Below are 115,343 nucleotides of genomic sequence, written 5' to 3'. Positions count from 1 at the left end.
GTTGACTACAAGATTAACCAAATCGATTCTGACAACAAACTGGGCGTGAACTCTGACGACATCGTTGCAGTTGGTATCGTTTACCAGTTCTAATAGCAGACCTCTTTGTTAAATGCCTTAAAAACAGGACTTCGGTCCTGTTTTTTTATATCTGCCAGCGGATTCTTGCGTCTTAAAAAAACACCTCAGCTTTTCGTCAGTAACGGTTGGCATTTTGTAAATCTACCGTTAACCTGATAGCGGACTTCCCTTCTGTAATCACTATGGAACCTCGTCATGTTTGAGAACATTACCGCCGCTCCTGCCGACCCCATTTTGGGTCTGGCTGATTTGTTTCGTGCCGATGACCGCCCTGGAAAAATAAACCTCGGGATCGGTGTATATAAAGATGAGACAGGCAAAACGCCGGTGCTGACCAGCGTTAAAAAAGCCGAGCAATATATACTGGAAAATGAAACCACCAAAAACTATCTTGGCATTGACGGTATTCCAGAGTTTGGTCGTTGTACTCAGGAATTACTGTTTGGTAAAACGAGTTCGCTTATCAACGATAAACGCGCACGTACAGCACAGACCCCTGGCGGCACTGGCGCACTGCGCGTGGCAGCTGATTTTCTCGCAAGAAATACGTCGGCTAAACGCGTATGGGTGAGCAACCCAAGCTGGCCGAACCATAAGAGCGTCTTTAACTCTGCCGGTCTGGAAGTTCGTGAATACAACTATTACGATGCGGCGAACCACTCATTAGACTTTGATGCGCTGCTGGCCAGCCTCAGCGAAGCTCAGGCTGGCGATGTGGTACTGTTCCACGGCTGCTGTCATAACCCAACCGGTATCGATCCTACGCTTGAGCAGTGGCAAACGCTGGCTCAGCTTTCTGTCGAGAAAGGATGGTTGCCGCTGTTTGACTTCGCATACCAGGGCTTTGCCCGCGGTCTGGAAGAAGATGCAGAAGGTCTGCGCGCATTCGCCGCGCTGCACAAAGAGCTGATCGTTGCCAGTTCCTACTCCAAGAACTTTGGTCTGTACAATGAGCGCGTAGGTGCCTGTACGCTGGTTGCTGCTGATGCTGAAACCGTCGACCGTGCGTTTAGTCAGATGAAATCAGCCATTCGCGCTAACTATTCCAACCCGCCAGCACACGGCGCATCCGTAGTTGCCACGATTCTGAGCAATGACGCGCTGCGTGCCATCTGGGAACAGGAACTGACCGATATGCGCCAACGCATTCAGCGCATGCGTTTACTGTTCGTGAATACGCTGCAGGAGAAAGGTGCGAACCGCGACTTCAGCTTTATCATCAAACAGAACGGCATGTTCTCATTCAGCGGCCTGACAAAAGAGCAGGTTCTGCGTCTGCGTGAAGAGTTTGGTGTCTACGCTGTCGCTTCCGGACGTGTAAACGTAGCTGGAATGACGCCAGATAACATGGCACCGCTGTGCGAAGCGATTGTCGCAGTACTGTAATCTATCGCGTACAAAAAAGGCCGCAATAGCGGCCTTTTTATTTATCTGCGGTATTACCAGACAGGCATTTCGTCCTGCAGGAACGGGTTATGAAGCCGTTCGTTACCCAGCGTAGAAAGTGGGCCGTGACCCGGAATAAACGTCACGTCATCGCCCAGTGGCAACAGTTTACGTTTAATCGAATCGATCAGTTGGCTGTGATCTCCGCGCGGAAAATCGCTGCGCCCTACGCCACCTTTGAAAATCACGTCACCCGAAATCAGTAACTTTGATTGCTCATCAAAGAAGACCACATGTCCCGGTGTATGACCCGGACAATGCAACACCTGCAACGTCACGTTGCCAACGCTGACCCGATCACCTTCGTTCAGCCAGCGATCGGGCGTCAGCGGCTCACAATCGCCCAGGCCAAACATGCGGCTCTGCGCAGGGAGACCCTGTAGCCAGAACTCATCTTCTTTTTCCGGACCAATAACCGGTACACCATAATGCTGTGCCAGTTCAGCTGCCGCCCCAACATGATCAAGATGACCGTGAGTAAGCAGGATCTGCATTAGCGTCAGACCGCTGGCATCCACTTCCTGTTTGATTTTCTCGGCATCGCCGCCGGGATCGACCAACGCGGCCAGACGAGTCTGCTCACACCAGATTAGCGAGCAGTTCTGGGCGAATGCAGTGACCGGAATAATACGATAGTTCATACAGCTCCTGTTTCATTAAGCTTATGGATCACCAGTGCCGTGCAGGGCCGGTGTCGATATGCACAAAGTTACTGCTGGGGTAGTATCCTACACCACCTGCGCGCATAGATAACGCAGCTTTGCGAATATTACTTAATGCGATGCCTTCAATATGGAAATCCATGGCCTGGCCTTTGGTGTGGTAGCTTTTCTTGGCCACACCGCGACTGCGCGCACGTAGTTCATTATTGGTATCGACGGAACGATAACCGGAGATCAGCTGTACGGGTTTACGCGTACCCAGCAGGCCCTGCAGACGGAAGAGTTGATCAAACAGTCCGGGGTCAATGGATTTCACTTTATTGGCCCGAAAATCACGGAAAAAGTGGTTAAGTTTTGCTAATTCGTCCTGAATATAGCCCCTGCCATCAAAAAACTCTGCTTTTATTGACTCACCGGTATGCAGGTTATTCAGAGTCAATATACGCGGACGTGGGGTAGAGAGTGTTGCAAACGCAGGCGTAGGCAGGATGGCAGCGCCGAGGGCAATACCACCAAGCGCCAGCAGTTTGCGGCGATTAGCGTCAAATTTGTCCATGGTATTAAGGTCTACAAGGTCAATGTTATCGTATGTATGCTCTAGCGCACGCGGGAAACCTTATCTGGCTAAGTAGTCCACGTCAAGGCTCCCAACCCCAGGAAATACGGGGCTCACAGCCATTTTGCCCCGTTTCCAGCATAACTTACGACAATCATTTTCCTCGAACTGCTTCATTTATCTGATTAATTGCTCGGCTTTTGACACAATTTGTGCGCTGGATCGCGCTGTCAGATCGTAATTGTAAATATCTGTACGATACTGCGTGCGACCATCCGGGCCAACAAATGCGGTCAGATAGTAGAGGTTGACCGGAATATTCTGGCGAATATTCACGTACCGCGTATCCCCTTGCTTCAGGGCATCCGAGATGCGGGTATCATTCCAACCCGCGTCCTGTAGCAGCATATTCGCCAGCTCAGATGCCTTATTCACACGCACACAGCCGGAACTTAACGCCCGCGTATCTTTCTGGAACAGATTGTGGTTCGGCGTATCGTGCAGATAAATAGCGTCCGAACTCGGCATATTAAATTTATAGCGTCCGAGCGAGTTACGTGCGCCCGGAGCCTGCTGAAAGCGGAACGGCAGATTGGACGCAGTGATGGTGGCCCAGTCAACCTGCCACGGATCTATCGTCTCTTTACTGTTCCAACCGCGCATCACGGTATAGCCGTGACGTTCAAGATACCCCGGATCATTCCACAATTTAGGCAGAATATCTTTTCGGGCCAGCGTCGGCGGCACGTTCCACGGCGGGTTAACGACCACGTTATTCAGCGCGCTGCTCATCATCGGCGTTTTACGATCGGGGCGCCCGACAATAACGCGCGAGGCCAGCACCTGATTGCCGTTCTGATAATAAACCAGCGAGTAGGCAGGAATGTTTACCATGATGCCGGTAGACAGATCGCTCGGCAAAAGGCGCAAGCGCTGAATATTTAACGCCAGCACGCCAGCACGCTGAGCAGGCGTTACGTTCAGCCAGTCACGCGTCGCAGGACCTATCGCGCCATCAGCCCCAAGCCCTTGCCACGTCTGAAAACGTTTTACCGCATCGACAAGTTCACGATCGTAAGCGCTACGTCCTTCTTTAGCAGATGTACTGACGGTGGACTCCAGCATTCCCGTACGGCGCAAAATTTCACGCAGCGCGGGGATGTCGTTACTCCACTCTCCCGGACGCAGCGTCGCGGTACTGGTGAGCTGAGGCCAGGGCCGCGTATCGCTCACCAGCTTGAGTAGTGATTCATGCATTGCGGCGTACTGCGGATGCTGCGGTGCCAGGCTGGCGACGAACGATGTCAGTTGTCCGTTATCCAGCGCGACCTGCCACTGGTTGATGACGGAAATCGGCGGCGTTGTTAGCGCATAGGGCTTATCGCTATAAAGCCAGCGATTCCCTTTAACGGGAATATTGGCAATAAAGTGCAGGTATCCCAACATCGCATCAGAGAGCACGATATCTCGCGCCTGGCCGGACACTGCCGGATCAGTCAGAAGTGCAACCCAGGTAGTAAACTGCGGCTGAAAACCGGCAATCGCCACCTCGGCTAACTGTTGCTGAAAGGCTTTTACCGCATCGCGATTTTCCCACATCGGTTTCATTTCGCGTGCGGCATACAGCAATTCCAGCTGGCTCATATACACTGGCGTGAAGCCCGCTGGAAGTTGAGATTGTAATTCGGCGCGGGCTTGATCAACTGACACACCCTGCGGTAACGGTTGAATCCCCGCCATAATAGCCGTCGCGGAAGATTGTACCTGCGGCTGCGATAATGCTGTTGGCTGTTCACTGACGCTCGCAGAGCTATCGCCAGGGATCATTTCAGGCTCATCGGCCTGCGCATTGAACAGTGGAGCGAATGTTACGGCCAGGCACAAACTGATTGCCGACAGCCGACGACCACACATTTTATTAAGCAACATCCCTTGCCCCCTGTTTTCTTTATCATACTCTATAGCCAGGCACCATAAATCGGGTGTGCAACGCCTGTAGACGCCAATACAACTGAAGTATGACGAGTAAGCCTGCATACCCGTCAGGCTTATCTTCAGTATATAAACTTCGCCAATGTTTTACCTGGTATAATGTAAAGAAGTTAAAAGAAATTGCACCTGCAATTGAGACTTTTCGGAAAAGAAGAAAGGCGGTCAAATGACCGCCTTTCTATTTAGCTTGCCTGCGAGGAGGCATCTTCAGTCCCCGGCAGTGGTTCCGGTAACTGAGGCGCAAATCCGCGCAGCCCCACCACATGAACGTGCTCGGTGTTCTGGAAGACTTTACGCACCAGTTTGTAGGTGGTGCCTTTCTCTGGGCTGATGTTTTCCGGCGCAGCGATAATCAGCTGCATCTGCAAACGCTCACACAGCTCAAACAGAGTCGCAATAGAACGCGCATCGAGTCGTGCTGCTTCATCAAGGAACAGCAGGCGGCAAGGAGAGATGTCTTTCCCGCGCAATCTGCGACCTTCATCTTCCCAGCTTTGCACCACCATCACCAGAATAGACATCCCGGTCCCGATCGCTTCACCCGTTGACAGCGCGCCAGATTCAGCACGCAGCCAGCCGTCAGAGCCACGGTTAACCTCAACTTCCATTTCCAGATAGTTACGATAGTCCAGCAGCTCTTCACCAATGGTTTGCGGCGTGCGTTGCCCCATGTCGATCTGCGGATTCAGGCGCTGATACAGCTTCGCCAGCGCTTCTGAGAAGGTCAGGCGATTGCTGTTAAACAGATCCTGATGCTGTTCATGTTGCTCTGAAAGTACGTCCAGCAAGGTAGCATGCGTTTCACGCACATTGACGTTCAGGCGAACGCTGTTAACCTGGCCAAACGACACACTTTGCAGCCCCTGGTTCAGCATGCGAATACGGTTCTGTTCACGCTGAATGGTCTTACGAATAATGTTCGCCACGCTGCGAGAGCTGATCGCCAGTTTCTGTTCACGAGAGGTTAGCTCTTCCGTCAGACGGCTCAGCTCAATCTCCATCTGTTCGATGGCTTCAACCGGATCGTCGGTACGGATAATATCCTGGCGAATACGTTCACGCAGATGCTGGTAAACCGCGACGAAGAACTGGATTTTGCGCTCTGGGCGTTTTGGATCTTCAGACATACGCAACACATCGCGCAGGTGTTCGTTATCCGCAACCGCCAGACGTAGTGCACCGAGCGCCTTATCCGACATCGAACGCAGTTCGTCACCGGAAAGATAGGCCAACTCGCGACGGTGCAGACGACGTTCCACACCGTTATCTTTCACCATCCGCATGACTGCACACCAGCCGGCTTTGGCGGTGACTACCTGCTCACGCATTTCATGATAATCACGTTCCAGCTTGCGCAGTCTGCGGGTCAGGTTTTCCATCTCCGCTTCGCAGAAGGTCAGTGCTTTCTCAAGTTGGTTGCGGCGTGCACGGTTGTTGCTGAGCTGCGCATGCAGTTCGTCACGACGGATACGCGCGCGCTCTTCGGCACCGCTGTCCGCACGAACGCCAATATCCTGCAGTTCACGTTGTAAATCATTAAGCAGCTCTTTTTTGGTGTCATAAGAGCTTTTTAGCGATGCCATGACCTGGTTGTACTGGCTTAACTGTGCAGCATGACTACGCAGCGCTTCACGAGCGCGGGTACGTTCGGCTTCCGCCTGTTCCAGGCGTTCACGCAATTTTTCGTTCAGATCGCTATTACCGCTCAGCATTTCGGCTGAGTCGGAATAACTAAAGTGCGCCCGACGCTGTACGACTTCAGTCAGCGCAAAAGCCTGCTGACGTGCGTCGCGCTGCATCTGCTGGGAATACGTATAGTCTTCCTTCAGCTGTTCAAACTGCTCAGGGTCATTTTGCAGAACTGAAACAATAGGTTCCAGTTTCGCCAACTGATTACCATGTTGCTGTACAAAACGCGCGGCTTCCTGAGCTTCATCCAGACGCTCGCGAATTTCGTCCACGCGATCGGCCAGCGTGTCATCTGCCAGCAGATTCAAGCGCGGCAGCAGTCGGTTCAGCGCGGAGACGCCCTCTTTCGCCTGTTCAAACTGCATACGGCTTTGCTGATTATCATTTTCATGATTGGTCAGCGCACGTTCCAGTTCAACGCGACGGCTATTCAGTTGGCGAATTTCCGCTTCTGGATCGGCTTCAAACGCCACCGACAGATGGCTGCCGATAAAGCGGCTGAACGCCTGATGCAGACGCTGGGTTTTCTGGACATCAAAGGAGAGCGTGGCGAAACGTTCAGACAGCCCTTCACGCTCGGCATGCAGGGTTTCGATACGGCTTTCACGCGCTGCACGACCAAAAATAGGCACCTTCGGGAAGCGGGAATAACGCCATTGACGCTCGGCGGTTTTCACCACCACCGCATTTTCCAGTTCATCAACGCTGAAGACGCTATCATCAAACGACTGCGGATCCCCTTCGATGAAATAGAGATCTTCCGGGCAATCCGTCAGCCCTTCAAGCTGTTCGGTAATTAGTGATAGATCTGGTACCACGATGGCATGGCGCGAAGGACCGTACAGCGCAGAGAAGTACGGGGCATCTTCAAGGCTAACGTCATCATAAATTTCTGACAGCAGCACGCCGCCAAAGCGTTCAGCCAGCGCGTTCAGACGCTGATCTTCCGCACCGCCCGGCTGACTTAAACGTTCAATCTCTTCATCAACCGCATTTTTACGTGCACCGACTTCATCACGCTCAACAATGGCCTCACGCTCGCGCTCCAGCAATTGTTGCAGATACTCGGTCACATCCTGGCTGGAGGTAAACTCTTCGCCACACTGCTCGCTAAGCTGATTCAGGCTATTTTGCGCAGCCAGCCAGACAGGTGCCCGCTTCATCAAATGCTGAATACGGGATTGTAGCTGTTCCTGTTCCTGACGCAGCGTCATACGCTGTTCGCTGGCAGACGAGACGCTGTCCGACAAGGCGGCGATGCGCGCTTCCAGTTCCTGGTGCAGCGCTTCCAGCTCATCGATATCAAACTGTTTACCCTGACGCTTGCAGAATTCGGCCAGCAGACGCTCGGCATCCTGCTGTTCGCGCAGACGCTGCTCCAGTTCGCTCAGTCGCATACGCAATGGCTGAACCTGTTCCGCCAGGTGGCGCTGTTCAACGCCTTCGCGCAGCAGTTCACGCGCCACGCTCCAGGCTTCACTACGTGCCAGCGGGCCGTTGATAGCCGCCACCAGCTGATAAGCCTGTTCGAACTGGCTATGCGCGGTTTGCGCCACGCTCATTTTTTGTTCAAGCGTTAGCAGCTTTTCAGTGGCTTCCTGCTCTTTGGCCTGGAAAGTCTCCAGCCATTCGGCGGCGCTGTCGGCTGTCAGATCCGGTAGGTGGCAGAGCTCTTTCGCCCGATTTAGGGCCTGAATCGCCTGGGTATACTGGATGGCTCGCGTCTGCTGGACGTCCAGCGCCTGCTGGTAATCGGCAAGCTGGCTTTTCAGCTCATCCACTTCCAGTTCGGCGGCTTCCGCGCGGGCTTCGTTTTCATCCTGGTGGTCAACGGCTTCCGCAACCACCTCATTTTGTTCTTCAAGACGGATCTGCAGTTCTTCGAGATCCGCTTCGTAGCGTTCAATTTTTTCCTGCTGACGCAGCGCGGTTTGCACCAGATTCAGGTGATCGCTCGCGGCCTGATAATCGGCTTCCAGATCGCCTTCGGCGCCGTTATGCTCGCCCAGTTCACGCGCCATATCCACGTGCTTGTACTGCTCTGCCGCCAGCTGCTTACGTGAGGTATACAGTTCACGACGATATTCCAGTGCTTTATCCAGATGGATACGACGTTCGTTGGCGTGGCGCATATAATCCGCAGCCACATAGTTGGTCGCTTCGCTGATCAAATGCTTAAACAGGTCGCGGTCAGACTGGGTTACGCGAATCGCTTCCAGCGTCATGCGGTTTTCACGCAGCGCGGCTTCCATATCCTGGAACGCTTTACGTACGCCGCCGTTTTCCGGCAGCAGGTAGTCACGCAGTGAACGGGTAATGGCGCTGGAGATCCCGCCGTACAGCGAGGCTTCAATCAGACGGTAGAATTTACTACGATCAGACGCGGAGCGCAGACGACGGGCAATGATGCCCAGATCGAACATCAGCGAATGATAATCGGTTATTGAGTTGAACTGCTTAAACTGCACACCTTCCATCTCATCAAGCTTCTCTTTCAGCTCAGGTAGAGACAGTACGCGCGCCTGGCGTTCGTTCAGCGTTTCCGTCACCAGTTGGGTTGGCTGTACCGACATCGGCAGCCCCTGAATGGCAAACGGTTTGATATCCACTTTGCGATCACGACCCGCAACCTGTTGCAGACGCACACCCACGACCACGCGCTGATGACGCGAGTTGAGGACGTCGAGCATTGAGTAACAGACCCCTGCTTTCAGCTTACCGTGCAGACCTTTATCACGTGAACCGCTGGTTGCACCAGCTTCGGTGGTGTTACGGAAATGCAGCAGGGTTAAGTCCGGAATGAGCGCCGTAACAAATGCCGCCATGGTGGTGGATTTACCCGCACCGTTACCACCGGACAGCGTGGTGACCAGCTCATCGAGATCAAACGTACGGGCAAAAAAACCATTCCAGTTAATCAGCGTAAGTGAGCGAAATTTACCGCGTTCAATCATTATTCTTCTTCTCCACTGTCCGGCTGATTCTCTTCGGGCTCATCGTTGAGCTGCAGACGGTTCTCGACCGCCATCGCTTCACCATCACGAATTAAGCGACGTTGTGCTTCACGCGGATCGTCACCGCTACGCACATCCGCGCCAAAGCGGAAGACAGATTCTGTAATACGGAATTTGCTGCTGTCGTGGCCCAGAAACCACACCATGCCTAAGCGGCGCAAACGGTTGAGCGAAGAACGCACTTTTTCCTGTAGCTTCTGGCGGTCAACGTCAGAACCGGTTGAACGGTTGTTCACCAGCTTCAGCAGTTTGGCTTCATCCGCCAGCGTTAACAGCTCGTCATACAGCTCTTGCTGGGTAAAAATCCCTTCGTTCGCCAGGCGTTCCGGGCTGAGATAGAGATAGCAAAGAATTTTACCCACCATCATGTCCAGTTCAGACAGGACCGAACGCGGAATGAGCGTCGTTGAACGCGGACGAAGGTAAAAGAACCCTTCCGGCGCACGGATCAATTCCACGTTATAGCGGCTGTAAAACTCTTCAAAATATTCCTGAAAATCCATCAGGAAGGCATGATTATCCAGTTCATCCAGACCGATATGGCGGCCCGAACGTAAGGCGCTATCCAGCGCCGGAAATAACGGATTCGCCAGCGCCTGCGCCAGCTTTACCGGCATCACTTGTTCAATATTTGTCAATGACATGCGCCTGTACCTTGGCTCCGTAATCATTAATCGGCTGCCATTTGGCTGGCAGTCCGGTGAAGTCTGCTTGCGCTACGCCAAGGCGTACCGCCTGATCGATAACAATACGCGCGACGTCGAAATGACGCGCACGTGGGTATTGCGCCAGATACTCGCGCACTACCAAACCGAGATCCAGTGGTGTTTGTCTGGATTTGTAGATAGCCAGCTGTTCTTCGATGATCGCCGCCAGTTGTTCACGGATCTCGTTAAATTCTTCATATTCCAGATCTTCCGGAAGTTCACCGGTGACCTCTTCGTCACGCAGCACCATCTCCTCGTCACGCATATCCAACAGACGATCGGCGTTGGCATAGGTCAGCGCCCATGGGTCGTCAAAGTAGGTCTGCACGGACTGACGCAGACGCTGGGCGAAGACGCGGTTTTTATCCATATCGATCGCGGTACGGATAAATTTATGCACATGACGATCGTAGCCGATCCACAAGTCAATGGACTGCTGACCCCAGCTAATAATGCGGTCGAGCTTGCTTTGTAAATCAAACACCAGCCGATCAACAAAATGCAAATCATCATGCGTCATTGTGGCGTCCTGGATGCGTAACAGGTTAGCCTGCAGCTTATCCCCCGCCGCTTCCAGCGTATCCTGCAGTTCACGCAGCGTACCAGACGTTTCAGAAAGCAACAGTTCACAGCTGGAAATCGCCGCCCGCCAGTCTTTGTTTAGCAACTGTGCGATGTCGTCTTTTACCTGCTGCTGCTGTTCATCCATGATGCGCTGGGTCAGATCGATACTGTCGAAAATCTCCGCCACCGAGTATTTCAATGGCGCATAGACGTTGCGGTGCCAGTGGAACTCATCGCCACCTTCCGCTGCCGCATCCGCCGCGCGCTTCAGTTCGCCTGCAACAATCGACAGTTGCATGGAAAGACGCAGCGTAGAGAACTCGCGCTGACGAATATAGTAATCTGTGATGCCAATCCCGAGCGGCGTTAAACGGTAAATGGCGTTGCCTTCAGCCTGCTCGCTGGTAAAGCGGTTCAGCAGACGTTGACGCACCATGTCGTTGATCGCGTTGTTGGCGCGGACGCCGATGGTTTCGCTGGTTTGCTCAAACGCATCACTCACATGGCGGAACGCATCCACCAGTTCACCTTCACTCATCTCACCGTCAAGTCGCTCACCGTTCAATGTGGCGACCGCCAGCAGGAACGAAAGTCTGTCTACCGGCAGAGAGATGGAGAAGTCATTTTTTCTGGCCCAGGCAACCAGTTCGGGGACTGTCTGGGAAAATTCACTCATAGGTTATCCTTGCATCTGCGGCTCGGGCCGGACGTTTAATCGCGGTGACATGAATATAGCGCCCAAGGCTGATATACGGTTCCTGGCGGCAATAGCGCGTTTCTATTTCTGTTAAAGCATCAAAACAGTCATGCTGTTTTTGTTTATCACGCAGATAATCATGAAACACCCTCACGCCCGTTTTACCGGTTATCTCCCAGCCAATCTCCTCCAGCCAGCCATAGACCTGCTGAGGGTCGCGCGGGAAATCGGGAGACAACGTGCGCCGTTTCTTTTTATACATTCCCTGCTGTACATAGCCGAAATTACCGACCAACACATTACGCATCAACAGGCCATTTGCATTGTAGAACATCAGCGATAAAGCACCGCCCGGGCGTAACATCGACCACAATGTTTTTAAGACGGCTTGCGGATCGGCCACCCATTCCAGCACAGCATGAAACAATATCAGATCAACCTGAGAATCCAAATGCTGTGGGATGTCCTGAGCGGCACAATGTATAAAATGCATGTTGTCGCTCACACCTTGCTCTTCTGCCGCCCGTTGCGCTCGCGCCACCATCTCAGCAGAAAGATCGCACAAGGTAACGTGATGGCCCCGCTGCGCCATCAGAATGGCTGTCTGCCCTTCTCCGCCTCCCGCATCAAGCACACGCAATGTCTGGCCCGCGTAGTCGGCAAGAAGTTTGTCCAGATCCTGCCAGAGGATCGTCTGGCGAAGCTGACCTTTAGTGGTGCCGTAAATGTTACGGGAAAACTTCTCTGCAATGTCATCAAAATTGCGATCCCGCATCAGGCTCTCCACATGCTGGCTTTAGGGTGACTAAGTAAAACCGCTATTTTGTCACACCCACGCCGAGAATGAACCTTCCTGGTGTAATATCGCTGCAGATCCCCTGCTGTATGGTTAAAAAAGGAACCAAAAAGGATGCTTTTTACGCTGAAGAAAGTGATTGGCGGTATGATGCTGCCACTTCCGCTAATGCTCATTATCATGGGTACAGGCCTGGTGCTGCTCTGGTTTAGTCGCTTTCAAAAAACAGGGAAAGTGTGCATTAGCCTGAGTTGGCTGGCGCTGTTACTTCTTAGCTTGCAACCCGTCGCTGATAGCCTACTGAAACCGATTGAGGACAGCTATCCAACCTGGCAGGATACACAAAAAGTGGAATACATTGTGGTGCTGGGCGGAGGGTATACCTGGAATCCTCAGTGGGCACCAAGTTCAAACCTAATCAGCAACAGTCTTCCGCGTCTGAATGAAGGTATTCGCCTCTGGCGTGCTAATCCGGGATCGAAGCTTATCTTTACCGGTGCTGCGGCAAAGAGCAATAACGTCAGTACTGCAGAAGCGGGAGCCCGCGTAGCGCAGTCACTGGGTGTGCCACCCGGTGATATCATCACGCTGGATAAACCTAAAGATACTGAAGAAGAAGCCGCTGCAGTTAAGCAGGCCATCGGCAGCGCGCCGTTCCTGCTGGTGACCTCCGCATCGCACTTACCACGAGCAATGATTTTCTTCCAACAGGCTGGACTACACCCGTTGCCCGCGCCGGCTAATCAGTTAGCAATTGATTCACCGCTAAATCCGTGGGAACGCGCGATCCCCTCTCCCGTCTGGTTGATGCACAGCGATCGCGCTGGTTACGAAACATTGGGTCGCATCTGGCAGTGGTTAAAAGGTTCAGGCGAGCCACGGCAGCAGTGATTTCGTTGCCAGATCAAAGTTGGTGCGATTAAAACGTCCGGTGTTGACTAGTTGCGCCACCTCATCCCATAACACATACAGCCAGCGCCGCCAGATGAAGGACTCCGCCACGGGCGCGCGTTGCAGGTATTGCCAAAGCAGGCTTTCCGCCAGCGCGTTATCCATTAAACGGAACAATTCATACTCTCTGGGCGCCCACAGCATCAACCCCGGTCCCACCATGGCCAGTAGCTGATCGCTACGGGCGTCTTTGAGCATGCTACGTAAACTGAAATTACCGTGGATCAGTACGCAGTTATCATTGAATCCTTCAAATAAAGCGGGTAAACACTCACGGGTACGAAACAGGATCCGCTTATCCTGCATCGTCAAGCCAGTATTGTTGAACTGATTTAACGTGGTCCACAGCACCTCAACACGCTGGCGATACCAGGATGGCCAGATATTCTCTTGCGTGTTATCCACCATTCCCACGCAGCCACGGCTATCCTGCCGATGCCATGACAGCAGACCTTCTACGATCTGATCTTTTAAATGTTCCCAGCGTTCGGGCGTTCGGGCTGGCGCTTCCACCGGCACACCCCGTAAACGCTCAAGCAGTAACACATCGGGGCCGGGATGCTCTTCGTGGGTCAAGACCCCGTAAATGACGGGCATACGCACCGTACCGCTGCGCGCTAACATGGAGGTTTTCCATGCCAGTTGCTGCGCCATACCTGGCGTGGTGAAACTTCTCGCCATCAGCGGCATCGGATTTCCCTGGCTGTCGTACAGTGACCACAGGGCCGTATCCACTTTTTCATTCACGCATTCTATACGACTGAGTTTTTCGCCCAGCAGGTGGCTGAGTTCGGCACGCAACTGTTCCATTTCAGATTGCCCTCATAAATGCTACTGCTTTCATAATGAGCGTCGGGCAGACAGATGTCACCCGGATGAGATCAATTGATGAAAAGAAAAGTGGAGGGAAAGCGCAACGATACGACACTCCTCCCAAAAATACGCATCAATATGGGGGAGTGCCGTGAGAAAAACTAAGGCATTTCGGCGCGAACGCGCTCGAGATCTTCGGTAGTGTCTACGCCGGTACCCGGGACTTCTTTTGCGACGGCAACGTGAATTTTTTCACCGTACCACAGCACTCGCAGCTGCTCCAGCATTTCGATATGCTCAAGCGGGCTAGGCTGCCAGTTAACATAGCGGCGAATAAAACCGGCGCGATAGCCGTAAATGCCCAGATGGCGCAGGAAGGTGTCCCCCACCGTTTCCAGGCTTTTGGCGAAACGATCGCGATCCCATGGGATGGTCGCGCGTGAAAAATAGAGCGCATATCCTTCAGCGTCCAAAACGACTTTTACCGCATTCGGATTAAATGCCTCTTCCGCACTGTGAATCGGAGCCGCAAGAGTCGCCATGCCGACCTGACGTTGCGCCAGATTCTCAGCCACCTGGCGAATAATGACCGCCGGAATCATCGGCTCATCACCCTGTACGTTCACAATAACGGTATCATCGCTAAAACCACATTTCTCGACGACTTCCGCCAGGCGCTCCGTACCAGACTGGTGATCGGCGCGGGTCATGCACACTTCCCCCCCCACCGCTTCTACCGCGCGAGCGACATCCTCGTGATCGGTGGCCACGATGATACGTTCAGCGCCAGATTCACGCGCACGCTCCAGGACATGCACGATCATAGGCTTGCCGTTGATATCCAGTAGCGGCTTGCCCGGCAGACGAGTGGACGCATAACGCGCAGGAATAATGACCACAAAACTCATGATTTACTCTCATCAGCAGTCAGAACGCGGGCTTCGGTTTCCAGTAACACAGGAATGCCATCACGCAGTGGGAAAGCAAGGTTATCCAGTTTACAAATCAGTTCCTGTTTTTCCTGGTTAAACCAGAGTTTGCCATTGCATACCGGGCAGGCAATGATTTCAAGCAGACGATGATCCATAGTTCCTCCAGATGGACCGGATTGTGAATCCGTAAATATTAACATAATCGCTTAATGGGCTGGGTCTATTTCCCAACCATGGCGTGCATCAGCAAATAAACCTTCAGGATAACGTCCCAGCGTCACGCGTGTTGCCAGTTGCCAGCGGGCAAAATCGTCAATCGCCTGAAACAATCCTTTTTGCAAAGTCACCCCAGGCTTAACCCCATCCTGTAACCACAGCGAAATCACGTCCAGCACGCCCGTTTTACGGTGCATTTTGGCATCCATTCGCCCAACCAACTGCCCGCGGTGCAGCAACGGCAAGACGAAATAACCGTACTGACGTTTTGGTGCTGGCGTGTAACACTCCAGCCGGTAGCTAAAATCGAATAGCTGCTCTGCCCGTTTACGATCCCAAACCACCGGATCAAAAGGCGATAACACTGCGCTGTGGGTCGCCGTTAATTTGCCCGCCAGCGCCTGTTCGAGTAGCGGCTGAAGGTGGCTATGCAGCCACAGCGTTCCCAGCCCTTCAACGTCGACAGGAATAATCTGTTGCTGTTCCGCCCGTTCGTTGCACCAGTTTTTTAGCGCCGGGCGCTTCAGGCGATAGTAGTCTGCCAGCCATTGTTCGCGGAAAATCCCCAGACTGCGGGCGCTGTTATCCAGCATGACGCTTTCAGCATCTTCCTGTGAAAGTGGGTCGCGTTCATCGTCCCAGTGTGGCATGACGCGATGGGTTAAATCATACACGCGCTGGAAATTACGCCGTTCCACCACCATCACTTTCCCGGCAGTGAACAGCCCTTCAAGATGACGCTTTTGCGGTTTCCATTCCCACCAGCCGCTGCTCCCCTTGCGTGGATGCTCAAAATCAGCAGATCGTACCGGTCCGTTATGCTGGATGTGCTGGAGCAGTTGCTCAATTTCATGAGCATGTTCTTTCATCCACGCCGCTTTATACTTCCAGCCCATATTCTCCGGGGCCAGCATGCGGTGACGTATCAGCATAAAATCGCTGCGCGGCAAAAAGCAGGCCTCGTGCGCCCAGTATTCCATCAGTTCGCCCTGCTGTAACGAGTCGTCCAGCCATTGGGGTGAATAATCGCCTAAACGACTAAACAGCACCAGGTAAGGACTTCGCGCCACAATATTGATGGTATCGATTTGCAGTAACGACATGCGCGAAATAGTCGCGAGAATATCTGCCGGGGTTGCCCGACGGCGTGTTTTTTTCAGCAGACCTTGAGCGGCAAGGTGAAGATGACGGGCATCCGTCAGAGAAAGGTGCGGCAACGACATCTATGGCCTCATAAATGATTCGCTGCCGCAGCGTGAATCAGTTAGCGAGTCAGCGAGATTAAGCTATCCAGCAACACGTCAGGCCGATCGCCTGACAAATGTGCGTCAACAGGTAAATACCACCAGTTTTCATCGGCAAATGCCCGGCACTTAACCGCATCTTTTTCCGTCATCACCAGCGTTTGCCCGGCGTTTACAAACGCACTGACGTCACTGTAGGTCAGAGACTGATGGTCTGCCAGCGCAATGCTTTTTTGCACGCTGGCACCGCATGCTTTCAGCGTGGCAAAAAAACGCGGAGGGTGACCAATGCCCGCCATGGCGACAATATTGGGCAATTGCGCTACATCACGGCGTTCGCCTGTACGTAAATTAACGGCCAGCCCCGGTTCAAGTCGCATAGGGATTTCCCCTGGTTGCGCAACGCCACCGTTAACAATAGTCGCATCCACCGATTTTAGACGACCTGCGCGTTCCCGCATTGGACCAGCGGGAAGCCACCAGCCATTGCCAAACCGACGTTCGCCGTCAATAACCACGATTTCAACATCTCGCGCCAGACGATAGTGCTGTAGCCCATCGTCGGTCACAATAATCTGCACGTCATGTTGGGCCAAAATGGCTTTTACCGCATCCGATCTTACCGGGGATACCGCTACCGGCACGCCGGTACGTTGGGCGATCAGCACAGGTTCATCACCCGCTTCTGCGGTAGTGGTCTCTGCGGTCAATAACAACGGATAAGCAGCCGCTTTCCCGCCGTACCCACGCGACACCACGCCCACGCGGATCCCACGTTGCTGCAGTTGTTCAACCAGCCAAATCACCACCGGTGTTTTGCCATTGCCGCCGGCTGTAAGGTTTCCGACCACCACAACCGGTACTGGCGCGCGCCAAGCGCGTTTCAGCCCAAGCTTGTAGCATAGGCGGATCCCGCCACTCACCAGGCCATAAAGCCAGGAGAGTGGAAGTAACAATCGCCACAGCGGCGATTCACCAGACCAGATACGTGCGATCATTGACCGAATTGCATTTTGTGTAATTGCGCATAGACCCCGCGCTGCTCAATCAGGTCGCTATGGGTTCCGCGTTCGACAATCAGACCATCCTCCACCACGATGATTTCGTCGGCTTGTTCAATGGTTGAAAGACGGTGAGCAATGACCAGAGAAGTACGGTTTTTCTGTAGCTCATCCAGCGCAGACTGAATCGCACGTTCAGATTCGGTATCAAGAGCTGATGTTGCTTCATCAAGGATCAGAATTGGGCTGTCACGCAACAAGGCACGGGCGATAGCGATACGCTGACGTTGTCCGCCGGAAAGCAGGACGCCGTTTTCACCAATCACCGTATCCAGACCATTATCCATCTTGTTGATGAAATCCATGGCGTAGGCCATCTGTGCCGCTTTTTCGATCTGCTCACGGCTGTACATATCGGTACGCGCGTAGGCGATGTTGTTGGCAACCGTATCGTTAAACAGGTGCACATTCTGCGAAACCAACGCAACCTGATCGCGCAGGGATGCCAGGGTATATTCGCGCAGATCGTGTCCGTCCATCAGAATCTGCCCTTCATCAATATCGTAGAAGCGCGTAATCAGGCTGGCGATGGTGGATTTCCCTGAGCCCGAACGGCCAACCAGAGCAACGGTTTTACCCGCGGGAATATTCAGGTTGATGTTACGCAGAGCCGGTACTTCACGTCCCGGATAGGTGAAAGTCACGTTGCGGAACTCGAGATCGCCGGTAGCACGCTCGATAACACGTTTACCTTCATCTTTCTCCTGTTCGCTATCCAGAATCGTAAATAAGGTCTGGCATGCCGCCATACCGCGCTGGAACTGCGCGTTGACGTTGGTCAGCGATTTCAACGGACGCATCAGCGCGATCATTGAGGAGAAGACAACAGTAATTGTCCCTGCCGTCAGGTTTTCCATTACGCTTGGGAAGCTGGCCGCATATAACACGAAGGCCAGAGCCAGAGACGCAATCAACTGGATGATAGGGTCAGAGATAGAAGAAGCGGAAACCATCTTCATACCCTGCAAACGCATCTTGTTGCTGACCTTATCAAAGCGCTTGGTTTCGACTTCCTGACCACCAAAAATCAGAACTTCTTTGTGGCCTTTCAGCATCTGCTCCGCACTGGTCGTAACCTGCCCCATAGTGTTTTGCATGTTTTTACTGATGCTACGAAAGCGCTTGGAAACCACACGGATCGCCACTGACACAATTGGCGCCAGTACAATCAGGATCAGTGACAGCTGCCAGCTGTAATAGAACATCATGATAAACAGGCCAATGATTGAGGCCCCTTCACGTACCACGGTGATCAGCGCGCCGGAAGACGATGACGCGACCTGCTCTGAATCATAGGTAATTCGTGACAACAGCGTACCTGTAGACTGTTTATCAAAAAAGGAGACTGGCATGCCCATCATATGACCAAACAGGCGGCGACGCATGGTCATGACCACTTTGCCTGACACCCATGAGATACAGTAGCTTGAGACATAACTGGTTAAGCCACGAACTATCATCAGCCCAATGACCACCAGCGGCATCCACAGCAGCACCGAACGATCCGTTTTACCAAAACCATCATCCAGTAATGGTTTAAGGAGCGATAACATGAAGGTATCGCTGGCCGCGTTAAGGACTAACGCTATACCCGCCACGATCAGACCCGATTTAAAAGGCGCTATGGTTGGCCATAGTCGGCGAAACGTCTGCCACGTAGAGAGATCTTTATCGTTATGCATTCAAAAAACCAGCATTTGTTAGAATAGCCGCATATTCTACCCGTTATCCTCCGACACGCCAAACCACTGATGATACCAACGAGGTAAAATCTGATCCCGCAAGCTGTGTATTCGCCAGTTTTTTTGGTAAAAATCCAGCGTAATCTGCCCCTGATGTGATGTATCCAGCCATTGATAATTTTGTTTCCGATAACGTTGCTTCACTTTCCAGGATGGCAGACGCCAGGCGTTGTAACGGGATGCAGAGGCTAGTGCGGCCTGCCCGTCAACTCGCTGAATGAGTGCCAGTGATGATGAAGTATTGCTGCCATGATGCGGAACCTGCATCACCGTAGACTGCAGATGCTGCCAGTAGTGACTTAGCATTTTTTGTTCAGCGGGAGACTCAATATCGCCGGTCAGCAGAACACTCTGATACCCATCATCAACTTTAACCACGCAGGAGTGGTTATTTCCCTGCCCTGTATTTCCAAGCACAGGCCAGTGCGCACTGAAGGTTAACCCTTGCCATTGCCAACGTTCTCCGCGAAAACACGGGAGGTGTCCTTTCCAGCCTAGCGGACTTCTTATCCATAGTGATGGCCAGACTTGTTGTAAGGAGTGCAACCCTCCCCGGTGATCCATATGTTCATGGCTTAAAATGACCCCTTCCGGCTCCAGATTATGCCAACGCAACCAGGGAATAATCAGCTGTTGCGCGCTATCGCCTTCAGGCCATGCCAGACCGGTATCGTAAAGCAGCGCTTTTCCATTACGTACAATCACCATCGCCAGCCCCTGCCCGACATCCAGCATATGCACTTGCCACACATCTGTACGCGGTGCACGCCAAAGCGGCCCACTCAGCAAAAGTAGCGCAGAGAAACAGACCACCGGTAGCGTAAGCAAGATATTTAGTCGCCATGCGATAATCATCATTCCGGGTAAAAATGCGAGCCATTGCCAGCGTGCATCAATATTGATCCACCCTTCAGGCAGGCTCCTGAGCCCCCAAAATAGTAGCGCCAGAGAGCGATCCGCTAAATACCACAGATTCGATTCAATCATCACCAGTCCGGCTAAATGCACGATCATGCCTGCTAATATCAAGGGTACGGAAACAAACGTGACCAAAGGGACGGCAAACAAATTAGCCGGAAACGAGGTCAGACTAAAACCGTGAAACATTGCGATTTGTACGGGAAGAAGCAGAAGCGTAATACCCAATTGCAGATGAGCCAGCGCCAGAAATTGACGACCAGCACGCGACAGCGGCCAGTCCGGGAGCGGTACCCATTGGTACCAGAACAGCAGTGCCGCAACGGCGGATGCAGACAACCATAGACTTTGCGAAAGAACGGCAACAGGATCCACCACCAGAATGGCTGCCAGACAGCAGATCCATACCGACCATCCGCTCCACTGCCTGCTGCTAAGTCTTAGCGCCCCCCAGACTAGCAGCGCAACAACCGTTCGTAATGCCGGGGGTTGCAGCCCTGTCAGCCAGGCATATAATGTGGCGCAGACAATCCCACCCACTAATGGAACCTGCCAGCAAATCCATCTGGCGGGCATAAAAAATTGTCCCGCGCGAATTATTCCGCCAGCCAGAAGTGCAGCAAACGCAATATGCAGCCCGGAGATAGCCATCAAATGAGCCGTGCCGGTATCACGCATAATCGTTTTCACCTCTTGTGACACGGACAAGCGCTCACCCATTCCCAGACCCAGTATGACCTGCTGCCAGGGATAATCGGCGAGTACCGTTTTCAACGAGTCGAGAAATCGCGAACGCAAACTGCATTGTGGTGTGATAACCGAAGCCTGTAAGAATCGCCCCGTCAACGGTTGATGCTGCGCCAATGCGTAACGCTGGCTATCAAATCCGCCTTCGTTTAATTGACCGTGTACGGCGCGGACTTTCAACGTCATCGCCCATGTCTGACCCGCACAAACATCACCGGGTAAATACTGTCCGTACAAGACGATTCCTTGTGCAGGAAAGATTCGTCTCCCCTGAAGGTGAGTGATTTGGCCGTAGTGCGTTGTCATATTGTCAGTTCCGGTTATCCGCACAATGGCTTGCTGGTTTTTCTCAGGCAGCGTATTACCGGCCCACAGAGCCTCTTTCGCAGCCAGGATTCCCCAAAGAAAAAACAGCAGGGTTAGTCCGGCGGAACGTATATATTTGTGGGGGAGAAAACAGAGCAGACATGCCAGACAAAATACAATGCTGATACACAACATGCCTGGCAGCGTAGGTAATAGCATGAGTGGGAGAATGCCGAATAATGCACACGTACTCACCGTTGTTATTTTCATCAATAACCTCCCTGTTACAGGGAGTGTGCAGTACTCTTCGACGATTGTCTGGCATCAATTTATCGTTATACGACCTGAGTTCCGCAGACATTTAGTGGGGGTTGTAACGTACAAATTAACTGGGATGAGGATTCCAGGATAGGCGCACAGAAATGAAAAAAGCACCCATGTGGGTGCTTTTCTCGGCGTTAAGTCTCGCTAAAAACTTAACCGTAAATATTGGCGCGGTCGCGCAGTTCTTTACCTGGTTTAAAGTGCGGAACGTATTTCCCTTCCAGATCCACTTTATCGCCGGTCTTCGGATTACGTCCGGTGCGTGGTGCGCGGTAATGCAAAGAGAAGCTGCCGAAACCGCGGATTTCAATACGCTCGCCCTGCGCAAGAGTCGAGGCCATATGTTCCAGCATCTCTTTAACTGCATCTTCAACCGCTTTCGCGGGAATATGAGGTTGCTGGGTTGCAAGTCTTTCAATCAATTCTGACTTGGTCATGATTCCTCCGGTTCCTTAAAGGCATAATTAGCTGCTGCATTGATTAAGGGCGGCCGTAGCCGCCCTTTGTCATTGATTACAGGACGAATCCTGTAATCTGTCAAGCTACTCGTCATCCTTTGTGCCGTTAACAGCACAAAGGATTTAGAGCACTCGATATTACTCGCCTTTAGCTGCTTTGAAAGCTTCAGCCATTGCGTTGTTAGAGAAGTTAGCATCTTCCTGTTTGTTAACAGTTGCGATTGCATCTTTCTCATCAGCTTCGTCTTTAGCACGAACAGACAGGCTGATTGCACGGTTCTTACGATCAACGCCGGTGAATTTAGCTTCAACGTCGTCGCCTACGCTCAGAACCAGAGTTGCATCTTCAACGCGGTCACGTGAAGCTTCAGAAGCGCGCAGGTAACCTTCAACGCCGTCAGCCAGTTCTACGGTTGCGCCTTTAGCGTCAACTGCAGTGACTTTACCGTTTACGATTGCGCCTTTCTTGTTCAGTGCAACCCAGTTGTTGAACGGATCTTCTGCGAGCTGTTTAACACCCAGAGAGATACGCTCACGCTCTGCGTCAACCTGCAGAACAACTGCTGCGATTTCGTCGCCTTTTTTGTATTCACGAACTGCTTCTTCGCCTGCAACGTTCCAGGAGATGTCAGACAGGTGAACCAGGCCGTCGATGCCGCCGTCCAGGCCGATGAAGATACCGAAGTCAGTGATAGACTTGATTTTACCTTCAACACGGTCGCCCTTGTTGTGGGTTTCCGCGAACTGCTGCCATGGGTTGTTTTTGCACTGCTTCAGACCCAGGGAGATACGACGACGTTCTTCGTCGATATCCAGAACCATAACTTCCACTACGTCGCCAACGTTAACAACTTTGGACGGGTGGATGTTTTTGTTGGTCCAATCCATTTCGGAAACGTGAACCAGGCCTTCAACGCCTTCTTCGATTTCAACGAAGCAGCCGTAGTCGGTCAGGTTGGTCACGCGACCAGTCAGTTTGGTACCTTCTGGATAACGCTTAGCGATAGCTACCCATGGATCTTCGCCCAGCTGTTTCAGGCCCAGAGATACACGAGTACGCTCGCGGTCGAACTTCAGCACTTTAACAGTGATTTCGTCGCCAACGTTTACGATTTCGCTCGGATGCTTAACGCGTTTCCATGCCATGTCGGTGATGTGCAGCAGGCCGTCAACGCCACCCAGATCAACGAATGCACCGTAGTCAGTGAGGTTCTTAACGATACCTTTAACTTCCATGCCTTCCTGCAGGTTTTCCAGCAGCTGATCGCGTTCTGCGCTGTTTTCGGATTCGATAACGGCACGACGGGAAACAACAACGTTGTTACGCTTCTGATCCAGCTTGATTACTTTGAATTCAAGCTCTTTGCCTTCCAGGTGCAGCGTGTCGCGGACCGGACGAACGTCTACCAGGGAACCCGGCAGGAACGCGCGAATACCATTCAGCTCAACAGTGAAGCCACCCTTGACTTTGCCATTGATAACACCAGTAACGGTTGCAGCTTCTTCGTAAGCTTTTTCCAGCGTGATCCAAGCTTCGTGACGTTTAGCTTTTTCACGGGACAGCAGGGTTTCACCGAAGCCGTCTTCTACTGCATCCAGAGCAACGTCAACTTCGTCACCAACCTGGATTTCCAGCTCGCCCTGGGCGTTTTTGAACTGCTCTGCCGGAATGGCGGACTCAGATTTCAGACCAGCGTCAACCAGTACTACGTCTTTGTCGATAGCAACAACAACACCACGAACGATGGAACCCGGACGGGTTTCGATTTCTTTTAAGGATTCTTCAAACAGTTGAGCAAAAGATTCAGTCATGTTTAATCTTCAGGTTTCATATTTAACGTCCACCTGGCTCCATGCCGGATGGGGTTGTTTAACATACCCGCTGTCAATCCATTGCAACGGGGGTACTGCAAATTCGGTCGCACTTAAGCGAGAGCCAGTTTTTGGCGCGCGTATTGTAACGCTTTTTCAATCACTTGCTCAATGCTTAATCGGGTTGAATCCAAAACTAAAGCATCAGCAGCAGGAACCAGCGGCGCTACAGCACGGTTACGATCGCGATAATCGCGTTCTTCGATCTCGGCCAAAAGGCGTTCAAAGTTAACACTAAAGCCCTTCTCCTGCAACTGTAGCATACGTCTATGCGCACGTTCTTGCGAGGAGGCGTCCAGAAAAATTTTCACCGGCGCATCCGGGAACACCACGGTCCCCATATCACGTCCATCAGCAATCAGACCTGGGGTTTCGCGAAATGCGCGTTGACGACGTAAAAGCGCTTCACGCACGCGAGGAAACGCCGCGACCTGAGAGGCGGCATTCGCCACTTCCTGGGTACGGATTTCACCGCTGACATCCTCACCTTCAAGAATGACTTCAAGGTTGCCGTCTGTTGAGATAAAACGCACATCCAGGTGTGAGGCAAGCGGTACCAGAGCATCTTCAGAAGTGACATCAACATGGTGATGTAACGCTGCGAGCGCCAGTACGCGGTAGATCGCGCCTGAATCTAACAGATGCCACTGCAATGCTTCCGCCATTGCCTTGCACAAGGTGCCTTTTCCTGCACCGCTTGGGCCATCAATGGTAATAACCGGGGCAATTGCCGTCATCTTTTTCTCCTTAAACGGACGTACATTAACGTGAACGCCGCGCATTATACGCGCCAACGCTAATGATCGTTATCTTTGTGTGAAAAATGCAGAATCATTGAAGCTGAGTGTAGAATAAATAGGCAATCGGAGATGTCAGAATGTGCCGCACCCGAAAGTGCGGCAATGAAATCAGGCAGGAGTACTAATACGCGCCAGCTGTTCGAAATAATCCGGGAAAGTTTTGGCGGTACATTTTGGATCAAGAATGGTCACAGGCGTGTCAGACAGCGCCACCAGCGAGAAACACATCGCCATGCGGTGATCGTTGTAGGTCGCGATGTCCGCAAATTGCAATGTTGCAGGCGGGGTGATGCGGATAAAGTCATGCCCCTCTTCCACTTCCGCGCCCACTTTGCGTAACTCCGTCGCCATCGCGAACAGACGATCGGTCTCTTTGACGCGCCAGTTGTAGATATTACGTAATGTTGTGGTGCCTTTCGCAAACAGCGCCGCCGTTGCAATGGTCATCGCCGCATCAGGAATATGGTTCATATCCATATCCACTGCGTTCAACTCGCCGCGAGTACAGGCAATAAAATCGTCGCCCCATGTAATGGTAGCACCCATTTTTTCCAGTACATCGGCAAAACGAATATCACCCTGCATGCTGTTACGGCCAATCCCGGTAACTTTTACCGTACCGCCTTTAATGGCACCCGCCGCGAGGAAATAGGAAGCGGAAGAAGCATCGCCTTCAACCAGGTATGCACCCGGTGACTGGTACTGCTGCTGCCCCTTCACGACAAAGCGCTGGTAGTTTTGATTTTCAATTTCAACACCAAACGTTTTCATCAGGTTCAGTGTGATATCAATGTAAGGTTTGGATACCAGGTCACCTTTAATTGCAATCGTCGTATCCTGCGGCGCAAGCGGCGCAGTCATCAGCAGCGCAGTGAGGAACTGGCTGGAAACGCTACCGTCTACCTCAACCTGGCCACCGGTAAAGCCACCGCGCAGACGTAAAGGTGGATAGTTTTCCTGCTCCAGATAGTCAATTTTGGCTCCGCCCTGGCGCAGCGCATCAACCAGATGACCAATCGGGCGCTCTTTCATGCGCGGTTCGCCCGTCAGCACGATGTCATTGCTGCCCAGACATAGCGCTGCGGCCAGCGGGCGCATTGCGGTTCCGGCATTACCAAGGAACAGTTCCACTGAGCCTTGCGCATGTAATGCACCACCATTGCCAATAATCTCGCAGCGGGTACGATCAGCAGAAAGGGTATAGCTAATCCCTAACACATTCAGAGCATTAAGCATATGGCGAACATCATCGCTGTCCAGCAGGTTGGTCAGGACAGTGGTGCCATTGGCTAATGCGGCCAGCAGCAAAGCGCGGTTAGAAACACTTTTGGATCCAGGCAGATTGATTGTGCCATCCACCCGCGCAATGGGTTGTAACGTCAGGGATTCCATGAAACTCGACTCTCAAAAACAGACATAAAAACCCCACAGACGGGCTGTGGGGATGAAAAGTACAGCAGATTAGCCGCGACGGCGTTCAAAATCGACCATGAAATCGGTCAGTGCTTTTACACCTTCAAGCGGCATTGCATTGTAGATGGACGCACGCATACCGCCGACCACACGATGCCCTTTCAGCGCATGCAGGCCCGCAGCAAAAGACTCTTCCAGGAACAGTTTATCCAGTGCGCTGTCAGCCAGCTGGAACGGTACGTTCATGCGTGAACGGTTGGATTTCGCCACATCGTTACGGTAGAAATCGCTGTTATCAATTACGCCGTACAGCAGTTCCGCTTTTTGCTGGTTAATCTTATCCATTGCATTAACACCGCCCTGCTTTTTCAGCCATTTAAAGACCAGGCCAGACAGATACCAGGCAAAGGTTGGCGGCGTATTGAACATGGAATCGTTGTCATTCAGCACGGTATAGTCGAGGATTGACGGGCATGATACATGAGCTTTACCCAGCAAATCTTCACGGACGATGACAATCGTCAGGCCGGCCGGGCCGATGTTTTTCTGTGCACCGGCATAAATTACGCCATAACGGCTAACGTCAAGCGGTGCGGAAAGAATGGTAGAGGACAGATCCGCCGTGACCACAACGTTGCTGGCAAAATTCGGCGTTTCATCGATCGCAATGCCATCGATAGTTTCGTTCGGACAATAGTGCAGGTACGCCGCGTTATCAGAAAGCTGCCATTCACTCATCGGCTTAACAGCACGCAGGCCGTCCACGGTGACTTTGGCATCAATAACGTTTGGTGTGCAGTATTTTTTCGCTTCTTTAATTGCACTGGCGGCCCAATAACCGGCATCGACGTAATCCGCGGTGGTTTTATCACCCAGAATATTTAACGGGATACCCGCGAACTGCCCACGACCACCGCCATGGCAGAACAACACTTTATAGTTGGAGGGGATGCTAAGAAGATCGCGAAAATCCTGCTCCGCTTCCTCGGCGACCTGGATGAATTCTTTGCCACGGTGGCTAATTTCCATCACCGACGTGCCAAGACCGTTCCAGTCGCGAAGATCCTGTTGAGCCAGTTTAAGTACTTCTGCCGGTAGCATTGCCGGACCTGAACTAAAATTAAAGACCTGAGCCATTTCCCCTCACCACGTTGTGTTGTTGTCCAATCAACATCCTGTCATTGACGATAATCCGGTGACAGACATTGGTATAAGTTATTCCTGTGGATATCGGTTTTATCATTCAGTGACACGCGCCGCAATGGGTAAAACTGACCAGGGTAAAAATGTGTCATTGGTCACACAACAGAATCTATCGGATTGACGGGTAAAAACCGAGATTTTTGCTGTCAGGTAACCCGTTTTGCCCGACTGGCCTTCGACCATTCTGGATTTGCACAGCGTGGACATAATTGATGATCTCCGGCGTTCATTTGCACCACTTCGCTACAACGTATACAGGCATAGTCTCCTGCTTCAGGCATTACTTTAAATCGTTGCGTACAGTGCTTAGGTAAAATACTGAGCCCCGGCTTTACGTCTTCATCGGCAAAGAAGTAGACGCTGATTTGTCCATTCGTCTCCAGAATAGCCAGTTTCACCTGTCCCAATTGCTCCACGCCGTTCAAACGCAGTTCCATAAAGAATTCAAATTCCGTCATATTGGCACTATTGAGCTTTGACCATGCCAGCTCGCCGTCTTCAATGATCACGACGGGTTTGCCCTCCAGCAGGTCCTCCATTTTTTCACTATGCGCCATCAGCCACATCACCAACCGATACAGCACAGCAAGAGTAATAAAAACCACCAGCACTGGCAGCATCGGGACATCGTCATAGAATGCCACGTCTCCCGCTGCAGAACCCAGCGTAAGGATGATCAGCACTTCAAAAAGCGACATCTGGCGTACGCCGCGACGTCCGGTGATTTTTAAAAACAGAAAAACCAATATAAAGGTGTAGAGGCTGCGTAACGCAACTTCCCCCAGAAAATCCATGGGCACCTTATCAAGCGCCATACGGTGCAAATCGAAAGCTTTCATTAATATGCTCTAAACGTGGTTGGTTGTAAGAAAGCATAGCCAATGCTTTTATTTACGCCTGAGCTCCGGCGGCGATAGCGCCGCTCATTGAAAACCCGTATCATTGCGCGCTTTCCGTACGACAAAAGTGATTTTCATGACGCAAACATTTATCCCCGGCAAAGATGCCGCTCTGGAAGACTCCATCGCTCGCTTCCAGCAAAAATTGCTCGACCTCGGTTTTCAAATTGAAGAAGCCTCGTGGTTGAATCCCGTCCCTAACGTCTGGTCTGTACATATTCGCGACAAAGAATGCGCGCTATGCTTCACCAACGGTAAAGGCGCGACGAAAAAAGCGGCGTTGGCTTCCGCGCTGGGCGAATACTTTGAGCGTCTGTCGACTAACTATTTCTTTGCGGATTTCTGGTTGGGCGAAACTATCGCCAATGGCCCGTTCGTGCATTATCCGAACGAAAAATGGTTCCCGCTGACAGAAGAAGACGATGTACCAGAAGGTTTACTGGATGCACGTCTGCGAGCGTTTTACGATCCAGATAACGAACTGACTGGCAGCATGCTTATCGATCTGCAGTCTGGTAATGAAGAACGTGGCGTCTGCGGCCTGCCGTTTACCCGTCAGTCGGATAACCAGACTGTCTATATTCCGATGAATATTATCGGCAACCTGTATGTTTCTAACGGCATGTCCGCGGGTAACACGCCTAACGAAGCGCGCGTTCAGGGCCTGTCTGAAGTCTTTGAGCGTCATGTGAAGAACCGCATTATTGCGGAAAGCATCAGCCTGCCGGAAATCCCGGCCGAAGTCATGGCGCGCTATCCGGCTGTGGTGGAGTCCATCGCCACACTGGAAGCTGAAGGTTTCCCAATTTTCGCCTACGATGGCTCGCTGGGCGGCAAGTATCCGGTGATTTGCGTTGTCCTGTTCAACCCGACCAACGGTACCTGCTTCGCTTCCTTCGGCGCACACCCGGATTTCGGCGTGGCGCTGGAGCGTACCGTCACTGAACTGCTGCAGGGCCGTGGTCTGAAGGATCTTGATGTCTTCACCCCACCGACCTTCGACGACGAAGAAGTGGCTGAACACACTAACCTTGAAACCCATTTCATTGATTCCAGCGGTTTGATCTCATGGGATCTGTTCAAGCAGGATGCCGACTATTCGTTCGTTGACTGGAATTTCTCTGGCACCACGGAAGAAGAGTTCGCCACTCTGATGGCCATCTTCAATGCTGAAGATAAAGAAGTGTATATCGCTGACTATGAGCACCTGAGCGTTTACGCGTGCCGCATTATTGTGCCGGGAATGTCTGACATCTATCCGGCAGAAGATCTGTGGTTAGCTAACAACGCTATGGGCGCCCATCTGCGTGACACCATTCTCTCTCTGCCGGGCAGCGAATGGGATAAAGAAGACTATCTCAATCTGATCGAACAACTGGATGAAGAAGGCTTTGACGACTTCACCCGCGTACGCGAGCTACTCGGTCTGGCGACCGGTGCAGATAACGGTTGGTACACCCTGCGTATTGGCGAGCTTAAAGTGATGCTGGCGCTGGCCGGTGGCGATCTGGAGCAGGCGCTGGTGTGGACAGAATGGACGATGGAATTTAACGCCTCCGTCTTTAGCGCGGAACGTGCAAACTACTATCGCTGCCTGCAAACATTGTTGCTGCTGTCTCAGGAAGAGGACCGTCAGCCGCTGCAATATCTGAATGCGTTTGTCCGCATGTACGGTGCCGAGGCGGTTGAAGCGGCAAGTGCGGCATTGAGTGGCGAAGCGCCATTCTACGGGTTGCAAACCGTTGATAACGATCTGCAAGCTTTCCCGGCGCATCAGTCTCTGCTGAAAGCCTATGAAAAACTGCAGCGCGCGAAAGCGGCACATTGGTCAAAATAATGACAGTCAGCCTGCGCTAAGTAGGCTAAAAGTATTGTCTGGGATATATTACGGGGCGCTTTAAGCGCCCTGTTTTTTTATTTTGGTCAAATCGGAAAATAAATGTAAAAACAAGGTTAAATATTAGTAGTTGATATTAAAAAAATTAGCATATTAATGTGGTTTTTTATCTCAATTACTCCATTTTAATTAACCGTCTGACAGGAGACAAAAAGAAAAAATTCAACTCACTTTATAATTTTTAAAATTTATTTTTATATGGATAATCAACAAGTTACTCCGTAATCGCATAAAAACCATGCGTCTTGCGGGCCTATAAGCCAGGCGAGATATGATCTATATCAAATTCTCATCTATAATGCTTTGTTAGTATCTCGTCGCCGACTTAATAAAGAGAGAGTTAGTGTGAAAGCTGACAACCCTTTTGATCTTATTCTACCTGCTGCAATGGCCAAAGTTGCCGAAGAAGCAGGCGTCTATAAAGCAACGAAACATCCGCTTAAGACGTTCTATCTGGCAATTACTGCCGGTGTATTCATTTCAATTGCCTTTGTTTTCTATATCACCGCCACAACCGGTACCGGAACTATGCCTTTCGGCATGGCAAAATTAGTAGGTGGTATCTGCTTTTCCCTGGGGCTGATTCTTTGTGTTGTCTGCGGCGCAGACCTCTTCACCTCAACCGTATTGATTGTCGTAGCAAAAGCCAGTGGTCGTATTACCTGGGGCCAATTGGCTAAAAACTGGCTTAACGTTTATGTCGGTAACCTGGTGGGTTGCTTGCTCTTCGTGCTATTGATGTGGCTTTCCGGCGAATACATGACCGCCAACGGCGCGTGGGGGCTCAACGTCCTACAAACAGCCGACCACAAAGTGCACCATACTTTTGTTGAGGCGGTAAGTCTTGGCATCCTGGCTAACCTGATGGTGTGTCTGGCCGTATGGATGAGCTACTCGGGCCGCAGCCTAATGGACAAAGCGTTTATCATGGTATTACCGGTCGCAATGTTTGTTGCCAGCGGTTTTGAGCACAGTATCGCAAACATGTTTATGATCCCTATGGGTATTGTAATACGCGATTTCGCCACCCCGGAATTCTGGACCGCAGTTGGGTCTTCTCCGGAGAATTTTTCTCACCTGACCGTGATGAATTTCATCACCGATAACCTGATTCCGGTTACGATCGGTAACATTATCGGCGGCGGTTTGTTGGTCGGGTTGACATACTGGGTCATTTATCTGCGTGGTAACGATCATCATTAATCTGATGATGCCCATTACACGCAGTAAATAAAAAATCCACTTAAGAAGGTAGGTGTTACATGTCCGAGCTTAATGAAAAGTTAGCCACAGCCTGGGAAGGTTTTACCAAAGGTGACTGGCAGAATGAAGTAAACGTACGTGACTTCATTCAGAAAAACTACACTCCATATGAGGGTGACGAGTCCTTCCTGGCTGGCGCAACTGATGCGACCACTGCACTGTGGGACAGCGTGATGGAAGGCGTTAAACAGGAAAACCGCACTCACGCGCCTGTTGACTTTGACACCTCCGTTGCTTCTACCATCACTTCTCACGACGCTGGCTACATCAACAAAGCGCTCGAGAAGATTGTTGGTCTGCAGACTGAAGCTCCGCTGAAACGTGCGATCATTCCGTTTGGCGGCATCAAAATGGTTGAAGGTTCCTGCAAAGCGTACAATCGCGAACTGGACCCGATGCTGAAAAAAATCTTCACCGAATACCGCAAAACCCACAACCAGGGCGTATTCGATGTTTACACCAAAGACATTCTGAACTGCCGTAAATCCGGTGTTCTGACTGGTCTGCCAGATGCGTATGGCCGTGGCCGTATCATCGGTGACTACCGTCGCGTTGCGCTGTACGGTATCGACTACCTGATGAAAGACAAATACGCTCAGTTCGTCTCTCTGCAGTCCGATCTGGAAAACGGCGTAAACCTGGAAGCAACTATCCGTCTGCGTGAAGAGATTGCTGAACAGCACCGCGCTCTGGGTCAGATCAAAGAAATGGCTGCTAAATATGGCTGCGATATCTCTGGTCCGGCTACCAACGCTCAGGAAGCTATCCAGTGGACTTACTTCGGCTACCTGGCCGCAGTTAAATCTCAGAACGGTGCAGCAATGTCCTTCGGTCGCGTATCCACCTTCCTGGATGCTTACATCGAACGTGACCTGAAAGCAGGCAAAATCACCGAGCAAGACGCACAGGAAATGATCGACCACCTGGTCATGAAACTGCGTATGGTTCGCTTCCTGCGTACTCCTGAATATGATGAACTGTTCTCCGGTGACCCGATTTGGGCAACTGAATCAATCGGTGGTATGGGCGTTGATGGCCGTACTCTGGTTACCAAAAACAGCTTCCGCTTCCTGAACACCCTGTACACCATGGGTCCTTCTCCGGAGCCGAACATCACTGTTCTGTGGTCTGAAAAACTGCCTCTGAACTTCAAGAAATTCGCCGCTAAAGTGTCCATCGACACCTCTTCTCTGCAGTACGAGAACGATGACCTGATGCGTCCGGACTTCAACAACGACGACTACGCTATCGCTTGCTGCGTAAGCCCGATGGTTGTTGGTAAACAAATGCAGTTCTTCGGTGCGCGTGCAAACCTGGCGAAAACCATGCTGTACGCAATCAACGGTGGCGTTGATGAAAAACTGAAAATGCAGGTTGGTCCTAAATCTGAACCGATCAAAGGCGACGTTCTGAACTTCGACGAAGTTATGGACCGCATGGATCACTTCATGGATTGGCTGGCTAAACAGTACGTCACTGCACTGAACGTTATCCACTACATGCACGACAAGTACAGCTACGAAGCCTCTCTGATGGCGCTGCACGACCGTGACGTTATCCGCACCATGGCGTGTGGTATCGCTGGTCTGTCCGTTGCTGCTGACTCCCTGTCTGCAATCAAATATGCGAAAGTTAAACCGATTCGTGACGAAGACGGTCTGGCTATCGACTTCGAAATCGAAGGCGAATACCCGCAGTTTGGTAACAACGACTCTCGCGTTGATGACATGGCGGTTGACCTGGTAGAACGTTTCATGAAGAAAATTCAGAAACTGACTACTTATCGTAACGCTATCCCGACTCAGTCTGTTCTGACCATCACCTCTAACGTGGTTTATGGTAAGAAAACTGGTAACACCCCAGATGGTCGTCGTGCTGGCGCGCCGTTCGGACCGGGTGCTAACCCAATGCACGGCCGTGACCAGAAAGGTGCTGTTGCCTCTCTGACCTCCGTTGCTAAACTGCCGTTTGCTTACGCTAAAGATGGTATCTCTTACACCTTCTCTATCGTTCCGAACGCTCTGGGTAAAGACGACGAAGTTCGTAAGACCAACCTGGCGGGTCTGATGGATGGTTACTTCCACCACGAAGCGTCCATCGAAGGTGGTCAGCACCTGAACGTGAACGTCATGAACCGTGAAATGCTGCTGGATGCGATGGAACATCCGGAAAAATATCCGCAGCTGACCATCCGCGTTTCTGGCTACGCAGTACGTTTTAACTCCCTGACTAAAGAACAGCAGCAGGACGTTATCACTCGTACCTTCACTCAGACCATGTAATTGGTTTTGACTGAAATCGTACTTTAAAAAGCGTACAATAAAGGCTCCACGTAAGTGGGGCCTTTTTAATAGCCTGCTTTGTCAGCCATCTATACTTATGGATAGCAGCCAAAACAGACTCGACACAGTTAATAACTGTGCATTAACACTGGCCCCGGATGGGCCACACCTGGAGAAACACCGCAATGTCAGTTATTGGTCGCATTCACTCCTTTGAATCCTGTGGCACTGTTGATGGCCCGGGCATCCGTTTTATTACCTTCTTTCAGGGCTGCCTGATGCGCTGCCTGTATTGCCATAACCGCGACACGTGGGATACGCACGGCGGTAAAGAAGTTACCGTTGACGAATTAATGAAAGAGGTGGTGACCTACCGCCACTTTATGAACGCCTCCGGAGGCGGCGTGACAGCGTCTGGCGGCGAAGCTATCTTGCAAGCTGAATTCGTACGTGACTGGTTCCGGGCCTGTAAAAAAGAAGGTATTCATACTTGTCTGGATACTAACGGTTTTGTTCGCCGCTACGATCCGGTGATCGATGAGTTGCTGGAAGTCACCGACCTGGTCATGCTCGATCTCAAACAAATGAACGATGAAATCCATCAGAATCTGGTGGGTGTGTCTAACCATCGTACACTCGAGTTCGCGCGTTACCTGTCCAACAAAGACATCAAAGTGTGGATCCGCTATGTTGTCGTACCTGGCTGGTCTGACGATGACGACTCCGCACACCGCCTTGGCGAATTTACCCGCGATATGGGCAACGTTGAAAAAATCGAGCTGCTGCCTTACCACGAGCTGGGCAAACACAAATGGGTGGCAATGGGCGAAGAGTACAAACTGGATGGCGTCAAACCGCCGAAGAAAGAGACCATGGAGCGCGTGAAGGGTATTCTCGAGCAATATGGACATAAAGTGATGTATTGAGTTTTATGGTGGGTAACAGATACGTTACCCACCTGACTCTGCCTTAACGCCCTCTTCTCGCCAGTAACGGGAAAATCAATCCCAGCCCAACCAGCACAAATGGCGTCACAATATTCAGCGTGAGCTGGAATGTCCACTCAGGGGTGAAGGCTTCCATTTTCGGGAAAATCCCGGTCAGACAGGCAAATGCGGTAAAGGCAAAGCACCAGATCCCCACGGTCATCGCAAGCGATCGGTTGCGAATAAAGACATATTCTGATTTATATTTTTGCGCCAGACAAATAACGGCAATGAATGCCACAAACACCCATAAATAACGCAATGGCATCACGACAGAGTTAAGATTCAATAGCCATTTATACAGATTGTTCATGTCGCCAATTCCCAGTGTTGGCAACATAATCAGAATCGCCACCAGCACCAGCGTCAGAATATAACCATTTACCGGCGTACCGGAAGCGTTGGTTTTACACAGGCTCTCGGGAATATATTTACGATCAGCATCACCCAGCAGAACTTTAAGCGGTGCATCAATAGAAAATACCAATGCCGCAATCTGTCCCAGCGTATTGGCAATCGCGTAAATAACCATCAGCGAATTACCCATACCATAATACTCACCCAGTTTCTGGAAGGCGTAATATTGACCATTCGTCATCAGATCATCTGGAATATGCCGGGAGTCAAACATCATTCCCATAGCCAGCGATCCGAGAATCGCACATACCGCCACCATAACAGCCAGAACGAGCATCCCTTTCGGAAATTCTTTGCCCGGATTACGTGTCTGATTAACGTATGGCGAAATTTTCTCCGCGCCGCCCACGGCAAAGACCAGCATGGAGATCGTGGTAATGTAGGTAAAATCAATGTGCGGGATAAACGATTCCCAGGTGATATTAGTTGTCGCTATCTGCACATCCGTAATTGCAGGCGCAGTTACCGCCATCACGACATACAAAATGGACATCACAAACATCGCGATGCCTGCAACTGACCCAACAATTTTCAGCGATTTCATGCCACGGGACGCAACCCACATGAAAAAGACAAACAGCGCCAGTGTCAGCCCCTGCAACGCCACGACGGTGTACTCTTTAATCAACGAACCATCGCCCTTCAGCGCCCATCCCAGCGCAATCAGAATAGCCTGCGGTTTTTGCGCCAGATAAGGAATATGCACAACCCAATAGGTCCATGCAGCAAGATAAGCCAGCCCTGGCCCCATGGTATTTTTAATCCAGGTACTGACGCCGCCTTTACCCTCTTTAAAAGTTGAGCCAAGCTGCCCGACGATCAACGCATAAGGTATAAAATAGAGCGCGAAAATAAAGATCCAAGAGGAGACAACAACTAATCCCTGATTGGCATAGTTGTTAACGACGTTGCCAAAACCCCAAACGGTAATAAAAGACATCAATGCAATGTTGTACCATCGCAATTGTTTTTCCTGCACACCAGCCATACGCAATCCTTCGTGGAAGCTTTATGATTATAAATAAATGAGGCGTGGGATTATGCGCGGTAAAATGAGCGAGCGGAAACGGCAGGATGTAAAACTATAACCTTCTGCACACTTTATTTTCAGGAAAGAAGTGTGTGATTAAATAATGCAGGTTCCCATAAAGCATACATAAACAGTATGTATGGGAACCTGTTCATATTCTGTTAAATCAGGTCAAATGTGCGCAATAGAATTGGGTGTATGACCCGTTTTACGCAACAGCATCAGTAAATAAATAAACGATACGCTGGCGATCATGATAAACAGCAAGCTATCTGAATAATTCTGCATCAGCATCGCTGTAAATGAAGGACCCAGCAGACTGCCCACGGTATAGCTCAATAACAATGCCTGATTCATGGCGACCAGCTGATGATGCTCCACCTTTTCACAGGCCCAGGCCATCGCGACCGGGTAGAGGGTAAAGCCTGCCGCACCCAACATAAACAACGCGGGCGCCATCGCCGCCTGATTCAGCATGGCAATACTCCCGACGATCACCACGAAGACCTGGACGCGTAAAACCAACAGACGTCCCAGCTTGTCCGCCAGACGGCCAATCGGCCATTGCCCCAGAATACCTGCACTTACCAGGACCGCCATCCAGAAACCAATGCTGGCATTACTCACCCCCTGATGATTGAGATACAGCGGCATCAGGCCATACAAAGACCCCAGCACAATCCCGGAAATAATACAGCCATTCACGCCCAGACGCGCCTGGCGGAGTTTCAGCATGGAGACAATAGGCGTAGACTGCTGCTCATCACCCTGCTGATTGGCAATGCGCGTAAATAGCAGTGGCAAAACACCCGCCAGGATAGTACCCGTCACCCACGGCAGGACGTTCATCAATTCCGTGGATACTTTACTCACCAGCAGTTGGCCTAAAAACGTCCCCACGTAATAGATCATCATATAGGCGGCAAGCAAACGTCCGCGATTACGCGAAGTCCCGCTGCACATCAGCGCGCTTTCCACCACCACCCAAATCATGGCGCAGCCAACACCAGCGATAAAACGCCAGGTCATCCAGCTCCAGAATCCCACCATAATCCCCAGCCCGACACAGCCCGCGGCAAAAATAAGCGAGGCGATATAATAGCTGCGGTTAAAACCAAGGTGTTTTATTAAATACCCTGTCAACAACGTCCCTACCAGATTACCGGTAAAGTAGGACGAGCTCACCACGCCTACCTGCCAGGTGGGCAGATTTTCATGGGCGAGCCAAAGCGGGACGAGCGTGTTTAACACGGCGATCGCCAGGGTCAACAGAAGTAGCCCGCACAGCAATAGCATGACGGGACGGGTATAGGTGGACATGAATAAAAACCGTGAGGAAGTTCAAATTTCATGCGCATCATGCCACTGCTAAAAACATTGTCAATCGGCGTAATCAGAGGGCTGAGGCGCTTTCTGGTCGATCGATTTGCATTACTGATTCTTAATGTGAATAGATAAAAAATACAAAATCACATCTGCTTGTTTTTATTGATCTAAAACAAAAATCTCGCGTTACGTTCAGTCGAAAAATTTCATGGATTACCCTTACTTTTATTTCTTACTAAACTCAATGCGGGATGCTGAGCTGCATTGTCTTCAAAATAGAACAGTGAGTTCTTATTTAGGCATCTACTCCAGATATCGTTCTTTTCGTAGACTTAAACTCATCAAATTTCCCCCACTGAGCTGAACAGGAGAAATATCATGACTAAACCTTACGTAAGACTTGATAAAGATAATGCGGCAGTACTGCTGGTCGACCATCAGGCAGGCCTGCTCTCTCTGGTTCGGGATATCGATCCCGATAAATTTAAAAACAACGTGCTAGCCCTGGGTGACTTAGCAAAATACTTCAACCTCCCAACCATTCTGACAACCAGTTTTGAGACAGGACCAAACGGGCCGCTGGTACCGGAACTGAAAGCGCAATTTCCCGATGCGCCCTATATTGCTCGCCCAGGAAACATTAACGCATGGGATAACGAAGATTTCGTGAAGGCAGTGAAAGCGACCGGCAAAAAGCAGCTGATTATCGCTGGTGTCGTGACGGAAGTTTGCGTCGCCTTCCCTGCGCTCTCAGCTATTGAAGAAGGCTTTGACGTCTTTGTGGTAACCGATGCTTCAGGCACATTTAATGAAATTACCCGTCATTCAGCTTGGGATCGGATGTCTCAAGCAGGCGCTCAGTTGATGACATGGTTCGGAGTAGCGTGCGAGCTGCACCGCGACTGGCGCAACGATATCGAAGGTCTGGCAACGCTGTTCTCGAATCACATTCCGGACTACCGCAATCTGATGACCAGCTACGACACGTTAACTAAGCAGAAGTAAAACCAGGGCGAAAGCCCTGGCCTGACATATTGCCTGATGACGCGCAGCTTTAAGGCCTACAGATCTGTAGGCCTGATAAGACGCAAACCACCATCCGGCATAGTTTGGATTAACTCGCCACCGCCATACCGACTGTCATATGCAGCCCGTAGAACACGCCACGACCAATCAGCTCGCCGACTAACAGCAAAATAAACGCCACGGAAAGCAGCGGAACAGCAGGCTGGTAGCCCTTCACTTGCGGTACAATCCAGCAGCACAACGCTAATGCCAGCGCCACAATCCGCCACGCCATCAGCGAGCCGTAATCCGGAACCAGCGCAGACGCCTGCTGAATCGAACTGTGGATCGTCGCCAGTTCAGCCCCCTGCATGACAGACATAATGGCGCTTACGACCAGAGCAAGCACTGAAATTGCCGGCAGCAGGCGCATCGCCCAACCATCCACGCCAGCAATTCTCAGTAACAGATACCCCAGCAGCGGACCGCCCATAAACATCGTCAGGAAGAAGCCCAGCGGAGTCCAGACGCTGTACCAGGTCGGCACAGTATCAATGGTGTTATAAACGCGTACCATCATCCAGACAAAAACCACACCCAGCACCATGGTGACAACTAACCACAGATTGCGTAATGCGGGCGACATTTTTTTCAACGTGGCCAGCAGCCAGCCGATACCACCAACGGCAAAGAAGATTGAACCGCTGGCAATTTCGTTACTCAACGCCGAAGACCCAACGCGATTGAGCGAGTTAAAGGCGCGCATCGGCGAGCCCAGGTGGAGCATAGAAGCAATGAAGCCAATGCCCATTAATACCCACAGTCCAAACATGCAGGCAATCACGCGCTGTTGCGATTCTGGACGCAAGTCACCTTTCATCAACGCCAGCGCCAGAACGATAAAGCCACCAACCACACACTGTCCGAAGACCGTGAAGATCATCAGCGGCCATTCATGCCATCCACTTCCCATCTTACACCTCCTTCGGATTGGCCAGATAACCTGTGGTATCCCCGGTCGGGCGGCTATTGGCGTTAGGTTTGATGACAATACTCGGTTTGGTAAAGTGCGCACCCGGCAGTGGCGCAACCGCAGCCAGGGTGCCATGCTTTTTGCGCAGCTCTTCAATCGGACCAAAATCCAGCGCACGCAGTGGGCAGGATTCGACGCAGATAGGTTTTTTACCTTCAGCGACGCGCTCATGGCAGCCATCGCATTTAGTCATATGCCCTTTTTCAGCATTGTACTGCGGCGCGCCGTAAGGACAGGCCATGTGGCAATACCGACAGCCAATGCACACGTCCTCATCGACAACGACAAAGCCATCTTCACGTTTGTGCATCGCGCCGCTCGGACAAACCTTGGTACAGGCCGGATCTTCACAGTGGTTACAGGCAATGGAGAGGTAATAGGCAAAGACATTCTGATGCCAGACGCCGTTGTCCTCCTGCCAGTCACCGCCTGCATACTCATAAATGCGGCGGAAGCTGACCTCCGGGGTTAAATTTTTAAAATCTTTGCAGGCCAGTTCGCAGGTTTTGCAACCGGTGCAACGGCTGGAATCAATAAAAAATCCATACTGGGTTGTCATCGGTTACTCCTTACACCTTTTCAACCTGAACAAGGTTCGTGTGTGATGGGTTCCCCTTCGCGAGAGGAGACGGACGCTGGGTCGTCAGGACGTTAATACAACCGCCCTGGTCCACGCGTTTTGCGTCCGGGTCATACCACGCCCCTTCGCCTAGTGCCACCACGCCAGGCATCATACGCGGCGTTACTTTCGCCTCGATGTGCACTTCACCACGATCGTTAAAGATGCGCACCTTGTCGCCGTTGTTAATGCCGCGTCTCTGCGCATCCATCGGGTTGATCCACATTTCCTGACGGCAGGATGCTTTCAGAACATCCACGTTGCCATAGGTCGAGTGGACACGAGACTTGTAATGGAAACCGGTCAGTTGCAGAGGGAATTTCTCCACCAGCGGATCGTTCAGGCTTTCAAATCCTGGGGTATAAATCGGCAGTGGATCAATCACATCACCTTCCGGCAGTTCCCAGGTCGCCGCGATCTCGGCAAGTTGCTGCGAATAAATTTCGATCTTACCTGACGGAGTAGTCAGCGGATTGGCGTCAGGATCCTCACGGAACGCCTTGTACGCCACGTGATGCCCTTGTGGGTCGCGCTGTTTAAAGATCCCCTGCTTGCGGAATTCTTCAAACGTTGGCAGTTCAGGAATCGCTTTGCGCGACTGCTCGTACAGATGACGCATCCACTCTTCCTGAGTGCGACCTTCTGTAAACTGCTGCTCAACGCCAAGGCGTTTCGCAAGCTCGCTGGTCATCTGGTAGATAGTCTTGCATTCGAAGCGTGGTTTGATCGCCTGATCGGTGAAAATCACATACGACATATTCCCGCAGGAGGCATCCAGTGCGAAGTCCATCTGCTCCGAAGCAGTACAGTCCGGCAGCAAAATATCCGCGTATTTCGCCGAGGAGGTCATATGGCAGTCGATGACAACGATCATCTCGCACTTCTTATCATCCTGTAGGATTTCGTGTGTGCGGTTGATGTCGGAGTGCTGGTTAATCAGGCAGTTACCCGCATAGTTCCAGATCATCTTAATCGGAACATCGAGCTTATCTTTACCACGAACACCATCACGCAGCGCCGTCATCTCCGGACCTCGTTCAATGGCGTCCGTCCACATAAACATCGAGATACTGGTTTCTACAGGGTTTTCCAGCGTAGGCATACGTTCAAACGGCAAACTGTATGAGCCCTCACGCGCCCCACTGTTGCCGCCGTTAATCCCAACGTTACCGGTCAGAATAGCCAGCATAGAAATGGCGCGGGTCGCTATTTCACCATTAGCATGACGCTGCGGTCCCCACCCCTGGCTGATGTATGCCGGTTTAGCGCTACCGATTTCACGTGCCAGTTTGACGATTCGTTCAGCAGGAATCCCGGTAATTTGCGCAGCCCATTCCGGGGTCTTGGCAATACCGTCTTTGCCCTGCCCAAGAATATACGCCTTATAGTGACCGTTTTTCGGTGCATCTGCCGGTAAGGTTTTCTCGTCGTAACCTACGCAATATTTGTCAAGGAACGGTTGATCAACCATGTTTTCGGTGATCAGAACATACGCCAGCCCATTTACCAGTGCGGCATCCGTACCCGGACGGATGGGGATCCACTCATCTTCACGACCCGCGCCAGTATCCGTGTAGCGAGGATCGATAATGATCATGCGGGCATTGGATTTCTGTCGCGCCTGTTCAAGGTAATAGGTTACCCCACCCCCGCTCATACGGGTTTCACCTGGGTTATTCCCGAACAGAACCACCAGCTTGCTGTTTTCAATGTCTGACGGGCTGTTACCGTCTGCCCAGCCGCCGTAGGTGTAGTTCAACCCGGCAGCGATTTGCGCTGAAGAGTAGTCACCGTAGTGATTCAGGTAGCCACCACAGCAGTTCATCAGACGTGCTACCAGCGTTTTGCCCGGTGGCCAGGAGCGTGTCAGGGTGCCGCCCAGCGTACCTGTGCCGTAGTTCAGGTAGATAGACTCGTTGCCGTAGTCTTTGATAAGACGCTGCATATTGCTGGCAATGATGTCGTAGGCTTCATCCCAGCTGATACGCTCAAATTTACCTTCGCCACGTTTGCCGACGCGTTTCATCGGGTATTTCAGACGATCGGGATTATAGACGCGACGGCGCATAGAGCGCCCACGCAGACAGGCACGTACCTGGTGCAGGCCGTCATAGTTGTCATCACCGGTGTTGTCGGTTTCAACATACTTTATTTCACCATCTACCACGTGCATACGCAGAGGACAGCGGCTACCACAGTTCACCGTACACGCGCTCCAGATGACTTTCTCACTGGCCTGTGTTGGATTAAGGGCTTCTGCAGCATTTGCAATACGGGTAAATGGCAGGGTAAACGCGCTACTGGCCACCGCCAGTCCGCCTATCGCCGTCGTTTTCACCAAACCTCGGCGACTAACCTCAGCTGCCAGCATGGCATCGGGGATCTTAGTTTTCATAGTGGCTCACTCTGCTGCTCACAATAAACAAAAGGCAAATATCCGTTGTATAGATTTTTATATAACGTTACTATCGATATAAAGACTGGTAGATACTGAATTTGCGAAAAGACAGAGATAAATACTGACTTTCATTTGAAGGCAGTATTACTCCTATGGAGGTAGATGTTATTGTCCAGCGTCAAACAGGCATAAAAAAAGCGCCCGGAGGCGCTTTTTTAGCAGGGAAAGGTAGCTTAGCCGATGAATTCCAGGCCATTCATGTACGGGCGCAACACTTCCGGAACCTGAATGCGGCCATCAGCCTGCTGATAGTTTTCCATTACCGCAACCAGCGTACGTCCTACCGCCAGACCAGAACCATTCAGCGTATGTACTAAACGGGTCTTTTTGTCGGATTTACTGCGGCAACGCGCCTGCATACGACGAGCCTGGAAATCCCACACGTTGGAGCAAGAGGAGATTTCACGATAGGTGTTCTGCGCCGGGATCCACACTTCCAGATCGTAGGTTTTGCATGCGCCGAAGCCCATGTCGCCAGTGCACAGGATGATCTTGCGATACGGCAGACCCAACAGTTGCAGGACCTTCTCAGCATGACCGGTCATCTCTTCCAGCGCGTCCATAGAGTCTTCCGGGCGAACGATCTGCACCATCTCAACTTTATCGAACTGGTGCATACGGATCAGACCACGGGTATCACGACCGTAAGAACCTGCTTCAGAACGGAAGCACGGCGTATGCGCAGTCATTTTGATCGGCAGCGCATCTTCGTCGATGATTTCGTCACGTACCAGATTGGTCAGCGGCACTTCTGCCGTTGGGATCAGCGCATAGTTGCTGCTGTCAGCTTCTTCATCCAGCGGACGGGTGTGGAACAGATCGCCAGCAAATTTCGGCAGTTGGCCTGTTCCGTACAGCGTGTCATGGTTAACCAGATACGGAACGTAGTTTTCGCTGTAACCATGCTGTTCGGTATGCAGATCCAGCATGAACTGAGACAGCGCACGGTGCATGCGCGCGATCTGGCCTTTCATAACAACGAAACGAGAGCCAGTCAGCTTAACCGCTGCGGCGAAATCAAGACCCGTGTGCATTTCACCCAGAGTAACGTGATCGCGCACTTCGAAATCAAACTCACGTGGTGTACCCCAGCGGCTGACTTCGACGTTGTCATTTTCATCTTTACCCACCGGAACTTCGTCCGCTGGAAGGTTAGGAATGGTCAGCGCAATATCGCGGATCTCGGCCTGTAAGGTATCAAGTTCAGCTTTCGCGGCATCCAGCTCTTCGCCCAGTTTGTTCACTTCCAGACGTAAAGACTCGATATCTTCCCCGCGCGCTTTTGCCTGGCCGATGGATTTCGATCGAGAGTTACGCTCTGCCTGCAGGTTTTCAGTTTGTACCTGCAGAACTTTACGACGCTCTTCAAGAGCGCGCAGCTTATCTACATCCAGCTTAAAGCCCCGGCTTGCCAGTTTTTCTGCGACTGCGTCTGGCTCATTACGCAGCAGATTGGGATCGAGCATGCTTATCCTGTGCTTATCGAATTAAAATAGGAGAAAGTGACCACAGCCTGCGGTCACAGGGATACAGAGACAACATTACCGCAACGATAACACTAACGGTAGCGTTTTATAGGGCTATTTTGATCCTGTCCGGCGAGCCAGGCGAGCTTTTCGCCAATCTTGCCTTCAAGACCTCTGTTTGTGGGGTGATAATAGCGCGTTTGTGCCATTTCCTGCGGGAAGTACTCTTCTCCGGCGGCATAGGCATTTGGCTCATCATGGGCGTAACGATATTCCTGACCGTAGCCCATCTCCTTCATCAGCTTCGTCGGCGCATTGCGCAGGTGAACCGGCACGTCGTAATCCGGACGTTCACGTGCATCAGCCAGCGCGGCTTTGAAGGCGGTGTAAACTGCATTACTTTTCGGCGCGCAGGCCAGATAAACAATCGCCTGAGCAATCGCACGTTCGCCTTCCGCTGGTCCCACGCGGGTAAAGCAGTCCCATGCGGAAATTGCCACCTGCATGGCACGAGGATCAGCATTGCCCACATCTTCAGAGGCAATTGCCAGGCAGCGACGAGCAACATACAGCGGGTCACCGCCTGCACTAATGATGCGCGCATACCAATAAAGCGCGGCATCCGGTGCACTGCCGCGAACCGATTTATGTAATGCGGAGATGAGATCGTAAAAACGATCGCCTTTATTATCGAAGCGTGCGCTGCGCTCACCGGCAATTTCAGTGAGCAATTCTGGTTTCAATACACGCTTGCCAGAATCATCAACTTCGGCCATATCGGCCATCATTTCCAGCGTATTCAGCGCCCGGCGCGCGTCACCATTAACCAGTTCGGCAATAGCCCGACGCGTCTCTGGCGGCAGTACGATATCCTGGCCGCCGTAACCCCGTGCTTTATCTGACATCGCCTGGTCCAGCACCTGTTCAATATCGTCGGTGGTTAACGATTTCAGTAAGTAAACGCGTGCGCGTGACAGCAGCGCCGAGTTCAGTTCAAACGAGGGATTTTCAGTGGTGGCGCCAATAAACGTGATGGTACCGTCTTCAATATGCGGTAAAAACGCATCCTGCTGGCTTTTATTAAAACGGTGAACTTCGTCGACAAACAGGATCGTACGCCGACCAGCGTTACGGTTCTGACGCGCACGCTCAATCGCTTCACGAATCTCTTTTACACCAGACGTAACCGCCGAAATGCGTTCGACATCGGCGTTAGCGTAACGGGCAATGACTTCGGCAAGGGTGGTTTTCCCCGTCCCCGGTGGCCCCCATAAAATCATGGAGTGCAGGTGCCCGGCCTCGATAGCGCGCGGCAAGGGTTTACCCGCAGCCAACAAATGCTGCTGGCCGATATACTGCGCTAGATTTTCTGGCCGCATACGCGCGGCCAGTGGCTGAAAGGTATTATCAGAAAAGTCGAGCGACAGATTGCTCACTCACACGCCTCTACTTACGTTGATCGTCAACCGTTACACCTTGCGGCGGGGTAAAGGTGAATTTGGAAGGTTCAATCGCACCATTCTGCTGAGATTTCAGCTGATAGCTGCTGCGCTGATCGTCTTGCTCAACGGCGCTAAACTGATGGATCGTCCCGTCACGCCCAACATTGATCGTAAACTGCTTCAGGTTACCGCTGCTGGTTTTTGGCGTCAGCACGAAATCATCGCCGTTTTGCTTAATGTTGTACTGCTGCCAGTCACTGGCCTGGTTACGCGCGATCAGCATGAACGGCGTATTGCCCGTGGCGTCTTTCAGCCAGGTCGCGGTCGCCTGTTCAACAAACGGGTTAAAGAACCACAGCGTTTTCCCATCGGAAACCAGGATGCTCTCATCAGGCTGGGTCATATGCCAGTTAAACAGATTAGGACGTTTAACCCATAAATCACCCTGACCTTCCTGCACCGCTGCGCCGCTGCCGTCCGTGACCTTCTGAGTAAAGCTGGCATGGAAGCTACTGACTTTATCCAGACGGCTTTTCAGGTCGCTGGCAGCGTCAGCCCAGACGCTGCTCACCACAAAGCTCGACAGTAATGCACAGGTGATTGCGATTCTTTTCATCGTTATTCCTCAAAATACGTCACTCCCAACGGGGAGATCCCTCTGCTATCCATTTCAGGCCAAAAATCAGCATGAGGAAAGTAGAAAATACTGAATTACTTAACTTTGCAATCATTCAAAGGGCGGCGGAGCCAGCACTTCACGATTACCATTATGCCCTTGTTCGCTGACAATACCCTGCGCTTCCATCTGCTCGATGATGCGCGCCGCTCGGTTGTAGCCGATGCGGAACTGACGCTGGACGCCGGAGATTGAGGCTTTGCGTTTCTGGGTCACAAAGTTTACCGCCTGATCGAACAGCGGATCCAACTCTTCGCCACCATCAAAGCCGCCACCGCCGCCTTCGCTTTCGCTGTCAGAAGTAATGCCGTCGACGTATTGCGGACGACCGCGCGCTTTCCAGTCCTGAACCACTGCGTGAACTTCTTCATCGCGGACAAAGGCGCCGTGAACACGCACAGGGATCGTCGAGTTCGGTGCGGAATAGAGCATGTCACCCATACCTAACAGCGATTCCGCTCCGCCCTGGTCAAGGATGGTACGCGAGTCAATTTTACTGGACACGGTAAAGGCGATACGCGTTGGAATGTTCGCTTTAATCAGACCGGTGATAACGTCAACCGACGGTCGCTGGGTTGCCAGCACCAGGTGGATCCCTGCCGCACGCGCTTTTTGCGCCAGACGAGCAATCAGTTCTTCCACCTTTTTGCCAACCGTCATCATCAGGTCGGCGAATTCATCCACCAGCACAACAATATACGGTAGTTTTTCCAGCACCGGATGCTGAACATCCATACTGTCACCCGGTTTCCAGTACGGGTCCGGAATCGGACGCCCCATGCGGGCGGCTTCAGCGATTTTCTCGTTATAACCGGCAAGGTTACGCACGCCAAGCGCCGACATCAGCTTGTAGCGACGTTCCATTTCATTGACGCTCCAGCGCAAGGCGTTAGCAGCATCTTTCATGTCGGTCACGACTTCGGTCAGCAGATGCGGAATGCCTTCATAAACCGACAGTTCCAGCATTTTCGGGTCAATCATGATAAAGCGAACGTCTTCCGGCTGCGCCTTGTACAGCATGCTGAGGATCATGGCGTTCACCCCAACAGACTTACCGGATCCGGTTGTCCCTGCTACCAGCAGGTGCGGCATTTTTGCCAGATCGGCCACCACCGGTTCGCCCGCAATATCTTTACCCAGCACCACAGTCAGCGGAGATGAATTATCACGGAATTTAGCGTTATCCAGCACTTCACGCAGATAAACGGTTTGACGTTTTTTATTCGGTAACTCCAGTCCGACATACGGTTTGCCTGGAATAACCTCGACCACACGTACCGCTGCGGTCGACAATGAACGCGCCAGATCGCGCGACAGGTTGGAAATACGCGCCGCTTTAACCCCAGGAGCCAGATTAAGCTCAAAGCGGGTAATCACCGGGCCTGGAGAGTAGTTCACCACATCGGCTTTAATGCGGAAATCCGCCAGACGCGCTTCCACCAGACGTGCCATTTGCTCCAGCGCGAACGTATCTATCGGCTCAACCTCGCTCGGCGGCGGTGTAAGCAGATCTAACGATGGCAGCGGCGTGCTTGGACGGTGCGCCGGACGGCTGTCGCCATTACGCATCAGCAGCGGATGGATCAGACTATCCTGCGGCGGCGGTGTAACAGGCTGCGCTGGCTGCTGATAATGCTGCTGCGGTGCAACAGGCTGCGCCGGCTGCTGATAATGCTGCTGTGGTGCAACAGGCTGCGCCGGCTGCTGATAATGCTGCTGTGGTGCAACAGGCTGCGCCGGTTGCTGATAATGCTGCTGTGGTGCAACAGGCTGCGCCGGTTGCTGATAATGCTGCTGCGGTGCAACAGGTTCCTGGTACTGCGGCGCAGGCTCCGGCATCACGCCAGGCGTAAACAGTGGCTCATGCGGCCCCTCATCTACCAGCGTTTTCATTGGCGAAAATTCAAAGTCATCGAGCGAGAACGGATTCGCTCCGGCAGGCTGTTCACCGGAATAACGCTGCTGCTGAGAAGAAGCAAACTGGCGAGCCAGTTCCGCTTCTGCGGCTGAATCTTCGTCATCAGTCTGGTGGGTATCGTCCTGATACTCTTCGCCATAACGATGCTGCTGCGACTGAGCGAACTGGCGTGCCAGCTCGTCCTGCTGCATTGCATCCATTTCATCGTCATTGTACGCATCTGTATCAAGCTGCTCTTCGCGCGCTTTCTCTTCAGCCATACGCTGTGACGGCAGTTTGATGCCATACGACGCCAATTCCCGGCGAGTAGGCACGCGCACACGATTTGGGCGCGGTAACTGCGGGCCAATCCCCTCTTTCACCTGCGGACGCGGCGCACCGCTGCCCGCAAGGCTAAAGACAGGTGCAGCTGCCGCTGCACCCGCCCCTAAAGCGGCGCTTTTTACACCGGCAGCCAGCGGTGCAACAGCAGCAACAGACTCAACGGGCGGTATGGATGGAGTCGTCGGCATAGATGGCGTAGACGGTTTAATACGCTCAGGCTCCTGAGCAGGTTCTGGAATCGGCTGATACCATGCGGCCAGTTGCTCACGCTCACGCGCACGTTTCTCTTCGACTTCTTCAAAGTAATAGAGCGGCGGACGAGTCGGTTTAACTTCTTCAACCACGGGCTCAGGTTCCACCACAAGCGGTTGTTCAACCACTGGCTGCTGAAACGTAGTGCTCTGTTGAGGGATTGATTCCTGCTGATAAACAGGTTGCGGCGCAGGCTCCGGCTGATAAGCAGGCTGCTGGAATGTGGCGTTCTGTTGAGAGGTCGGATCCTGTTGATAGACAGGCTGCAGCACAGGCTCTAGCTGATAAACAGGTTCCGGCTGCGGTGCGACTGGCTGCGCATAAACAGGTTCCGGCTGCGGTGCGTAATATTGCGGCTGCGGACTCTCCTCCACAACCGGCTGTTGCCATGGCTCATACGGCTGCTGCACCGGAGGTTGCGCGTACTGGGCTGGTTGCGGATAACCTTCAGGCGTTGGTGCAATCGCGGCATCACCGGTTTGCGGGCCTGGTGCGGATTGCCAGGCTACGGCTGGGGCCGGTTGCTCCATAACAGTGTTGGTCACGGTCGAGGTTTGCAGCAACGGATCTACCGGCGCGCTCCAGGCCTGAGCGGCCGTTGTAGCTGCAGCTGCTGCAGCCACAGGCTCGGTCACCGAGTGGCCGTTAAGCAGTGGGTCAAGCTCGTCATATTCAGGCAGCGTCGCGCGATTGCCGGAAAACAGCACATCGTTAGGATCGGCAACCACGCCACGGGCGCTGTATTCAATTTCGTCTTCATCATCCATGCGTTTGCCGGAGAACAGCGCCGCATCGGTGTGACGACCAAGCGGGTTGGTAAATTTCTCTGCCAAACGCTTACGGCGCGCTAACGCACCGCGCAGAATACGAGCCCGACGCGATTCATGGGGTTTGCCATCAGCGGCATCGACAGACTCTTCTTCATCTTCATATTCTTCGTCATCGACCCAGGTATCGTCGCGGCGGGTACGGTTGCTGGCAAACGTCAGGATATTGAGTAACCAGCCGCCCAGTTTTTCCGCAATGCTCACCCATGACCAACCGGTGAACAGCGTTAATCCCGCCGCCCAAATGCACAACAACGTCAGCGTGCCGCCGCTGCTGTGCAGTAAAGGTTGTAGCGTAGTGCTGAGCAGACTGCCGATCACGCCGCCAGAGGCGAAATACCAGATGTCATCGGCGTTAATTGCGGCCAGCCCGCAGGAAGTGAGAATCAGCGCCAGAACGCCAATAATGCGCAGCGAGACGGCAAAATAATCGACGTATTCGTCGCTGGCCTGGTGTCGCCAGGCAAACCAACAGCCGCCAACAATGATGACGGGAATGGTGTAGGCCATGACGCCAAAAATAAAGAACAGCGTGTCCGCCAACCATGCTCCGGGTATTCCCCCCAGATTATGGATAGGTTCATGCCATGCGGTTTGTGACCAACTGGGATCCGAAGGGTTAAAGCTGAGTAAGGCAGCCATCAACCAGACGGCAAAAAGGGCAATAAGGATCAGTAGCGCTTCCAGAAGTCGGCGCCCGCTGCTTAACTTCGTCAATGTGACGTCTTTGTCTTCAGTGTATTCCTGGCTCAAAAACGGCTCTCCAGGTTTCAGGCTTTTCCTGCCCGATGCTAAAACGGACAACAGCACCGGGTTACCCCGGCACTGTTGCTGTATGGATTAACAGGAGTGTAATCAAACTGCGTCGATTTTGCACCTGTTCCGTGTTAGCGCGTCTTAATTACCAGACGATTGCTCTGTTTGACTTCTTCCATGACTACATAAGTACGTGTGTCATTCACGCCAGGCAGACGCAGCAGGGTTTCCCCCAACAGCTTACGGTATGCCGACATATCCGGTACGCGTGTTTTCAGCAAATAGTCGAAATCACCGGAAACCAAATGACACTCTTGAATTTCTTCAAGTTTTTGTACTGCAGAGTTGAATTGTTCAAACACATCCGGGGCGCCACGATTCAGAGTAATCTCAACAAAAACCAGAAGTGATGCATCCAGATAATGCGGGTTTAACAGCGCTGTATAGCCCTGAATAAAACCCTGCCTTTCCAACCGACGCACACGCTCAAGGCAGGGCGTTGGTGAAAGTCCCACACGTTTAGAAAGCTCGACGTTAGAAATACGCCCATCCTTTTGCAGCTCATTAAGAATGTTACGATCGATACGGTCGAGATCTTTGCCAGGGCGCTTCTTACTATCTACCATTATTATTGTCTCTCTGTATTCCTTCCCTACTCCTGCCTGACTCTACCAACATCACTGTTCAGAGTCGCTACCCATCAAAATAAACCGCAACCCAGAGGGATTTTCGGTTCGCAATGTCTGGGTTTATGGTGAGAAGACCGTTGCCTGTCGGCGGCTATCGACATCACGAATGGCATCTGTCCACACCATGCGTAGATTTCGCTAACACGGTAAACATGGTATCTACATGCATGATTATGCAGCACATACATGACACAGTTTTTTTCTTCCTTGAATGTTTTCGCAAAACAGCAGGGGATTGTCAAAGCAAAACATCGATTTTTAGTACAACATGCCAGTTATTCATTCGCAGTGATGGAAAATCGTCATTTTATCACCTTATAACTGACCGATTTTAAGTAGAAATCGTTATAGTATTACGGCTGATCACCCCGTTCATCGGTTTCTGCTATTACACATATTGTTAACAAAATCGCCATACTCTTTTTTTACGTCTGTAAATTCCCTACAATCCTGCTCATTGCCTGCCAACAACTATGGGGATCTCATGGGCGCAACCAAACACAGTAAACTTCTTATTCTGGGCTCTGGCCCTGCGGGATATACCGCTGCGGTCTACGCTGCACGCGCGAACCTGCAACCGGTACTGATTACCGGTATGGAAAAAGGTGGTCAGTTGACCACAACAACAGAAGTGGAAAACTGGCCTGGCGATCCGCACGATCTTACTGGCCCGCTGCTGATGGAGCGTATGCACGAACATGCGTCCAAATTTGACACTGAAATCATTTTTGATCACATCAGCAAAGTTGATCTGCAAAACCGTCCTTTCCGTCTGACCGGCGACAGCGGTGAATACACCTGTGACGCACTGATCATCGCCACCGGCGCTTCAGCACGTTACCTGGGTCTGCCTTCAGAAGAAGCATTCAAAGGCCGTGGCGTTTCCGCCTGCGCGACCTGCGACGGTTTCTTCTACCGTAACCAAAAAATTGCGGTGATCGGCGGCGGCAACACCGCTGTTGAAGAAGCGCTATATCTGGCGAATATCGCATCTGAAGTGCATTTGATTCACCGTCGCGACAGCTTCCGCGCGGAGAAAATTCTCATCAAACGTTTGATGGATAAAGTTGAAAACGGCAACATCGTGCTTCACACCCACCGCACGCTGGAAGAAGTGACCGGCGATCAAATGGGCGTAACCGGACTGCGTCTGCGCGATACGCAAAACACTGACAACGTGGAATCACTGGACGTTGCCGGGTTATTTGTCGCTATCGGTCACAGCCCGAATACCGCTATTTTCGACGGTCAGCTTGAACTGGAAAACGGCTACATCAAAGTTCAGTCCGGTATTCACGGCAATGCCACTCAAACCAGCATTCCGGGTGTCTTCGCAGCCGGTGACGTGATGGACCATATTTATCGCCAGGCGATTACCTCTGCGGGCACGGGCTGTATGGCCGCGCTTGATGCAGAACGTTATCTCGACGGTCTGGCGGACGCTTGCAAATAAGTTTTACAAATCAGTAACAAAAGTAAAAAAGGCGACTATAAGTCGCCTTTATTTTTGCCTCGTTGTAACATTGCCCTGCCCAAAAATTCCAATAACTCACCTGCTAAGCGTGCAATGAATAAAACCCGTCAAAAAGAGCTGACCCGCTGGTTAAAACAGCAAAGTGTAATTTCCCAACGATGGCTGAACATTTCGCGCCTGTTGGGGTTCGTGAGCGGCCTGTTAATTGTCGCTCAGGCCTGGCTCATGGCCCGAATTCTGGACCATATGATCATGGCCAATATTCCCCGAGAGGCGCTTCTGCTTCCTTTCATCGTGCTGGTATTGATTTTCATCCTGCGGGCATGGGTCGTCTGGTTACGCGAACGGGTCGGGTTTCACGCAGGGCAGCATATTCGCTTTGAAATTCGCCGCCAGGTGCTTGACCGTCTGCAACAGGCAGGTCCGGCCTGGATACAAGGCAAACCGGCCGGGAGTTGGGCCACGTTGATCCTGGAGCAGATTGACGATATGCATGATTACTATGCACGTTATCTGCCGCAAATGGCGTTGGCCGTATGCGTCCCCTTATTGATCGTGGCGGCGGTATTCCCGTCAAACTGGGTGGCCGCCCTTATTCTGCTTGGAACTGCCCCGCTGATCCCGTTGTTTATGGCGATGGTTGGTATGGGTGCTGCCGACGCTAACCGCCGCAATTTTCAGGCTCTTGCTCGCCTCAGCGGCCATTTCCTCGACCGCCTGCGTGGCATGGAGACGCTAAGAATCTTTGGTCGCGGTGAAGCCGAAACGGAAAGCATCCGCGCTGCGTCACAGGATTTCCGCCAGCGCACTATGGAAGTCCTGCGCCTGGCTTTCCTGTCATCCGGTGTCCTTGAGTTCTTTACCTCCCTGTCCATCGCACTGGTCGCGGTTTACTTCGGCTTTTCCTACCTTGGCGAACTCGATTTTGGACACTACGGCACAGGTGTCACATTAGCTGCCGGCTTCCTCGCGCTCATTCTGGCGCCGGAATTTTTCCAGCCCCTGCGCGATCTGGGCACGTTTTATCACGCCAAAGCACAAGCCGTTGGTGCAGCAGACAGTCTGAAAACCTTCATGGAAACCCCGCTTGCACATCCTGAGCGTGGCGACATTGAGCTGACAACAAAAGAAGCTGTTTCAATTGAAGCACGAGATCTGGTCATCACCTCGCCGGAAGGTAAAGTGCTTGCAGGCCCGCTCAACTTTACCCTGCCAGCGGGCCAACGCGCGGTGCTGGTTGGCCGCAGCGGCTCCGGCAAAAGTTCGTTGCTCAATGTCCTGTCCGGATTTCTCTCTTATCAGGGATCGCTGCGAATTAACGGCTTTGAACTACGCGACCTGTCGCCTGATTGCTGGCGCAAACAGCTGTCCTGGGTTGGACAAAATCCGCAGCTCCCTGCCGCCACGTTACGCGATAACGTGCTGCTCGCTCGCCCCGATGCCAGCGAAGAACAGCTGCGGGCCGCACTCGACAGCGCCTGGGTCAGTGAGTTTTTACCGCTACTGCCGCAGGGTGTAGATACACCAGTAGGCGATCAGGCGGCTCGACTTTCTGTCGGACAAGCGCAGCGCGTTGCCGTGGCTCGCGCCTTACTCAACCCGTGTCAGTTGCTGCTGCTTGATGAACCCGCCGCCAGCCTGGATGCACACAGCGAACAACGCGTGATGCAAGCGTTGAACGCAGCGTCACGCCGCCAGACTACGCTGATGGTGACACACCAACTTGAAGACCTTGCCGACTGGGATGCTATCTGGGTGATGCAGGACGGACAGATCGTTGAACAAGGCACTTATGCCGAACTTAGCGCAGCCAACGGGGCGTTTGCGACATTACTGGCTCATCGTCAGGAGGACATCTAAATGCGCGCTTTGCTACCTTATCTGACGCTGTATAAACGTCACAAATGGATGTTAACCCTGGGGATCGTTCTGGCGATCGTCACACTGTTGGCAAGTATTGGTTTGCTGACGCTTTCCGGTTGGTTCCTGTCGGCTTCTGCTGTGGTGGGTGTCACCGGGATTTACAGTTTTAACTATATGCTCCCTGCCGCCGGGGTACGCGGTGCGGCAATCACCCGCACCGCGGGCCGCTATTTCGAGCGACTGGTCAGCCACGACGCGACGTTCCGCGTGCTGCAACATTTGCGTATATATACCTTCAGCAAACTGCTGCCGCTCTCTCCTGCAGGCCTGTCCCGTTATGGACAAGGTGAATTGCTTAATCGCGTGGTGGCGGATGTCGACACGCTCGATCATCTCTATTTACGCGTGCTCTCCCCGCTTGTAGGCGCTTTTGTCGTCATCATGGTGGTCACGCTGGGGCTAAGCGTTCTCGATTTCACGCTAGCTATTACTCTTGGCGGTATTATGCTGCTGACCTTATTTATCTTGCCCCCACTCTTTTATCAGGCAGGTAAAAGCACCGGGCAAAGCTTGACGCATTTACGTGGGCAGTATCGTCAGCAGTTAACATCCTGGCTGCAGGGCCAGGCTGAACTGACCATCTTTGGTGCCAGTGAACGTTACCGCGCCCAAATGGAAGCCACCGAGTTGCAGTGGCATGAAGCTCAACGACGTCAGTCTGAATTAACGGCGCTATCACAGGCGGTCATGCTGTTAGTCGGCGCACTGGCAGTGGTTGTGATGTTATGGATGGCCTCAGGTGGCGTAGGTGGCAATACCCAGCCTGGTGCGCTGATCGCGCTGTTTGTCTTCTGTGCGCTGGCCGCATTTGAAGCATTAGCACCCGTCACCGGCGCGTTTCAGCATCTCGGACAGGTTATTGCCTCTGCGCTGCGCATCACCGAACTGACTGAACAGCAGCCAGAAGTCACCTTCCCGGATGCCGGTTCCCCGGTTTCTGAGCAGGTCACTCTCACACTACGCGATGTATCATTCAGTTATCCGGGACAAGCACAAAAAGCGCTCGACACCCTTTCCCTGCAGGCCCAGCCCGGTGAGCATATTGCGATTCTCGGTCGCACCGGATGCGGTAAGTCAACGTTACTGCAATTGCTCACCCGCGCATGGGATCCGCAGCACGGCGAAATTCTGATTAATGAGCAGCCGATTTCAGCCCTCAGTGAAACCACGCTGCGCCAGAGCATCAGCGTCGTGCCACAGCGCGTGCACCTGTTCAGCGCGACGCTTCGCGACAATCTTCTACTGGCGGCACCGCACGCCAGTGATGACACATTATCCGCGATGCTGTGCCGCGTCGGTCTGGACAAACTGCTTGAGGGTGATGGACTCAACGCCTGGTTAGGCGAAGGGGGTCGACAGCTTTCTGGTGGCGAACTTCGTCGTCTGGCTATCGCTCGTGCCTTATTGCACGATGCCCCACTGATGCTGCTGGACGAACCGACCGAAGGGCTTGATGCAACAACAGAAAGCCAAATGCTTGAATTAATTGGCGATGCCATGCGTGATAAAACCGTATTGATGGTGACACATCGTCTGCGTGGCTTGTCACGTTTTGATCAAATAATAGTGATGGACAACGGACACATTATTGAGCAAGGTAATCACGCAGATTTGTTAGCCCGGCAGGGACGTTATTACCAGTTTAAGCAACGTCTGTAAGCTATTATTGAACGATCAAACTCGCGTAGTGGAGTTTCGCAGTCATGCGCCTGGTGCAATTGTCCCGCCATTCTATAGCCTTCCCTTCACCGGAAGGCGCTTTACGCGAGCCTAACGGTTTGTTGGCGCTTGGCGGCGATCTCAGCCCAGCCCGACTGTTAATGGCCTATCAGCGCGGAATTTTCCCGTGGTTTTCGCCTGGCGACCCCATCCTTTGGTGGTCGCCCGATCCACGCGCCATTCTTTGGCCCGAGAAATTTCATCTCAGCCGCAGCATGAAACGCTTTCATAAAAACTCGCCTTATCGCGTGACGCTCAATTACGCGTTCGGTCAGGTGATTGAAGGCTGCGCGAACGACCGGGAAGAAGGCACCTGGATAACGCATGATGTAGTGGACGCCTACCATCGCCTGCACGAACTGGGCCATGCGCACTCCATTGAAGTGTGGCGAAAAAATGAATTAGTGGGCGGTATGTATGGCGTGGCGCAAGGTACACTATTTTGTGGCGAATCAATGTTCAGCCGTCAGGAAAATGCGTCCAAAACCGCACTGCTTGTTTTTTGCGCTGAATTTATCCGTCAGGGCGGAAAATTAATCGACTGCCAGGTATTAAATAGCCACACAGCTTCGCTGGGCGCCGTCGAAACCCCTCGTCGGGAGTACCTTGAACACCTGAGCAGACTGCGCCAGCAGCGGCTACCGAGCCATTTCTGGGTTCCCAGGACGTTATTTTCGCCTCAGGGGTGAATGTTTTCGGCACATTTTTTGTCGGGGTGTTATAATTGTCGCGCAGAGTTGGTTTAGCCCATTACCCCGCCGCCGTTAAGGAACAGTTCGCGTCAGGCAACGCCTATCGTTTATCTCCTCGTTCCCTTACACGTTGCGCTTTAAGTGCGGCTTTGCCGTGTGTGGTTAGAGTAATGCGCCAAACCCGATTTGCTGTGTTTTAAACGCACAAATCTTTACTTATTAAAAGAACTTCGGCATTATCTTGCCGGTTCAAATTACGGTAGTGATACCCCAGAGGATTAGATGGCCAAAGAAGACAATATTGAAATGCAGGGTACCGTTCTCGATACGTTACCTAATACCATGTTCCGCGTAGAGTTAGAAAACGGTCACGTGGTTACTGCACACATCTCCGGTAAAATGCGCAAAAACTATATCCGCATCCTGACGGGCGACAAAGTGACTGTTGAGCTGACCCCGTACGACCTGAGCAAAGGCCGCATTGTCTTCCGTAGTCGCTGATTGTTTTTAACGCCCGAATGGCGTCCAGATAATAAAAGGTCGGTTTAACCGGCCTTTTTTGTGGGCTGAGGATATGTATTTAATCCTCAATCATCCGCGCATATTCTTCCGTTAAGAAATCTACTAAAGCGCGCACTGACGGCAATAATCCCCTGCGTGATGGAAAGACTGCGTGAATAATTTCTCGCTTCGGTTCCCAACCGTCGAGCAACGCCACCAGTTCACCCGCGGCTAATTGATCTTTTACCATCAGTTGCGGAAGCTGCACTACCCCCACACCGGCAACTGCGGCTTCACGTAGCGCCAGCATATCGGTGGTAATCATTCGCGGCGTGAAATGCACCTCTGCCCGCGCGCCCTGCGGGCCAAATAACTCCCAACGATGTACATGTTTGCCCGAGGCGAGACTCAAACCAGGCCAGCGAGTCAGCTCCGCCGGAGAGTGTAGCGCCCCCATTTGCTCGATTAACTGCGGGCTGGCATACAAACGATGCCCCCTGTCCGCCAGCACACGCATCACCAGATCGCTATCCTCAAATGGTCTGGGCCTGACGCGAATCGCCACGTCCAGACCTTCTCCAACGACGTCAACACGACGATTTGTCGCCTCCAGTTGCACTGATACGTCAGGATAACGCGCCATAAAACGAGCAAGCATCGGCCCGATATGCACATGCAGTAACGTGACCGGGCACGTCAACTTCACCACGCCACGCGGTTCAACCTGTAACGCGGCAATGGCATCCTGCGCCGCCTGCGCTTCAACCAGCATCGCCTTACAGTGTTCGTAAAAGGTTTGCCCCACTTCCGTCACGTTAAACTGGCGGGTGGTTCGCTGAATCAGTCGAACTCCCAGCCTCTCTTCCAGTTGCGCTATCCGTCGGCTTAGTTTTGATTTCGGTTCATCAAGCGCCCGACCCGCCGCCGCGAATCCTCCTTCCTCTACAACATGCACAAACCATGCAAAATCATTGAGATCTGGCTTCGTCATCTAATTGTCCTATTTATGAGACAGTGAGAACTATTTTAGCTACTACTCAGCTCGCTGTCATGAATATAAGCTTATTCACATCAAGATAACGCCACTGAGGAGACACAAATGAAACACGTAACAGGCGTCTACACCGCACCTCGCCCGCACTGGGTTGGCGATGGATTTCCGGTTCGCTCGATGTTTTCTTACCAGTCTCATGCTGAGCAACTAAGTCCGTTCCTGCTGCTGGATTACGCCGGTCCACATACGTTTACGCCGGGTAACGAAAAACGCGGCGTAGGCGAGCACCCTCACCGTGGTTTTGAGACAGTGACCATCGTTTACAGCGGCGAAGTTGAACACCGTGATTCAACCGGTCGCGGCGGCATTATCGGCCCCGGCGACGTGCAGTGGATGACTGCGGGTGCAGGGATATTACACGAAGAGTTCCATTCACCAGAATTTACCCGTCAGGGCGGCGAACTGGAAATGGTACAGCTGTGGGTCAATCTGCCAGCAAAAGACAAAATGGCCGTTCCGGGTTACCAAGGCATCAGCAGCGATGTGATCCCCTCTGTCGCCCTGCCTGATGAAGCAGGAAGCGTTCGGGTGATTGCGGGCAGCTATCAGGATACAAAAGGCCCGGCACATACCTTCTCGCCGCTGAACGTTTGGGATATGCGTTTACAACGTAATCATCAGCTCACGTTGTCCCAGCCGGAAGGATGGAGCACTGCGCTGGTGGTATTGAAAGGGAATATCACCGTAAACGGCACTACGTCTGCCAGCGAAGCGCAACTGGTGGTGCTGAGCCAGCAAGGGAAAACGCTGCATATTGAAGCCTCCAGCGACGCCAGCGTGCTGCTGCTTTCTGGAGAACCGTTGAACGAGCCGATTGTAGGTTACGGTCCGTTTGTAATGAACACGAAACAAGAAATCGCTGAAGCCGTACGCGATTTTAACTCCGGCCGCTTTGGCCAAATCTGAATCGAAGGAGAAGAATATGTCCAGTCCTGCAAACTTTAATGGTTCACGTCCCGTCATCGATGTAAATGATTCCGTCATGCTGCTTATCGATCATCAGAGCGGGTTGTTCCAGACCGTCGGCGACATGCCAATGCCAGAACTGCGTGCGCGTGCCGCCGCGCTGGCTAAAATGGCGACCCTGGCGAAGATACCTGTGATTACCACGGCATCCGTACCGCAGGGACCTAACGGCCCGCTGATCCCGGAGATCCACGCTAATGCGCCACATGCCCAATACGTGGCGCGTAAAGGCGAAATCAACGCCTGGGATAACGAAGACTTCGTGAAAGCGGTAAAAGCAACAGGTCGCAAGACGCTGATTATCGCCGGTACGATTACCAGCGTGTGCATGGCTTTCCCGGCTATCAGCGCGGTTGCGGAAGGCTATAAGGTCTTCGCAGTGATCGACGCTTCCGGTACTTACAGCAAAATGGCGCAGGAAATCACCCTGGCTCGCGTTGTTCAGGCTGGCGTCGTGCCGATGGATACCGCCGCCGTCGCGTCTGAAATTCAGGGCACATGGAACCGTGAAGACGCCGCCGAATGGGCGGAAGTGTATACCAAAGTCTTCCCGGCTTATCAGTTGCTGATCGAGAGCTACAGTAAAGCCCAGGAAGTCGTGACCAACGGCGAAAAACTGGACTCTCAGCGCTAATCCTATCCTCCGCGCCTGCCTGGGCGGAGGAATATGTATATTGCGTAACCAAACGAGAGTTAACACGTAAATTCTGCTTGACCGTTTTAGCGCAACTCCCTATAGTAGCGCCCCGTTGCCCCCCAAGCGGTCAGGCAGCAATACAATATGGTGAGGTGTCCGAGTGGCTGAAGGAGCACGCCTGGAAAGTGTGTATACGGCAACGTATCCGGGGTTCGAATCCCCGCCTCACCGCCATATTTTAAGAAGAGCTCGTACGCAAGTACGGGCTTTTTTTTCGCATGTTGCACAGCCTGGCGGGGATGAAAAGCCCGGACCGGGGTTCGACTACTGGCGCAGCCAGTTGGACAGACTGAGAGCGCAGCGAACAGGCTGCCCGCAGGGCGAGCGAAGCGAGTCAATCCCCGCCTCACCGCCATATTTAAAGAAGAGCTCGTACGCAAGTACGGGCTTTTTTTTCGCATATTGATTTGCCGGATGCGGTGCAAGCACCTTATCCGGCCTACGAATGACGAACAACCTGTAGGCCTGATAAGCGAAGCGCCATCAGGCATAGCAATTATTGTCGGCTGAGTAGCGTTAACACTTCATAATGCGAGGTGTGCGGGAACATATCGAAAAGCTGAACGCGTTCAATTCGATACCCAGGCAACTCACGAATATCCTTCGCCATGGTTTGCGCATTACAGCTGGAATAAACAATAAAACGCGGTGCCATGCGGGAAAGAAAATCGCACAGCGGTTTCCCAATCCCGCGACGCGGCGGATTCACCAGCACCAGATCCGGAACTTCGTCCTGAGCGGTAGCAAACTGAGTTGAATCCAACGCCTGAAAATGCAGATTCTGCAATCCAAGTTCCTGCGCCGACTGCTTCGCGCAGGTAATCGCATCTGGCGCGATTTCAATCCCCGTCAGTTTCATTTGCGGTGTAGCGCAGTGCAGGCCAAAACCCCCAACGCCGCAAAACAGATCCCACATGTGATTAACCGGAAGCTGACGCACCCAGTCGCGCGCCGTGGCATACAACTGCCCCGCCACCACCGGGTTAGTCTGGAAAAAGCTCTGTGGGCGGATCCACAACGGTACATCGTTAAAGCGTTCCGCCAGCACCTGTTGTTCCGTCAGGAAGATTTCTGTCTCCCCTTCCATAATCGCCATATGCACCGGCTGAATATTGGCAGTGATCACTTTTAACTGTGGGAGTTGTGCCTGCAGCCAGGGCAGCGCCGCGCGCAGCTGTGCCAGTTTTGCTTCAGAACGCAGGACAAAACGCAGCATCATGCCACCATCGAACCGGCTTTCCGTTAACAACAAATATTTCAGTTCCCCGCGTTTACGCGCAACGTTATAGGGCGTTAACCCTGCTCGGGCGATAAACGGCTTAAGCGCGGAAAATACGGACGCAAAAGACTCAGGGTAGAGCGGACAGTCGCACAAATCTTCCGGCGTACCGTCACGATGCAACATCCCCAGCAACGGTTTTTCCACGCTGCCGCTGACCACCATTTTGGCTTTATTGCGAAACGCGCTTTCCGGACCACTGACCGGCGCGCACCATTCTCCGACCGGATAATCGGCCAGCAGATTCTGCAGATCGGCTGTTTTAGCGAAGAGTTGATCGGCGACAGGCTGTGTTATCCACTGACAGGAGCGACAGCGTTCGGCGTCATAAAGTGCGCACTGCATACAAAGACCTACAAATTAACCGGGGGCCAAGATTATACACGTTATTGCAAACGGAAGAACCGCCTGCTGGACGCAGGAACAAACAGTAGCAGCAATACCAGCATATCCGGCAGTTTTTGCATCACCAGCGTATGCAGGATTTCGCGTCTGGACTCCCCCGCAATACTGAACAGTTCGGGATATCCGTAGCCCAGCGAAGCAGCCCACAGATAGACGCTGGCGATAATCTGGGTCAACAGATAGATCCAGCGTGCCCAGTTCCGTCCTTTTACCAGCGAAAATGCACAGTAAATTTCGATAAATAGCAGCACCAGACTGCCCAGAAACACCAGCGTCAAATTCCAGGTCTGCACACTGCGATGAATAAACTCACTGGTTCCACGAAACCCAAGCGTATTAAAAATCATCAACAGATCGAGACAGCGGATCATAATAATAGCCAGCGCCGCCACCTGCACCAAAGCAGGGACGTTTAAGCGAGCATGTGATGTGGATGATTTCTTAAAAAATCCCAACGCGTCGTCTTCCATGAAAACGGCGCAACCACCACAGCTGCGCCGTATAGACAGGTTGGCAGATTTTAGTTTTTTCAGCCGCGTCTTGCACGTTGGATATCGCGGATCCGTTGTTTTTCTGTTCGCGCCATCAGATACCACGCGATAAATCCGATAATTCCTACCACACCAAGAATCAGCGTTGCCAGCGCGTTGATCTCCGGGTTCACCCCCATACGTACGCTGGAGAACACCAGCATCGGTAACGTTGTGGCGCCAGGACCAGAGACAAAGCTGGCAATAACCAGATCATCGAGTGACAGCGTGAAGGCTAATAGCCAACCGGAAATCACCGCCGGCATAATCATCGGCAGCGTGATGACGAAAAAGACCTTCAGCGGCGTGGCGCCAAGATCCATCGCAGCTTCCTCAATGGAATGATCCAGTTCGCGCAAACGTGAAGAAATCACCACCGCTACGTACGCTGTACAGAAGGTGACGTGCGCCAGCCAGATGGTCAGCATTCCGCGATCAGCCGGCCAGCCGATGGCGTGAGCCAACGCTACAAACAGCAGCAGCAGCGACAAACCGGTAATGACATCTGGCATAACCAGCGGCGCGGTGATCATAAAGGCGAAACCATTCGAACCACGAAAACGACCAAAGCGCACCATTACCACGGCGGCGATGGTACCAAGGATTGCCGCCATCGTCGCAGCGCCTGCGGCAATCGTTAGGCTCATGCCTACGGCGCTTATCATCGCGGTATCGTGAAAAAGCTCGCCATACCAACGCGTTGACCACCCTGCCCAAACCGTCACCAGCTTCGAGCTGTTAAACGAATAGATAACCAACATCAGCATCGGCGCGTACAGGAAGGTAAAGCCAACTACCAGGATAAAAATACGCCACGGCGAGCGAACGACCGGTAAGTTATTCATCCGTGTTCCCCCACGCTTTTTTGCTGATATTTGTGGAACCACATGATCGGCACAATCAGTAACAGCAGCATAATAATGGCGACAGCAGAAGCCACCGGCCAGTCGCGGTTATTGAAAAACTCCTGCCAAAGCACACGGCCAATCATGATGCTGTCCGGGCCGCCCAGCAGCTCAGGGATCACAAACTCGCCAACAGCCGGAATAAACACCAGCATTGACCCGGCAATAATCCCGCCCTTGGTCAACGGCACAATCACGCTAAAGAAAGTCTTCAGCGGTCGGGCACCTAAATCCAGCGCCGCTTCCACCAGCGAGTAATCAATACGGGTCAGCGCGGTATAAATCGGCAGCACCATAAAGGGCAAATAGGCGTAAACAATGCCGATATAGACCGCCAGATTGGTGTGCAAAATAGTCAACGGTTGGTCGATGACACCCAGCCACATCAGAAAGTTGTTCAGGACGCCGTTGTTTTTCAGGATCCCCATCCAGGCATACACGCGAATTAAAAACGAGGTCCAGGACGGTAGGATCACCAGCAACAGCAGAATATTACGCGTTGAGGGTTTACTGTGCGCGACTGCCCATGCCAGCGGGTATCCCAGCAGCAGACAACAGATTGTCGAAATTCCCGCCACCTGTAACGATTGCAGGTAGGCATCGAAATAGAGCGGATCGTCCGTCAGTTGCAGGAAGTTGCCTAAGTTGAGCGTGATGGATAACTGATCGTCAGCCCATGAAACGAGGTCGGTATACGGTGGAATAGCCCGCGCCATTTCCGCCAAACTGATTTTGAAGACGATCAGAAACGGCAGCAGAAACAGAAGCAGCAGCCACACATACGGCAGCGCGATCACCAGCTTGCGTCCGTGCTTCATTTGCAGTCGCGACATAAACAGCGTGAATCGCCCTGCTTTATCCACACGCGCCGGAGGTTCAAGTGTACTCATCTTCGCTCCTTAAACCGTCAACACCACACAGCTGTCCGCATCCCAACATAAACGGACTTCGTCACCCCAGGTTGGTAACCCTTTACGATAACGATGCTCATTTTGTAGCTGGGCGCTCAACATCTGACCGCTTTTCAAACGTACGTGGTACACCGACAAATCACCCAAATAGGCAATGTGCACCACTTCGCCTACCGCGAAGTTATAACCCTCTGGCGGAGGCGCTTCGCAGAGCATGATTTTTTCCGGACGTAGCGCAACATACACCGGGACGTTATCGACAACAGAAGCATCGGCGTCCACTTTCAGCGGATGTACCAGTCCTGGAGACTCAATCACCAGACCATCTTCCCGACGTTCTTTCAGCAGTCCCTCAAAAACGTTTACCGAACCGATAAACTCTGCGCTGTAACGCGTGGTCGGATGCTCGTAGATCTCTTCTGGCTCACCAATCTGGACAAATTTTCCACGATTCATGATCGCAATACGACCCGCCATCGTCATGGCTTCTTCCTGATCGTGCGTCACCATCACGCAGGTCACACCGACGCGTTCCAGGATATCCACTACCTCCAGTTGCATGCGGTCTCGGAGTTTTTTATCCAGCGCCCCCATTGGTTCATCCAGCAGCAGCAGTTTTGGACGTTTTGCCAGGCTGCGCGCCAATGCCACGCGCTGACGCTGGCCGCCAGAAAGCTGATGTGGTTTGCGTTTAGCGAACTCCTGCATATGCACGAGTCCCAGCATCTCATTCACCCGACTGGCGATTTCAGCCTTCGGCAGTTTGTCCTGCTTGAGACCAAAGGCAATGTTCTGCTCAACAGTCATATGCGGAAACAAGGCGTAGGACTGAAACATCATATTAATTGGACGCAGATAAGGCGGGACATGCGCTAAATCGACGCCATCAAGCATGATTTGCCCGGTAGTCGGCAGTTCAAATCCCGCCAGCATCCGCAGCAGTGTCGATTTGCCACAGCCGGACGCGCCGAGCAGAGCAAATATTTCACCTTTGTAGATAGTAAGATTGACGTCATCAACGGCGTGCTGACCGTCAAATGACTTGGTCAGATTGCGAATTTCAAGCAGCGGGGTCAGCGCCTTGCGGATTTTCGCTTGTGGGCGTGGGGTTGCATCATTCACTCAGGTGCTCTCCGGCATAAAACAAAGAAACGGTGCAAATAACGCACCATAACGGTGCGTATTGCCGGGTTATATGTGTCCGGGCTCAACGCTGCCCGGCAGGCACAAATCCTGCCGGGTCATGTCCCAAACATCGGTTTATTTCCCGCTTTTTACCTTCGTCCATGCGCGGGTACGTACACGATCGATCTTCGGATCCTGTACTTTCAGTGTGAACAACTTAGCTCGCACATCCGCAGGCGGGTAAATACCCGGGTTGTCACGAACTTCAGGGCTGACCAGAGCCGTCGCTTCTTTGTTGGCATTGGCATAAAAAACGTGGTCGGAGATATGCGCAATCACATCAGGGCGCAGCAGGTAGTTGAGGAACTGATAGGCTTCGTCTTTGTTTTTCGCATCGGCAGGCATCGCGAATACGTCAAAGAACGCCATTGCACCTTCTTTAGGAATTGAGAAGGAAATATTGACGCCATTTTTCGCTTCTTTCGCACGGTTTGCGGCCTGCCATACGTCCCCAGCCCAGCCGATTGCAACGCAGGTATCACCGTTTGCCAGGTCGTTGATGTACTGCGAAGAGTGGAAATAGCGAATATTCGGTCGCAGTTTCAACAACAGATCCGTTGCCGGTCCGGTGTAATCATCCGCTTTGGTACTGTTTGGATCTTTACCCAAATAGTTCAGCACCGTGGCGAACACCTCTTCGGGGGCATCAAGGAAAGAGACGCCGCAGCTTTTGAGTTTTTCCAGATTTTCTGGCTTGAGGATCAAATCCCAGCTGTCAACCGGCGCATCCGGCCCCAGCACAGCTTTAACTTTATCCACGTTGTAACCAATACCGGTCGTAGCCCACATATACGGCATCGCAAACTTGTTGTCCGGATCGTGTTTGCCCACCAACTTCAGCAGTTCAGGATCAAGGTTTTTCCAGCCCGGCAATTTGCTCTTATCCAGCGGTTGGAATACGCCCGCGGTCAGTTGACGCTCAAGGAAGCTGGCGGATGGAACGACAAGGTCAAAGCCGGTACTGCCAGCCATGAGCTTACCTTCCAACACTTCATTGGAATCAAATACGTCATAGATGACTTTAATTCCGGTCTCTTTTTCAAAATTAGCCACCGTGTCCGGGGCAATATAATCAGACCAGTTATATATATGCAGCGTTTTTTGTTCAGCAGCGAGCGTGCCGGCAGAGACGGCCATCAGAGCACCCGCAACCAGGCCTGATAACCATTTTTTATTTAAGGCGGTCATAATCTCTTTCCTTCTGAAAGTTCGTTAACAAACGAACAAAAATGTCACACTCTAATGATATGCAAGAAACGTGCATATTCTTTCATGCGGCACCGATGTAAAGAGAGACCTCTCCTCACGCCGCTATTGCTCGCTGGCATCCGCCCAGGCATTCAACATACATTGTGGCCGTAGAACAGGTCACAAGGGGCTGTTTAAATGATGACGTTGGTAAGCTTCGCAAGAATAACTTTAGCCAGGAATTGTGGATATAGCCCAGATTAAAAAACGTCTTTTATCAATTTTTTATGCAGGAATTGTCTATGACGTAAAGCGGAAGGCGCTGAATAGAGGTGAATAATTCTTTAATGAAAGGTTAAATACAGAATAAAAACGGGCAATACGCAACCGCTCTGGCAGCGGCTGCGCAATATATGTCCAGATTCAGGAAGAATTAGTGGAGAAAATGAATTTCAGCGGTGCTATTCTGCGCATCTTCTTCAGCATTAAATAACAGCTGATGCGCACCGGCTTCAAGGATCACCATCGATATCTGCTCTTCGCTCTGGCGAACAAAACATTCAAACTGCTCAAACGTCACGCCCGGCATAACGGATAAAGACTGGCAAACCACCAGTTTTGGCAGATTATCATCCTGCATATCCAGAAAAGCTTTCACCGTCAGTGAGCTGGCATTGATCGCGGACAGATCGGCGGCCAGCGGCAGCAGTGCAGAAGGTCTGACTTCTGCCATCGCGGAAAACAGAATGACGTTATCGACCAAATCAACTTTTGCATCAAAGATGCCGTCAAAATTCTGCATGTGCGGTAAATGCAGCGCCTGACAGGTATCGCATTCAAAAAAACTCATGCCCAGGTCGTCGAGCCATTGACGCAACGTATCCAGAGTGGGAACGACCAGTGATGTCATAATAATGTGCGACCTCTATTGATGAAAAAAATACCGGCACAGCTTACGCAAAAAGAGCGTATCATACCACGATCGCAATCGATATTGCGCTTAGCCGCCGATTTTAAGGCAAAATTCAGGCGTAGCGTGACGTTCGATCCACTGGATCATCTTGCCAGCTATGTCTATCCCGGTGGTTTTCTCCACTCCTTCCAGCCCCGGGGACGCGTTGACCTCCATGACCAGTGGCCCTCGATCAGCGCGCAGAATATCAACGCCTGCAACGTCCAGGCCCATAGTCCGGGCGGCTTTGAGCGCAATTTCTCTTTCGCGCGGCGTGATACTCGCAATAGTCGCCACACCACCGCGATGGAGATTAGAACGAAAATCGCCCTCTTTAGCCCGTCGTTCAATGGCGGCCACTACTTCGTCGCCCACCACGAAACAGCGGATATCGCGCCCCTTCGCTTCTTTGATATATTCCTGAACCAGGATATGGGCATTCAGCCCACGAAAGGCATCTACCACGCTTTCTGCAGCCTGCCGCGTTTCCGCCAACACCACGCCAATACCCTGGGTGCCTTCAACCAGTTTCACCACTAACGGCGCACCGCCAACCATGTCAATCATGTCGCTGGTATCGTCGGGAGAGTGGGCTATCCCGGTGATGGGTAAATCAATTCCCTGACGCGCCAGCAGTTGTAGCGAACGCAGCTTATCGCGCGCTCGTGTAATCGCTACCGACTCATTCAACGGATAGCTACCCAGCATCTCAAACTGGCGCAGCGCCGCCGTCCCATAAAAGGTAATCGCGGAACCAATCCGCGGGATCACCGCGTCGAAATGGGGAAGCTGACGGCCCTTATAATGAATAGAAGATGCCGCCGGACTGATGTTCATATAGCAAGAAAGGGGATCGATAACTTCAACCAGGTGACCGCGCTGCATCGCCGCTTCACGCAGGCGTTTACAAGAATAGAGCGTTCCGTCCCGGGACAAAATGGCAATTTTCACCCTGCACCTCTCTGAATGACCTGGTAAAAGCTGGCGTATCATACACTGGGTTAAAATCTTTAGCGCGTGGCCCATCCCTGTTTATGCAAATATTCCAGGATAAAGGGGCGACTTTCTTTAATGATGGTACGGCGAATGTGATCGCTCCAGGTGTCACGACGCGTATTGCTGCCGCGGGTCAGATAGTACTGCGCAAGCTGTTCGTCATACTGCGACAAAACGTCTGTATCGAGCGGCTGATACTGGTTTTCGTGCACAACAAGCGACGCTGGCAGGCGCGGCTTGATATCCGGGTTATCCGCAGGCCAGCCAAGGCACAAACCAAACAGCGGCAGAACGTGCTGCGGCAGCTTCAGCAGTTCGGTGACCGGCTCAATATTGTTACGCAGACCGCCAATGAATACGCCGCCAAGTCCCAGCGACTCTGCCGCCGTCAACGCATTTTGCGCCATCATTGCAGTATCAACCACGCCCAGCAGCAGCTGTTCCGCCAGCCCAAGTTGCGCATCAGGGCAAATCTGCAAATGACGATTAAAATCAGCGCAAAACACCCAGAACTCAGCGGCCTGGGCCACATGCTTTTGGCCGCCAGATAAGGTAGCCAGCGATTCACGCAGAGATTTATCCGTTATACGAACGATCGTCGTGCACTGTAGAAAACTGGAGCTTGACGTTCCCTGAGCGGCGGCAATAATCGCCTCACGCTGTGCATTCGAAATAGCATCATCGGTAAAATGGCGAATGGAACGGTGGCTGCGGAGTAAATCAATGGTTGGTGTCATCTCTTTTGTCTCTGTCTAAATCAGTTGAATCACCGGGTGCGCGTGACATCAGTTGCGGTGCCAGCAGTTGAGCAATACGCCACATCAACGCCACCGCAGCAGGGAGCATCAGCAGTACGCCCAGAAATATCATCACCACGCAGGCTAACGGGCTGTTAAGCGGTGCGGGCAAGGTGAGGTAATCGTTAAGCGATAGCAGCGCCAGCGATAACAAAACCATCCCAATTATTTCCAGCATCAATACGCTTTTGGGTAATACACCAATTGTGCGCATACGCGGCCTCCCGGCGAAATGGCTTTCATTATAAAACGTTCCGGCTTGCCGTGTTTAACAGATATAGCTTGAGGATATCAAAGCAACAGGCTGAACCTGCTTTCCATCCGTCACAAATCGCGGCATCATAACAAGTATTGCCATCCGGCCTGATAAGTTCGAGGAGAAAGAGATGTTTGCCGTTATTTTTGGTCGCCCAGGGTGCCCGTATTGCGTGCGCGCAAAAGAATTAGCAGAAAAATTAAGCAGTGAGCATGACGATTTTAACTTCCGCTACATTGATATCCATGCTGAAGGAATTACCAAAGCAGATCTGGAAAAAACAGTAGGTAAGCCAGTTGAAACCGTTCCGCAGATTTTCGTCGATCAAAAACACATCGGCGGCTGCACGGATTTTGAAGCATGGGCAAAAGAGAATATGAATCTGTTCGCCTGATAGCTGTTTCTACGCCCTCAGCTTGAGGGCGTCATCAGTTCTTTTTCCGCCGTTGATGCTGATTGAATAAGCTACTGATAAATAAAAAACATAATGCGCCAAGCGCGCACCAGAACACCGCACTAAACAACCACGCCAGCTCTTGCCACAATGAACGCGTCGGCATAAAAACGAAACGCATCAGTAACAGGCAGCACGGCGCCGCCAACATTGCACCAAGAAGGGGTTTGAGTACTTCCCGACGATGGGAAAAAAAGCTTGCTGCAGCACCAGGTAAGATAAAAAACAACAATCCGACCTCAGGATGCCCTGCTGCTCTGAATGCCCCTTTCACGTTCAGCGTTAATGAAAGACACACCACAATAAAGAGCACAAAGCAGCAGACCGCACTCGCCCAACTTTGCTTATGTTTCAATCGTTCCTCCTGACACATTCTCTATCGAACACTCTTTTCGCCCGCAGGCGTCCAGTCAGATAAAGTAACTCGGCATTCCATGCCAAAAACACACCCACACGATTCTTATAGCCGTTGATACGTAATGAGATTAAACTAGCCGCATATATTGTTATGCTGCATTATTCGGGGCTGTGTACGATGCTATCGCCCCTTAATTTCTGGCAAAAACATTAGCGTAAATTGCCATTTCTTTCAATAGCTTACTAGTAAACAAGAAGTTAGTCTCCGTGAATATAAACGTCGCAGATTTGTTAAATGGGAATTACATCCTGTTATTATTTGTGGTCCTGGCTCTGGGCCTGTGTCTGGGCAAATTGCGTCTGGGTTCAGTCCAACTCGGTAATTCCATTGGCGTTTTAGTGGTCTCCCTATTATTAGGTCAGCAGCACTTTAGTATTAACACCGATGCATTAAATCTCGGCTTTATGCTGTTTATTTTTTGCGTCGGCGTCGAAGCCGGCCCCAACTTTTTTTCGATTTTTTTTCGCGATGGGAAAAATTATCTAATGCTTGCCCTGGTGATGGTCGGTAGCGCAATGCTGATCGCCCTGGGGCTGGGTAAGCTATTTGGCTGGGACATCGGCCTGACGGCGGGTATGCTGGCTGGCTCGATGACCTCAACGCCGGTGCTGGTCGGCGCAGGTGACACCTTGCGCCATTCAGGAATGTCAGGGACACAACTTTCAAGCGCTCTCGATAACCTGAGCTTGGGTTACGCCCTCACCTATTTGATTGGTCTGGTCAGTCTGATTGTTGGTGCGCGCTATTTGCCGAAACTTCAGCATCAGGACCTGCAAACCAGCGCCCAACAAATCGCGCGTGAACGGGGCCTGGATACTGACGCCAATCGTAAAGTTTACCTCCCGGTGATTCGCGCCTATCGCGTTGGCCCGGAGCTGGTGGCATGGGCCGATGGTAAAAATCTGCGCGAACTGGGTATTTATCGTCAGACCGGTTGTTACATTGAACGTATCCGTCGCAACGGCATTCTTGCCAACCCGGATGGTGACGCGGTGCTGCAAATGGGCGATGAGATAGCCCTGGTGGGTTATCCGGACGCCCATGCCCGCCTCGATCCCAGCTTCCGTAACGGTAAAGAGGTGTTCGATCGCGATCTGCTCGATATGCGCATCGTCACTGAAGAAATTGTAGTGAAAAACCACAATGCCGTTGGTCGTCGCCTGGCCCAGTTGAAACTGACCGACCACGGTTGTTTCCTGAACCGCGTGATCCGTAGCCAGATTGAAATGCCTATTGATGACAACGTCGTGCTCAACAAAGGTGACGTATTGCAGGTCAGCGGTGATGCTCGTCGCGTGAAAACCATTGCCGATCGTATCGGCTTCATTTCGATTCACAGTCAGGTGACCGATCTGCTGGCCTTCTGCGCCTTCTTTATCATCGGTCTGATGATCGGGATGATCACCTTCCAGTTCAGTAATTTCAGCTTCGGCATCGGGAATGCGGCTGGACTGCTGTTCGCCGGTATCATGCTGGGCTTCCTGCGAGCCAACCACCCAACGTTTGGCTACATCCCACAGGGTGCGCTGAACATGGTGAAAGAGTTTGGCCTGATGGTATTCATGGCTGGCGTCGGTTTAAGCGCAGGCAGTGGCATTGGTAATGGACTGGGGGCCGTCGGTGGTCAAATGTTGATTGCCGGTCTGGTAGTCAGCCTGGTTCCGGTTGTTATCTGTTTCTTGTTTGGTGCTTACGTATTGCGCATGAACCGCGCCCTGCTCTTTGGCGCCATGATGGGCGCACGTACCTGTGCTCCGGCAATGGAAATCATCAGCGACACCGCACGCAGCAACATCCCTGCGTTAGGCTATGCCGGGACCTACGCGATAGCCAACGTTCTGCTGACATTAGCGGGGACACTCATCGTCATTGTCTGGCCTGGCCTTGGTTAGCGCTGAAATTTACCCTTAAACGAAAATTTTTTGCAGGTAAGCAGAACTTTTCTTCAAGGTGTCAGTCATAACTATTGCCACTGCTTTTCTTTGATGTCCCCAATTTGTGGAGCCCATCAACCCCGCCGTTTTGGTTCAAGGTTGATGGGTTTTTTGTTGCCTGAAATTCACTACTGAAAAAATCAATCACCAACACCAACACCAACACCAACACCAACACCAACACCAACACCAACACCAACACCAACACCAGCAGTATGCCTGTATTCGAAGTCAGTGTACTTATGGTTCCTCGTGCTGCCTGGCAATCAAACACAATTAAATTTAACTGGAACCCTACCATCGAAAATTATGGCTATATACCTGTGACTCATATCTCAATTTTTTGAGTCAAAAGTTTGACAGTTCATTTCAACTCTGTTTTATTGCCTACACGATAATTATCCACAACATCTCTATTTAAATAGTGAACTTTTTCATGCTTTTAATTTACTCATGGTGATAAGTAATGAAGCTGCAAACTGTTATTCATAGAAAGAACATAATTTACTTTACTGTCGGCCTGGCCATGTTGACGATAATGGGGATTCTGGGAGTGGACACTTATTTACCTTCAATTCCCGACATCGCAAAAGAATTTGAAAAAAATGTCTCAACCACGCAGTTGTCGATTATGGTTTATACCCTATGCATTGGTTTTGGACAGCTAATTTTTGGTCCATTATCTGATGCTATTGGCCGGCGAAAAATTATGCTTACAGGTGCGGTTATTTATGGCGTGACAACATATTGTCTCACGCTCTCAACCGATCTGGTTATGTTTCTGGCGATCCGTGTCATACAAGGTCTTTCTATATCAATAACGCTGGTTACAGCAATCAGCGCAGTTCGAGATGTAACTCGTGGTTCAGTGGCCGCGACGCTGTATGCCATCATCATCACTATCGAAGGTGTCGTTCCCATTGCTTCGCCCCTGCTGGGAGGGGTAATTAATGACTTATGGGGATGGCGCGCAATTTTTTTAATGATATGTGGCTATGCTATTATAACGTTAACATACGTTTATTTTAACTTCCCTGAAACACTCAGCCATGAGAGAAGGGTTGCCTATTCATTGAAATCATCATTTAATACGTATAAAGAGATCAGCAAACAACCTCGATTTTATCTACCTTGTCTGTCTCTTGGTCTGTCATTCTCGCTGATTTATTGCTATGTCACAGCCTCCCCATTTATTTTTATGGTTACGTTTGGATACTCATCAACGCAATTTGGTGTGCTTTCATCAATTATTGGAGGCTTCCTACTGCTGGGGGCTGCATTATCAGGTAAACTTCTTAAGAAACGGTCTGCGCCGCAAATTTTGAATTCGTGGCTGAAAATCATCGCCTCATTTATTGTACTGTGTATTCCATTAATAATACTTAGTTATCACGTCAATATTTTTATATTCTTCTTTATTATCCTGATGTTTGCTGGAGGGATGTTCGAATCACTCTATACCTACCTGACCATGTCCAGCCAGCGCACCAACCTGGGAGCGACCTCTGCGTTGATGGGAGCCGCCTCGCTGGTTATTCCGTCAGTTATCGGAGGTGTCGGTAGTTTTTTAATTGAGCTAAATACCAGCATCTGGATGATGTACTTGCTTTTGATAATTTTGATAATGATATACATGTTAAAGAAATATCAAACACTTACAGTAACTGATCGGCGTTAAAATGAGCTGATAGACATTGCTGCTATAAGACCTATAGCAGCAATGTCCCCGACATAACCTGATTTTCATCGCTGAGTGAGGTTCCCCGGAAACGCTTTCTCAAATTTGCAGCATGCCCGTTATGGCACATACTTTACTCGGTGCTAAATGGTGATGGGGTTGCTATGTTACTCTCAGGCAAAGTCGCAATGATCTTCGGTGGCAGCGGCGCTATTGGTAGTGCAGTTGCGCATACTATGGCGCGCGAAGGAGCCCATGTGTATCTGGGCGCGCGCCGTCAGGAAAAGCTGGATTGGACCGCAAGTGGCATCCGAACGGCGGGTGGTACAGTCGAAACCTTTATCACCGATGTACTTGACGAGCACAACGCATCGAAGGAAGTTACCCGCCTTGTACAGCAAACCGGTGGAATAGATGTGGTGGTAAACGCAACGGGATTTATGCACGAACAGGGCAAACGCATCGATGCATTATCCCTCTCTGAGTTTATGAGCGGTATCACCCCTTTTCTTGCGGCGCAGTTCAATATCGCAAAAGCCGTAACGCCGCACATGGGCGGCAATCGAGCGGGCGTTATTCTCACCATCGTTGCGCCCGCAGCCCCGATGGCGATGCCCGGGCATCTCGGCCATATCGTCGGCTGTGCAGGAACAGAGGCTTTTATTAAGGCGCTCGCCAGCGAGACGGGACCAATAAACATTCGTGTCGTCGGCGTGCGGTCGCATGCGATTGTGGATGCTGTAGCGGCTGGCTCCTATACCGGAGAAATTTTCACCGCTAAAGCACACTCAATGGGTTTAACCGTCGATCAATGGTTAGGGGGGGCGGCGCAAAGTACCATGCTCGCGCGCCTGCCTACGCTTGCACAAATCGCTGAGGTTACAACCTTTCTCGCTTCAGACCATGCCAGCGCCATGACCGCCACAGTGGTAAATATTACCGGGGGCGCCACCATAAGCTAATTTACCCGCTTTTCACGCCACGCGCTGCTGCGAGCCTTTTTTTGCACTCGGACGGGAACACAATGCTATACCGCACATAATAACCAACGCGCTCACCAGATGATATGAATGCAGAGTGACGTGCAAAAACATCACGCTAAATAATCCGCCACTCAATGGGATCAAGTGTGAATAGATCTCTCCACGCGTTGCGCCAATGGCGCTAATCCCTTTGTTCCATAATAGATACGACAGCCACGAAGGAAAAATAACAAGGTATGCCAGCCCAATCACAACGCCTGTATTGGCATAGCTATTCCATCCCGGCATACCATTGCGTATCAACTCCAAAGCCAGTACCGGAATAAGTACAATCGCACCTAACAGCGCGCTCACTGCGACAAAGGCGTTTCCCTTTACCTCACGCGGTTTAATGCGTAAAAAAGCACAATAGACGGCCCAACTTAACGCTGACCCCATGGTCCAGAAATCGCCCTGATTCAGATGCGCAAATACCCGCGCATTTATCATATCACCCTGCGACACCAGCCATATAACACCAACAGTACTCAGGATCACACCAGCTATATTTCGCGCAGAAATCCGCTCGTTAAAAAAAAACTTATTGATTAACAGTACGAGCGCCGGGGTGGTGGACATATAAATCGCGGCATTAAGCGAGGTTGTATATTGCAAGCCGATATACAACGTTAAGGGGAAAAGAACCTGACCACAAAGCGCAAGGAAGACGATAGTACCAAAGGATTTTTTCATCACCGGCCATTGCTCTGTGACCTGACGAAAATAGAGCGTCATCAATAATAACGCGGTAAATACCCAGCGTGCCGCTGATAAAACGATGGGATTAACTTCAGCGACCAAGAGATGACCAATCACATAATTTCCACCCCAAAAACAGGCAGCCAGACTGAGTAAAAGATAGGACATATTTGCGCCTTATTGTCAGTTGTACGGTATGACCACAAGGCTACGGCGGCGTGAGAATGAATGCTAATATAACGTTTTTATCCATCTGCATAGATTAAAACTATGAAATTTACGCTAAGGCAACTTGAGTTTTACATCGCGCTTGCAGAAACATTACAAATTTCCAAAGCTGCTGCACGCTGTCATATTTCTCAGTCATCAATGACCATTGCCATGCGAAACCTGGAAGAAGCATTAGACGTGCAGCTATTTGTACGTTATCCCAAAGGTGCGAAGCTCACCGCTGAGGGCGAGCGCTTTCTGGCACATGCCTGCAACATCATCAACAGTAGCCACTCGGCTATTGACGCCCTGCATGACAGGAGCGAAATTCTCACCGGCACGGTGCGCATAGGCATTGCTGAAACGCTCTCTACCTATCTTATCCCGGATATACTCAACGATATTGAACGACGTTTCCCTTTGCTGGAGATCGTGTTTTATGAAGCTACTGCACCGGAACTGGTACAGGCGCTACGGGAACAAAAGGTCGATTTTTGCCTGCTTCTGACCTCAAATATCAACCATGATAACGACCTGGAGATCGAAACATTTATTCGTTCACAGCGCCGCCTGTGGACGTCTATTGGGCATCCGCTACAGAGCCAGGCATCGATCCGTTTAATAGACGTCGAGAAACTACCATTTTTACTGCTGGAAACCGATAAGTACCCTGACGTAATCATCGATTACTGGCAGCAGCGTGGCTATACGCCCAATATCAGTTTTCGCAGCAACTCTTTTGAAGCAATAAGAAGTCTGGTTGCAAAAGGTAGAGGGATAACCATTTTATCCGACCTGGTGTATCGCCCGTGGTCACTGGATGGTCTGCGCGTCATGCACAGAACGATTGATGATTTTATTACTTATATGGATGTCGGGACGGTAAAAATAGCCGCCCGACCGTTGACGCCAGAGGCGGTAAAAGTCATTGATTTTTTACGTCAGGCCGTTACCCGCCTCGACAAACCATTTTGAGGATTTTATCTCTGCGGCAATTCGGCAATACGCTCCACCATCATCAGAATATCTTCTCGCTGCAGCGGTTTTTTATCCGTAACAAAATGCAGCGTCATTCCTTCAATAAACGCATCCAGCGCCCGCGCCGTAACCGGATCAAACCACTGCTCTAACGTTTGTTGGCTGCGTAGCATCCAGTTCTGCATCACCGTTTTCAACGCTGGATTACGGCTGGCGAATGCATACAGCTGATACATAAGCTCCATATTATCAGGCGTTGTGACCTGGGAGCCGTAAATCATATCGGTAATCGCATGGCAGGCCGCCTGCGCATCAGCAACGTCGGCAAAAAAATCCTGGTACTGCTGAGACATAGTATGCGTAAAACAGCTGAATGCCTCCAACAGCAGATCATCTATTCCTGCAAAATAATAGGTCATTGAGCCCAGTGGCACCTCGGCAATCATAGCGATTTTACGGTGTGTAACCCCATGAATACCATGGATTACTATCGCCTTAAGGGTGGCCTGAACTATTTTTTCCCGCCGCTGCGGATCGTTTGCACGTCGCACTGCATTTCCTCTTCTTGCATTTGTGTACAAATGTACACAACCTTGCTAATGTTGTCTTCTTTCCTCTTTTCTTTGGCTCGAATTCATGACTGGCATCTCATCACGCAAAGCCTTAAGACGTCGCACCTGGGCGCTGTTCACGTTCTTCTTTTTACCAGGATTATTAATGGCCTCCTGGGCAACGCGTACCCCTGCCATCAGAGATATCCTCTCCATCTCTACCGCCGAAATGGGCGCGGTGCTGTTTGGACTCTCTATTGGTTCGATGAGTGGCATTCTTTGTTCGGCCTGGCTGGTGAAACGATTTGGCACGCGCAAAGTGATCCGCACTACCATGTCATGTGCGGTCATTGGGATGGCTATCCTCAGCGTGGCGCTCTGGCTACATTCCGCCTGGCTTTTCGCATTTGGTCTGGCCGTGTTTGGCGCCAGTTTTGGCGCAGCAGAAGTGGCCATCAACGTCGAAGGTGCGGCGGTTGAACGCGAAATGAATAAAACCGTGCTGCCGATGATGCATGGTTTTTACAGCCTGGGAACGCTGGCGGGCGCAGGAGTCGGGATGATGCTTACCGCCTTCAGCGTCCCGGCAAACGCGCATATTCTGCTGGCGGCGCTGGTAGCTATCACTCCTATCTTTATCGCCATCAAAGCGATTCCTGACGGCACGGGTAAAAATGCCGCTGATGGTTCTCCCTCCGGTGAAAAAGGACTGCCTTTTTATCGCGATATCCAGTTATTGCTGATTGGCGTCGTGGTGCTCGCAATGGCATTTGCTGAAGGTTCCGCCAACGACTGGCTTCCGCTGCTGATGGTGGACGGTCATGGATTTAGCCCAACATCAGGCTCTCTGATTTATGCCGGATTTACGCTGGGCATGACCGTTGGCCGCTTTACCGGCGGCTGGTTCATCGACCGCTACAGCCGCGTCACGGTGGTGCGCGCCAGTGCGCTGATGGGCGCTCTCGGGATTAGCCTGATTATTTTTGTCGACAGCTCTTGGGTGGCGGGTGTTTCCGTTATTTTGTGGGGACTCGGTGCATCACTCGGCTTCCCGCTGACCATTTCAGCCGCCAGCGACACCGGCCCCGATGCACCAACCCGCGTCAGCGTTGTCGCAACAACCGGCTATCTGGCGTTCCTGGTTGGACCGCCGCTGCTGGGCTACCTGGGTGAACACTACGGCCTGCGCAGCGCTATGCTGGTGGTGCTGGCGCTGGTGCTTGTTGCCGCCATCGTCGCGAAAGCGGTGGCGAAACCGGATCTCAAAAATACCACGGTGATGGAGAACAGCTAATGAGTATCAAATTAATTGCGGTCGACATGGATGGCACATTTTTAAGTGACCAAAAAACCTATAACCGTGAGCGCTTTATGGCGCAATACCGCCAGATGAAAGAACAAGGGATCCGCTTTGTGGTCGCCAGCGGCAATCAATATTATCAGTTGATTTCCTTTTTCCCCGAACTGGCCAGTGAGATCTCATTTGTTGCCGAAAACGGCGGTTGGGTAGTCAGTGAAGGTGAAGATGTTTTTAACGGCGAACTGGCAAAGGATGATTTCCAGGCCATCGTTGAACATCTGCTGACCCGTACGGACATTGATATTATTGCCTGTGGTAAAAACAGCGCCTACACGCTGAAGCAGTACAGCGATGAACATAAAGCTGTTTCCGCCATGTATTATCATCGTCTCGAATTTGTAGATAATTTTGATAATCTTAACGACGTTTTCTTCAAGTTCGGGCTGAATATTTCCGACGACAGAATCCCACTGGTGCAGGCCGATCTCCACGAGGCGATTGGCGACATTATGGTGCCGGTGCATACCGGCTACGGCAGCATCGATTTAATTATTCCCGGCGTGCATAAGGCAAATGGTCTGCGGCTGCTGCAACAACGCTGGAATATTAACGACGATGAGGTTGTTGTGTTTGGCGATGGTGGAAATGATATTGAAATGCTGCGCCAGGCGGGATTTAGTTTTGCAATGGCCAACGCCCATGAGCCGGTTATCAAGGCGGCGAAATATCGCGCGGGATCGAACAACGAAGAGGGCGTCCTGGATATTATCGACCGCGTGTTAAAGAATGAAGCACCGTTTACGCATTAACGCCTCAGCACAGACGGCAACAAAATGATGGCATGATCTATTCATAATCCGCCTCAAATTAACCCACTGGATTATTACTTCCAGTGAATATTTCAGGTGAACGGATTATGAAGAAAAGTGTACTGATGGCGACATTGTTGCTGGGTTTTGCAGGGTCAGTATTTGCACAAAGCGTTACCGTTGATGTACCAAGCGGTTATAAAGTGGTGATCGTGCCCTCTTCCGTCAGCGTGCCTCAGGCGGTCAACGTGACTACCGCGCCACAAACGGTGTATGTTGCCCCGGCTCCTGCCCCGGCTCCTGTTTATCGCGCACATCCTTATGCGCGACATGTTGCCAGCGTCGGTGAAGGCATGATCATCGAACATCAGATTGACGATCACCACTAAGTTTCTGCCAGGCCCGGGCTACCGGGCTTTAGCCTTCCCGGGAATCCCCTACCCGTTTATCTTTCAGGAAGATCACCATAAGAATCAGCCACAGCACCCCGCTGGCCAGATTGAACAAGCTGAACAAGCCGTTGCCTCCCAGCAGATAAGCGTGTTTACTCAGCTCGATACCAACGGTAAAAATCAGCATCTGCAACATACCCATTGCGGCAGAAACCGTACCTTTACTCATTTCACTGGCAAACAGCGTCAGGCGCACCAGCCCCGCATTCGCCACGCCAATGCCAAACGCATAGATACTCAAACCCGCCGTCATCCATAGATATGCATGAGATGACACCACCGTGGCCGCAGCGGCAATAATCAGGCCAACGGCAATTGGCCAGCCGCCCATGATAATCAGCGAACGCACGGTTTTTCGCGAAGTCAGACGCGCCAGCACCAGGTTACCGGCAATCAGCGCACCAAAAATCGGCACCTGCAACAGGCCATATTCGTAACTACTGAGATGTTCTCCGCTGATGATAATAATCGGAGATTGCGCAATCCACGCCAGTAACGGCAGGCTGACAAAACCCAACGCCAGTGCGCCTGCAACGAAACGCACGTTCCTTAGCACCAACTTATAATCCTTGCCCAGCTCTTTAATGGACAGCTTTTCACCCAGCCGGGTTGCCGTTTCCGGCATCGCGCGTTGCAGACCAAAAAAGGAGATGGCCGCCAGAGCAGCAAACAGGATAAACATCCCTTCCCACGGCAGAACATGTACCCAGGCTGCGCCTACCAACGGACCCAGCAGCGGCGCAATCAGCGCCACGTTTGCCATCAGCGCGGTAATTTTTATGCAGACCGCTTCTTCAAAGGATTCCTGAATGGCGGCGTAACCCACCGCACCAATAAAGCACAGGCTTATCCCCTGCAAAAAACGCAGGAAAGTAAATTGCTCAATATTCTGTGCAAGCAGGGTCGCAAGGCAGGTCACGATGAACCAGAGCACGCCGGTTAACATCACCGGACGACGCCCAACACGATCCGATAGCGGTCCTAACAACCACTGTAAAAACATGCCGCCAGCCAGATAGGCGGTCATGGATGTGGGTACCCAATCTAATCCGGCATTGTATTGCTCCACTACCGCCAACATTCCAGGCTGGATCATATCGTTGCCGATATAAGTAGAGAATTCGTAAAGCACCAGACAGAGAGGGAAAAGTAATGCCTGACGCCCCAAACGGGCGCCTGAAGATAAACGGTTCTGCATGCAGTCTCTTAGCTATAGAAAAATCGCGCAAAGTGTAATAAATGCGCCGTACTGGTGATAGTGAATTATGTGATTTGAAAGCAAAATGCGCACATTTTTACATTCATTTGCTCAAGAAGATTTTGCTTTAAGGTTAATTTAAGTTGAGACCGCTATCATGCTCAATAAGTCTCATTAATTGTCTTAAAAATAGTCATTTAGCAGACAAATAAGACAAGACCGCTTTTTATCCCGTGAAAGCAATTTTATGCTCTCGCTCCCATGGGCCTTTTCAACGATTACACTGAGTCTGGACGTTATGCTGGAAAATCTGAACAACTCACTTTTTTACCTGATCAATGCAACACCCGACTCTGCGCAATGGGCAATTTCGCTCGCCATTTTCATTGCCAAAGATCTGATCAGCATTGTGCCGCTGTTAGCTGTTGTGCTCTGGCTTTGGGGACCTCGCGGTCAGGTTACGCTCCAGCGCCAGTTGGTCATCAAAATGGCCATTGCGTTGATAGTTGGTCTGACGATTTCCTGGCTGATGGGACATCTGTTCCCTCACGATCGCCCGTTTGTAAACCACATTGGTTACAACTTCCTGCATCATGCGGCAGATGACTCTTTCCCGAGTGACCACGGTACGGTTATCTTTACCTTTGCACTGGCCTTCCTGTTCTGGCATCGCCTGTGGACGGGCGCTCTGCTGATGGTCGTTGCCGTGGCGATTGCCTGGTCGCGGGTTTACCTTGGCGTACACTGGCCGCTGGATATGCTGGGCGGATTACTGGCTGGGTTGATCGGCTGTCTGAGCGCCCAGATGATCTGGCAGCGCTTTGGCGCGACCCTGTACCTCGGCTTGCAAACTTGCTATCGCGCCTGCTTCGCCCTCCCCATCCGAAAAGGTTGGGTACGTGACTAACCCACGGTAAAAAGAGTAGTATTAAGCGCGAAACTGAGCACTTATTCTATTCTCCAGAGGAACTATGGAAACTCGACGCGACGAGCGTATTGGTCAATTACTGCAGGCGCTGAAACGCAGCGATAAATTACACCTCAAAGAAGCCGCAACGTTGCTGGGCGTGTCTGAGATGACCATTCGTCGCGACCTGAATAATCATGATGCTCCCGTCGTACTGCTCGGGGGCTATATTGTTCTGGAACCCCGCAGCGCTAACCATTATTTAATCAGCGATCAAAAATCCCGTCTGGTTGATGAAAAACGTCGCGCCGCCCAGCTGGCGGCGAGTCTCGTGCAGGCACATCAGACCATCTTTTTCGATTGCGGTACTACCACACCGTGGATCATTGAAGCGATCGACAATGAACTGCCCTTCACCGCAATCTGCTACTCGTTGAATACGTTTCTGGTGCTGCAGGAAAAACCGCAGTGCCGCGTCATTCTGTGTGGTGGCGAATTCCATGCCAGTAACGCGATTTTTAAACCGCTCGACTTCCAGGAAACGCTGAACAATCTGTGTCCGGATATCGCCTTTTATTCCGCGGCAGGCGTTCATATCGAGAAAGGCGCGACCTGTTTTAATCTGGAAGAACTGCCGGTGAAGCACTGGGCAATGTCGATGGCGCAGCATCACGTTTTGGTGGTCGATCACAGCAAGTTTGGCAAGGTGCGGCCTGCGAGGATGGGGGAATTAAAACGCTTTGATACCATCATCAGTGATAACCGCCCTGACGATGAGTTTGTTGAGTACGCTAAAGCGCAACGTATCACGCTGAAGTATTAAGAGATACTGCCGGACGGCGATTGCGCCATCCGGCATAGGTAAGGTTAAGAGAACCAACCACCAAACCACTGGTGGAATTTCATCATCACAAAGTCCCACATGCGGCTAAAGAAACCACCCTCTTGCACATCCTCCATCACCATCAATGGACGTTGCTCAATGGATTTTCCGTTCAACTGAAAGTCGATAGTGCCCACAACCTGACCTTTCTTCAGCGGTGCAGTTAGCTGTGGTTCAGTCAGGGTAAAGCTGGCCTTCAGGTTTTTGAGCTGGCCACGCGGGATGGTCACAGAACCACCTTCTCCGGCACCCAAATTCACTTCACTCTTATCGCCAAACCATACGCGCTGAGTAACGAAAGTCGCATCCGGCTTGATCGGCGTAACGGTTTCAAAGAAGCGGAAGCCCCAGGTCAGCAGCTTTTCTGACTCATTAAAACGAATGCGATCGGTTTTCGCCCCCAGCACCACGGAGATCAGGCGCATATCGCCCTGGGTCGCGGAAGCAACCAGGTTGTATCCCGCCCCGGCAGTGGTCCCGGTTTTCATACCATCCACGTTCAGGTTGGTGCTCCACAACAGACGGTTGCGGTTCGGTTGACGAATTTTATTGAAGGTAAATTCTTTCTCTTTGTGAATAGCATACTCTTCCGGCACATCGTGAATTAACGCCTTCCCGAGCAGCGCCATATCACGTGCGGTACTGAACTGTCCTGCCGCATCCAGACCGTGCACCGTCTGGAAAGTAGTGTTGGTCAGCCCCAGTTTTTTCGCATAGCCGTTCATCAGACCAATAAAGGATTCCTGGCTGCCGGCAACGTAATCAGCGAGTGCAATACAGGCATCGTTACCTGACTGAATGATAACGCCTTTATTCAGATCTGACACCGCAACCTGATCGCCGGGCTTGAGGAACATGACCGACGAACCGCGCAGGGCTGGATTACCGGTCGCCCAGGCGTCTTTGCCCACGGTGACCATGTCGTTGAGGTTAATTTTTCCGGCCTTCAGCGCCTGCCCAACCACATAGCTGGTCATGATTTTGGTCAGACTGGCAGGATCCAGTTTCTCATCAGCATTACCTTCCGCCAGCACCTTGCCACTGGCGTAATCCATCAGAATCCACGCGCGTGCGTCCACGCTCGGCGGGGCCGTCGGTTGCTCCGCCGCCTGTACGGTCGGCGCCAAAAGGATTAAGAGTGCAGAACCTGCAGCAAAGCTGCGAAGTGAAGAGAAGTATTGCGTCATAAATGCCACCCGAGTATCCATTCCAAAAAACCACGTCATACCACACCGTGTTTACACAAAACCGGCCAAGCGACCTCGACCAACCCATGCAGAAAAAGTCTGATGGATGACGTGTAAAATAAGTGCGGTGAGTAATAACGCACTAACGAGCTTAAAGAAACCGTAAGTTGGTAAAGTTTTTAAAGTTTATGCAATAACGCCGCGCTGCGCTGCTCCTGGCACGATTTTTTTAGACTTTGTTGCGTAAATATTAGGTTTACCCCACCATGTGAGCTAGTCAGATGGCATCTGCAGCCATAAAGCTGCTCAATTAATTTGCGGGGTTACTATGATTACACTGTGGGGTCGCAATAACTCGACCAACGTAAAAAAAGTATTGTGGACGCTCGAGGAACTGGAACTGCCGTATAACCAAATTCTGGCGGGCGGACAGCATGGCGGTAACCGCGATGCCGACTATCTGGCACTAAACCCGAACGGACTGGTCCCGTTGTTACGCGATGATGAAACGGACGTTGTTCTGTGGGAATCCAATACCATTGTCCGCTATCTGGCCGCTCAGTACGGACAAAAACGTTTATGGATTGACGCTCCGGCCGCGCGCGCCGTCGGCGAAAAATGGATGGACTGGGCAAATCAGACGCTAAGCCCCGCGCATCGGGTTATCTTATTTGGCCTGGTCAGAACACCTGCCGATCAGCGCGATCTAGCGGCCATTGAGGCCAGTAAGCAAGTATGCGATAACCTGTTTGCCATTCTGGATAACGCGCTGGCGGACCAGCCATGGTTCTCCGGCGCTGAATTTGGCACTGCCGATATCGCCGTTGCGCCGTTCATCTATAACCTGTTCAACGTTGGCCTGAGCTGGACCCCGCGCCCTCATCTGGAGCGCTGGTATCAACAACTGACCGAGCGCCCGGCGTTTCAAAAAATCGTGATGATCCCGGTCAGCTAATTCAATCAGGGACTCACTTTCAGTAATTCCCCGTCGGACTCGTCGGTTAGTACATACAAATAACCGTCTGGTCCGACGCGCACATCACGGATCCGTTGCCCCCTTTCCTGCAACAGACGACCATCCTCAGTGACCGTATTCCCTTTAACGCTCAGTACGATCACTTCTTTATCTTTCAACGCGCCGATGAACAACTTCTGCCGCCACTGTGGAAAGGTATCGCTATTATAAAAAGCCATTCCGCTGACCGCTGGCGACTTTTCCCAGTAAAAGATGGGTTGTTCCGTGCCAGCAACAATTTGACCTTTTGCTTCGGGAATTTTCAAACCACTGTAGTTAACACCCCAGGTCGCGACAGGCCAACCGTAGTTTTTCCCTTTCTCGGGGATATTAATTTCATCGCCTCCGCGTGGACCATGCTCATTGAGCCACAACACATCACTCCACGGATTCATCGCCATACCCTGCGGGTTGCGGATGCCATACGACCAAATCTCTGCCCGCGCTCCCGCCATGTTCACAAACGGATTATCCGGTGGAATTTTGCCCTCATCGGTCAGCCGTACGACCTTGCCCTGCAGCTTATCCAGATCCTGGGCGGTAGCGCGTTGATTATTCTCCCCCAGGCCAATAAACAGATAGCCGTTGCCATCAAATACCAGACGTCCACCAAAATGGTTTCCGGTAGAGAGCTTTGGCTGTTGGCGAAAAACGGTCTGAAATCCTTGCAGGTGTTTGAGATCGTCACTCAATCGCCCGTAGCCTACCGCGGTGCCCGCTTTGCCTTCGCGGTCGGTTTCAGCGAAGCTTAGCCACACCCGACGGGATCGTTCAAAGTCCGGAGCTAACACCACATCAAGCAATCCGCCCTGACCATTCGCCCAGACTTTTGGTACGCCGGTTAGCGGGTCGGAAAGCCCTTTATCAGGCTGCCAGAGTCGAAGCTGTCCACCTTTGAGCGTAATGAGCATACCGCGGTTATCGGGTAAAAAAGCCAGTGACCATGGGTGATCGAGTTTGGTTTGCAGCACTTCCACTTTTACCGCGACGGCATAAGAGGAAAATAGCGCAAGTGGGATAGCACAGAGAAAGAGTCGACGCATAACACCTCCTTAATGGCTCTGCATAAAGCGTAGCCAGCAAGGGGAATCACCCCGTCATATTTACATAATCTTAACGAAAAGGGGGAGCTCCCTCCCCCTGATTCAGACGTGTTCCAGCGTTGGGTAAGATTGCAAACTCTGGATACTCAGCGTCAGCGTTGTCAGGCAGTTTTCCAGTTTCTCTGCGTTAACGGCGATAAACGTTGGACAATCATGGTGTCCACTCATAAGACAAACAGCGGTGGCGGCTAACGCCCCTTCAGCACGATGAAGGACATTCCACTCTTCCTGATCAAGATGCATACCGTGAAGCTGTGATTGTTCGTGCAATTCGCGATTCAGTGCAAAAAAATTATCACGCAGACGATCGCTCTCGCTGACTGACATGTAGCCTTTCGCTTTTCTCAACAGCAGATAAGCGGCAAGTTCGATACGGGCGTTTATCAATTTGTTGAGAAGATCGGTTCTCAGTCTGTCAACAACCATACTTTGTTCCTCCTCTTTCCAACTATGGTGCAACTTAATAGTATGGTTGTTTTTTGAACAAAGTCGTGTCCAGGATCAATCCATCACTTAAAATTAACATAATTTACAAATAATCTTTAATTCCGCGCCCGGCAGGCCGCTGATGGTATGAGATTGCGATACAATTTTTGTTCAGAACTCTGTAGAATCCCTGCCCTGAACATTCCAATAACTGAACACTTTTTACGCTATGAGCAATGTAACCCACCAGCCGAAAATCGGCTTTGTCTCCCTCGGCTGCCCGAAAAATCAATAAATATATTGTGTTATTTTTTATGCTATCCATTTAACTTATTGATAATCAACTAACACAGATTCGCAAGTTACCTTAGTACCGTTCCATTGGTCACGGTAGATTGATGTATCTATCCCCACACCAGGATGTAAGATTAGCCCCGTATCCTTTTCAAATTTGATGTACTTAGCAGACTGTATCGAGCGGTCATAGTATGTATGGCCTGAGTACTTAAACCCCGCACTACCCTGTGGAACAATCCATACCCCATAGCTGGAATACTCCCTTGCCCTATCAATTATCTTGTACTCAAATTCACTACCCGTATAACGGCCTGTATACGCCCCTGACGTGTTTATCTTGCCGAATGGGGGATTACCATAAGCAACACGGTAGAAACGGTCTGGTGTGTATTGTAGTGCATCACCAGTGATCCATTCGGCTTGTGGTAGTACACGTTTACCAATAAGTACGTATTCAGGATTCAGTTCAACACATGTGATGTGTGAAGGTTTATTACGTATGAATTGATAGTAGCTAAGTCGCCCGATACCGGCACATAGTTCAATGCAGTCATCACTACAGCCAGCGTCTAGCATAAAGTCCCATGCTAGCATTTCGGGCGTGAAGAAAGCTGAATCGACACGGGTTTAACAGACACCTCAGAGTCATTTAAGATGGCTTAAAGAGAGGTGCCCATGAGCGGTAAGCGTTATCCCGAAGAGTTTAAAATTGAAGCAGTCAAACAGGTTGTTGATCGTGGTTATTCTGTTTCCAGCGTTGCAACACGTCTCGATATCACCACCCACAGCCTTTACGCCTGGATAAAGAAGTACGGGCCGGATTCCTCCACTCATAAAGAACAGTCAGATGCTCAGACCGAGATCCGCCGTCTCCAGAAAGAGCTGAAGCGGGTTACTGACGAACGGGACATATTAAAAAAAGCCGCGGCGTACTTCGCAAAACTGTCCGACTGAGGTACGCCTTTATCCGTGACAACGCCCGTTGCTGGCCTGTTCGCCTGCTCTGTCGGGTGCTGGATGTTCATCCCAGTGGCTTTTACGCATGGCTTCAGCAGCCGCATTCACAACGCCATCGGGCAGACCTGAGACTGACAGGACAGATTAAACAGTTCTGGCTGGAATCGGGATGCGTCTATGGTTATCGCAAGATCCATCTGGATCTGCGGGACAGCGGGCAACAGTGCGGAGTCAACAGAGTCTGGCGACTGATGAAACGTGTCGGGATAAAGGCTCAGGTCGGATACCGGAGCCCGTGGGCACGTAAAGGCGAGGCCAGTATCGTGTCGCCCAACAGGCTCCAGCGACAGTTCAATCCGGATGCTCCGGATGAGCGTTGGGTAACCGACATAACCTATATCAGGACCCACGAAGGCTGGCTGTATCTTGCTGTGGTTGTTGATCTGTTCTCACGCAAAATTATCGGCTGGTCCATGCAATCCCGGATGACAAAGGACATTGTCCTGAACGCACTGCTGATGGCTGTATGGCGGCGTAATCCCCAAAAACAGGTGCTGGTTCATTCGGATCAGGGCAGTCAGTACACAAGCCATGAGTGGCAGTCGTTCCTGAAATCACACGGACTGGAGGGCAGCATGAGCCGTCGCGGTAACTGCCACGATAATGCGGTTGCAGAAAGCTTTTTCCAGTTGTTGAAACGCGAACGGATAAAGAAAAAGATCTACGGAACGCGGGAGGAAGCCCGCAGCGATATTTTTGATTACATCGAAATGTTTTATAACAGTAAGCGTCGGCATGGTTCCAGCGATCAGATGTCACCGACAGAATATGAAAACCAGTATTATCAACGGCTCGGAAGTGTCTAGATTATCCGTGGCGATTCATAACTTTATCACACTTATAACCTCTAGACTGAATTAATGATTGTGCAAAATCCTTTGCGTCTTGTGCTTCTTGTGCTTCTTGTGCAGTCATTTTAACTGTCTGCTCCTGCGGTTCAGATTTAGTTGTTGTTTTTTTCTCATCTTTGAAATGAAAATATGATGCAACTAAGACAATACCCCAGATTATTTTTGTACTGGTTTTCATATCAAAACATCCTTTATCGCATAATTAAGCATATTGATTGAACAGAAAGTAAATTGAGACCATTTATACTGAATTTTTCAAGATTTAACTTCGGTACAGTTGGTTATTAGATATCTTATTTTATTTTTAATATCCTGTATTGCATAATGGTTTCCAGTATCAGGATTTGCACGAGTGTAAACATAATCACCAATGGTAATACGATGAACTATCCTTCTAACATTATTAATGTCAGTAATTACATGAACTTCAAGAGGCGGAGTTTCCTGATTAATATGTAAAACTTTAATTGCAAAATGATCAGGATAGTCCATTACTGTTGCTTCACCCGTAAGTACTGATTTGACATCAACTGTACCTATAACGCCTTCAGTTATTCCTACGTCACACTTAAGTACAGTAACTGCATGTACAGAGGTCGATAATATTACTGATAATAAAATTAATAACCTTTTCATTCAGTATCTTACCCATATAATGATTGATGCCATTAATAAAAACTGCATTTATCAAAGCTCTTCACATTTTATATCGTTATACATATTTCCTTCTCTATCCTGGTATATATTGCCATAATAATAGCCATCATCATGTTTACTATTAGCTATTATAATTTCTCTATAGTAATCGTTATCTTTGGGAGATGTTATATAGTGATATGCTAACATAGCTTGATCATAGTATCGCGTTACAAAAATGCCGCTCTCTGTGCTTATGGCATAATTTTTAATATCCCAACATTTGAAGTTAGGTATGGATGCATAAGTTACAGTTGGCAGTAAAACTAGCCATATCAATATCTTCATAACCGCCTTTCTCTACTGATCATATATTTTTATAACTCATAATCTCAATTTATTATGGCCTTTTACAACCACCATACTCATCATAGCTATTAGAATCATTTCGTGCATCTGTATAGTGATGATAGAGCGTTTTATTTTCATTAAAACTGAATGCCACTAATTCATTATTATTACCTATGAAGTAAGCATAACTCCATTCATCCTCACCAAGCCTAGCATTTCTAAGTAGTAATTTTCGCCCATCATATATAATAAATTTACCCTCACTATCAATAGATACGGAATGAGTTTTGGAAAAATCTGTATTTGAACACGTAAATGATTTTATTTTATCTTTTTTTGTACACCCTATCAGAGATAGAGATATTGCTAATATTACAAAATATGTAATTTTCATAAATCATTTCCCATTAATTTTTCTAATTTTTGCTCTTAACTGATCTAATGTGAGTACATCCTGACCGATATGAAGCATAGCATGACAATTTGCACATACCGGTATAAGATCCTTAATTGGATCAACCTTATGTTTTTTCTTCTCAACTGAAATAGGCTTGATATGATGAACATGTATAAATTCTTTACCTAGATCGCCGTATGTTTTTTCAAAATTAAATTTACATACTTTGCAACTGTAACCATGAAAATCAAGACATTCCTTGCGAGCTTTAGGGTTTCTCTCATAATAAGTGCTCCATTTTGTTTTTCTATCACCTTCGTAATAGTGTTCTTCTACTTCAGGGGTATAATTATAGTTTTCTTGTTCAGTGGCATACCATGCGTTACCTTCTCTTGACAAATATTTCAATTCAATTATAGGTACGAATGATTCAATTTTTGCTGCTTTCTTTTCATTAATATCCTCTTTTCGTTTTTGACTAAATGTGTAGAGTTGATATCCTTCATATATAACTTTATTCAGATGTTCACGTGCCTGAATATAACCTAACTTTTTACTACCATTTACATTTTCATTCCAATCATCGGATAAGATCATAACTTTAGTTGCATCTGCTGATCTAAGATCCTCCCATGCTCCAAAAATAATCCTCTTGTTGGTCTCATCAATAAATGACCAACTCCACATATCATTTTTACATGTAGCACCCAGAGAACGTAGAAACTCAGTTCGAGACATAGTGTATCCTTGATTTTTTTATGGTCTTAACTTCTTCACACTATCGATTGTTGGAAGTTTCTATCGTTCGTACAGCTAACAAACCTACCCTAAATAGATAGAAACCTCCAACAATCGATAGTGTATGTAGGTTCCTTTTGATGGTAAAGTACTATTACTGTGTTGTATGCGTTCACACAACACATTTACATGGGGTTCTATGTTTATTTTTATCATCTATAGTTTCAGTTTAAATATTTACTAGTGCATTAATTTACCTTGGAAACTATTTGTTTTAGATATTAAACTCAAATTGAACAATGTATCGAAATACTCTACATTCGTAGTTAATTAATTTTTGAGATTATAAAATGAAATTTATCTCTGAAAGAAATGAACATGTAAGAATAGACAATGGATATTGTGTAATATGTGGGAATTTTAGCAAACTAAAAAAAGATCATGTACCGCCACAATGTGCATCCAAACCTTCACCAATGTTGCAAAAGACGATTTTTGAGTATTTCTCTAATGCTCATGTGCCACCAATTAAAGCTAAAAATGGTACAACTTTTCGTACTATTTGTCATGATTGCAATTCTCAGCTTCTTGGTTCAATGGATGCAGAAATAGGTCGTGTTACATCGGAGTTTATCAAAAAATTAAATGATTACTTCGCTGGGAAATTTTTCTATCATAATTATATTTCATTTGAATTTGATGCTTATAAATTCCTAAGAGCAATGATTGGACACCTTCTTGCTGCAACATCTGTAAAAGATTGTATGCTTCCAATTGTTGATAGTCCTTTTTATACGCCATTAAGAAGCTTTGTATTAGGTAAAAACCTAGATATTGATACAACTCATAACATTTATTACTGGTTTTATCCATTCAAAAGGCAAATAACAGCTCAGTCAGTTGGCTTTTTCAATGATGGTCATTTTTGTATTTGCTCATGTTTACATTTTTTTCCGATCTCTTTTATGGTCACATTAAAAGAGCAAGGAACATATCCTGTTCATGCGACGGAAATGAAGTTATCAGATAATTATCTTCATTTCAATATGACGACAGCAAATATTGATTATGCTTCTTTTCCTTTCGTTTCGTTAAAGGGTAATCAAATGTCAATGCTCAGTTCTGGTCACACATGTGTAAGTTACACTAAATGATTATTCTCTATAATCCGTTCTCATGGAAAAAATTATGAAAAATGAATGTAAAATTCAGAATTTTAATTTTTTGTTACTTACTATAGTAGCAGTGCTATTAATTATTGCTATTTTTGTAGGTGTTGAAATATTATTTCATAGCTCTAAAGGATATGAATGGGTAACTTTAGTAGGAGCATGGTGTAGTGCTTTGGAACATTAGGTACTCTATGGGTTGCCTACCTAGCATATCTAAAAGCACCTGCATGGTTATCACAAAAACATTATGATGTTGTTTATAGTGTTATTGAAAAAGCAATTTATCAAGATCTTATTAAGATACGTTCTGCTAGCTTAATTTTAAAAAATCATTTAGTAACTTCAGCAAAAATGTACCGAAATTATTTAAACAAAGGGAGCCAACTACAAGAATCACATGATGAGTTTATGAATAAGACTGACACTCTCGTTTCTGACTTATACATCATCTCTTACTCTGTCATTAATGCTTTGAAATCTATTGATAGAACTAATTACGGCATAAGTGATTATACAAAAGAAATAATAAATGCACTTCAGTCGTACACTAAGAAATATAATAATTTAAGTGTTGAATTATATATTGCAAGTTCTTCTATTCCCTCATTAACACATGCAGATGAAAGTGTGGAAGACAGCGAATGTAAAGAGCTTCATGCAATGATGATGAATGCTATTTCATTTCATGAAAAACTCTCAACATTTATCAATGACATTTATGACAATAATTACTCAGTTGATAGATTCATATTTCTGAAGAGAGAATGACTCAATTGCCCCGTTGTTCTTTAACGCTCATATGACACGAACATTTAAAGAAAAGCATCTACCACACAACACATAGAAACAATGCCCCATCGGGTACATTTACTGCTAAGCACTTCGCAACATACCATGTAGAAAAAACAAAGCCCCTTTAGAGGGGCTTTTTTGTTTTCTTCGGTTTAGGGTTTAGTACAGTGTCCAGTAGTTCCACGGTCATTTCCTGATTGTTACTATAGAATGCGTCCAGTAGCAGTCCTGCAATCTTCTTTTGATGGGTTAGGGGATCTACCAGTGAGTTCTGAAATAGTTCTTCTTCGGTCATATGGTGCTGTGTGATCTCTTCACCTGCCCCGTAAATCTTGCCGTAGGCGTTACGTGTGGCGTTCTGGTGACGGGCAATACGTACCCATGAGTTACCAGTTATTAGCCTCCCATAGTGCGTAGTATCGCCTTGTAGGTGGGCTTGTTGTTCTAGTCCATCCACTTCATATTGTACTTTGAAATTTTGTTTATTGTTGTTGATTACTGTGTATTTCATTTATAACCCTTTATAAAAATTAGATGTTGCTCTTATTGAATATTTATTATTGAGGTGTGCGGTTGTAGGTCTTTCCCCCTTAGTACTCTTATAGTCGCGTATATAGTCCTGTATGACTTCCTTTAGTGCCTCCCCTACTGGCGGTGTATCACTAAGTGGGGATTTCTTCGGTTTGTTATAAAGTCCGTTTGGCTTCATTCCACGTGCTTTATTGGCTTTTCGTATTTGTTCCCATGTACTCATAGTAATTCCTCTAGTTGTGCCTTTCGGCGGTTTCTTTGTGACCGTTCCCACTTCGCGGGGCTGCGTGTCCACTTCAAGAGACTTTGAATAATCTATTGAGTAGTAATTCTTGGTAGTTGGTACTTCCAATCAATTATTTGTTAGTACTTTTATTGTCTGAGCGAAAGCGAGTAGGAACGGACGTTCTTTCGAGTACTCACGAGAAAAACGCAAGTTACGATCTTATGTTTAGTTTTTATAGAGACTGACGAGCAAAGCGATGTGTAGTGGTCAACTAAAACTGGCCACGGCTTTAGAGTTTTTCCAGTATCGGTTTTCCGATTCGTTTGGGGGCAACCCACCGTTATAGTCATGCGGCCTTAGCGAGCTGTAATACCCGACGATATAGTCTGTGATCGCATGAGCAGCATCGCTAAAGTTTATATAACCTGTCACTGGCACCCACTCGTTTTTCAGACTACGGAAGAAGCGTTCCATCGGGCTGTTGTCCCAACAGTTTCCACGTCGGCTCATACTCTGCCTGATCTGGCAACGCCACAGTAACTGCCGGAACTGCCTGCTTGTATAGTGGCTACCCTGGTCACTGTGGAACATCACTCCGGCTGGTTTACCGCGAGCTTCCCACGCCATTTCCAGCGCTCTGATGGTCAGCTTGCTATCCGGCGAGAATGACATTGCCCAGCCCACTGGTTTCCTTGCGAACAGATCGAGAACAACTGCAAGGTAAGCCCAACGCTTGCCTGTCCAGATGTACGTCACATCGCCGCACCACACCTGGTTAGGTTCTGTCACTGCGAACTGTCGCTCAAGGCGATTCGGGATAGCGATGTGTTCATGACCAACACGTTTATACCGGTGGGTAGGCTGCTGACAACTCACCAGCCCCAGTTCTTTCATGAGCCTGCCAGCAAGCCAGCGTCCCATTCTGAAGCCTCTCAGGGTTGCCATAATGGCGATACTTCTTGCGCCAGCAGAGCCATGGCTGATGTTATGCAGCTCCCGAACCTGGCTGCGTAACACAGCTCGCCAGCCGTCTGGCTTTTCGGCGCTTTTCTCCCAGTATTTGTAGCTACTGCGATGAACCCCGAACACGTGGCAGAGTGTGACCACAGGATACTGCGCTCTGAGTTTCCCGATTAACGAGAATTGTTCAGGGAGTCTGACATCAAGAGCGCGGTAGCCTTTTTTAATATGTCGTTTTCCATTTCAATGCGTTGTAGCTTTTTCTTCAGCTCACGTATTTCAATCTGTTCCGGGGTTATAGGGGAGGCTTTAGGTATTTTGCCCTGTCGTTCATCCCGCAACTGCTTTACCCATCGCGTCATGGTAGAAAGACCCACATCCATAGCACTGGCCGCAGCTGCAACGGTGTAGTTCTGATCAAGGACCAGTTGAGCGGATTCACGTTTAAACTCTGCGCTGAAATTTCTTTTTTTCATTGAGGCACCTGTAATGTTCTGAGGTGAGCATATCACCTCTGTTCAGGTGGCCAAATTCAGTAAACCACTACACTTACACCTGGCTCAATGATTTCTACCATCTCCAGCCCCTTCTCTTCAGCATACGTCCTCGCTGCCGATAACTGGCGGTCTTTTGTCGTTCCCTTGTCTTGTCGGTCACTTGACCAACGGATGTAGCTGTAAAGTTTAGGCATGATGTATAATCCGAGTTTTCCCGAGCAATGTATTGTACAAAATAATGTCTAAGATTGGATTTATATCATTAGGGTGCCCGAAAAACCTCGTCGATTCTGAGCGCATCCTGACCGAACTTCGTACCGAAGGCTATGATGTCGTGCCAAGCTACGACGACGCGGATATGGTTATCGTTAATACCTGCGGCTTTATCGACAGTGCGGTTCAGGAATCCCTGGAAGCAATCGGCGAAGCGCTGAACGAAAACGGCAAGGTGATCGTCACCGGTTGTCTGGGCGCGAAAGTCGATCAAATCCGTGAAGTCCACCCGAAGGTGCTGGAAATCACCGGGCCGCATAGCTACGAGCAGGTTCTGGAGCACGTTCATCATTACGTACCCAAACCAAAGCATAATCCGTTCCTGAGCCTGGTTCCTGAGCAGGGTGTCAAGCTGACTCCGCGCCACTACGCCTATCTGAAGATTTCTGAAGGCTGTAACCACCGCTGTACGTTCTGCATTATTCCATCCATGCGCGGCGATCTGGTGAGCCGTCCGATTGGCGACGTCCTCAGCGAAGCCAAACGTCTGGTCGATGCGGGCGTGAAAGAGATTCTGGTAATCTCTCAGGATACCTCTGCGTACGGTGTGGATGTGAAGCATCGTACCGGTTTCCATAACGGCGAGCCGGTCAAAACCAGCATGGTTGATCTGTGCGAACAGTTATCAAAACTGGGGATCTGGACGCGCCTGCATTACGTCTACCCCTACCCGCACGTTGATGACGTGATCCCGCTGATGGCAGAAGGGAAAATCCTGCCGTATCTGGACATCCCGTTACAGCATGCCAGCCCGCGTATTCTTAAACTGATGAAACGCCCAGGCTCCGTAGACAGACAGCTGGCGCGCATCAAGCAGTGGCGTGAAATCTGCCCTGAACTGACGCTGCGCTCCACCTTCATTGTTGGTTTCCCGGGTGAAACGGAAGAAGACTTCCAGATGTTGCTCGACTTCCTGAAGGAAGCACGTCTGGATCGCGTGGGCTGCTTTAAATACAGCCCGGTAGAAGGCGCTGGCGCTAATGACCTGCCGGATCAAATCCCGGAAGAGATAAAAGAAGAACGCTGGAACCGCTTTATGCAATTGCAACAGCAGATCTCTGCTGAACGTTTGCAAGAGAAAGTGGGCCGCGAGATTCTGGTTATCGTTGATGAAGTTGACGAAGAAGGCGCAATTGGTCGTAGCATGGCTGATGCTCCGGAAATCGACGGCGCGGTATACCTGAATGGTGAAACCAAGGTGAAACCTGGTGATATCATCCGCGTGAAGGTCGAAAACGCAGATGAATACGATCTGTGGGGTTCACGCGTTTAATAAGCGTAACTCAACCGTAGGCCGGATAAGCGTTACGTCTTATCCGGCCTGTAATTTATCCTTTTATCTTCGGGTCCAGCGCGTCGCGCAGACCATCTCCCAGTAAGTTAAACGCCAGCACCGTCAGGAATATCGCTACCGCCGGGAAAATCGCCACGTGCGGCGCGATCACCATGTCAGCACGCGCTTCATTAAGCATTGCCCCCCACTCCGGCGTCGGCGGCTGTGCGCCTAATCCCAGAAATGACAGGCTCGCGGCAGAGATGATCGACGTGCCAATTCGCATGGTAAAAAAGACCACGATCGATGAAACCGTACCCGGCAGGATATGGTTAAAAATGATGGTCGTATCGCTGGCACCAATACTGCGCGCAGACTCAATAAACGTCTGTTGCTTCAGCACCAGTGTATTTCCGCGCACCAGGCGCGCGAAAGCAGGAATGGAGAAAATGGCCACGGCGATAATCACGTTCGCAATGCCGCTGCCCAGCACGGCGACCACGGCTATCGCCAGCAGAATGCCGGGAAAGGCGAACAGCACATCGCAGATACGCATAATCAGCCGATCCCACCAACCTTCGTAGTATCCCGCCAGCAGACCCAGCACTGTGCCAATCGCCGCGCCAATAAACACGGCAAAGACTCCTGCCGCCAGCGAGATTTGGGCGCCAACCAACACGCGGCTAAAGATATCTCGTCCCAGAGAATCGACACCAAACCAGTGCAGCATCGACGGCCCATCATTCAAACGGTCATAATCGAAGTAATTCTCGGCATCAAATGGCGTCAGCCAGCGGGCAAAAATCGCCACCATGATCAGGAGCAATACAAACAGCCCAGCGAACATCGCCATGTGCTGTCGACGGAAACGACGCCAGAACTCATGCCACGGTGTGCGTATCTGCTCTGGCTTAACAAGGGGCATTGCATTCAAAATCGCCTGTCGGCGCCAGTTAAAAAATCGCATCCTTACTTGTACCTGATAGCCGGATTAATGGCGGCGTAAAGCACATCCACCACTAAGTTGATAAGAATAAACTCCAGAGAAAACAACAGTACCTCGGCCTGAATCACCGGGTAGTCGCGCATTTCGACGGAGTCCACCAGCAGTCGCCCAAGCCCAGGCCAGTTGAACACCTTCTCAACCACGATTGATCCACCAAGCAAAAAGCCAAACTGTAGTCCCATCATGGTGACCACCGGGATCATCGCGTTACGCAGACCATGTTTTAACACCACCCAGGTCTCACTCACCCCTTTAGCCCGCGCGGTGCGCATATAGTCTTCGCTGAGCACATCGACGAACGAGGCGCGGGTAAACCGGGCCAGCACCGCAGCCACCGCCGCGCCCAGAGTAATAGACGGGAGGATATAGTGCAGCCAGGTGTCAGCGCCAACGGTTGGCAACCAGCCAAGCTCAACGGAGAATATCTGCATGAGCAGCATGCCAAGCGCAAACGCCGGGAACGAGATCCCGGTGACCGCCAGCGTCATACTCAACCTGTCCGGCCAGCGATTGCGCCATACGGCTGCAATGATCCCCGCCGTCATACCAAATAACACAGCCCATGCCATACTCGCAATTGTCAGCCATAACGACGGCATAAAACGGCTGGCTATCTCTTCGGAAACCGGGCGACGAGAAACCATCGACGTGCCAAAATCGCCTTGCAACACGTTGGTCATGTAATGCCAGAACTGAATATGCAGCGGTTGGTCCAGACCCAGCTGCTTGCGTACCAGTTCAATCACCTCGGCGTCAGCTTCCGGTCCGGCAATCAGTCGGGCCGGATCGCCGGGTAGCAGGTGAACAAATAAAAACACCAGCACCGCAACAATCAATAGCGTTGGGATCAACCCCAGCAGGCGCTTGAAAACATAGTTAAGCATCACGCTCCCTTCGCCGGCCCCTGGTTAACGGGGCCGAATGAATAGCTTATTTTAAATCCGCATCATCAAAGCTAAATCCGGTGTCCGGCATAATCCAGAACCCGGTCAATCTGGTGCTGTGCGCCGAAATCAGTTTTTCCACTACCAGTGGGATCCACGGCGACTCTTTCCAGATAATATCCTGCGCATCCTTGTACAGCTTCGCTTTCTGCGCTGGATCGTTAGTTTGCAACGCTGCCGCTAAATCACTGTCCACCTGCTTATTGCTATAGAACGCCGTATTAAACAGCGTTGGCGGCCAGTTTTGTGATGCAAATAGCGGTGACAGCGCCCAGTCAGCTTCCCCCGTAGAGGCAGACCAGCCGGTGTAGAACATCCGCACCCCGCTCTCTTTCTGCGCTTTACCCTCTACTTCCGCCGCGCGCTGGCCGGCATCCATCGCTGTTACCTGAGCCTTAACTCCCACCTGCGCCAACTGCTGCTGGGTAAATTGCAGCACTTTCTGCGCGGTACTGTGATTATGCGAAGACCATAGCGTGGTGGTAAAACCGTTCGGATAACCTGCTTCTTTCAGCAGTTCGCGCGCTTTCGCCGGGTCGTATGGCCATGGCGTATAGCTTTGCGCATAGGCTATCGACGGAGGAAGAACGCCCGTTGCTGGCGTGGCATAACCCGCAAACGCCACTTTCACCAGCGCCTGGCGGTTGATGGCATAATTCAGCGCTTCACGCACCTTCGGGTTGTCGAATGGTTTTTGCGTGACGTTCATGCTGATATAACGTTGCATAATAGACGGACTGGCCACCAGTTCCAGGTTTTTGTTCTTCGCCAGTAACGCCGCCTGTTCGTAAGGGATCGGGAAGGCAAACTGCGCTTCCCCGGTCTGCAGCATGGCCGCACGCGTGTTGTTGTCGGTCACCGGACGCCAGGTAATCGTATCCAGCTTTGGCAGCCCTTGCTGCCAGTAACCCGCGAACTTCTTAACCTTCACAAAATCTGTCTGATTCCAGGTATCAAGCTGGTACGGCCCGGTCCCCACAGGGTGGAAACCGATCTCCTTACCGTATTTCTCCAGCGCGGCGGGAGAAATCATTGCCGTTGCCGGATGTGCCAGAATATTGATAAAGGCAGAGAACGGCTGTTTCAGCGTAATCTTCACCGTCGACGGATCGACGACTTCGGTTTTATCGATATTCTTATACAGGTTGTAGCGTTTCAGACGGTTTTCCGGATTGCTGGCGCGGTCGAGGTTGGCTTTAACCGCATCGGCGTTGAAGTCGGTACCATCCTGAAATTTCACGCCCTGACGCAGCTTAAGAGTGTAAGTCAGACCGTCATCAGAAACCGTATAGCTCTCTGCCAGCACATTTTTCAGCTTCATCTCTTTATCAAGACCAAACAGTCCCTGATAAAACGACTTCGCTACCGCCTGCGACAATGTGTCATTCGCGTCATAGGGGTCAAGCGTGGTGAAATTGGATCCTACCGCCACCACCACGTCTTTGGCGGCCCAGCCAGGCGATGCGGCCAGCGCAGAGGCCACTCCCACAGCAACCAGCCATTTCCGAGCAACAATTTTTGTCATGTTATTCTCCTTAAACCCTGTCTGCCTGTTATAAACGTGAAAGCGCATTTTCTGGTTGCCCACGCGCAACATAATGTCCCGGGCCAACTAACTGTAACGACACGGGGGAAATCTCTTCGCCGCGCTTGCGGATATTGCTGGGGATATCATCCGACAACAGCACACGCTGTGGTCGGTGATGCGATGGATCGGCAACTGGTACTGCCGCCATCAGTTTGCGCGTATACGGATGTTGCGGATTTTCAAACACCGCGCGTCGGGGGCCAATCTCAACGATTTGCCCGAGATACATCACCGCCACACGGTGACTGATCCGTTCCACCACCGCCATATCGTGGGAAATAAACAGGTATGCAATTCCCATTTCCCGCTGCAGGTCGAGCAACAGGTTGATAATTTGCCCACGAATTGAAACATCCAACGCCGAGACAGATTCATCGGCAATAATCACTTTGGGATTGAGTGCCAATGCCCGTGCAATACAGATACGCTGACGCTGACCGCCGGAAAACTCGTGCGGATAGCGCCAGGCATGCTCAGGCAGCAATCCTACGCGTTCCAGCAGCCATGCAACTCGTTTTGACCCCGCATCCCCCTGCAATAACCCATGCACCCGTAGCGGCTCCAGAATGGAATATCCCACCGTCTGACGTGGATCGAGCGAGGCATACGGATCCTGGAAGATAAACTGAATATCCCTACGCAGCGGCTGCAACTTGCTGGCAGCAAGGGTATCAATACGCTGTCCGTTGAAAATGATTTCCCCACGCTGAGACTCAACCAGGCGCAACAGCGCCCGCCCGGTGGTGGATTTCCCACAGCCCGACTCTCCCACCAGCGAGAGCGTTTCTCCCGGCCACAGGTCAAAGCTGACGTTTTCCACTGCATGCACCTCGCGAGTCACGCGATTTAGAATGCCGCTACGCAGAGGAAAACGCGTCACCAGGTTACGTACCTGCAAAATTGGCTCGCCTTCAACCACGGTATCCTGTTCGGTCTGTGGCTCTACATGGCTGGGATCGTGTAATGAAATAAGCGGGAAACGGCGCGGAAGTTCATGCCCGTTCATTGCCCCAAGCTGCGGCACGGCTGCCAGCAGCGCTTTAGTATAAGGATGCTGGGGAGCGTGAAAAATCTGCTCAACGCTGCCGGTTTCTACCGCCTCGCCCTGATACATCACCAGCACGCGGTCGGCAATATCCGCCACAACGCCCATATCGTGGGTAATAAAGATCACTCCCATCGACATATCCTGCTGCAACACTTTTATCAGTTGCAGGATCTGCGCCTGAATGGTGACATCCAGCGCGGTTGTCGGCTCATCAGCAATTAAAACCGCAGGGCGACACGACAGTGCCATGGCGATCATCACCCGCTGGCGCATACCGCCGGAAAGCTGGTGTGGATAACGCGATAAAATCGCCTTCGCCTCGGGGATACGCACCTGATCGAGCATTCGCTTCGCTTCTACCATCGCCTCTTCGTGACTGGCACCCTGGTGCAAGCGGATAGACTCGGCAATTTGCTCGCCCACGGTAAACACCGGATTAAGCGATGTCATAGGCTCCTGGAAGATCATCGCGATATCCGCACCGCGCACGTGACGCATTTGTGATGCGCTCTGTTCACCCAGCTCAATAACCTGTCGATTACGGCGTCGGAGGAGCATTTCATCGCAGCTCACCTCGCCGCCGGACTGTTCAATCAGACGCATCAGCGACAAGGCGGTCACCGACTTACCAGAACCAGACTCGCCGACTATCGCCAGCGTTTCACCACGCTTCAGGCGAAATGACAGATTGCGCACTGCGCTGACACGCTGCTGCTCCTGTTCAAAGGCAATATTCAGATTGCTGACTGCCAGCACATCGCTGGCATCAAGCTCATCACTGTGTGGCAACGCTATCTCCTTTTTCCCGATAAATACCGGTGGTTGGCGTATCACCTGCGTATCCCCAGGCGCGGTACATGCCTTCGCTGTTAAACGGCAAAGCGACATTGCCTTCATGATCGATAGCAATTAAACCGCCGCTGCCGCCAAGCGCCGGTAATTTTTCCATCACTACGCGTTCACACGCTTCGGATAAACTCAGACCGCCGTAGTCCATCAACGCCGCAATGTCATAGGCCGCCAAAGCACGAATAAAGACTTCTCCGGTTCCGGTGCAGGAGACTGCCACACTTGCATTATTTGCATAACAGCCTGCGCCAACCAACGGACTGTCACCCACCCGCCCCGGTAATTTATTGGTCATCCCGCCGGTCGATGTTGCTGCCGCCAGATTGCCAAACATATCTAACGCGACCGCACCCACGGTACCCATTTTGTTGTTTTCATCCAGCGGGCTCGCGCTATGGTCCAGCACCGTTTCACCCGCTGTTCGCGCCGCCAGAAGTTGAGCGTAGCGTTCTGGCGTCGAGAAAATATCCGCTGATACGCGCTCCATACCCTGCGCAATGGCAAAGTTTTCAGCCCCTTCACCTATCATCATGACGTGTGGGCTGTGTTCCATTACCAGGCGTGCCGCGAGAATCGGGTTTCGCAGATGGCTTACCCCGGCGACGGCGCCTGCGTTCAGCGTATTACCGTCCATCACACAGGCGTCCAGCTCATGGGTTTCATCACGGGTATACACCGCGCCAATTCCGGCATTAAACAATGGACACTCTTCCAGCAGGCGCACGGCCTCGGTAACGACATCCAGTGCGCTACGACCGTCTTCAAGCATCCGCTGGCCGGTTTCAACGATATCCGACAGCGCCTGTATATAACGCAACTCTTGCTCCTGGCTCAGCTGCGAACGGGTAATAGCCCCTGCGCCGCCGTGAATTGCAATGACTGCTTTACCCATTTTTTTCGTCCATTAGGTGGCAGGTACCGGGGTTATAAATATCAGAATTTCTGTGACTTATTGATTCGATTTTTGAATATAGAAAGATGCAGACGTCATGTAAAGGTTAAGGCCCGTACCTCACCCCCCCCATCCCATCAGGTTATTTAGATGAGTTAATCAGAAAGGGGATCTTCCAACATCGTTGAATATATTATTCAAGCCGATCGGCAATCTGTTTTTTTGCATAAAACACAAAGCGTTCAACAGACGGCATAGACGCAGCCCAGTTCTTTTTGGTTAACCCCAGGTATTCCGCACGCGCGGCTTGCAGCGTGTCAGCATACTCAACGGGTAATTGCGGTATAAGCCAGGCGGCGGCTTCATCTTTAGCGACAATATTGCCCGTAACCAGGCTGTACCAAATACGCGCCAGAGTAAGGATGATATTTCGCTCGTCACCCTCTAAATCGCCCGTTTTCTGCCACATATCAAGAATATGCCGAAATGTTTGCACGACATCGCTAAAAGGAATGACGTTGAATAACGTCTCAGCGGCTTCACCGAACAACGCTACGCTGGCGCGCCTGGCCTGGGTCAGCAGGATGGAAAGATCAGGATCCACCTGTGTCGGTTCAACAATTCCCGCGCGAATATCGTCACGCAACCATTCGCCAAATTGCATTTCTCTTGACGGTGGGAATTGCCAGGGTACAAGTTGTGAATAGATCACGATGGTCACTTCCAGCGCCCGATATCTATCAACGCTACCAGGCGGGGCTGATATTTCCAGAAAACCCTGCATCAGATCTTTTCTTTGCCGGGTATTAAGTGGCTGCCTAATGGTAACCAGTAAATCGATATCGCTTTGGGGCTTTAAGCCACCTTCAACAGCAGAGCCATACAAATGAACAGCAACCAGGTCGCCCTCGATAATCCGCGCAATCAGTGCACTGGCGGCATTCACCTGTCGTCGAATTGAATCCGGGATAGTCGCAGACATTTAGCCTCCTGGAGAAAAAGCAGAAATTATGAGTCTATACTGCATTTTTCCTGTAGCGCTATTCTCTGGCAGAAAACCTGTATCAGATCTGATCCTAAGCCTGAGGTAGCATACTGTCCGCGTCCATTTTCTGACATAATGAGCGGATTCGATTTTGCCCCGCAGGAGTCTTCTCATGGAATTTACCGCCGGACTGATGCCGCTTGAAACGGCTCTTTCTCAGATGCTTTCGCGTATTACCCCACTCACCGCCGTCGAAACGCTGCCGCTGGTTCAATGCTTTGGCCGCATTCTGGCCACCGACGTCGTCTCCCCGATTGATGTGCCGGGATTCGATAACTCGGCAATGGATGGCTATGCGGTGCGATTAGCCGATTTACAATCAGACAAGCCTCTTGCGGTGGCTGGCAAAGCCTTTGCTGGACAGCCATTCCACGGCGAGTGGCCTGCGGGAACCTGCATCCGTATTATGACCGGAGCCCCGGTGCCTGCCGGTTGTGAAGCCGTGGTAATGCAGGAGCAAACGGAACAAACTGACGACGGTGTGCGTTTTACCGCCGACGTCCGCAGCGGACAAAATATTCGTCTGCGCGGTGAAGATATTGCCAACGGCGCGGTGGTATTCCCTACCGGAACTCGTCTGACAACCGCCGAGCTTCCCGTGCTGGCTTCGCTCGGTATTGCCGAGGTCCCCGTTGTGCGTAAAGTCCGCGTGGCGTTGTTCTCCACCGGTGATGAGCTGCAACTGCCGGGTCAGCCGCTGGGTGACGGGCAGATTTATGACACAAACCGTCTGACCGTTCACCTGATGCTGCAGCAGTTGGGCTGCGAGGTGATCAACTTAGGAATTATTCGCGACGATCCCAACGCGCTGCGGGCCGCATTTATCGAAGCCGACAGCCAGGCCGACGTCGTCATCAGCTCTGGTGGCGTTTCGGTAGGCGAAGCGGATTACACCAAAACCATTCTGGAAGAACTGGGAGAAATTGCCTTCTGGAAGCTGGCCATCAAACCCGGTAAACCGTTCGCCTTTGGTAAACTGAGCAACAGCTGGTTTTGCGGCCTGCCGGGTAACCCGGTGTCTGCTGCCCTCACCTTTTATCAACTGGTACAACCGCTGCTGGCGAAACTCAGCGGCAACACCGCCTGTGGGCTGCCTCCACGCCAGCGCGTGCGCACCGCTTCACGCCTGAAGAAAACGCCAGGGCGTCTGGATTTTCAGCGTGGTGTATTGCAGCGTACCGCGGAAGGCGAACTGGAAGTCACTACCACCGGGCACCAGGGCTCGCATATTTTTAGCTCCTTTAGCCAGGGCAACTGCTTTATTGTGCTGGAGCGCGATCGCGGTAACGTTGAGGCCGGAGAATGGGTTGAAGTTGAGCCATTTAACGCACTTTTTGGAGGCCTGTAATGGCAGAACTCAGCGACCAGGAGATGATGCGCTATAACCGACAAATCATTCTGCGCGGCTTCGATTTCGAAGGTCAGGAAGCGCTCAAAGATGCGCGGGTACTGGTCGTTGGTCTGGGGGGACTGGGATGTGCTGCAACCCAGTACCTTGCTGGTGCTGGCGTCGGGCATTTAACCCTGCTCGACTTTGACACGGTATCCGTGTCAAACCTCCAACGCCAGACGCTGCACAGCGATGCAACCGTAGGGCAACCAAAAGTGATATCCGCCCGTGACGCGCTAACGCGGATTAACCCTTATATCGTCATTACGCCGGTGAATGCGCTGCTGGACGATAGCGAGATTCACGCGCTTATTGCCGAACATGATTTGGTGCTGGACTGTACGGATAACGTCAGCATCCGCAATCAGCTGAATGCCGGATGCTATGCCGCCAGAGTTCCGCTGGTTTCCGGTGCAGCAATTCGCATGGAAGGGCAAATTACCGTCTTTACGTATCAGGAAGGCGAGCCCTGCTACCGTTGCCTGAGCCGTTTGTTCGGTGAAAACGCCCTGACCTGCGTAGAAGCCGGAGTGATGGCCCCGCTGATCGGCGTGATCGGCTCGTTACAGGCGATGGAAGCCATTAAGCTGCTGGCAAACTACGGTAAACCGGCATCCGGAAAAATCGTCATGTACGATGCCATGACCTGCCAGTTTCGCGAAATGAAGCTGATGCGTAATCCGGGGTGCGAGGTTTGTAGTCGGTAAAAAAGTCGGGTGGCGGCTTCGCCTTACCCGACCTACAACGGCTCGAACGTAGGCCGGGCAAGCGTTAGCGCCACCCGGCAACAGCATCAGATCGACGTGCGACCGAATGCGCTCTGCCAGTCGTGCTCAAACTTCGCGACGGCATCATCAACTGCCGGGGAGCTAATCATCTGCTGAGCAACGTCCAGCGGTAGCGTGATGGACTCGCAGCCTGCCAGCAGGCAATCCAGCGCCTGACGCGGCGTTTTAAAACTGGCTGCCAGTACTTTGGCGTGCGGGGCATGCATTTTCAGTAACGTCTGCAGGTCGGTCACCGTCTGAATGCCATCCCCTCCTTGCGCATCCACGCGGTTAACGTATGGCGCAACGTATTCCGCACCTGCCAGTGCAGCCAATAACCCTTGAGCTGCACCGTATACCGCAGTACCCAACGTCGGGATCCCTTCTTCTTTCAGCAATTTTATAGCCGCCAGACCTTCTGCTGTTACCGGCACTTTGACCACGATATCAGCAATGATTGCCCGCAGCTTACGCGCATCGCTAACCATCCCTTCGGCGGTGGTCGCCATCACCTGAGCAAACAGACGGCCTTGTCCTCCCATCGCTTCCTGCAGTTGCGGCAGTAGTACTTCCAGCGTCTGATTCCCCGCCGCCACAATACTCGGGTTAGTGGTCACCCCTGCCAGCGGGAAAATGCGCGCCAGAGCTTTTACCGCATCAACGTCAGACGTATCTAAATAGAGTTCCATAACCTTTCCTCAAACGAATAATTAGCATGAATAAAAGGTAGCACGGCGAAACCTCACGGTTAGTTGACGCACGTCAATATAGCTTTCATTCGAAAGTAATTTAATCTTTATACGAAAGAAAAGAGGTCGCTTATGATTTTCAATATCCAGCGCTATTCCACGCATGATGGTCCCGGGATCCGTACTGTGGTGTTCCTTAAGGGATGCTCCCTGGGCTGTCGGTGGTGCCAGAATCCGGAAAGTCGCGCCCGTACGCAGGATCTGCTCTATGACGCACGTCTGTGCCTTGACGGTTGCGATCTCTGTGCTCAGGCCGCACCCGCGGTAATTGAGCGGGCACTAAGCGGGTTGCTGATTCATCGCGAAAAACTAACCGATGACGTTCTCGCAGCGCTGACCCACTGCTGTCCAACGCAGGCGCTAACCGTCTGTGGAGAGATAAAAAGCGTGGACGAAATCATGGCGACCGTATTGCGTGATAAACCGTTTTACGATCGCAGCGGAGGGGGCCTCACCCTGTCCGGTGGCGAACCGTTTATGCAGCCAGAGCTGGCGGCTTCTTTGCTCAAAGCCAGCCACGACGCAGGCATTCATACCGCAGTGGAAACCTGCCTGCATGTCCCGTGGAAGTATATTGAACCATCATTACCTGACGTCGATCTGTTTCTGGCCGATCTAAAACACGTGGCGGATGCGCCGTTTAAACAGTGGACCGATGGCAGCGCCTCTCGTGTGCTGGAAAATCTAAAAAAACTGGCCGCAGCTGGTAAAAAAATGATTATCCGCGTACCGCTGATTCAGGGATTCAACGCTGACGAAGCCGCCATCCAGGCTATTACCGATTTTGCTGCCGACGAGCTTCACGTCGGGGAGATTCATTATTTGCCCTACCACACCCTAGGTATCAACAAATACCACTTACTCAGTCAACCCTACAACGCACCGGATAAACCGCTTGATGCGCCTGCACTGCTCGAATTTGCCCAGCAGTATGCCAGCCTTAAAGGTTTAACCGCGACTCTACGAGGATAATCGCCATGACCACTCTGAAACTGGACACACTCAGCGATCGTATCAAAGCGCATAAAACAGCCCTGATCCATATCGTGAAACCGCCGGTTTGTACCGAGCGCGCCCAGCACTATACCGAGATGTATCAGCAACACCTGGATAAGCCGATCCCGGTACGCCGCGCGCTGGCGCTGGCCCATCATCTGGGGGAACGCACCATCTGGATCAAGCATGACGAACTGATTATCGGTAACCAGGCAAGCGAAGTGCGCGCCGCGCCGATCTTCCCGGAATACACCGTCTCCTGGATTGAAAAAGAGATCGACGACCTCGCCGACAGACCGGGCGCAGGCTTTGCGGTAAGCGAAGAGAATAAACGCGTCTTACACGAGGTGTGTCCGTGGTGGCGTGGTCAGACCGTGCAGGATCGCTGCTACGGGATGTTCACTGACGAGCAGAAAGGGCTGCTGGAAACCGGCATTATCAAAGCCGAAGGTAATATGACCTCCGGCGACGCACACCTGGCGGTGAACTTCCCGCTACTACTGGAAAAAGGTCTCGACGGACTGCGCCACAAGGTCGATGAACGTCGCTCCCGCATCAATCTGACGTGTCTGGACGATCTCCACGGCGATCAGTTCCTGAAAGCGATTGATATCGTGCTGGAGGCCGTCAGCCTGCACATTGAGCGCTTTGCCGCGCTGGCGCGTAAAATGGCGTCCACAGAAACGCGCACCAGCCGTCGCGATGAACTGCTGACCATGGCGGAAAACTGTGATGTGATTGCCCATGAGCCACCAAAAACATTCTGGCAGGCGTTGCAGTTGTGCTATTTCATCCAGTTGATTCTGCAAATTGAATCTAACGGTCACTCAGTGTCGTTTGGCCGTATGGATCAGTACCTCTACCCGTTCTACCGTCGCGACGTAGAACTGAATCAGAGCCTCGATCGTGAGCACGCCATTGAGCTGTTGCACAGCTGCTGGCTGAAACTGCTGGAAGTGAACAAAATCCGTTCCGGCTCCCATTCGAAAGCCTCAGCGGGCAGCCCGCTCTATCAGAACGTAACCATAGGTGGCCAGAACCTGGTCAGCGGTCAGGCGATGGATGCCGTCAACCCGCTCTCCTACGCCATTCTGGAATCATGTGGCCGCCTGCGTTCTACTCAGCCGAACCTGAGCGTGCGTTATCACCCGGGGATGAGTAATGACTTCCTTGATGCCTGCGTGCAGGTGATCCGCTGCGGCTTCGGGATGCCAGCCTTTAACAACGATGAAATCGTCATTCCGGAATTCATTAAGCTGAGCATTGAGCCGCAAGATGCCTATGACTATGCAGCGATTGGTTGCATCGAAACCGCCGTTGGCGGCAAATGGGGCTACCGCTGCACCGGCATGAGCTTTATTAACTTTGCCCGCGTGATGCTGGCGGCGCTGGAAGGCGGACGCGATGCCACCAGCGGCAAAGTCTTCCTGCCGCAGGAAAAAGCGCTCTCAGCTGGCAACTTCAACAATTTCGATGAAGTGATGGATGCCTGGGATACACAGATTCGCTACTACACGCGTAAATCCATTGAAATCGAGTATGTCGTTGACACCATGCTGGAAGAGAACGTACACGATATTCTGTGCTCCGCGCTGGTAGACGACTGTATCGAACGCGCGAAAAGCATTAAGCAAGGCGGCGCGAAGTATGACTGGGTATCAGGTTTGCAGGTGGGTATCGCCAACCTCGGCAACAGCCTGGCAGCAGTGAAGAAACTGGTCTTTGAACAGGGCGCTATCGGTCAACAACAACTGGCCGCCGCGCTGGCCGATGATTTTGACGGTCTGACCCATGAGCAGTTACGCCAACGGCTAATCAACGGCGCACCAAAATACGGCAACGATGACGATAGCGTTGATACGCTGCTGGCCCGCGCTTATCAGACTTATATCGATGAACTGAAACAGTATCATAATCCGCGTTACGGACGTGGTCCGGTTGGCGGCAATTACTACGCCGGGACCTCGTCTATTTCTGCAAACGTGCCGTTTGGCGCAGCAACGATGGCAACGCCGGATGGCCGTAAAGCACACACTCCACTGGCAGAAGGCGCAAGCCCGGCTTCCGGTACGGACCACCTCGGCCCAACTGCGGTAATTGGCTCGGTGGGTAAACTGCCGACCGGTTCGATTCTCGGTGGCGTGCTGTTAAATCAGAAGCTGAACCCGGCCACGCTGGAAAATGAGTCTGACAAACAAAAGCTGATGATTCTGCTGCGTACCTTCTTTGAAGAGCACAAAGGTTGGCATATTCAGTACAACATCGTTTCTCGTGAAACGCTGCTGGAAGCCAAAAAACACCCGGATCAGTACCGTGATCTGGTGGTGCGTGTAGCGGGTTATTCCGCCTTCTTCACCGCGCTGTCTCCGGATGCACAGGACGATATCATCGCGCGCACTGAACATATGCTGTAACCCTCCCGCCCGGTGGCGCTACGCTTACCGGGCTTACATACTCCCCTTTAGCCAGGTAAGGCGAAGTTGCCACCTGGCGTTTTACTTTCATTCGAAATTAAATTTGTGCTTTAGCTCACATTGTTATTAAAATGTTTCTGGTCGCAGTTATGAGCCAGGAGCATATATGACCATCAAAGTTATCGTCACCGATATGGACGGAACTTTTCTCGACGACGCCAAGCAATACGATCGTGCACGCTTTATGGCGCAGTATCAGGAACTGAAGAAACGAGATATTGAATTTGTCGTGGCAAGCGGCAACCAGTATTACCAGTTGATCTCCTTTTTCCCGCAGCTCAAAGATGAGATCTCTTTTGTCGCCGAGAACGGGGCGCTGGTGTTTGAACATGGCAAACAGCTGTTTCACGGCGAACTTACGCGCCACGAATCACGCATTGTCATTGGCGAACTGCTCAAAGATAAGCAGCTCAACTTTGTGGCCTGTGGACTGCAAAGCGCCTACGTGAGCGAAAATGCCCCAGAGTCCTTTGTCGCGTTGATGGCAAAACACTACCATCGTCTGAAACCCGTCAAGGATTATCAGGATATCGACGATGTGCTGTTCAAGTTCTCGCTGAATTTACCGGACCAACAGATCCCGCTGGTTATCGATCACCTTCATTCTGCTCTAGACGGCATTATGAAGCCCGTCACCAGCGGCTTTGGGTTTATCGACCTGATCATTCCGGGCTTACATAAAGCCAACGGAATCAGCCGTCTGCTAAAACGCTGGAACCTGTCACCGCAAAACGTGGTCGCCATTGGCGACAGTGGCAATGACGCGGAAATGCTGAAGATGGCGCACTACTCTTTCGCCATGGCCAATGCGGCAGAGAGCATCAAAGCGATTGCCCGCTATCAGACCGATGACAATAACCATCAAGGCGCGCTGAACGTAATTCAGGCAGTGCTGGATAACACTTCACCTTTTAACGTCTGATCCTGCCAACCGGGGTATCCCTCATCCCGGTTTTCACTCTTTTTCTATTTTGCTCACACCAGCAGGTTTTTAAACTTGCATTAACTAATTTTTAACTTATATTGTCACTTGTAATTAAATTTAGTTTCGAATGAAAGTTAATGCGAGGTGGTTATGGCTTTTACTTTTACCAGCGACACGTTGCCCGCCGATCACAAAGCGGCAATCCGTCAGATGAAACAGCAACTGCGGGCACAGCTTGGGGATGTTCAGTTGATCTTCAATCAGCTGAGCGATGCCATTGCCACCCGCGTGGCGGAAATCAACGCTCTCAAAGCGCAAGGCTCCCCGGTATGGCCTGTGTTGTCCTATGCGGATATCAAAGCGGGTCGCGTGAGTGCAGAGCAGCGTGAAGAAATTAAGCGTCGCGGATGCGCAGTCATTAAAGGGCATTTCCCCCGCGAACAGGCGCTGGCATGGGATCAGTCGATGCTCGATTACCTGGATCGCAACCATTTTGATGACGTCTACAAAGGGCCGGGCGATAACTTCTTCGGCACCCTGAGCGCATCGCGACCTGAAATCTACCCCATTTACTGGTCCCCGGCGCAGATGCAGGCCCGCCAAAGTGAAGAAATGGCCAATGCCCAGTCGTTCCTCAATCGTCTTTGGACATTTTCAAGCGAAGGTAAACAATGGTTTAACCCGGATGTCAGCGTTATCTACCCTGACCGTATACGCCGCCGTCCGCCGGGAACCACCTCCAAAGGGCTGGGAGCGCATACGGATTCCGGCGCGCTGGAACGCTGGCTGCTGCCTGCGTATCAGCAGGTATTTGCTCATGTTTTCAATGGCAAGCTGGCAGATTACGATCCGTGGCAGGCTGCGCATCGCACCGAAGTAGAAGAGTACACGGTGGATAACACCACCAAATGTTCAGTATTTCGCACCTTCCAGGGCTGGACTGCGTTGTCCGATATGCTGCCAGGTCAGGGATTGTTGCACGTGGTTCCGATTCCTGAAGCGATGGCGTATGTGCTGTTACGCCCATTGCTTGACGATGTGCCGGAAGATGAGCTTTGCGGCGTAGCGCCCGGCAGAGTCCTGCCGATTTCCGCACAATGGCATCCGCTGCTGATTGAAGCGCTAACCAGCATTCCACAACTGGACGCCGGAGACTCCGTGTGGTGGCATTGCGATGTGATTCACTCCGTCGCACCTGTAGAAAATCAGCAGGGCTGGGGTAACGTTATGTATATCCCTGCCGCCCCGATGTGCGAAAAAAATCTGGCCTACGCCCACAAAGTGAAAGCTGCGCTGGAAAAAGGCACATCGCCGAGTGATTTCCCGCGAGAGGATTATGAAACTAACTGGGAAGGACGCTTCACGCTGGAGGATTTGAATATCCACGGTAAACGCGCGCTGGGGATTATTTAATATGTAGCTTACGCAATTTTCCCTAAGTATTTCGCGTTACAGGAAGGCGACCAGCCTGTAAATCCCCGGGAGCTTACATAAGTAAGTGACCGGGGTGAACAGGTGCAGCCAACACACCTGTAACACGAAAGACGACGGGTAAATTAACCGTCAATACCTTTACTACGCAGGTAATCTTCGTAGTTGCCGGTGAAGTCGATCACGCGTTCCGGCGTAATCTCAATCACGCGGGTCGCCAGGGAACTGACGAACTCACGGTCGTGAGAAACAAAGATCAACGTGCCCTGATACATTTCCAGCGCCATGTTCAGCGACTCGATAGATTCCATATCCAGGTGGTTGGTCGGTTCATCCATGACCAGGATATTCGGTTTCTGCATCATCAGCTTACCGAAAAGCATGCGTCCTTTTTCTCCACCGGAGAGCACTTTTGCAGGTTTCTTGATATCGTCCTGGCTGAACAGCAGACGGCCAAGGAAGCTGCGCACAACCTGCTCATCATCGCCTTCTTGTTTCCACTGGCTCATCCATTCGAAGACGGTCAGATCGTTTTCAAACTCGTATTCATGATCCTGCGCGTAGTAACCCACCTGGGCGTTTTCAGACCACTTAACGGTACCGTTGTCCGGCTGCAAATCGCCAACCAACGTTTTCAGCATGGTGGATTTACCCACGCCGTTGGCACCAATGATGGCAACCTTCTCCCCTACTTCCAGCAGCAGGTTGAAGTTTTTAAACAGCGGACCTTCATCAAAACCTTTCGCCAGCGCTTCCACTTCCAGCGCGTTACGGAACAGTTTCTTATCCTGTTCGAAGCGGATGAACGGGTTCTGACGGCTGGACGCTTTCACTTCGTCGAGCTTGATCTTATCAATCTGACGCGCACGAGAGGTCGCCTGTCGAGATTTAGAAGCGTTGGCGCTAAAGCGGCTGACGAAGGATTGCAGATCGGCAATCTGTGCTTTCTTCTTGGCGTTATCGGCCAGCAGACGTTCACGCGCCTGGGTTGCCGCCGTCATGTATTCGTCGTAGTTACCCGGATAAACACGCAGTTCGCCATAGTCCAGATCCGCCATGTGTGTACAGACCATATTCAGGAAGTGACGGTCATGCGAAATGATGATCATGGTGCTGTCACGCTCGTTCAGCGTCTGCTCCAGCCAGCGAATGGTGTCGATATCCAGGTTGTTCGTTGGTTCGTCGAGCAGCAGAATGTCCGGGTTAGAGAACAGCGCCTGCGCCAGAAGCACACGCAGCTTCCAGCCGGGCGCGACTTCGCTCATCGGGCCGTAATGCTGTTCTACCGGAATACCTACGCCCAGCAGCAGTTCACCCGCACGCGCTTCCGCAGAGTAGCCGTCCATTTCGCCATACTGAACTTCGAGATCAGCAACTTTATAGCCGTCTTCTTCGCTCATCTCAGCCAGGGCGTAAATGCGATCGCGCTCCTGCTTCACTTCCCACAGCTCAGCGTGACCCATGATCACGGTATCAAGCACGGTGAATTCTTCAAAGGCGAATTGATCCTGACGCAGCTTACCGATGCGCTCGTTAGGATCGAGGGAAACGTTACCCAGCGTCGGTTCGAGGTCGCCGCCGAGAATTTTCATAAAAGTGGATTTACCGCTACCGTTCGCGCCAATCAGGCCGTAACGGTTGCCGCCGCCAAATTTGACGGAAATATTTTCAAACAGCGGCTTACTGCCGAACTGCATGGTGACGTTGCTGGAAACTAACACTGGCGTATCCTGAAAGAGAAAGAAATATGTGACAAACCGCTTATTATGCCATAAGTCTGCAAGAAGATCGCGTCTTCATGCGGAAGGGATAAAGTGAAACCAAAAGGAAAAAAATGTGATTTAGTACACATCCGAATTCCTTGTTGCTCAGATTGCACATATAATGTGTGCCCAACACTACATAAATCTCAACCCACTAGCCTGCCTGGCACTGAATCTCGCATACATGAATATGAATATGAAATTAACAACGCTTTTCGCGGCGGCACTCGCAATAGTTGGTTTTTGTAATACCGCTTCAGCCGTCACGTACCCGCTGCCGACCGATGGTAGCCGTTTGATTGGCCAAAACCAGGTCATTACTATTCCTGAAGGCAACACCCAACCGCTGGAGTATTTTGCGGCAGAGTATCAGATGGGTCTGTCTAACATGCTGGAAGCCAACCCGGGCGTGGATACCTTCCTGCCGAAAGGCGGCACCGTGCTGAACATTCCTCAGCAGTTGATCCTGCCGGATACCGTGCATGAAGGTATTGTTATCAACAGCGCTGAAATGCGTCTGTACTACTACCCGAAAGGCACCAACACCGTCATTGTTCTGCCGATCGGTATCGGCCAGTTGGGCAAAGACACGCCAATCAACTGGACCACCAAAGTAGAACGTAAAAAAGCAGGCCCAACCTGGACGCCAACGGCGAAAATGCATGCGGAATACCGCGCTGCAGGCGAGCCGCTGCCAGCCGTTGTTCCGGCTGGTCCGGATAACCCGATGGGACTGTACGCGCTGTATATCGGTCGCCTGTATGCTATCCACGGTACCAATGCTAACTTCGGCGTCGGCTTACGTGTCAGCCACGGTTGCGTACGTCTGCGTAACGACGACATCAAATTCTTGTTTGAAAATGTGCCGGTCGGCACCCGTGTACAGTTTATTGATGAGCCGGTAAAAGCCACTACCGAACCAGACGGTAGCCGTTACATCGAAGTACATAACCCGCTGTCTACGACTGAAGCACAGTTCGAAGGCGGGGAAATTGTACCGATTACCCTGACCAAGAGCATTACCAGCATCACCAGTCAGCCT

At 51.2% G+C, this 115,343-nt stretch carries 105 protein-coding genes and 1 tRNA gene (2 of these 106 running past the window's edge); 39 read left to right on the top strand and 67 right to left on the bottom strand.

The features are described from left to right. Positions 1-93, top strand: partial view of a porin OmpF gene (gene ompF, locus C2U41_RS05465; RefSeq protein WP_016149871.1) — the 3' end only. The gene continues 984 nt to the left of window position 1, outside the view; 93 of the gene's 1,077 nt are visible here — the last part of the coding sequence; its start codon lies beyond the left edge, outside the window; it ends in the stop codon at positions 91-93. Positions 94-276: 183 nt separating this feature from the next. After that, entirely contained in the window at positions 277-1,467 is a 1,191-nt protein-coding gene (gene aspC / locus C2U41_RS05460; protein WP_003035825.1) for an aspartate transaminase, read from the top strand. A 53-nt stretch (positions 1,468-1,520) separates the two neighbouring features. Here the strand turns inward: aspC and C2U41_RS05455 are convergent, their stop codons facing one another. From C2U41_RS05455 to cmoM, 7 genes are all read right to left on the bottom strand, one after another. Then, positions 1,521-2,168: an MBL fold metallo-hydrolase gene (locus C2U41_RS05455; protein WP_003035823.1), complete on the bottom strand. Its 648-nt coding sequence runs from the start codon at positions 2,166-2,168 to the stop codon at positions 1,521-1,523. A gap of 28 nt (positions 2,169-2,196) precedes the next feature. Beyond that, complete coding sequence (locus C2U41_RS05450) at positions 2,197-2,745, bottom strand: YcbK family protein (protein WP_003035820.1); 549 nt, start codon at positions 2,743-2,745, stop codon at positions 2,197-2,199. Between the two features lie 177 nt (positions 2,746-2,922). Further along, entirely contained in the window at positions 2,923-4,674 is a 1,752-nt protein-coding gene (ldtD, locus tag C2U41_RS05440) for a L,D-transpeptidase (protein WP_048241322.1), read from the bottom strand. A gap of 245 nt (positions 4,675-4,919) precedes the next feature. Then, on the bottom strand, positions 4,920-9,380 hold the full coding sequence (gene mukB / locus C2U41_RS05435) for a chromosome partition protein MukB (protein ID WP_071684546.1): 4,461 nt from the start codon (positions 9,378-9,380) through the stop codon (positions 4,920-4,922). Next, positions 9,380-10,084: a chromosome partition protein MukE gene (gene mukE, locus C2U41_RS05430; protein WP_003035809.1), complete on the bottom strand. Its 705-nt coding sequence runs from the start codon at positions 10,082-10,084 to the stop codon at positions 9,380-9,382. The genes mukB and mukE overlap by 1 nt, the downstream gene beginning before the upstream one ends. After that, the gene (mukF, locus tag C2U41_RS05425) at positions 10,065-11,387 is read right to left on the bottom strand and encodes a chromosome partition protein MukF (RefSeq protein ID WP_003836877.1); all 1,323 of its coding nucleotides are present in this window, start codon (positions 11,385-11,387) and stop codon (positions 10,065-10,067) included. Before mukF ends, mukE begins: the two co-directional genes overlap by 20 nt. Then, positions 11,380-12,183 (bottom strand): tRNA uridine 5-oxyacetic acid(34) methyltransferase CmoM, encoded by an 804-nt coding sequence (gene cmoM / locus C2U41_RS05420; protein ID WP_003035803.1) that lies wholly within the window; start codon positions 12,181-12,183, stop codon positions 11,380-11,382. Before cmoM ends, mukF begins: the two co-directional genes overlap by 8 nt. Before the next feature lie 135 nt (positions 12,184-12,318). On the opposite strand from cmoM, the gene elyC reads away from it, so the two are divergent. Beyond that, positions 12,319-13,095, top strand: coding sequence for an envelope biogenesis factor ElyC (elyC, locus tag C2U41_RS05415; RefSeq protein WP_032936335.1), 777 nt, complete (start codon positions 12,319-12,321; stop codon positions 13,093-13,095). On the opposite strand, the gene C2U41_RS05410 is transcribed toward elyC, so the two are convergent. The 13 genes from C2U41_RS05410 to C2U41_RS05350 all read right to left on the bottom strand — a co-directional run bounded on the left by C2U41_RS05410 (position 13,072) and on the right by C2U41_RS05350 (position 28,043). Next, a complete protein-coding gene (locus tag C2U41_RS05410) occupies positions 13,072-13,965 on the bottom strand; it encodes a YcbJ family phosphotransferase (RefSeq protein WP_003035798.1) in 894 nt (297 codons plus the stop codon). The two genes, elyC and C2U41_RS05410, sit on opposite strands and share 24 nt — an antisense overlap. A 164-nt stretch (positions 13,966-14,129) precedes the next feature. Further along, on the bottom strand, positions 14,130-14,876 hold the full coding sequence (gene kdsB / locus C2U41_RS05405) for a 3-deoxy-manno-octulosonate cytidylyltransferase (protein WP_003035796.1): 747 nt from the start codon (positions 14,874-14,876) through the stop codon (positions 14,130-14,132). Beyond that, positions 14,873-15,055 (bottom strand): protein YcaR, encoded by a 183-nt coding sequence (gene ycaR, locus C2U41_RS05400; protein WP_003035793.1) that lies wholly within the window; start codon positions 15,053-15,055, stop codon positions 14,873-14,875. The genes kdsB and ycaR overlap by 4 nt, the downstream gene beginning before the upstream one ends. A 51-nt stretch (positions 15,056-15,106) precedes the next feature. Further along, on the bottom strand, positions 15,107-16,339 hold the full coding sequence (locus C2U41_RS05395) for a winged helix-turn-helix domain-containing protein (RefSeq protein WP_003846998.1): 1,233 nt from the start codon (positions 16,337-16,339) through the stop codon (positions 15,107-15,109). A gap of 41 nt (positions 16,340-16,380) precedes the next feature. Then, the gene (gene lpxK / locus C2U41_RS05390) at positions 16,381-17,358 is read right to left on the bottom strand and encodes a tetraacyldisaccharide 4'-kinase (RefSeq protein WP_003836886.1); all 978 of its coding nucleotides are present in this window, start codon (positions 17,356-17,358) and stop codon (positions 16,381-16,383) included. Beyond that, positions 17,355-19,103, bottom strand: coding sequence for a lipid A ABC transporter ATP-binding protein/permease MsbA (gene msbA / locus C2U41_RS05385; protein WP_003035784.1), 1,749 nt, complete (start codon positions 19,101-19,103; stop codon positions 17,355-17,357). Before msbA ends, lpxK begins: the two co-directional genes overlap by 4 nt. Positions 19,104-19,139: 36 nt before the next feature. After that, complete coding sequence (locus C2U41_RS05380) at positions 19,140-21,404, bottom strand: ComEC family protein (protein WP_032936343.1); 2,265 nt, start codon at positions 21,402-21,404, stop codon at positions 19,140-19,142. A gap of 206 nt (positions 21,405-21,610) precedes the next feature. Further along, a complete protein-coding gene (gene ihfB / locus C2U41_RS05375; RefSeq protein ID WP_003035780.1) occupies positions 21,611-21,895 on the bottom strand; it encodes an integration host factor subunit beta in 285 nt (94 codons plus the stop codon). Between the two features lie 159 nt (positions 21,896-22,054). After that, positions 22,055-23,728 (bottom strand): 30S ribosomal protein S1, encoded by a 1,674-nt coding sequence (gene rpsA, locus C2U41_RS05370; protein WP_003035776.1) that lies wholly within the window; start codon positions 23,726-23,728, stop codon positions 22,055-22,057. A gap of 113 nt (positions 23,729-23,841) precedes the next feature. After that, positions 23,842-24,525, bottom strand: a complete 684-nt coding sequence (gene cmk / locus C2U41_RS05365; RefSeq protein ID WP_003035772.1) for a (d)CMP kinase — start codon at positions 24,523-24,525, stop codon at positions 23,842-23,844. A 171-nt stretch (positions 24,526-24,696) separates the two neighbouring features. Then, positions 24,697-25,980, bottom strand: a complete 1,284-nt coding sequence (gene aroA, locus C2U41_RS05360; protein WP_016149864.1) for a 3-phosphoshikimate 1-carboxyvinyltransferase — start codon at positions 25,978-25,980, stop codon at positions 24,697-24,699. A gap of 69 nt (positions 25,981-26,049) precedes the next feature. Next, positions 26,050-27,138, bottom strand: a complete 1,089-nt coding sequence (gene serC, locus C2U41_RS05355) for a 3-phosphoserine/phosphohydroxythreonine transaminase (RefSeq protein ID WP_003847007.1) — start codon at positions 27,136-27,138, stop codon at positions 26,050-26,052. Between the two features lie 212 nt (positions 27,139-27,350). Further along, complete coding sequence (locus C2U41_RS05350) at positions 27,351-28,043, bottom strand: DUF421 domain-containing protein (protein ID WP_003847009.1); 693 nt, start codon at positions 28,041-28,043, stop codon at positions 27,351-27,353. Positions 28,044-28,179: 136 nt separating this feature from the next. Here C2U41_RS05350 and ycaO point away from each other — a divergent pair, with 136 nt between their 5' ends. The 4 genes from ycaO to pflA all read left to right on the top strand — a co-directional run bounded on the left by ycaO (position 28,180) and on the right by pflA (position 34,471). After that, entirely contained in the window at positions 28,180-29,940 is a 1,761-nt protein-coding gene (gene ycaO, locus C2U41_RS05345; protein WP_103848620.1) for a 30S ribosomal protein S12 methylthiotransferase accessory factor YcaO, read from the top strand. 405 nt (positions 29,941-30,345) lie between these two features. Further along, positions 30,346-31,203: a formate transporter FocA gene (gene focA, locus C2U41_RS05340; protein WP_003035756.1), complete on the top strand. Its 858-nt coding sequence runs from the start codon at positions 30,346-30,348 to the stop codon at positions 31,201-31,203. A 59-nt stretch (positions 31,204-31,262) separates the two neighbouring features. Continuing rightward, positions 31,263-33,545 carry a formate C-acetyltransferase gene (gene pflB, locus C2U41_RS05335; RefSeq protein WP_003035753.1) on the top strand — a complete coding sequence of 761 codons (2,283 nt, stop codon included), beginning with the start codon at positions 31,263-31,265 and terminating at the stop codon, positions 33,543-33,545. Between the two features lie 185 nt (positions 33,546-33,730). After that, positions 33,731-34,471, top strand: a complete 741-nt coding sequence (gene pflA, locus C2U41_RS05330; protein ID WP_003035751.1) for a pyruvate formate lyase 1-activating protein — start codon at positions 33,731-33,733, stop codon at positions 34,469-34,471. A gap of 43 nt (positions 34,472-34,514) precedes the next feature. Here the strand turns inward: pflA and C2U41_RS05325 are convergent, their stop codons facing one another. Both C2U41_RS05325 and C2U41_RS05320 read right to left on the bottom strand, forming a co-directional pair. Continuing rightward, the gene (locus tag C2U41_RS05325) at positions 34,515-35,936 is read right to left on the bottom strand and encodes an amino acid permease (protein WP_103848619.1); all 1,422 of its coding nucleotides are present in this window, start codon (positions 35,934-35,936) and stop codon (positions 34,515-34,517) included. Positions 35,937-36,149: 213 nt separating this feature from the next. Further along, positions 36,150-37,298, bottom strand: coding sequence for an MFS transporter (locus C2U41_RS05320; RefSeq protein ID WP_003836902.1), 1,149 nt, complete (start codon positions 37,296-37,298; stop codon positions 36,150-36,152). A gap of 384 nt (positions 37,299-37,682) precedes the next feature. Between C2U41_RS05320 and ycaC the strand changes: the two genes are divergently transcribed. Further along, positions 37,683-38,309 carry an isochorismate family cysteine hydrolase YcaC gene (ycaC, locus tag C2U41_RS05315; RefSeq protein WP_003035746.1) on the top strand — a complete coding sequence of 209 codons (627 nt, stop codon included), beginning with the start codon at positions 37,683-37,685 and terminating at the stop codon, positions 38,307-38,309. Positions 38,310-38,418: 109 nt separating this feature from the next. On the opposite strand, the gene C2U41_RS05310 is transcribed toward ycaC, so the two are convergent. The 8 genes from C2U41_RS05310 to lrp all read right to left on the bottom strand — a co-directional run bounded on the left by C2U41_RS05310 (position 38,419) and on the right by lrp (position 50,706). Next, complete coding sequence (locus C2U41_RS05310) at positions 38,419-39,282, bottom strand: dimethyl sulfoxide reductase anchor subunit family protein (protein ID WP_003035744.1); 864 nt, start codon at positions 39,280-39,282, stop codon at positions 38,419-38,421. A 1-nt stretch (position 39,283) separates the two neighbouring features. Beyond that, the gene (locus tag C2U41_RS05305) at positions 39,284-39,901 is read right to left on the bottom strand and encodes a DMSO/selenate family reductase complex B subunit (RefSeq protein WP_003035741.1); all 618 of its coding nucleotides are present in this window, start codon (positions 39,899-39,901) and stop codon (positions 39,284-39,286) included. Positions 39,902-39,911: 10 nt separating this feature from the next. Further along, the gene (gene dmsA, locus C2U41_RS05300; protein WP_032948932.1) at positions 39,912-42,356 is read right to left on the bottom strand and encodes a dimethylsulfoxide reductase subunit A; all 2,445 of its coding nucleotides are present in this window, start codon (positions 42,354-42,356) and stop codon (positions 39,912-39,914) included. A gap of 236 nt (positions 42,357-42,592) precedes the next feature. After that, positions 42,593-43,885 carry a serine--tRNA ligase gene (gene serS, locus C2U41_RS05295; protein ID WP_003836908.1) on the bottom strand — a complete coding sequence of 431 codons (1,293 nt, stop codon included), beginning with the start codon at positions 43,883-43,885 and terminating at the stop codon, positions 42,593-42,595. A gap of 92 nt (positions 43,886-43,977) precedes the next feature. Next, positions 43,978-45,321: a replication-associated recombination protein RarA gene (gene rarA / locus C2U41_RS05290; protein ID WP_003836910.1), complete on the bottom strand. Its 1,344-nt coding sequence runs from the start codon at positions 45,319-45,321 to the stop codon at positions 43,978-43,980. Positions 45,322-45,331: 10 nt separating this feature from the next. Then, positions 45,332-45,943 carry an outer membrane lipoprotein chaperone LolA gene (gene lolA / locus C2U41_RS05285; protein ID WP_003831898.1) on the bottom strand — a complete coding sequence of 204 codons (612 nt, stop codon included), beginning with the start codon at positions 45,941-45,943 and terminating at the stop codon, positions 45,332-45,334. A gap of 111 nt (positions 45,944-46,054) precedes the next feature. Continuing rightward, positions 46,055-50,077, bottom strand: a complete 4,023-nt coding sequence (ftsK, locus tag C2U41_RS05280) for a DNA translocase FtsK (RefSeq protein ID WP_103848618.1) — start codon at positions 50,075-50,077, stop codon at positions 46,055-46,057. 134 nt (positions 50,078-50,211) lie between these two features. After that, complete coding sequence (lrp, locus tag C2U41_RS05275) at positions 50,212-50,706, bottom strand: leucine-responsive transcriptional regulator Lrp (RefSeq protein ID WP_002439523.1); 495 nt, start codon at positions 50,704-50,706, stop codon at positions 50,212-50,214. Between the two features lie 547 nt (positions 50,707-51,253). Between lrp and trxB the strand changes: the two genes are divergently transcribed. The 5 genes from trxB (at position 51,254) to infA (ending at position 57,078) form a co-directional block, all read left to right on the top strand. Further along, positions 51,254-52,222 (top strand): thioredoxin-disulfide reductase, encoded by a 969-nt coding sequence (gene trxB / locus C2U41_RS05265; RefSeq protein WP_103848617.1) that lies wholly within the window; start codon positions 51,254-51,256, stop codon positions 52,220-52,222. A 114-nt stretch (positions 52,223-52,336) separates the two neighbouring features. Next, positions 52,337-54,103 carry a heme ABC transporter permease/ATP-binding protein CydD gene (gene cydD, locus C2U41_RS05260; RefSeq protein WP_103848616.1) on the top strand — a complete coding sequence of 589 codons (1,767 nt, stop codon included), beginning with the start codon at positions 52,337-52,339 and terminating at the stop codon, positions 54,101-54,103. Then, positions 54,104-55,825 carry a heme ABC transporter ATP-binding protein/permease CydC gene (gene cydC, locus C2U41_RS05255; protein ID WP_071697296.1) on the top strand — a complete coding sequence of 574 codons (1,722 nt, stop codon included), beginning with the start codon at positions 54,104-54,106 and terminating at the stop codon, positions 55,823-55,825. It abuts the gene before it with no gap. 44 nt (positions 55,826-55,869) lie between these two features. Then, positions 55,870-56,574 carry a leucyl/phenylalanyl-tRNA--protein transferase gene (gene aat, locus C2U41_RS05250; protein ID WP_003035721.1) on the top strand — a complete coding sequence of 235 codons (705 nt, stop codon included), beginning with the start codon at positions 55,870-55,872 and terminating at the stop codon, positions 56,572-56,574. Between the two features lie 285 nt (positions 56,575-56,859). Continuing rightward, entirely contained in the window at positions 56,860-57,078 is a 219-nt protein-coding gene (infA, locus tag C2U41_RS05240) for a translation initiation factor IF-1 (protein ID WP_002211347.1), read from the top strand. A 79-nt stretch (positions 57,079-57,157) separates the two neighbouring features. On the opposite strand, the gene C2U41_RS05235 is transcribed toward infA, so the two are convergent. After that, the gene (locus C2U41_RS05235; RefSeq protein WP_003847025.1) at positions 57,158-58,069 is read right to left on the bottom strand and encodes a LysR family transcriptional regulator; all 912 of its coding nucleotides are present in this window, start codon (positions 58,067-58,069) and stop codon (positions 57,158-57,160) included. Positions 58,070-58,177: 108 nt separating this feature from the next. Here C2U41_RS05235 and C2U41_RS05230 point away from each other — a divergent pair, with 108 nt between their 5' ends. The 3 genes from C2U41_RS05230 (at position 58,178) to C2U41_RS05220 (ending at position 59,969) form a co-directional block, all read left to right on the top strand. Continuing rightward, the gene (locus tag C2U41_RS05230) at positions 58,178-59,038 is read left to right on the top strand and encodes a pirin family protein (RefSeq protein WP_003035384.1); all 861 of its coding nucleotides are present in this window, start codon (positions 58,178-58,180) and stop codon (positions 59,036-59,038) included. 16 nt (positions 59,039-59,054) lie between these two features. Beyond that, entirely contained in the window at positions 59,055-59,732 is a 678-nt protein-coding gene (locus tag C2U41_RS05225; protein ID WP_003035382.1) for an isochorismatase family protein, read from the top strand. A 149-nt stretch (positions 59,733-59,881) separates the two neighbouring features. Then, a tRNA-Ser gene (locus C2U41_RS05220) sits at positions 59,882-59,969 on the top strand. Positions 59,970-60,291: 322 nt separating this feature from the next. Here the strand turns inward: C2U41_RS05220 and rlmC are convergent. The 10 genes from rlmC to C2U41_RS05170 form a co-directional block, all read right to left on the bottom strand. Continuing rightward, positions 60,292-61,419 carry a 23S rRNA (uracil(747)-C(5))-methyltransferase RlmC gene (rlmC, locus tag C2U41_RS05215; RefSeq protein WP_103848615.1) on the bottom strand — a complete coding sequence of 376 codons (1,128 nt, stop codon included), beginning with the start codon at positions 61,417-61,419 and terminating at the stop codon, positions 60,292-60,294. Between the two features lie 41 nt (positions 61,420-61,460). Then, entirely contained in the window at positions 61,461-61,949 is a 489-nt protein-coding gene (locus C2U41_RS05210) for a YbjO family protein (RefSeq protein WP_003035378.1), read from the bottom strand. A gap of 59 nt (positions 61,950-62,008) precedes the next feature. Beyond that, the gene (gene potI, locus C2U41_RS05205; protein ID WP_003035376.1) at positions 62,009-62,854 is read right to left on the bottom strand and encodes a putrescine ABC transporter permease PotI; all 846 of its coding nucleotides are present in this window, start codon (positions 62,852-62,854) and stop codon (positions 62,009-62,011) included. Beyond that, entirely contained in the window at positions 62,851-63,804 is a 954-nt protein-coding gene (gene potH / locus C2U41_RS05200) for a putrescine ABC transporter permease PotH (protein WP_103848614.1), read from the bottom strand. The genes potI and potH overlap by 4 nt, the downstream gene beginning before the upstream one ends. A gap of 9 nt (positions 63,805-63,813) precedes the next feature. Then, positions 63,814-64,947: a putrescine ABC transporter ATP-binding subunit PotG gene (potG, locus tag C2U41_RS05195; RefSeq protein WP_003035373.1), complete on the bottom strand. Its 1,134-nt coding sequence runs from the start codon at positions 64,945-64,947 to the stop codon at positions 63,814-63,816. Between the two features lie 138 nt (positions 64,948-65,085). Next, complete coding sequence (gene potF / locus C2U41_RS05190; protein ID WP_003035370.1) at positions 65,086-66,198, bottom strand: spermidine/putrescine ABC transporter substrate-binding protein PotF; 1,113 nt, start codon at positions 66,196-66,198, stop codon at positions 65,086-65,088. A 433-nt stretch (positions 66,199-66,631) separates the two neighbouring features. Then, positions 66,632-67,108: a YbjN domain-containing protein gene (locus tag C2U41_RS05185; protein WP_003035368.1), complete on the bottom strand. Its 477-nt coding sequence runs from the start codon at positions 67,106-67,108 to the stop codon at positions 66,632-66,634. Between the two features lie 90 nt (positions 67,109-67,198). Then, a complete protein-coding gene (gene rimK, locus C2U41_RS05180; protein WP_003836932.1) occupies positions 67,199-68,101 on the bottom strand; it encodes a 30S ribosomal protein S6--L-glutamate ligase in 903 nt (300 codons plus the stop codon). A gap of 59 nt (positions 68,102-68,160) precedes the next feature. After that, positions 68,161-68,883: a nitroreductase NfsA gene (nfsA, locus tag C2U41_RS05175; RefSeq protein ID WP_103848613.1), complete on the bottom strand. Its 723-nt coding sequence runs from the start codon at positions 68,881-68,883 to the stop codon at positions 68,161-68,163. Further along, entirely contained in the window at positions 68,867-69,157 is a 291-nt protein-coding gene (locus tag C2U41_RS05170; RefSeq protein WP_003845523.1) for a YbjC family protein, read from the bottom strand. The genes nfsA and C2U41_RS05170 overlap by 17 nt, the downstream gene beginning before the upstream one ends. Before the next feature lie 172 nt (positions 69,158-69,329). Between C2U41_RS05170 and C2U41_RS05165 the strand changes: the two genes are divergently transcribed. Then, positions 69,330-69,593, top strand: a complete 264-nt coding sequence (locus C2U41_RS05165) for a GrxA family glutaredoxin (protein ID WP_003035358.1) — start codon at positions 69,330-69,332, stop codon at positions 69,591-69,593. 34 nt (positions 69,594-69,627) lie between these two features. Here C2U41_RS05165 and C2U41_RS05160 read toward each other — a convergent pair whose 3' ends face one another. Further along, positions 69,628-70,008, bottom strand: a complete 381-nt coding sequence (locus C2U41_RS05160; RefSeq protein ID WP_003035356.1) for an inner membrane protein YbjM — start codon at positions 70,006-70,008, stop codon at positions 69,628-69,630. Positions 70,009-70,277: 269 nt separating this feature from the next. Between C2U41_RS05160 and C2U41_RS05155 the strand changes: the two genes are divergently transcribed. After that, positions 70,278-71,963: an aspartate:alanine antiporter gene (locus C2U41_RS05155; RefSeq protein WP_003035354.1), complete on the top strand. Its 1,686-nt coding sequence runs from the start codon at positions 70,278-70,280 to the stop codon at positions 71,961-71,963. A 61-nt stretch (positions 71,964-72,024) separates the two neighbouring features. Here the strand turns inward: C2U41_RS05155 and C2U41_RS29290 are convergent, their stop codons facing one another. Beyond that, positions 72,025-72,306, bottom strand: a complete 282-nt coding sequence (locus tag C2U41_RS29290) for a hypothetical protein (RefSeq protein ID WP_148373768.1) — start codon at positions 72,304-72,306, stop codon at positions 72,025-72,027. Positions 72,307-72,471: 165 nt separating this feature from the next. Between C2U41_RS29290 and C2U41_RS05150 the strand changes: the two genes are divergently transcribed. Further along, on the top strand, positions 72,472-73,683 hold the full coding sequence (locus tag C2U41_RS05150) for a multidrug effflux MFS transporter (RefSeq protein ID WP_103848612.1): 1,212 nt from the start codon (positions 72,472-72,474) through the stop codon (positions 73,681-73,683). Positions 73,684-73,847: 164 nt separating this feature from the next. Then, positions 73,848-74,645 carry an SDR family NAD(P)-dependent oxidoreductase gene (locus C2U41_RS05145; RefSeq protein WP_103848611.1) on the top strand — a complete coding sequence of 266 codons (798 nt, stop codon included), beginning with the start codon at positions 73,848-73,850 and terminating at the stop codon, positions 74,643-74,645. Between the two features lie 12 nt (positions 74,646-74,657). Here C2U41_RS05145 and C2U41_RS05140 read toward each other — a convergent pair whose 3' ends face one another. After that, positions 74,658-75,572, bottom strand: a complete 915-nt coding sequence (locus C2U41_RS05140; RefSeq protein ID WP_103848610.1) for a DMT family transporter — start codon at positions 75,570-75,572, stop codon at positions 74,658-74,660. Between the two features lie 102 nt (positions 75,573-75,674). On the opposite strand from C2U41_RS05140, the gene C2U41_RS05135 reads away from it, so the two are divergent. Beyond that, on the top strand, positions 75,675-76,589 hold the full coding sequence (locus tag C2U41_RS05135; protein ID WP_103848609.1) for a LysR family transcriptional regulator: 915 nt from the start codon (positions 75,675-75,677) through the stop codon (positions 76,587-76,589). Positions 76,590-76,594: 5 nt separating this feature from the next. Here C2U41_RS05135 and C2U41_RS05130 read toward each other — a convergent pair whose 3' ends face one another. After that, positions 76,595-77,143, bottom strand: coding sequence for a TetR/AcrR family transcriptional regulator (locus tag C2U41_RS05130; RefSeq protein WP_032936378.1), 549 nt, complete (start codon positions 77,141-77,143; stop codon positions 76,595-76,597). An 85-nt stretch (positions 77,144-77,228) separates the two neighbouring features. On the opposite strand from C2U41_RS05130, the gene C2U41_RS05125 reads away from it, so the two are divergent. The 3 genes from C2U41_RS05125 (at position 77,229) to C2U41_RS05115 (ending at position 79,641) form a co-directional block, all read left to right on the top strand. Continuing rightward, positions 77,229-78,437: an MFS transporter gene (locus C2U41_RS05125; protein ID WP_003836950.1), complete on the top strand. Its 1,209-nt coding sequence runs from the start codon at positions 77,229-77,231 to the stop codon at positions 78,435-78,437. Next, entirely contained in the window at positions 78,437-79,252 is an 816-nt protein-coding gene (locus C2U41_RS05120) for a Cof-type HAD-IIB family hydrolase (RefSeq protein WP_086529130.1), read from the top strand. Before C2U41_RS05125 ends, C2U41_RS05120 begins: the two co-directional genes overlap by 1 nt. 107 nt (positions 79,253-79,359) lie before the next feature. After that, positions 79,360-79,641, top strand: coding sequence for a hypothetical protein (locus C2U41_RS05115; protein WP_003035330.1), 282 nt, complete (start codon positions 79,360-79,362; stop codon positions 79,639-79,641). A gap of 28 nt (positions 79,642-79,669) precedes the next feature. Here the strand turns inward: C2U41_RS05115 and C2U41_RS05110 are convergent, their stop codons facing one another. Further along, complete coding sequence (locus C2U41_RS05110) at positions 79,670-80,902, bottom strand: MFS transporter (RefSeq protein ID WP_003836956.1); 1,233 nt, start codon at positions 80,900-80,902, stop codon at positions 79,670-79,672. 298 nt (positions 80,903-81,200) lie between these two features. On the opposite strand from C2U41_RS05110, the gene ybjG reads away from it, so the two are divergent. Both ybjG and deoR read left to right on the top strand, forming a co-directional pair. Then, positions 81,201-81,809, top strand: coding sequence for an undecaprenyl-diphosphate phosphatase (gene ybjG / locus C2U41_RS05105; RefSeq protein WP_003836958.1), 609 nt, complete (start codon positions 81,201-81,203; stop codon positions 81,807-81,809). A gap of 64 nt (positions 81,810-81,873) precedes the next feature. Continuing rightward, on the top strand, positions 81,874-82,632 hold the full coding sequence (deoR, locus tag C2U41_RS05100; RefSeq protein WP_003836960.1) for a DNA-binding transcriptional repressor DeoR: 759 nt from the start codon (positions 81,874-81,876) through the stop codon (positions 82,630-82,632). Between the two features lie 44 nt (positions 82,633-82,676). Here deoR and dacC read toward each other — a convergent pair whose 3' ends face one another. Further along, complete coding sequence (gene dacC, locus C2U41_RS05095) at positions 82,677-83,879, bottom strand: serine-type D-Ala-D-Ala carboxypeptidase (protein WP_003035316.1); 1,203 nt, start codon at positions 83,877-83,879, stop codon at positions 82,677-82,679. Positions 83,880-84,207: 328 nt separating this feature from the next. Here dacC and C2U41_RS05090 point away from each other — a divergent pair, with 328 nt between their 5' ends. After that, on the top strand, positions 84,208-84,834 hold the full coding sequence (locus C2U41_RS05090) for a glutathione S-transferase family protein (RefSeq protein WP_003836961.1): 627 nt from the start codon (positions 84,208-84,210) through the stop codon (positions 84,832-84,834). Between the two features lie 5 nt (positions 84,835-84,839). On the opposite strand, the gene C2U41_RS05085 is transcribed toward C2U41_RS05090, so the two are convergent. The 3 genes from C2U41_RS05085 to C2U41_RS05070 all read right to left on the bottom strand — a co-directional run bounded on the left by C2U41_RS05085 (position 84,840) and on the right by C2U41_RS05070 (position 87,296). Continuing rightward, on the bottom strand, positions 84,840-85,937 hold the full coding sequence (locus tag C2U41_RS05085; RefSeq protein ID WP_003836963.1) for a PQQ-dependent sugar dehydrogenase: 1,098 nt from the start codon (positions 85,935-85,937) through the stop codon (positions 84,840-84,842). A 102-nt stretch (positions 85,938-86,039) separates the two neighbouring features. After that, positions 86,040-86,423 (bottom strand): biofilm formation regulator BssR, encoded by a 384-nt coding sequence (bssR, locus tag C2U41_RS05080; protein WP_103848608.1) that lies wholly within the window; start codon positions 86,421-86,423, stop codon positions 86,040-86,042. Between the two features lie 330 nt (positions 86,424-86,753). Continuing rightward, positions 86,754-87,296, bottom strand: coding sequence for a methyltransferase (locus C2U41_RS05070; RefSeq protein ID WP_233901289.1), 543 nt, complete (start codon positions 87,294-87,296; stop codon positions 86,754-86,756). Between the two features lie 99 nt (positions 87,297-87,395). Here C2U41_RS05070 and C2U41_RS05065 point away from each other — a divergent pair. Beyond that, positions 87,396-88,543, top strand: a protein-coding gene (locus tag C2U41_RS05065) for an IS3 family transposase (protein WP_103849485.1) whose coding sequence is annotated in 2 segments (ribosomal slippage) — positions 87,396-87,633 and positions 87,633-88,543 — 1,149 coding nt in all. Because the reading frame shifts where the segments join, the coding sequence is not laid out codon by codon here. A gap of 1 nt (position 88,544) precedes the next feature. On the opposite strand, the gene C2U41_RS05060 is transcribed toward C2U41_RS05065, so the two are convergent. From C2U41_RS05060 to C2U41_RS05050, 5 genes are all read right to left on the bottom strand, one after another. Continuing rightward, positions 88,545-88,766, bottom strand: a complete 222-nt coding sequence (locus C2U41_RS05060) for a hypothetical protein (RefSeq protein ID WP_103849257.1) — start codon at positions 88,764-88,766, stop codon at positions 88,545-88,547. A gap of 77 nt (positions 88,767-88,843) precedes the next feature. Beyond that, on the bottom strand, positions 88,844-89,224 hold the full coding sequence (locus C2U41_RS29285; RefSeq protein ID WP_127791476.1) for a hypothetical protein: 381 nt from the start codon (positions 89,222-89,224) through the stop codon (positions 88,844-88,846). A 51-nt stretch (positions 89,225-89,275) separates the two neighbouring features. Next, entirely contained in the window at positions 89,276-89,572 is a 297-nt protein-coding gene (locus C2U41_RS05055) for a hypothetical protein (RefSeq protein ID WP_103849256.1), read from the bottom strand. Between the two features lie 52 nt (positions 89,573-89,624). Beyond that, positions 89,625-89,969, bottom strand: coding sequence for a hypothetical protein (locus tag C2U41_RS29280; RefSeq protein WP_127702284.1), 345 nt, complete (start codon positions 89,967-89,969; stop codon positions 89,625-89,627). A 3-nt stretch (positions 89,970-89,972) separates the two neighbouring features. Then, positions 89,973-90,710 carry an HNH endonuclease gene (locus tag C2U41_RS05050; RefSeq protein WP_003845478.1) on the bottom strand — a complete coding sequence of 246 codons (738 nt, stop codon included), beginning with the start codon at positions 90,708-90,710 and terminating at the stop codon, positions 89,973-89,975. Between the two features lie 350 nt (positions 90,711-91,060). Here C2U41_RS05050 and C2U41_RS05045 point away from each other — a divergent pair, with 350 nt between their 5' ends. From C2U41_RS05045 to C2U41_RS29635, 3 genes are all read left to right on the top strand, one after another. Further along, positions 91,061-91,864, top strand: a complete 804-nt coding sequence (locus C2U41_RS05045; protein ID WP_071593173.1) for a chaperonin — start codon at positions 91,061-91,063, stop codon at positions 91,862-91,864. A 34-nt stretch (positions 91,865-91,898) separates the two neighbouring features. Beyond that, on the top strand, positions 91,899-92,066 hold the full coding sequence (locus tag C2U41_RS29640; RefSeq protein ID WP_191606759.1) for a hypothetical protein: 168 nt from the start codon (positions 91,899-91,901) through the stop codon (positions 92,064-92,066). A 224-nt stretch (positions 92,067-92,290) separates the two neighbouring features. After that, on the top strand, positions 92,291-92,650 hold the full coding sequence (locus C2U41_RS29635) for a hypothetical protein (RefSeq protein ID WP_207388392.1): 360 nt from the start codon (positions 92,291-92,293) through the stop codon (positions 92,648-92,650). Between the two features lie 148 nt (positions 92,651-92,798). Here C2U41_RS29635 and C2U41_RS05035 read toward each other — a convergent pair whose 3' ends face one another. From C2U41_RS05035 to C2U41_RS29275, 4 genes are all read right to left on the bottom strand, one after another. Then, positions 92,799-93,185 (bottom strand): hypothetical protein, encoded by a 387-nt coding sequence (locus tag C2U41_RS05035; protein ID WP_003845473.1) that lies wholly within the window; start codon positions 93,183-93,185, stop codon positions 92,799-92,801. Continuing rightward, on the bottom strand, positions 93,186-93,428 hold the full coding sequence (locus C2U41_RS05030; RefSeq protein WP_003845471.1) for a hypothetical protein: 243 nt from the start codon (positions 93,426-93,428) through the stop codon (positions 93,186-93,188). It lies immediately after the preceding gene. A gap of 270 nt (positions 93,429-93,698) precedes the next feature. Further along, a protein-coding gene (locus C2U41_RS05025) for an IS3 family transposase (protein ID WP_100216202.1) occupies positions 93,699-94,867 on the bottom strand; the annotation gives its coding sequence in 2 pieces (ribosomal slippage) (positions 93,699-94,618 and positions 94,618-94,867; 1,170 coding nt in all). Positions 94,868-94,923: 56 nt separating this feature from the next. Beyond that, on the bottom strand, positions 94,924-95,082 hold the full coding sequence (locus C2U41_RS29275) for a hypothetical protein (RefSeq protein WP_158655875.1): 159 nt from the start codon (positions 95,080-95,082) through the stop codon (positions 94,924-94,926). Between the two features lie 44 nt (positions 95,083-95,126). Between C2U41_RS29275 and rimO the strand changes: the two genes are divergently transcribed. After that, on the top strand, positions 95,127-96,434 hold the full coding sequence (gene rimO, locus C2U41_RS05020; protein ID WP_086529125.1) for a 30S ribosomal protein S12 methylthiotransferase RimO: 1,308 nt from the start codon (positions 95,127-95,129) through the stop codon (positions 96,432-96,434). A 55-nt stretch (positions 96,435-96,489) separates the two neighbouring features. Here rimO and gsiD read toward each other — a convergent pair whose 3' ends face one another. From gsiD to C2U41_RS04990, 6 genes are all read right to left on the bottom strand, one after another. Next, positions 96,490-97,401 carry a glutathione ABC transporter permease GsiD gene (gene gsiD / locus C2U41_RS05015; RefSeq protein ID WP_003035302.1) on the bottom strand — a complete coding sequence of 304 codons (912 nt, stop codon included), beginning with the start codon at positions 97,399-97,401 and terminating at the stop codon, positions 96,490-96,492. 2 nt (positions 97,402-97,403) lie between these two features. Then, positions 97,404-98,324: a glutathione ABC transporter permease GsiC gene (gene gsiC, locus C2U41_RS05010; protein ID WP_003836970.1), complete on the bottom strand. Its 921-nt coding sequence runs from the start codon at positions 98,322-98,324 to the stop codon at positions 97,404-97,406. Positions 98,325-98,370: 46 nt separating this feature from the next. Beyond that, positions 98,371-99,909 (bottom strand): glutathione ABC transporter substrate-binding protein GsiB, encoded by a 1,539-nt coding sequence (gene gsiB / locus C2U41_RS05005; RefSeq protein ID WP_003035297.1) that lies wholly within the window; start codon positions 99,907-99,909, stop codon positions 98,371-98,373. 28 nt (positions 99,910-99,937) lie between these two features. Then, positions 99,938-101,809: a glutathione ABC transporter ATP-binding protein GsiA gene (gsiA, locus tag C2U41_RS05000; protein ID WP_003836972.1), complete on the bottom strand. Its 1,872-nt coding sequence runs from the start codon at positions 101,807-101,809 to the stop codon at positions 99,938-99,940. Further along, on the bottom strand, positions 101,796-102,761 hold the full coding sequence (gene iaaA / locus C2U41_RS04995) for a beta-aspartyl-peptidase (protein ID WP_003836974.1): 966 nt from the start codon (positions 102,759-102,761) through the stop codon (positions 101,796-101,798). The genes gsiA and iaaA overlap by 14 nt, the downstream gene beginning before the upstream one ends. Before the next feature lie 193 nt (positions 102,762-102,954). Next, positions 102,955-103,743 carry an aminoglycoside adenylyltransferase family protein gene (locus tag C2U41_RS04990; RefSeq protein WP_048216669.1) on the bottom strand — a complete coding sequence of 263 codons (789 nt, stop codon included), beginning with the start codon at positions 103,741-103,743 and terminating at the stop codon, positions 102,955-102,957. A gap of 175 nt (positions 103,744-103,918) precedes the next feature. Between C2U41_RS04990 and moeA the strand changes: the two genes are divergently transcribed. Then, entirely contained in the window at positions 103,919-105,154 is a 1,236-nt protein-coding gene (gene moeA, locus C2U41_RS04985) for a molybdopterin molybdotransferase MoeA (RefSeq protein WP_103848340.1), read from the top strand. After that, positions 105,154-105,903: a molybdopterin-synthase adenylyltransferase MoeB gene (moeB, locus tag C2U41_RS04980; RefSeq protein ID WP_071687912.1), complete on the top strand. Its 750-nt coding sequence runs from the start codon at positions 105,154-105,156 to the stop codon at positions 105,901-105,903. Before moeA ends, moeB begins: the two co-directional genes overlap by 1 nt. Positions 105,904-105,989: 86 nt before the next feature. Here the strand turns inward: moeB and fsa are convergent, their stop codons facing one another. Then, on the bottom strand, positions 105,990-106,652 hold the full coding sequence (gene fsa / locus C2U41_RS04975) for a fructose-6-phosphate aldolase (protein ID WP_103848339.1): 663 nt from the start codon (positions 106,650-106,652) through the stop codon (positions 105,990-105,992). Positions 106,653-106,784: 132 nt separating this feature from the next. Here fsa and C2U41_RS04970 point away from each other — a divergent pair, with 132 nt between their 5' ends. The 4 genes from C2U41_RS04970 (at position 106,785) to C2U41_RS04955 (ending at position 112,520) form a co-directional block, all read left to right on the top strand. Next, entirely contained in the window at positions 106,785-107,684 is a 900-nt protein-coding gene (locus tag C2U41_RS04970; protein ID WP_103848338.1) for a glycyl-radical enzyme activating protein, read from the top strand. Positions 107,685-107,689: 5 nt separating this feature from the next. After that, positions 107,690-110,122 (top strand): glycyl radical protein, encoded by a 2,433-nt coding sequence (locus C2U41_RS04965; RefSeq protein WP_103848337.1) that lies wholly within the window; start codon positions 107,690-107,692, stop codon positions 110,120-110,122. Positions 110,123-110,288: 166 nt separating this feature from the next. After that, positions 110,289-111,104 carry a Cof-type HAD-IIB family hydrolase gene (locus C2U41_RS04960; RefSeq protein ID WP_044701108.1) on the top strand — a complete coding sequence of 272 codons (816 nt, stop codon included), beginning with the start codon at positions 110,289-110,291 and terminating at the stop codon, positions 111,102-111,104. Between the two features lie 153 nt (positions 111,105-111,257). Further along, positions 111,258-112,520 (top strand): DUF1479 domain-containing protein, encoded by a 1,263-nt coding sequence (locus C2U41_RS04955; RefSeq protein ID WP_103848336.1) that lies wholly within the window; start codon positions 111,258-111,260, stop codon positions 112,518-112,520. Between the two features lie 143 nt (positions 112,521-112,663). Here C2U41_RS04955 and C2U41_RS04950 read toward each other — a convergent pair whose 3' ends face one another. Next, positions 112,664-114,259 (bottom strand): ABC-F family ATPase, encoded by a 1,596-nt coding sequence (locus C2U41_RS04950; RefSeq protein WP_003035269.1) that lies wholly within the window; start codon positions 114,257-114,259, stop codon positions 112,664-112,666. A 232-nt stretch (positions 114,260-114,491) separates the two neighbouring features. On the opposite strand from C2U41_RS04950, the gene ldtB reads away from it, so the two are divergent. Next, positions 114,492-115,343, top strand: partial view of a L,D-transpeptidase gene (gene ldtB / locus C2U41_RS04945; RefSeq protein ID WP_103848342.1) — the 5' portion only. The gene runs 69 nt beyond the window's last position; 852 of the gene's 921 nt are visible here — the first part of the coding sequence; the start codon lies at positions 114,492-114,494; the stop codon falls past the right edge of the window.

This window comes from Citrobacter freundii complex sp. CFNIH4, assembly GCF_002934505.1.
Lineage (GTDB): Bacteria > Pseudomonadota > Gammaproteobacteria > Enterobacterales > Enterobacteriaceae > Citrobacter > Citrobacter freundii.
This window is presented reverse-complemented; position numbering and strand designations above follow the sequence as displayed.

Coding starts and splice junctions, on each gene's coding strand:
- aroA (WP_016149864.1), bottom strand. CDS start 25,980: ATGGAATCCCTGACGTTACAACCCATTGCGCGGGTGGATGGCACAATC.
- fsa (WP_103848339.1), bottom strand. CDS start 106,652: ATGGAACTCTATTTAGATACGTCTGACGTTGATGCGGTAAAAGCTCTG.
- infA (WP_002211347.1), top strand. CDS start 56,860: ATGGCCAAAGAAGACAATATTGAAATGCAGGGTACCGTTCTCGATACG.
- C2U41_RS05115 (WP_003035330.1), top strand. CDS start 79,360: ATGAAGAAAAGTGTACTGATGGCGACATTGTTGCTGGGTTTTGCAGGG.
- gsiC (WP_003836970.1), bottom strand. CDS start 98,324: ATGCTTAACTATGTTTTCAAGCGCCTGCTGGGGTTGATCCCAACGCTA.
- gsiB (WP_003035297.1), bottom strand. CDS start 99,909: ATGACAAAAATTGTTGCTCGGAAATGGCTGGTTGCTGTGGGAGTGGCC.
- potI (WP_003035376.1), bottom strand. CDS start 62,854: ATGAATAACTTACCGGTCGTTCGCTCGCCGTGGCGTATTTTTATCCTG.
- C2U41_RS05045 (WP_071593173.1), top strand. CDS start 91,061: ATGAAATTTATCTCTGAAAGAAATGAACATGTAAGAATAGACAATGGA.
- aspC (WP_003035825.1), top strand. CDS start 277: ATGTTTGAGAACATTACCGCCGCTCCTGCCGACCCCATTTTGGGTCTG.
- serS (WP_003836908.1), bottom strand. CDS start 43,885: ATGCTCGATCCCAATCTGCTGCGTAATGAGCCAGACGCAGTCGCAGAA.
- C2U41_RS04960 (WP_044701108.1), top strand. CDS start 110,289: ATGACCATCAAAGTTATCGTCACCGATATGGACGGAACTTTTCTCGAC.
- ihfB (WP_003035780.1), bottom strand. CDS start 21,895: ATGACCAAGTCAGAATTGATTGAAAGACTTGCAACCCAGCAACCTCAT.
- dacC (WP_003035316.1), bottom strand. CDS start 83,879: ATGACGCAATACTTCTCTTCACTTCGCAGCTTTGCTGCAGGTTCTGCA.
- trxB (WP_103848617.1), top strand. CDS start 51,254: ATGGGCGCAACCAAACACAGTAAACTTCTTATTCTGGGCTCTGGCCCT.
- nfsA (WP_103848613.1), bottom strand. CDS start 68,883: ATGACACCAACCATTGATTTACTCCGCAGCCACCGTTCCATTCGCCAT.
- C2U41_RS29275 (WP_158655875.1), bottom strand. CDS start 95,082: ATGCCTAAACTTTACAGCTACATCCGTTGGTCAAGTGACCGACAAGAC.
- C2U41_RS05090 (WP_003836961.1), top strand. CDS start 84,208: ATGATTACACTGTGGGGTCGCAATAACTCGACCAACGTAAAAAAAGTA.
- C2U41_RS04955 (WP_103848336.1), top strand. CDS start 111,258: ATGGCTTTTACTTTTACCAGCGACACGTTGCCCGCCGATCACAAAGCG.
- rlmC (WP_103848615.1), bottom strand. CDS start 61,419: ATGCAGTGCGCACTTTATGACGCCGAACGCTGTCGCTCCTGTCAGTGG.
- C2U41_RS05145 (WP_103848611.1), top strand. CDS start 73,848: ATGTTACTCTCAGGCAAAGTCGCAATGATCTTCGGTGGCAGCGGCGCT.
- C2U41_RS05035 (WP_003845473.1), bottom strand. CDS start 93,185: ATGAAATACACAGTAATCAACAACAATAAACAAAATTTCAAAGTACAA.
- msbA (WP_003035784.1), bottom strand. CDS start 19,103: ATGCATAACGATAAAGATCTCTCTACGTGGCAGACGTTTCGCCGACTA.
- rpsA (WP_003035776.1), bottom strand. CDS start 23,728: ATGACTGAATCTTTTGCTCAACTGTTTGAAGAATCCTTAAAAGAAATC.
- mukB (WP_071684546.1), bottom strand. CDS start 9,380: ATGATTGAACGCGGTAAATTTCGCTCACTTACGCTGATTAACTGGAAT.
- C2U41_RS05170 (WP_003845523.1), bottom strand. CDS start 69,157: ATGCGCACAATTGGTGTATTACCCAAAAGCGTATTGATGCTGGAAATA.
- deoR (WP_003836960.1), top strand. CDS start 81,874: ATGGAAACTCGACGCGACGAGCGTATTGGTCAATTACTGCAGGCGCTG.
- C2U41_RS05455 (WP_003035823.1), bottom strand. CDS start 2,168: ATGAACTATCGTATTATTCCGGTCACTGCATTCGCCCAGAACTGCTCG.
- aat (WP_003035721.1), top strand. CDS start 55,870: ATGCGCCTGGTGCAATTGTCCCGCCATTCTATAGCCTTCCCTTCACCG.
- C2U41_RS29280 (WP_127702284.1), bottom strand. CDS start 89,969: ATGAAAATTACATATTTTGTAATATTAGCAATATCTCTATCTCTGATA.
- C2U41_RS05325 (WP_103848619.1), bottom strand. CDS start 35,936: ATGGCTGGTGTGCAGGAAAAACAATTGCGATGGTACAACATTGCATTG.
- C2U41_RS05125 (WP_003836950.1), top strand. CDS start 77,229: ATGACTGGCATCTCATCACGCAAAGCCTTAAGACGTCGCACCTGGGCG.
- mukF (WP_003836877.1), bottom strand. CDS start 11,387: ATGAGTGAATTTTCCCAGACAGTCCCCGAACTGGTTGCCTGGGCCAGA.
- mukE (WP_003035809.1), bottom strand. CDS start 10,084: ATGTCATTGACAAATATTGAACAAGTGATGCCGGTAAAGCTGGCGCAG.
- C2U41_RS29285 (WP_127791476.1), bottom strand. CDS start 89,224: ATGAAAAGGTTATTAATTTTATTATCAGTAATATTATCGACCTCTGTA.
- C2U41_RS05150 (WP_103848612.1), top strand. CDS start 72,472: ATGAAGCTGCAAACTGTTATTCATAGAAAGAACATAATTTACTTTACT.
- C2U41_RS05310 (WP_003035744.1), bottom strand. CDS start 39,282: ATGGGAAGTGGATGGCATGAATGGCCGCTGATGATCTTCACGGTCTTC.
- C2U41_RS05305 (WP_003035741.1), bottom strand. CDS start 39,901: ATGACAACCCAGTATGGATTTTTTATTGATTCCAGCCGTTGCACCGGT.
- elyC (WP_032936335.1), top strand. CDS start 12,319: ATGCTTTTTACGCTGAAGAAAGTGATTGGCGGTATGATGCTGCCACTT.
- ycaR (WP_003035793.1), bottom strand. CDS start 15,055: ATGGATCATCGTCTGCTTGAAATCATTGCCTGCCCGGTATGCAATGGC.
- C2U41_RS05055 (WP_103849256.1), bottom strand. CDS start 89,572: ATGAAGATATTGATATGGCTAGTTTTACTGCCAACTGTAACTTATGCA.
- cydC (WP_071697296.1), top strand. CDS start 54,104: ATGCGCGCTTTGCTACCTTATCTGACGCTGTATAAACGTCACAAATGG.
- gsiD (WP_003035302.1), bottom strand. CDS start 97,401: ATGCGATTTTTTAACTGGCGCCGACAGGCGATTTTGAATGCAATGCCC.
- potH (WP_103848614.1), bottom strand. CDS start 63,804: ATGAGTACACTTGAACCTCCGGCGCGTGTGGATAAAGCAGGGCGATTC.
- kdsB (WP_003035796.1), bottom strand. CDS start 14,876: ATGAGTTTTGTGGTCATTATTCCTGCGCGTTATGCGTCCACTCGTCTG.
- cmoM (WP_003035803.1), bottom strand. CDS start 12,183: ATGCGGGATCGCAATTTTGATGACATTGCAGAGAAGTTTTCCCGTAAC.
- C2U41_RS05070 (WP_233901289.1), bottom strand. CDS start 87,296: ATGCTAGACGCTGGCTGTAGTGATGACTGCATTGAACTATGTGCCGGT.
- C2U41_RS05120 (WP_086529130.1), top strand. CDS start 78,437: ATGAGTATCAAATTAATTGCGGTCGACATGGATGGCACATTTTTAAGT.
- ycaO (WP_103848620.1), top strand. CDS start 28,180: ATGACGCAAACATTTATCCCCGGCAAAGATGCCGCTCTGGAAGACTCC.
- C2U41_RS04990 (WP_048216669.1), bottom strand. CDS start 103,743: ATGTCTGCGACTATCCCGGATTCAATTCGACGACAGGTGAATGCCGCC.
- C2U41_RS05085 (WP_003836963.1), bottom strand. CDS start 85,937: ATGCGTCGACTCTTTCTCTGTGCTATCCCACTTGCGCTATTTTCCTCT.
- pflB (WP_003035753.1), top strand. CDS start 31,263: ATGTCCGAGCTTAATGAAAAGTTAGCCACAGCCTGGGAAGGTTTTACC.
- C2U41_RS05235 (WP_003847025.1), bottom strand. CDS start 58,069: ATGACGAAGCCAGATCTCAATGATTTTGCATGGTTTGTGCATGTTGTA.
- C2U41_RS05185 (WP_003035368.1), bottom strand. CDS start 67,108: ATGACATCACTGGTCGTTCCCACTCTGGATACGTTGCGTCAATGGCTC.
- C2U41_RS05230 (WP_003035384.1), top strand. CDS start 58,178: ATGAAACACGTAACAGGCGTCTACACCGCACCTCGCCCGCACTGGGTT.
- dmsA (WP_032948932.1), bottom strand. CDS start 42,356: ATGAAAACTAAGATCCCCGATGCCATGCTGGCAGCTGAGGTTAGTCGC.
- C2U41_RS05350 (WP_003847009.1), bottom strand. CDS start 28,043: ATGAAAGCTTTCGATTTGCACCGTATGGCGCTTGATAAGGTGCCCATG.
- C2U41_RS29290 (WP_148373768.1), bottom strand. CDS start 72,306: ATGGTAGGGTTCCAGTTAAATTTAATTGTGTTTGATTGCCAGGCAGCA.
- C2U41_RS05135 (WP_103848609.1), top strand. CDS start 75,675: ATGAAATTTACGCTAAGGCAACTTGAGTTTTACATCGCGCTTGCAGAA.
- lpxK (WP_003836886.1), bottom strand. CDS start 17,358: ATGATCGCACGTATCTGGTCTGGTGAATCGCCGCTGTGGCGATTGTTA.
- pflA (WP_003035751.1), top strand. CDS start 33,731: ATGTCAGTTATTGGTCGCATTCACTCCTTTGAATCCTGTGGCACTGTT.
- C2U41_RS05380 (WP_032936343.1), bottom strand. CDS start 21,404: ATGAAAATAACAACGGTGAGTACGTGTGCATTATTCGGCATTCTCCCA.
- C2U41_RS05060 (WP_103849257.1), bottom strand. CDS start 88,766: ATGAAAACCAGTACAAAAATAATCTGGGGTATTGTCTTAGTTGCATCA.
- ybjG (WP_003836958.1), top strand. CDS start 81,201: ATGCTGGAAAATCTGAACAACTCACTTTTTTACCTGATCAATGCAACA.
- cydD (WP_103848616.1), top strand. CDS start 52,337: ATGAATAAAACCCGTCAAAAAGAGCTGACCCGCTGGTTAAAACAGCAA.
- C2U41_RS05050 (WP_003845478.1), bottom strand. CDS start 90,710: ATGTCTCGAACTGAGTTTCTACGTTCTCTGGGTGCTACATGTAAAAAT.
- C2U41_RS04965 (WP_103848337.1), top strand. CDS start 107,690: ATGACCACTCTGAAACTGGACACACTCAGCGATCGTATCAAAGCGCAT.
- lolA (WP_003831898.1), bottom strand. CDS start 45,943: ATGAAAAGAATCGCAATCACCTGTGCATTACTGTCGAGCTTTGTGGTG.
- C2U41_RS29640 (WP_191606759.1), top strand. CDS start 91,899: ATGAAAAATGAATGTAAAATTCAGAATTTTAATTTTTTGTTACTTACT.
- ldtD (WP_048241322.1), bottom strand. CDS start 4,674: ATGTTGCTTAATAAAATGTGTGGTCGTCGGCTGTCGGCAATCAGTTTG.
- C2U41_RS05410 (WP_003035798.1), bottom strand. CDS start 13,965: ATGGAACAGTTGCGTGCCGAACTCAGCCACCTGCTGGGCGAAAAACTC.
- C2U41_RS29635 (WP_207388392.1), top strand. CDS start 92,291: ATGAATAAGACTGACACTCTCGTTTCTGACTTATACATCATCTCTTAC.
- C2U41_RS05450 (WP_003035820.1), bottom strand. CDS start 2,745: ATGGACAAATTTGACGCTAATCGCCGCAAACTGCTGGCGCTTGGTGGT.
- C2U41_RS05395 (WP_003846998.1), bottom strand. CDS start 16,339: ATGTCGTTGCCGCACCTTTCTCTGACGGATGCCCGTCATCTTCACCTT.
- C2U41_RS05225 (WP_003035382.1), top strand. CDS start 59,055: ATGTCCAGTCCTGCAAACTTTAATGGTTCACGTCCCGTCATCGATGTA.
- moeB (WP_071687912.1), top strand. CDS start 105,154: ATGGCAGAACTCAGCGACCAGGAGATGATGCGCTATAACCGACAAATC.
- C2U41_RS04970 (WP_103848338.1), top strand. CDS start 106,785: ATGATTTTCAATATCCAGCGCTATTCCACGCATGATGGTCCCGGGATC.
- C2U41_RS05165 (WP_003035358.1), top strand. CDS start 69,330: ATGTTTGCCGTTATTTTTGGTCGCCCAGGGTGCCCGTATTGCGTGCGC.
- C2U41_RS05110 (WP_003836956.1), bottom strand. CDS start 80,902: ATGCAGAACCGTTTATCTTCAGGCGCCCGTTTGGGGCGTCAGGCATTA.
- bssR (WP_103848608.1), bottom strand. CDS start 86,423: ATGGTTGTTGACAGACTGAGAACCGATCTTCTCAACAAATTGATAAAC.
- iaaA (WP_003836974.1), bottom strand. CDS start 102,761: ATGGGTAAAGCAGTCATTGCAATTCACGGCGGCGCAGGGGCTATTACC.
- C2U41_RS05140 (WP_103848610.1), bottom strand. CDS start 75,572: ATGTCCTATCTTTTACTCAGTCTGGCTGCCTGTTTTTGGGGTGGAAAT.
- rimO (WP_086529125.1), top strand. CDS start 95,127: ATGTCTAAGATTGGATTTATATCATTAGGGTGCCCGAAAAACCTCGTC.
- potF (WP_003035370.1), bottom strand. CDS start 66,198: ATGACCGCCTTAAATAAAAAATGGTTATCAGGCCTGGTTGCGGGTGCT.
- C2U41_RS05320 (WP_003836902.1), bottom strand. CDS start 37,298: ATGTCCACCTATACCCGTCCCGTCATGCTATTGCTGTGCGGGCTACTT.
- C2U41_RS05210 (WP_003035378.1), bottom strand. CDS start 61,949: ATGGAAGACGACGCGTTGGGATTTTTTAAGAAATCATCCACATCACAT.
- cmk (WP_003035772.1), bottom strand. CDS start 24,525: ATGACGGCAATTGCCCCGGTTATTACCATTGATGGCCCAAGCGGTGCA.
- serC (WP_003847007.1), bottom strand. CDS start 27,138: ATGGCTCAGGTCTTTAATTTTAGTTCAGGTCCGGCAATGCTACCGGCA.
- moeA (WP_103848340.1), top strand. CDS start 103,919: ATGGAATTTACCGCCGGACTGATGCCGCTTGAAACGGCTCTTTCTCAG.
- lrp (WP_002439523.1), bottom strand. CDS start 50,706: ATGGTAGATAGTAAGAAGCGCCCTGGCAAAGATCTCGACCGTATCGAT.
- ycaC (WP_003035746.1), top strand. CDS start 37,683: ATGACTAAACCTTACGTAAGACTTGATAAAGATAATGCGGCAGTACTG.
- C2U41_RS05030 (WP_003845471.1), bottom strand. CDS start 93,428: ATGAGTACATGGGAACAAATACGAAAAGCCAATAAAGCACGTGGAATG.